The organism is Hyphomonas sp. (assembly GCF_041398465.1).
Classification (GTDB): Bacteria; Pseudomonadota; Alphaproteobacteria; order Caulobacterales; family Hyphomonadaceae; genus Hyphomonas.
On sequence record NZ_JAWKUS010000001.1, the window covers coordinates 843847 to 952775 of the forward strand.

At 62.4% G+C, this 108929-nt stretch carries 121 protein-coding genes (1 of these 121 running past the window's edge); 82 read left to right on the forward strand and 39 right to left on the reverse strand.

Annotated features, from left to right (window positions below; all coding sequences use genetic code 11):
* Positions 1-48 precede the first annotated feature (48 nt).
* The 8 genes from ffh to R3C98_RS04130 all read left to right on the forward strand — a co-directional run bounded on the left by ffh (position 49) and on the right by R3C98_RS04130 (position 6660).
* The gene (gene ffh, locus R3C98_RS04095) at positions 49-1506 is read left to right on the forward strand and encodes a signal recognition particle protein (protein WP_371312844.1); all 1458 of its coding nucleotides are present in this window, start codon (positions 49-51) and stop codon (positions 1504-1506) included.
* The gene (locus tag R3C98_RS04100) at positions 1503-1991 is read left to right on the forward strand and encodes a hypothetical protein (protein ID WP_371312845.1); all 489 of its coding nucleotides are present in this window, start codon (positions 1503-1505) and stop codon (positions 1989-1991) included. The genes ffh and R3C98_RS04100 overlap by 4 nt, the downstream gene beginning before the upstream one ends.
* On the forward strand, positions 1988-2299 hold the full coding sequence (locus R3C98_RS04105) for a chorismate mutase (RefSeq protein WP_371312846.1): 312 nt from the start codon (positions 1988-1990) through the stop codon (positions 2297-2299). Before R3C98_RS04100 ends, R3C98_RS04105 begins: the two co-directional genes overlap by 4 nt.
* Positions 2300-2336: 37 nt before the next feature.
* Complete coding sequence (gene rpsP, locus R3C98_RS04110) at positions 2337-2771, forward strand: 30S ribosomal protein S16 (protein ID WP_371312847.1); 435 nt, start codon at positions 2337-2339, stop codon at positions 2769-2771.
* Between the two features lie 159 nt (positions 2772-2930).
* Positions 2931-3650 carry a beta/gamma crystallin-related protein gene (locus R3C98_RS04115; RefSeq protein ID WP_371312848.1) on the forward strand — a complete coding sequence of 240 codons (720 nt, stop codon included), beginning with the start codon at positions 2931-2933 and terminating at the stop codon, positions 3648-3650.
* 72 nt (positions 3651-3722) lie between these two features.
* Entirely contained in the window at positions 3723-4283 is a 561-nt protein-coding gene (locus R3C98_RS04120) for a hypothetical protein (protein WP_371312849.1), read from the forward strand.
* A gap of 75 nt (positions 4284-4358) precedes the next feature.
* Positions 4359-4910, forward strand: coding sequence for a ribosome maturation factor RimM (rimM, locus tag R3C98_RS04125; RefSeq protein WP_371312850.1), 552 nt, complete (start codon positions 4359-4361; stop codon positions 4908-4910).
* A 70-nt stretch (positions 4911-4980) separates the two neighbouring features.
* Positions 4981-6660: a beta/gamma crystallin-related protein gene (locus R3C98_RS04130; RefSeq protein WP_371312851.1), complete on the forward strand. Its 1680-nt coding sequence runs from the start codon at positions 4981-4983 to the stop codon at positions 6658-6660.
* Positions 6661-6694: 34 nt separating this feature from the next.
* Here the strand turns inward: R3C98_RS04130 and R3C98_RS04135 are convergent, their stop codons facing one another.
* Complete coding sequence (locus R3C98_RS04135; RefSeq protein WP_371312852.1) at positions 6695-7450, reverse strand: glycosyltransferase family 2 protein; 756 nt, start codon at positions 7448-7450, stop codon at positions 6695-6697.
* Between the two features lie 58 nt (positions 7451-7508).
* Between R3C98_RS04135 and R3C98_RS04140 the strand changes: the two genes are divergently transcribed.
* A complete protein-coding gene (locus R3C98_RS04140; protein WP_371312853.1) occupies positions 7509-7838 on the forward strand; it encodes a DUF6614 family protein in 330 nt (109 codons plus the stop codon).
* Here the strand turns inward: R3C98_RS04140 and R3C98_RS04145 are convergent.
* From R3C98_RS04145 to R3C98_RS04155, 3 genes are all read right to left on the reverse strand, one after another.
* On the reverse strand, positions 7835-8350 hold the full coding sequence (locus R3C98_RS04145) for a hypothetical protein (RefSeq protein ID WP_371312854.1): 516 nt from the start codon (positions 8348-8350) through the stop codon (positions 7835-7837). The genes R3C98_RS04140 and R3C98_RS04145 overlap by 4 nt on opposite strands.
* Positions 8351-8419: 69 nt before the next feature.
* The gene (locus tag R3C98_RS04150; protein WP_371312855.1) at positions 8420-8824 is read right to left on the reverse strand and encodes a hypothetical protein; all 405 of its coding nucleotides are present in this window, start codon (positions 8822-8824) and stop codon (positions 8420-8422) included.
* Positions 8825-8900: 76 nt separating this feature from the next.
* On the reverse strand, positions 8901-9470 hold the full coding sequence (locus tag R3C98_RS04155) for a TMEM165/GDT1 family protein (protein WP_371313332.1): 570 nt from the start codon (positions 9468-9470) through the stop codon (positions 8901-8903).
* A gap of 282 nt (positions 9471-9752) precedes the next feature.
* On the opposite strand from R3C98_RS04155, the gene trmD reads away from it, so the two are divergent.
* The gene (gene trmD, locus R3C98_RS04160) at positions 9753-10478 is read left to right on the forward strand and encodes a tRNA (guanosine(37)-N1)-methyltransferase TrmD (protein ID WP_371312856.1); all 726 of its coding nucleotides are present in this window, start codon (positions 9753-9755) and stop codon (positions 10476-10478) included.
* Positions 10465-11028, forward strand: coding sequence for a 50S ribosomal protein L19 (gene rplS / locus R3C98_RS04165; protein WP_371312857.1), 564 nt, complete (start codon positions 10465-10467; stop codon positions 11026-11028). Before trmD ends, rplS begins: the two co-directional genes overlap by 14 nt.
* 78 nt (positions 11029-11106) lie before the next feature.
* Here rplS and R3C98_RS04170 read toward each other — a convergent pair whose 3' ends face one another.
* Positions 11107-12018 carry a LysR family transcriptional regulator gene (locus R3C98_RS04170; protein ID WP_371312858.1) on the reverse strand — a complete coding sequence of 304 codons (912 nt, stop codon included), beginning with the start codon at positions 12016-12018 and terminating at the stop codon, positions 11107-11109.
* 90 nt (positions 12019-12108) lie between these two features.
* Here R3C98_RS04170 and R3C98_RS04175 point away from each other — a divergent pair, with 90 nt between their 5' ends.
* The 3 genes from R3C98_RS04175 (at position 12109) to leuC (ending at position 16650) form a co-directional block, all read left to right on the forward strand.
* Positions 12109-13113 carry an NAD-dependent epimerase/dehydratase family protein gene (locus R3C98_RS04175; protein WP_371312859.1) on the forward strand — a complete coding sequence of 335 codons (1005 nt, stop codon included), beginning with the start codon at positions 12109-12111 and terminating at the stop codon, positions 13111-13113.
* Positions 13114-13156: 43 nt separating this feature from the next.
* Positions 13157-15148 carry a response regulator gene (locus tag R3C98_RS04180; RefSeq protein WP_371312860.1) on the forward strand — a complete coding sequence of 664 codons (1992 nt, stop codon included), beginning with the start codon at positions 13157-13159 and terminating at the stop codon, positions 15146-15148.
* 104 nt (positions 15149-15252) lie between these two features.
* Complete coding sequence (gene leuC, locus R3C98_RS04185) at positions 15253-16650, forward strand: 3-isopropylmalate dehydratase large subunit (RefSeq protein WP_371312861.1); 1398 nt, start codon at positions 15253-15255, stop codon at positions 16648-16650.
* Here leuC and R3C98_RS04190 read toward each other — a convergent pair.
* A complete protein-coding gene (locus R3C98_RS04190) occupies positions 16647-16970 on the reverse strand; it encodes a DUF2834 domain-containing protein (RefSeq protein WP_371312862.1) in 324 nt (107 codons plus the stop codon). The two genes, leuC and R3C98_RS04190, sit on opposite strands and share 4 nt — an antisense overlap.
* 156 nt (positions 16971-17126) lie before the next feature.
* Between R3C98_RS04190 and cysK the strand changes: the two genes are divergently transcribed.
* From cysK to R3C98_RS04245, 11 genes are all read left to right on the forward strand, one after another.
* Positions 17127-18113 (forward strand): cysteine synthase A, encoded by a 987-nt coding sequence (cysK, locus tag R3C98_RS04195; protein ID WP_371312863.1) that lies wholly within the window; start codon positions 17127-17129, stop codon positions 18111-18113.
* Between the two features lie 12 nt (positions 18114-18125).
* On the forward strand, positions 18126-19178 hold the full coding sequence (locus R3C98_RS04200; protein ID WP_371312864.1) for a helix-turn-helix domain-containing protein: 1053 nt from the start codon (positions 18126-18128) through the stop codon (positions 19176-19178).
* A gap of 107 nt (positions 19179-19285) precedes the next feature.
* The gene (locus R3C98_RS04205) at positions 19286-20116 is read left to right on the forward strand and encodes a sterol desaturase family protein (protein ID WP_371312865.1); all 831 of its coding nucleotides are present in this window, start codon (positions 19286-19288) and stop codon (positions 20114-20116) included.
* Positions 20117-20187: 71 nt separating this feature from the next.
* Entirely contained in the window at positions 20188-20667 is a 480-nt protein-coding gene (locus R3C98_RS04210; RefSeq protein ID WP_371312866.1) for a hypothetical protein, read from the forward strand.
* The gene (locus tag R3C98_RS04215; protein ID WP_371312867.1) at positions 20664-21518 is read left to right on the forward strand and encodes a VOC family protein; all 855 of its coding nucleotides are present in this window, start codon (positions 20664-20666) and stop codon (positions 21516-21518) included. The genes R3C98_RS04210 and R3C98_RS04215 overlap by 4 nt, the downstream gene beginning before the upstream one ends.
* Before the next feature lie 10 nt (positions 21519-21528).
* Complete coding sequence (gene leuD / locus R3C98_RS04220) at positions 21529-22158, forward strand: 3-isopropylmalate dehydratase small subunit (protein WP_371312868.1); 630 nt, start codon at positions 21529-21531, stop codon at positions 22156-22158.
* Positions 22159-22189: 31 nt separating this feature from the next.
* Positions 22190-22375, forward strand: a complete 186-nt coding sequence (locus R3C98_RS04225; RefSeq protein ID WP_371312869.1) for a hypothetical protein — start codon at positions 22190-22192, stop codon at positions 22373-22375.
* Positions 22372-22668 carry a putative quinol monooxygenase gene (locus tag R3C98_RS04230; RefSeq protein ID WP_371312870.1) on the forward strand — a complete coding sequence of 99 codons (297 nt, stop codon included), beginning with the start codon at positions 22372-22374 and terminating at the stop codon, positions 22666-22668. The genes R3C98_RS04225 and R3C98_RS04230 overlap by 4 nt, the downstream gene beginning before the upstream one ends.
* Before the next feature lie 102 nt (positions 22669-22770).
* Positions 22771-23823, forward strand: a complete 1053-nt coding sequence (leuB, locus tag R3C98_RS04235; protein WP_371312871.1) for a 3-isopropylmalate dehydrogenase — start codon at positions 22771-22773, stop codon at positions 23821-23823.
* A gap of 77 nt (positions 23824-23900) precedes the next feature.
* On the forward strand, positions 23901-25097 hold the full coding sequence (locus tag R3C98_RS04240) for an amidohydrolase family protein (RefSeq protein ID WP_371312872.1): 1197 nt from the start codon (positions 23901-23903) through the stop codon (positions 25095-25097).
* A gap of 41 nt (positions 25098-25138) precedes the next feature.
* Positions 25139-25735 (forward strand): hypothetical protein, encoded by a 597-nt coding sequence (locus tag R3C98_RS04245; protein WP_371312873.1) that lies wholly within the window; start codon positions 25139-25141, stop codon positions 25733-25735.
* On the opposite strand, the gene R3C98_RS04250 is transcribed toward R3C98_RS04245, so the two are convergent.
* On the reverse strand, positions 25706-26077 hold the full coding sequence (locus R3C98_RS04250; RefSeq protein WP_321487959.1) for a nuclear transport factor 2 family protein: 372 nt from the start codon (positions 26075-26077) through the stop codon (positions 25706-25708). The genes R3C98_RS04245 and R3C98_RS04250 overlap by 30 nt on opposite strands.
* Positions 26078-26211: 134 nt before the next feature.
* On the opposite strand from R3C98_RS04250, the gene R3C98_RS04255 reads away from it, so the two are divergent.
* Together R3C98_RS04255 and R3C98_RS04260 are read left to right on the forward strand one after the other, a co-directional pair.
* A complete protein-coding gene (locus R3C98_RS04255; protein WP_371312874.1) occupies positions 26212-27255 on the forward strand; it encodes an aspartate-semialdehyde dehydrogenase in 1044 nt (347 codons plus the stop codon).
* A gap of 32 nt (positions 27256-27287) precedes the next feature.
* Positions 27288-27482, forward strand: coding sequence for a hypothetical protein (locus tag R3C98_RS04260; protein ID WP_371312875.1), 195 nt, complete (start codon positions 27288-27290; stop codon positions 27480-27482).
* Here R3C98_RS04260 and R3C98_RS04265 read toward each other — a convergent pair.
* Entirely contained in the window at positions 27479-28858 is a 1380-nt protein-coding gene (locus R3C98_RS04265) for a mechanosensitive ion channel family protein (protein ID WP_371312876.1), read from the reverse strand. The two genes, R3C98_RS04260 and R3C98_RS04265, sit on opposite strands and share 4 nt — an antisense overlap.
* A 128-nt stretch (positions 28859-28986) precedes the next feature.
* Here R3C98_RS04265 and rarD point away from each other — a divergent pair, with 128 nt between their 5' ends.
* Positions 28987-29895 (forward strand): EamA family transporter RarD, encoded by a 909-nt coding sequence (gene rarD / locus R3C98_RS04270; protein ID WP_371312877.1) that lies wholly within the window; start codon positions 28987-28989, stop codon positions 29893-29895.
* A gap of 133 nt (positions 29896-30028) precedes the next feature.
* Here rarD and R3C98_RS04275 read toward each other — a convergent pair whose 3' ends face one another.
* Genes R3C98_RS04275 through R3C98_RS04285 form a run of 3 tightly spaced genes read right to left on the reverse strand, consistent with a single transcriptional unit; the run spans position 30029 to position 32289 of the window.
* Entirely contained in the window at positions 30029-30646 is a 618-nt protein-coding gene (locus R3C98_RS04275) for a LysE family translocator (RefSeq protein WP_371312878.1), read from the reverse strand.
* Position 30647: 1 nt separating this feature from the next.
* Positions 30648-31751 carry a serine hydrolase domain-containing protein gene (locus R3C98_RS04280; protein ID WP_371312879.1) on the reverse strand — a complete coding sequence of 368 codons (1104 nt, stop codon included), beginning with the start codon at positions 31749-31751 and terminating at the stop codon, positions 30648-30650.
* 16 nt (positions 31752-31767) lie between these two features.
* Complete coding sequence (locus R3C98_RS04285) at positions 31768-32289, reverse strand: hypothetical protein (protein ID WP_371312880.1); 522 nt, start codon at positions 32287-32289, stop codon at positions 31768-31770.
* A 130-nt stretch (positions 32290-32419) separates the two neighbouring features.
* Here R3C98_RS04285 and R3C98_RS04290 point away from each other — a divergent pair, with 130 nt between their 5' ends.
* The 8 genes from R3C98_RS04290 to ftsY all read left to right on the forward strand — a co-directional run bounded on the left by R3C98_RS04290 (position 32420) and on the right by ftsY (position 39153).
* Positions 32420-33307, forward strand: coding sequence for a CoA ester lyase (locus R3C98_RS04290; RefSeq protein WP_371312881.1), 888 nt, complete (start codon positions 32420-32422; stop codon positions 33305-33307).
* A 20-nt stretch (positions 33308-33327) separates the two neighbouring features.
* The gene (locus R3C98_RS04295) at positions 33328-33675 is read left to right on the forward strand and encodes an arsenate reductase family protein (RefSeq protein ID WP_371312882.1); all 348 of its coding nucleotides are present in this window, start codon (positions 33328-33330) and stop codon (positions 33673-33675) included.
* Positions 33676-33774: 99 nt separating this feature from the next.
* The gene (locus R3C98_RS04300; protein WP_371312883.1) at positions 33775-34032 is read left to right on the forward strand and encodes a hypothetical protein; all 258 of its coding nucleotides are present in this window, start codon (positions 33775-33777) and stop codon (positions 34030-34032) included.
* 31 nt (positions 34033-34063) lie between these two features.
* Positions 34064-35122 carry a MaoC family dehydratase gene (locus tag R3C98_RS04305; protein WP_371312884.1) on the forward strand — a complete coding sequence of 353 codons (1059 nt, stop codon included), beginning with the start codon at positions 34064-34066 and terminating at the stop codon, positions 35120-35122.
* 37 nt (positions 35123-35159) lie between these two features.
* On the forward strand, positions 35160-35576 hold the full coding sequence (locus R3C98_RS04310; protein ID WP_371312885.1) for a hypothetical protein: 417 nt from the start codon (positions 35160-35162) through the stop codon (positions 35574-35576).
* Between the two features lie 51 nt (positions 35577-35627).
* Positions 35628-36437 (forward strand): diaminopimelate epimerase, encoded by an 810-nt coding sequence (gene dapF, locus R3C98_RS04315; protein WP_371312886.1) that lies wholly within the window; start codon positions 35628-35630, stop codon positions 36435-36437.
* A 56-nt stretch (positions 36438-36493) separates the two neighbouring features.
* Positions 36494-37771, forward strand: coding sequence for a tRNA (N(6)-L-threonylcarbamoyladenosine(37)-C(2))-methylthiotransferase MtaB (gene mtaB / locus R3C98_RS04320; protein WP_371312887.1), 1278 nt, complete (start codon positions 36494-36496; stop codon positions 37769-37771).
* Complete coding sequence (gene ftsY / locus R3C98_RS04325; RefSeq protein WP_371312888.1) at positions 37768-39153, forward strand: signal recognition particle-docking protein FtsY; 1386 nt, start codon at positions 37768-37770, stop codon at positions 39151-39153. The genes mtaB and ftsY overlap by 4 nt, the downstream gene beginning before the upstream one ends.
* A 5-nt stretch (positions 39154-39158) precedes the next feature.
* On the opposite strand, the gene R3C98_RS04330 is transcribed toward ftsY, so the two are convergent.
* On the reverse strand, positions 39159-39374 hold the full coding sequence (locus tag R3C98_RS04330) for a helix-turn-helix transcriptional regulator (RefSeq protein WP_290935727.1): 216 nt from the start codon (positions 39372-39374) through the stop codon (positions 39159-39161).
* A gap of 6 nt (positions 39375-39380) precedes the next feature.
* The gene (locus tag R3C98_RS04335; protein ID WP_371312889.1) at positions 39381-39788 is read right to left on the reverse strand and encodes a hypothetical protein; all 408 of its coding nucleotides are present in this window, start codon (positions 39786-39788) and stop codon (positions 39381-39383) included.
* A 197-nt stretch (positions 39789-39985) separates the two neighbouring features.
* Between R3C98_RS04335 and R3C98_RS04340 the strand changes: the two genes are divergently transcribed.
* Entirely contained in the window at positions 39986-40852 is an 867-nt protein-coding gene (locus R3C98_RS04340) for an EamA family transporter (RefSeq protein ID WP_371312890.1), read from the forward strand.
* Positions 40853-40927: 75 nt separating this feature from the next.
* Complete coding sequence (locus R3C98_RS04345; protein WP_371312891.1) at positions 40928-41584, forward strand: inner membrane-spanning protein YciB; 657 nt, start codon at positions 40928-40930, stop codon at positions 41582-41584.
* Between the two features lie 5 nt (positions 41585-41589).
* Here R3C98_RS04345 and R3C98_RS04350 read toward each other — a convergent pair whose 3' ends face one another.
* On the reverse strand, positions 41590-42141 hold the full coding sequence (locus R3C98_RS04350; RefSeq protein WP_371312892.1) for an NUDIX domain-containing protein: 552 nt from the start codon (positions 42139-42141) through the stop codon (positions 41590-41592).
* 124 nt (positions 42142-42265) lie between these two features.
* Between R3C98_RS04350 and R3C98_RS04355 the strand changes: the two genes are divergently transcribed.
* Complete coding sequence (locus R3C98_RS04355; protein WP_371312893.1) at positions 42266-42973, forward strand: MarR family winged helix-turn-helix transcriptional regulator; 708 nt, start codon at positions 42266-42268, stop codon at positions 42971-42973.
* A 15-nt stretch (positions 42974-42988) separates the two neighbouring features.
* On the opposite strand, the gene R3C98_RS04360 is transcribed toward R3C98_RS04355, so the two are convergent.
* From R3C98_RS04360 to ccmA, 5 genes are read right to left on the reverse strand one after another with little or no spacing between them, the layout of a single operon-like run.
* Positions 42989-43510: a redoxin family protein gene (locus R3C98_RS04360; RefSeq protein ID WP_371312894.1), complete on the reverse strand. Its 522-nt coding sequence runs from the start codon at positions 43508-43510 to the stop codon at positions 42989-42991.
* Positions 43507-43671, reverse strand: a complete 165-nt coding sequence (gene ccmD / locus R3C98_RS04365; RefSeq protein WP_371312895.1) for a heme exporter protein CcmD — start codon at positions 43669-43671, stop codon at positions 43507-43509. Before ccmD ends, R3C98_RS04360 begins: the two co-directional genes overlap by 4 nt.
* A 7-nt stretch (positions 43672-43678) precedes the next feature.
* Positions 43679-44410, reverse strand: a complete 732-nt coding sequence (gene ccmC, locus R3C98_RS04370; RefSeq protein WP_371312896.1) for a heme ABC transporter permease CcmC — start codon at positions 44408-44410, stop codon at positions 43679-43681.
* 20 nt (positions 44411-44430) lie between these two features.
* Positions 44431-45096: a heme exporter protein CcmB gene (ccmB, locus tag R3C98_RS04375; protein ID WP_371312897.1), complete on the reverse strand. Its 666-nt coding sequence runs from the start codon at positions 45094-45096 to the stop codon at positions 44431-44433.
* Complete coding sequence (ccmA, locus tag R3C98_RS04380; RefSeq protein ID WP_371312898.1) at positions 45093-45677, reverse strand: heme ABC exporter ATP-binding protein CcmA; 585 nt, start codon at positions 45675-45677, stop codon at positions 45093-45095. Before ccmA ends, ccmB begins: the two co-directional genes overlap by 4 nt.
* Positions 45678-45916: 239 nt before the next feature.
* Between ccmA and acnA the strand changes: the two genes are divergently transcribed.
* Both acnA and R3C98_RS04390 read left to right on the forward strand, forming a co-directional pair.
* Complete coding sequence (gene acnA, locus R3C98_RS04385; RefSeq protein ID WP_371312899.1) at positions 45917-48604, forward strand: aconitate hydratase AcnA; 2688 nt, start codon at positions 45917-45919, stop codon at positions 48602-48604.
* A 99-nt stretch (positions 48605-48703) separates the two neighbouring features.
* Positions 48704-49387 (forward strand): DUF1223 domain-containing protein, encoded by a 684-nt coding sequence (locus R3C98_RS04390; protein ID WP_371312900.1) that lies wholly within the window; start codon positions 48704-48706, stop codon positions 49385-49387.
* 15 nt (positions 49388-49402) lie between these two features.
* On the opposite strand, the gene R3C98_RS04395 is transcribed toward R3C98_RS04390, so the two are convergent.
* The 7 genes from R3C98_RS04395 to purE form a co-directional block, all read right to left on the reverse strand.
* A complete protein-coding gene (locus tag R3C98_RS04395; RefSeq protein WP_371312901.1) occupies positions 49403-50443 on the reverse strand; it encodes a DUF4340 domain-containing protein in 1041 nt (346 codons plus the stop codon).
* Positions 50440-52338 carry a Gldg family protein gene (locus tag R3C98_RS04400; RefSeq protein ID WP_371312902.1) on the reverse strand — a complete coding sequence of 633 codons (1899 nt, stop codon included), beginning with the start codon at positions 52336-52338 and terminating at the stop codon, positions 50440-50442. Before R3C98_RS04400 ends, R3C98_RS04395 begins: the two co-directional genes overlap by 4 nt.
* 1 nt (position 52339) lies before the next feature.
* Positions 52340-53098: an ABC transporter permease gene (locus R3C98_RS04405; protein WP_371312903.1), complete on the reverse strand. Its 759-nt coding sequence runs from the start codon at positions 53096-53098 to the stop codon at positions 52340-52342.
* The gene (locus R3C98_RS04410; RefSeq protein WP_371312904.1) at positions 53095-53826 is read right to left on the reverse strand and encodes an ABC transporter ATP-binding protein; all 732 of its coding nucleotides are present in this window, start codon (positions 53824-53826) and stop codon (positions 53095-53097) included. The genes R3C98_RS04405 and R3C98_RS04410 overlap by 4 nt, the downstream gene beginning before the upstream one ends.
* A gap of 97 nt (positions 53827-53923) precedes the next feature.
* Positions 53924-54679: a creatininase family protein gene (locus tag R3C98_RS04415; RefSeq protein ID WP_371312905.1), complete on the reverse strand. Its 756-nt coding sequence runs from the start codon at positions 54677-54679 to the stop codon at positions 53924-53926.
* 15 nt (positions 54680-54694) lie between these two features.
* Complete coding sequence (locus R3C98_RS04420) at positions 54695-55774, reverse strand: 5-(carboxyamino)imidazole ribonucleotide synthase (protein ID WP_371312906.1); 1080 nt, start codon at positions 55772-55774, stop codon at positions 54695-54697.
* Positions 55771-56265, reverse strand: a complete 495-nt coding sequence (gene purE / locus R3C98_RS04425) for a 5-(carboxyamino)imidazole ribonucleotide mutase (protein ID WP_371312907.1) — start codon at positions 56263-56265, stop codon at positions 55771-55773. Before purE ends, R3C98_RS04420 begins: the two co-directional genes overlap by 4 nt.
* A 113-nt stretch (positions 56266-56378) precedes the next feature.
* Between purE and R3C98_RS04430 the strand changes: the two genes are divergently transcribed.
* The 4 genes from R3C98_RS04430 (at position 56379) to R3C98_RS04445 (ending at position 58478) form a co-directional block, all read left to right on the forward strand.
* Complete coding sequence (locus R3C98_RS04430; protein ID WP_371312908.1) at positions 56379-57065, forward strand: GGDEF domain-containing protein; 687 nt, start codon at positions 56379-56381, stop codon at positions 57063-57065.
* Between the two features lie 115 nt (positions 57066-57180).
* The gene (locus tag R3C98_RS04435; protein ID WP_321487999.1) at positions 57181-57348 is read left to right on the forward strand and encodes a YdcH family protein; all 168 of its coding nucleotides are present in this window, start codon (positions 57181-57183) and stop codon (positions 57346-57348) included.
* Positions 57349-57408: 60 nt separating this feature from the next.
* The gene (locus R3C98_RS04440) at positions 57409-57714 is read left to right on the forward strand and encodes a hypothetical protein (protein WP_371312909.1); all 306 of its coding nucleotides are present in this window, start codon (positions 57409-57411) and stop codon (positions 57712-57714) included.
* A 5-nt stretch (positions 57715-57719) separates the two neighbouring features.
* Positions 57720-58478, forward strand: coding sequence for an SDR family NAD(P)-dependent oxidoreductase (locus R3C98_RS04445; RefSeq protein WP_371312910.1), 759 nt, complete (start codon positions 57720-57722; stop codon positions 58476-58478).
* A 23-nt stretch (positions 58479-58501) separates the two neighbouring features.
* Here the strand turns inward: R3C98_RS04445 and R3C98_RS04450 are convergent, their stop codons facing one another.
* Positions 58502-60196, reverse strand: coding sequence for an alkaline phosphatase (locus R3C98_RS04450; RefSeq protein WP_371312911.1), 1695 nt, complete (start codon positions 60194-60196; stop codon positions 58502-58504).
* Positions 60197-60286: 90 nt separating this feature from the next.
* Here R3C98_RS04450 and R3C98_RS04455 point away from each other — a divergent pair, with 90 nt between their 5' ends.
* On the forward strand, positions 60287-61306 hold the full coding sequence (locus tag R3C98_RS04455) for an RluA family pseudouridine synthase (protein ID WP_371312912.1): 1020 nt from the start codon (positions 60287-60289) through the stop codon (positions 61304-61306).
* Here R3C98_RS04455 and R3C98_RS04460 read toward each other — a convergent pair.
* On the reverse strand, positions 61303-62220 hold the full coding sequence (locus tag R3C98_RS04460; protein WP_371312913.1) for a DUF3108 domain-containing protein: 918 nt from the start codon (positions 62218-62220) through the stop codon (positions 61303-61305). The two genes, R3C98_RS04455 and R3C98_RS04460, sit on opposite strands and share 4 nt — an antisense overlap.
* Before the next feature lie 257 nt (positions 62221-62477).
* Between R3C98_RS04460 and rpmB the strand changes: the two genes are divergently transcribed.
* The 6 genes from rpmB to cobT all read left to right on the forward strand — a co-directional run bounded on the left by rpmB (position 62478) and on the right by cobT (position 68860).
* On the forward strand, positions 62478-62762 hold the full coding sequence (gene rpmB, locus R3C98_RS04465; protein ID WP_034760974.1) for a 50S ribosomal protein L28: 285 nt from the start codon (positions 62478-62480) through the stop codon (positions 62760-62762).
* 123 nt (positions 62763-62885) lie between these two features.
* Entirely contained in the window at positions 62886-64562 is a 1677-nt protein-coding gene (locus R3C98_RS04470; RefSeq protein ID WP_371312914.1) for an amidohydrolase, read from the forward strand.
* A gap of 24 nt (positions 64563-64586) precedes the next feature.
* The gene (locus R3C98_RS04475; RefSeq protein ID WP_371312915.1) at positions 64587-65051 is read left to right on the forward strand and encodes a DUF4440 domain-containing protein; all 465 of its coding nucleotides are present in this window, start codon (positions 64587-64589) and stop codon (positions 65049-65051) included.
* A 110-nt stretch (positions 65052-65161) separates the two neighbouring features.
* Positions 65162-66145, forward strand: coding sequence for a cobaltochelatase subunit CobS (gene cobS, locus R3C98_RS04480; protein WP_371312916.1), 984 nt, complete (start codon positions 65162-65164; stop codon positions 66143-66145).
* 1 nt (position 66146) lies between these two features.
* Entirely contained in the window at positions 66147-66827 is a 681-nt protein-coding gene (locus tag R3C98_RS04485) for a dienelactone hydrolase family protein (RefSeq protein WP_371312917.1), read from the forward strand.
* A 32-nt stretch (positions 66828-66859) separates the two neighbouring features.
* Positions 66860-68860 (forward strand): cobaltochelatase subunit CobT, encoded by a 2001-nt coding sequence (gene cobT / locus R3C98_RS04490; RefSeq protein ID WP_371312918.1) that lies wholly within the window; start codon positions 66860-66862, stop codon positions 68858-68860.
* Here cobT and R3C98_RS04495 read toward each other — a convergent pair.
* Positions 68850-69764, reverse strand: coding sequence for a hydroxymethylglutaryl-CoA lyase (locus tag R3C98_RS04495; protein WP_371312919.1), 915 nt, complete (start codon positions 69762-69764; stop codon positions 68850-68852). The genes cobT and R3C98_RS04495 overlap by 11 nt on opposite strands.
* 7 nt (positions 69765-69771) lie before the next feature.
* Positions 69772-70587 (reverse strand): enoyl-CoA hydratase, encoded by an 816-nt coding sequence (locus R3C98_RS04500; protein WP_371312920.1) that lies wholly within the window; start codon positions 70585-70587, stop codon positions 69772-69774.
* A 98-nt stretch (positions 70588-70685) separates the two neighbouring features.
* Between R3C98_RS04500 and hisI the strand changes: the two genes are divergently transcribed.
* Genes hisI through R3C98_RS04515 form a run of 3 tightly spaced genes read left to right on the forward strand, consistent with a single transcriptional unit; the run spans position 70686 to position 72890 of the window.
* Positions 70686-71087 carry a phosphoribosyl-AMP cyclohydrolase gene (gene hisI / locus R3C98_RS04505; protein WP_371312921.1) on the forward strand — a complete coding sequence of 134 codons (402 nt, stop codon included), beginning with the start codon at positions 70686-70688 and terminating at the stop codon, positions 71085-71087.
* Positions 71088-71128: 41 nt separating this feature from the next.
* Positions 71129-72031 (forward strand): N-acyl homoserine lactonase family protein, encoded by a 903-nt coding sequence (locus R3C98_RS04510; protein WP_371312922.1) that lies wholly within the window; start codon positions 71129-71131, stop codon positions 72029-72031.
* A 4-nt stretch (positions 72032-72035) separates the two neighbouring features.
* Complete coding sequence (locus R3C98_RS04515; RefSeq protein ID WP_371312923.1) at positions 72036-72890, forward strand: family 16 glycosylhydrolase; 855 nt, start codon at positions 72036-72038, stop codon at positions 72888-72890.
* 58 nt (positions 72891-72948) lie between these two features.
* On the opposite strand, the gene R3C98_RS04520 is transcribed toward R3C98_RS04515, so the two are convergent.
* The 3 genes from R3C98_RS04520 to R3C98_RS04530 form a co-directional block, all read right to left on the reverse strand.
* Positions 72949-74649 (reverse strand): acyl-CoA dehydrogenase family protein, encoded by a 1701-nt coding sequence (locus tag R3C98_RS04520; RefSeq protein WP_371312924.1) that lies wholly within the window; start codon positions 74647-74649, stop codon positions 72949-72951.
* An 88-nt stretch (positions 74650-74737) separates the two neighbouring features.
* Entirely contained in the window at positions 74738-75547 is an 810-nt protein-coding gene (locus R3C98_RS04525) for an SDR family NAD(P)-dependent oxidoreductase (protein WP_371312925.1), read from the reverse strand.
* Positions 75548-75634: 87 nt separating this feature from the next.
* Positions 75635-76582, reverse strand: a complete 948-nt coding sequence (locus R3C98_RS04530; protein WP_371312926.1) for a glutathione S-transferase N-terminal domain-containing protein — start codon at positions 76580-76582, stop codon at positions 75635-75637.
* Positions 76583-76734: 152 nt separating this feature from the next.
* On the opposite strand from R3C98_RS04530, the gene R3C98_RS04535 reads away from it, so the two are divergent.
* From R3C98_RS04535 to R3C98_RS04545, 3 genes are read left to right on the forward strand one after another with little or no spacing between them, the layout of a single operon-like run.
* Entirely contained in the window at positions 76735-77619 is an 885-nt protein-coding gene (locus R3C98_RS04535) for a methylated-DNA--[protein]-cysteine S-methyltransferase (RefSeq protein WP_371312927.1), read from the forward strand.
* Between the two features lie 36 nt (positions 77620-77655).
* Complete coding sequence (locus R3C98_RS04540) at positions 77656-78111, forward strand: hypothetical protein (protein ID WP_371312928.1); 456 nt, start codon at positions 77656-77658, stop codon at positions 78109-78111.
* Complete coding sequence (locus R3C98_RS04545) at positions 78111-78584, forward strand: VOC family protein (RefSeq protein ID WP_371312929.1); 474 nt, start codon at positions 78111-78113, stop codon at positions 78582-78584. The genes R3C98_RS04540 and R3C98_RS04545 overlap by 1 nt, the downstream gene beginning before the upstream one ends.
* Before the next feature lie 144 nt (positions 78585-78728).
* Here the strand turns inward: R3C98_RS04545 and R3C98_RS04550 are convergent, their stop codons facing one another.
* Positions 78729-80207, reverse strand: coding sequence for an alanine/glycine:cation symporter family protein (locus tag R3C98_RS04550; RefSeq protein WP_371312930.1), 1479 nt, complete (start codon positions 80205-80207; stop codon positions 78729-78731).
* A 146-nt stretch (positions 80208-80353) separates the two neighbouring features.
* On the opposite strand from R3C98_RS04550, the gene miaB reads away from it, so the two are divergent.
* The 19 genes from miaB to R3C98_RS04645 all read left to right on the forward strand — a co-directional run bounded on the left by miaB (position 80354) and on the right by R3C98_RS04645 (position 99628).
* Positions 80354-81751 (forward strand): tRNA (N6-isopentenyl adenosine(37)-C2)-methylthiotransferase MiaB, encoded by a 1398-nt coding sequence (miaB, locus tag R3C98_RS04555; RefSeq protein ID WP_371312931.1) that lies wholly within the window; start codon positions 80354-80356, stop codon positions 81749-81751.
* Between the two features lie 38 nt (positions 81752-81789).
* Entirely contained in the window at positions 81790-82737 is a 948-nt protein-coding gene (locus R3C98_RS04560) for a PhoH family protein (RefSeq protein ID WP_371312932.1), read from the forward strand.
* 8 nt (positions 82738-82745) lie between these two features.
* Complete coding sequence (gene ybeY, locus R3C98_RS04565) at positions 82746-83195, forward strand: rRNA maturation RNase YbeY (protein WP_371312933.1); 450 nt, start codon at positions 82746-82748, stop codon at positions 83193-83195.
* A 102-nt stretch (positions 83196-83297) separates the two neighbouring features.
* The gene (locus R3C98_RS04570) at positions 83298-84083 is read left to right on the forward strand and encodes a transporter associated domain-containing protein (RefSeq protein ID WP_371312934.1); all 786 of its coding nucleotides are present in this window, start codon (positions 83298-83300) and stop codon (positions 84081-84083) included.
* Positions 84084-84089: 6 nt separating this feature from the next.
* Positions 84090-85733: an apolipoprotein N-acyltransferase gene (gene lnt, locus R3C98_RS04575; protein WP_371312935.1), complete on the forward strand. Its 1644-nt coding sequence runs from the start codon at positions 84090-84092 to the stop codon at positions 85731-85733.
* A gap of 42 nt (positions 85734-85775) precedes the next feature.
* Positions 85776-86210 carry a helix-turn-helix domain-containing protein gene (locus tag R3C98_RS04580; protein ID WP_371312936.1) on the forward strand — a complete coding sequence of 145 codons (435 nt, stop codon included), beginning with the start codon at positions 85776-85778 and terminating at the stop codon, positions 86208-86210.
* 32 nt (positions 86211-86242) lie between these two features.
* Complete coding sequence (gene trmB, locus R3C98_RS04585) at positions 86243-86944, forward strand: tRNA (guanosine(46)-N7)-methyltransferase TrmB (protein ID WP_371312937.1); 702 nt, start codon at positions 86243-86245, stop codon at positions 86942-86944.
* A 184-nt stretch (positions 86945-87128) separates the two neighbouring features.
* The gene (locus R3C98_RS04590; protein ID WP_034761014.1) at positions 87129-87338 is read left to right on the forward strand and encodes a cold-shock protein; all 210 of its coding nucleotides are present in this window, start codon (positions 87129-87131) and stop codon (positions 87336-87338) included.
* Between the two features lie 172 nt (positions 87339-87510).
* Complete coding sequence (locus R3C98_RS04595; RefSeq protein WP_371312938.1) at positions 87511-88608, forward strand: hypothetical protein; 1098 nt, start codon at positions 87511-87513, stop codon at positions 88606-88608.
* A gap of 36 nt (positions 88609-88644) precedes the next feature.
* A complete protein-coding gene (rimP, locus tag R3C98_RS04600) occupies positions 88645-89343 on the forward strand; it encodes a ribosome maturation factor RimP (protein WP_371313333.1) in 699 nt (232 codons plus the stop codon).
* The gene (gene nusA / locus R3C98_RS04605) at positions 89340-91112 is read left to right on the forward strand and encodes a transcription termination factor NusA (protein ID WP_371312939.1); all 1773 of its coding nucleotides are present in this window, start codon (positions 89340-89342) and stop codon (positions 91110-91112) included. Before rimP ends, nusA begins: the two co-directional genes overlap by 4 nt.
* On the forward strand, positions 91087-91764 hold the full coding sequence (locus tag R3C98_RS04610; protein WP_371312940.1) for an RNA-binding protein: 678 nt from the start codon (positions 91087-91089) through the stop codon (positions 91762-91764). The genes nusA and R3C98_RS04610 overlap by 26 nt, the downstream gene beginning before the upstream one ends.
* A 60-nt stretch (positions 91765-91824) precedes the next feature.
* Positions 91825-94392 (forward strand): translation initiation factor IF-2, encoded by a 2568-nt coding sequence (gene infB / locus R3C98_RS04615; protein ID WP_371312941.1) that lies wholly within the window; start codon positions 91825-91827, stop codon positions 94390-94392.
* 11 nt (positions 94393-94403) lie between these two features.
* Positions 94404-94931, forward strand: a complete 528-nt coding sequence (locus R3C98_RS04620) for a YcxB family protein (protein ID WP_371312942.1) — start codon at positions 94404-94406, stop codon at positions 94929-94931.
* Positions 94931-95335, forward strand: coding sequence for a 30S ribosome-binding factor RbfA (gene rbfA, locus R3C98_RS04625; RefSeq protein WP_371312943.1), 405 nt, complete (start codon positions 94931-94933; stop codon positions 95333-95335). The genes R3C98_RS04620 and rbfA overlap by 1 nt, the downstream gene beginning before the upstream one ends.
* A gap of 138 nt (positions 95336-95473) precedes the next feature.
* Entirely contained in the window at positions 95474-97099 is a 1626-nt protein-coding gene (locus tag R3C98_RS04630) for a putative bifunctional diguanylate cyclase/phosphodiesterase (protein WP_371312944.1), read from the forward strand.
* A gap of 190 nt (positions 97100-97289) precedes the next feature.
* Positions 97290-98018 carry a hypothetical protein gene (locus R3C98_RS04635; protein ID WP_371312945.1) on the forward strand — a complete coding sequence of 243 codons (729 nt, stop codon included), beginning with the start codon at positions 97290-97292 and terminating at the stop codon, positions 98016-98018.
* Positions 98019-98136: 118 nt separating this feature from the next.
* Complete coding sequence (truB, locus tag R3C98_RS04640) at positions 98137-99072, forward strand: tRNA pseudouridine(55) synthase TruB (protein WP_371312946.1); 936 nt, start codon at positions 98137-98139, stop codon at positions 99070-99072.
* Positions 99073-99124: 52 nt separating this feature from the next.
* Entirely contained in the window at positions 99125-99628 is a 504-nt protein-coding gene (locus tag R3C98_RS04645) for a hypothetical protein (RefSeq protein ID WP_371312947.1), read from the forward strand.
* Positions 99629-99759: 131 nt separating this feature from the next.
* Here the strand turns inward: R3C98_RS04645 and R3C98_RS04650 are convergent, their stop codons facing one another.
* Complete coding sequence (locus R3C98_RS04650; RefSeq protein WP_371312948.1) at positions 99760-100056, reverse strand: hypothetical protein; 297 nt, start codon at positions 100054-100056, stop codon at positions 99760-99762.
* 603 nt (positions 100057-100659) lie between these two features.
* On the opposite strand from R3C98_RS04650, the gene R3C98_RS04655 reads away from it, so the two are divergent.
* The 3 genes from R3C98_RS04655 to pnp all read left to right on the forward strand — a co-directional run bounded on the left by R3C98_RS04655 (position 100660) and on the right by pnp (position 104276).
* Positions 100660-101322: a restriction endonuclease gene (locus R3C98_RS04655; protein ID WP_371312949.1), complete on the forward strand. Its 663-nt coding sequence runs from the start codon at positions 100660-100662 to the stop codon at positions 101320-101322.
* Between the two features lie 475 nt (positions 101323-101797).
* Positions 101798-102067, forward strand: coding sequence for a 30S ribosomal protein S15 (rpsO, locus tag R3C98_RS04660; RefSeq protein WP_371312950.1), 270 nt, complete (start codon positions 101798-101800; stop codon positions 102065-102067).
* Positions 102068-102140: 73 nt separating this feature from the next.
* A complete protein-coding gene (pnp, locus tag R3C98_RS04665) occupies positions 102141-104276 on the forward strand; it encodes a polyribonucleotide nucleotidyltransferase (protein ID WP_371312951.1) in 2136 nt (711 codons plus the stop codon).
* A 56-nt stretch (positions 104277-104332) separates the two neighbouring features.
* Here pnp and R3C98_RS04670 read toward each other — a convergent pair whose 3' ends face one another.
* Positions 104333-105718 carry an aspartate aminotransferase family protein gene (locus R3C98_RS04670; protein WP_371312952.1) on the reverse strand — a complete coding sequence of 462 codons (1386 nt, stop codon included), beginning with the start codon at positions 105716-105718 and terminating at the stop codon, positions 104333-104335.
* 132 nt (positions 105719-105850) lie between these two features.
* Here R3C98_RS04670 and udk point away from each other — a divergent pair, with 132 nt between their 5' ends.
* Both udk and R3C98_RS04680 read left to right on the forward strand, forming a co-directional pair.
* The gene (udk, locus tag R3C98_RS04675) at positions 105851-106537 is read left to right on the forward strand and encodes a uridine kinase (protein ID WP_371312953.1); all 687 of its coding nucleotides are present in this window, start codon (positions 105851-105853) and stop codon (positions 106535-106537) included.
* Between the two features lie 52 nt (positions 106538-106589).
* Entirely contained in the window at positions 106590-107453 is an 864-nt protein-coding gene (locus R3C98_RS04680) for a CAP domain-containing protein (RefSeq protein ID WP_371312954.1), read from the forward strand.
* Here the strand turns inward: R3C98_RS04680 and R3C98_RS04685 are convergent.
* The 3 genes from R3C98_RS04685 to R3C98_RS04695 form a co-directional block, all read right to left on the reverse strand.
* On the reverse strand, positions 107424-108104 hold the full coding sequence (locus R3C98_RS04685) for a nitroreductase family protein (RefSeq protein ID WP_371312955.1): 681 nt from the start codon (positions 108102-108104) through the stop codon (positions 107424-107426). The genes R3C98_RS04680 and R3C98_RS04685 overlap by 30 nt on opposite strands.
* Positions 108105-108144: 40 nt before the next feature.
* Positions 108145-108402, reverse strand: coding sequence for a YjhX family toxin (locus R3C98_RS04690; protein ID WP_321488052.1), 258 nt, complete (start codon positions 108400-108402; stop codon positions 108145-108147).
* A 234-nt stretch (positions 108403-108636) separates the two neighbouring features.
* On the reverse strand, positions 108637-108929 hold the 3' end of the coding sequence (locus R3C98_RS04695; RefSeq protein ID WP_371312956.1) for an enoyl-ACP reductase. It continues 526 nt past the right edge of the window; the window shows 293 of its 819 coding nt (coding positions 527-819); the start codon falls outside the window, past its right edge; the stop codon is at positions 108637-108639.

Below are 108929 nucleotides of genomic sequence, written 5' to 3' on the forward strand. Positions count from 1 at the left end.
AGCGCCCATGTCAGGACGGTTCTGACAGACGGCATAAGGAGTAACGCGATGTTTGACGCCCTCAGCGAACGGCTCGGCGGCATATTCGACAACCTGACGGGGCGCGGTGCGCTCTCCGAAAAGGATGTGTCCGAAGCGCTGCGCGAAATCCGGGTTGCGCTGCTGGAAGCGGACGTCGCGCTGCCCGTGGTCAAGGACTTCATCGCCAAGGTGAAGACCCGCGCCGTGGGCGAGGAAGTCATCCGCTCCGTGAAGCCCGGCCAGCAGGTCATCAAGATCGTCTATGACGGCCTGGTCGACATGCTGGGCGGCGAAGATGCCGACACCAGCCTGCGCGTCGACAGCCCCCCGGCCGTCGTCATGATGGCGGGCCTGCAGGGTTCGGGTAAGACGACCACGACGGGCAAGCTGGCCAAGCGCCTGTCGGAGAAGGGCCGCAAGAAAGTCCTCCTCGCCTCGCTCGACGTACGCCGCCCGGCGGCCATGGAACAGTTGGCCATCCTGGCAGACCAATGCGGCGAGAATGTCAGCTCCCTGCCGATCGTTCAGGGCCAGCTGCCGGCGGATATCGCCCGGCGCGCGATGAACGCCGCCAAGATCGGCGGCTATGACGTCCTCTTCCTCGACACCGCCGGCCGGACCAGCATCGACGAACAGATGATGACCGAGGCGGCTGAGATCGCCGAGATCGCGCAGCCGCAGGAAACGCTGCTCGTCGCTGACGCGCTGACCGGTCAGGATGCTGTTGAAACCGCGCGGCGCTTCCATGAGCGCCTGCCGCTGACCGGTCTGGTCCTGACCCGGATGGATGGTGACGGCCGCGGCGGTGCAGCGCTCTCGATGCGCGCGGTCACCGGCCTGCCGATCAAATTCCTCGGTGTTGGCGAAAAACTCGATGGGCTCGATGCCTTCGATGCAAAGCGCGTGGCCGGCCGTATCCTCGGGCAGGGGGACATTGTCTCGCTGGTCGAAAAGGCCGCCGAGCAGATGGACGCCGAAAAGGCCGAGCGGATGGCGGAGAAGATGCGCAAGGGCATCTTCGATCTCAATGACCTCGCCGACCAGCTTCGCCAGATGCAGCAGATGGGCGGCCTTGGTGGCCTGATGGGCATGCTGCCCGGCGCGCGCAAGGCCAAGCAGGCCATGGAAGCGGCAAACCTCGACGACAATGTCCTGAAACGTCAGGAGGCGATCATTTCCTCCATGACCAAGGCAGAGCGCGCGAAACCTGCGCTGCTGAACGCCTCGCGCCGCAAGCGGATTGCCGCCGGGTCCGGCACCACGGTGCAGGATGTGAACAAGCTGCTGAAGATGCATCAGCAGATGGCCGGCATGATGAAGAAGATGCGCACCAAGGGCGGCATGAAGAACATGCTGGGCATGGCGCAGCAGGCCGGCATTTCACCGGCGGACCTTGCCAAGATGGGCGGCCAGCAAATGCCGGGTCTTGGTGGTGGTGGCCTGCCGCCGGGCATGGGCGACCTGTTGGGGGGCAAGAAGAAATGAGGGCTGAACTTTCCTCAGATCTTGCAACACTGGCAACAGTGGCCACTGGAGTTGCGGCAGTTTTAGCATTTATGCTGTCGGCGTTTTCCGTTGTTTCTCAGGCCAAGCAATCCAAGCAGTTTGCATTGGCGAATGCCAAGCAGCAGTGGCTGAATCAATTTCGTGACTCAGTTTCGCAATTGGTTCCCCTAGCCCATCAAGCGAGCGTCAAGCGAGATGCGTCTGACTCGAGTCTGAGAGAACTTTTTGCGCACCTATTAAAACTCGAGCTTCTACTTGTTGGAATCGAAGGAAGCGATGAGTTCGACGAACGTTGTCATGATCTGGCTAAGACTGTTGGTCTCTACCATTCGGCCACTTCAGGTCATGACGAAATTCTGCGTGATATAGGCGAATGCGAGGACAGGATAACTGAAGTCTCCATCGCAATAATCAAGCGGGAACAAGCGGCAGTTGATCGACTTGTGCAAGGCAACCAAAAATGACCGATATCGACACGACGCTGGCCAAGTTCCAGCTCAGCCAGTTCCGCGACAGCATCGACAATCTCGATGCGATCCTCGTCCACACGCTGGCCGAACGCTTCAAGCTGACCCAGCAGGTGGGCAAGCTGAAGGCCCAGCACAATCTTCCGCCCGCGGACAAGACCCGCGAGGCAGAGCAGATCGAGCGGCTCCGCGCCATGGCGCAGCAGTCCGGTCTAGATCCGGCCTTTGCCGAGAAATTCCTCAATTTCATCGTGGCGGAAGTGATCCGCCATCATGAGCATATCCGCGGCCTAGAGGCCGACTAGAATATTCCAGAGACGCCAGTACACAGGAGATCACCCCATGGCCCTCAAAATCCGGCTCGCACGCGGCGGGTCCAAGAAACGTCCTTTCTATTCCGTCGTTGTCGCCGACGCACGCGCCCCGCGTGACGGCCGCTTCATCGAGAAGATCGGCACCTATGATCCGCGCCAGCCGAAAGATTCGGAAAACCGCGTGAAGATCGACGCTGAAAAAGCGGCTGAGTGGGTCCGCAAGGGCGCCCAGCCGACCGACCGTGTTGCCCGTTTCCTGTCGCAGCTCGAAGTCGACGGCAAGCCGGTCGTGACCTGGGCCCATGGCAACAACCCGAACAAGGGTGAGCCGGGCAAGAAAGCCCAGGAGCGCGCCAAGGAACGTGAAGAAAAAGCCGCTGCCGCCGCCGCCGCTGCTGCAGAGCCTGCCGAAGAAGAGGCGCCCGCCGAGGAAGCACCGGCTGAAGAAGCCGCTACCGAATAGGCTGCCTGCCATCTGGCAAGCCATGGAAGGGCCGGTACCCATCAAGGGTGCCGGCCTTTTCCGTATCTGGGCCAGAAAGCTGAATGCAGGATAACGGGGAGCCCTGACGGGGTTCAGATCGCTTTGTCTAAAAGCGGACTGTCCTCAAAGGAGCCTGTTATGAAGATAAAGACGCTCGTTTCCGCGCTCGCCTTTGCGGCGGGTCTTGCGGCCCTGGCCTTGCCCGCAAGTGCAGATCACCGCGATGGCCGCGACACCTGGCGCAGCGGGGACTATCAGGGCCGCCAGGGCGGGGCCGTCCTCTATTCCAATGCCGGATTCCGCGGGGAAGCCGTCCGGATTGATGGAGCCGTCCCACGTCTTGGCCGTATCGGCTTTAACGACCGGGCCTCCTCCATCGTGATCAATCGCGGCGTGTGGGAAGTCTGCGTGGATGCGAACTTCCGTGGCCGGTGTGAAATCATCGATGCCAATACGAAATATCTGAATGCCTATCGCCTGAACGACAATATCTCCTCGATCCGCCCTGCCGGTTATGACCGGGATCGGCGAGATGACCGCTGGGGAGATCATCGGGATGGTCGCCGGGGCGATTGGGGCGGCGGGCGAGGCGTTGTCCTGTTCCCGGATTCAAACCAGCGCGGCCATGCCATGGAGATCAGCCGGGATGTCGCCGATCTCAGCCATTACCGGTTCAACGACAGGGCCAGCTCATTCTATGTCAGCGGCGGTACCTGGCAGGTCTGCGAACACGCGAACTATCGCGGCCGCTGCGCGATCCTGACGGCGGGGGCCGGTGATCTCGGCCCGATCCGGATGAACGACAATATTTCTTCCATCCGGCGCTATCAGGGCGGTCAGTACGATCGCTGGCGCTAAGACCCGCATGTGTTGATTGCAAACCTGAGAAGGGGGTATACGGAACCGGTCCGGAGTTGGAGGAGACATGCAATGAAGGCTCTTCCGGTGCTTTTTATCCTTGCGGCTGCGATACCTTTTCAGGCCGGCGGGGATGCCACCAACCCCTCCGGAATTGCGCGGGAGCATGTTGCGAATTTCCAGCCGGAAATCGGACGCTGGGCCGTTGTCAATTCCGTGATGAAGGGCCCCGGTGCATTCGAGGAGCTGCATTTCATCATTGAAACGGCACCGATACTCGACGGACTCGGCGTCAAAACCGATTGGTATGATGCCGGCACCGGGAACTTTTTTGGCGAGGTCATCCGGACCTATAATCCTGCGGCCGGAGTGGTGGACCAGCTCTATTTTGCCGGGAAGCGGTCGTCCTGGTCGACGACTGCGCAGGCCGTCACTTTCTCGGAGACAGGCTACAGCACGTCCTTTTCCGGCGAAGACCAGTTCGGTGCATTCGATGCGCGGAGCCAGACAACATATCTGCCCGATGAAGGCGGATATGACTGGACAATTGAGCGTCGCTACGATGGCGGTGATTGGTTTGTCATCGACCAGGGGGAGGCCCGTCCGCTTCCTGCTGCTGACCGACCTATCTGAAAACGGCTCACCCTCGGAATTTGGCGAACTGCCTGTGAATCTTGCCCTGCGCCGTAGCCCGGCTACACAGGCGCAATGAGCAAGACGGCAGACAACAGGCTGATCGTGGTGGGCGTCCTGAAGGGCGCCCATGGTGTCCGCGGCGATGTGCGGGTGAGAAGCTTCACCGCAGACCCTGAAGCTGTGTTCGATTTCGGCCCGCTGCTGGACGAAGCGGGCAAAGTGGTCCTGACGCCAAAATCCGCCCGTCCGGGAAAGGACCATTTCATCGTCCGCCCGAAAGAGCAGAAGCAGAAGGAAGATTGGGATGCGATGCGCGGCACGCTGCTGTACGTCCCCCGCGCCAGCCTTCCGGAAGCGGATGAGGACGAATTCTACATCGAGGATCTCGTCGGCCTTGATGTCTATGGTGGCGGAAGCGAACGGGCCGGGCGTGTCCGCGCCGTGCAGGATTTCGGGGCAGGGGATTTGCTGGAGATAGACCTCACCGGCGGCGGCAGCATCTTCGTGCCGTTTACGCTGGCGGATGTGCCGGTTGTGGACATCGCCGCGCGCCGGGTCGTGGTGGCGACGCTGGACGAATGGATGGCTGCGCCGGACGAGGAAGAAACCCCGCCTGAAGCCTGACACAGTTTGTTGCGGGTTGTTCAGACAGGGTTTGCCATACTTTCCTCCAGACTGAGTGAAAGAATGGCCGATGATGACAAGGTTCCTCCGCCTCCTGGCCGTGCTGGCCGCCCCGGTTGCAATCGCCGGCAGCGCCATGGCCCAGACAGAAACCTATGCGTATGACGCAGAGCCGGATGACGACCCCCCGGCGCTGATCCTCTATAGCGGCGTAAATTATTCCGGCGAGGTCCGCGAGATCTACGACCCGATCCATGCCCTGCCGAACCTGCATTTCAATGACAGGGCCCGGTCGATTGCCGTGCTCGCGGGTCAGTGGGAAGTCTGCCAGCACAGCGATTTCACCGGCCGCTGCGTGTTCCTGCGCTATGACGTGCCGGACCTTGCCTGGTATGGAATGGATGGGGAGATCTCATCTGTGCGCCCTGTATATGAGTATACAGACGCCGAGCATGGCCTGATGTTCTTGCGCGATGAGAATGGCTACATCCGCTACGTAGATGACGAGCAGTATGGCTACGACACCTATAGCTATGGCTATGGCGCTTCGACCTCGATCCAGGTCTACCATTACGGTTATTCACCGGATTACCGGCACTATGGCTATTACGACCCGCGCCTTGGCTATGACCCGTACGGCTTTGGCTGGTATGGCTACTCGCAGCCTTACTATTCCTCGACCCATTACCGGCGGGAGCGTCCGCCGCTGCGCGGGCACTATGGCGCGCGGGACGCGGCGGTCACGCTCTATACGGATTCCTATGACCGCGGGGCCTCGCTGGGCCTGAATCGCGGCATCCGTGACCTCAGCCGTTACCGTTTTAACGACAATGTCTCGTCCATCCAGATCCGGTCCGGACAATGGGAAGTCTGTGAACACGCCAATTTCCAGGGACGCTGCCAGATCGTCGATGCCTCGGTCGACAAGCTGAACGGCCTTCGCCTGAACGACAATATCTCCTCGATCCGCCCTGTCGGCTCCACGGGCCATGACCGTTGGGATCGTCATGAACGGGATGGAAGAGATGGCCGCAGAGCCGACCGGACGAGAGGTGACTGGACGGGTGGTGACCGCACACGCCGGGATGCACCTCAGGCTGGGCTCAACACTGGCGACACATACGCAGCGCGCCGGGAACCGCCGAAGCCAGGCCGCTTACCGCCAGCTCTCCGGAATGCGCAACCTGATGCAGTCCCTGCACAAACGGCCGCCCCATCTCCGCGGGGAATTACACCGCAGCCCGTCCGCCGGACTGGAGATCGTGTTGTGGAACGCCGGGTCGATCCAGCCCTTTCGGGCGGCCCTGAGACGCGCGCGGAAGACCGGATCCAACGCCGGAAGCGCGATTTCCGCGAGCCGGACCTGGCCCGTGCAGAGCGCACCCGTATGCCGGAGCGGCGCAGCACGCCCCTCGCCGCGACGCCTCGCGCGCCAGAGGTTCGTTCAACACCCGTCCGCCCGGCTCCGACGCGCGCCGCACCGACACGTGAGACACGCCCGCCGAGCATGCGCCGGATTGAACGGCCTGCAGCTCGCGCGCCTGAAGCGCGGACGCCTGTTGCGCGTGCTCCGGAAGTGCGTGCGCCTGCAGCGCGCCAGCCCGTCAGAACGCCGCAAGCAGCTCCGCCGCCAAGGGTGTCGAGACCGGTCCAGGCAGCACCTCCGCCAGCCAGCCCGCCGCCGCGGGCGACGCCAAAGCGCGACACCCGACCGCCAGCCTTGCGCAAGATGGGCCGGGATGAGGACTGAACCGATAAAGCCAAAGACCTGATGTGGGCCGGTTTCAGTTCTTGTCCGCGCGCGGGTCGTTCCACTCGGCGGCGATGCCAGAGCCGCCGCGGCGGACCAGCCAGAACATGCCGATCAGGTCGAAGATCCCTGCGCCGAGCCGTCCGAGGAAACCGTACTTCGACTCGCCAGCGAGCCGCCGCCGGTCATTCACCAGTTCTTCGCGGACATCCCAGCCTGCCCGTTTGATCAGCGCCGGCAGGAAACGGTGCATGGAGGCAAAATAGGGAAGGTCGCGGAAGGCCGCCGTGCGGACCAGTTTCCAGCCACAGCCCGTATCTGTCGCATCATCCTGCAGGACGAACCTGCGTACGCCGTTCGCGACCCGTGACTGGATCCATTTGAAGCCGGAATCGTTCCGGCTGTTCCGTTTGCCCGCGATGATGCCCAGGCGGCCCGGCGCGCCGGGTTCGATGATCGCTTTCCACAAACGGGCGGTGTCGCCGGGATCGTTTTGCCCATCTCCATCCAGAAGCTGGACCCATTCTCCGCGTGCGGCTTTGAGGCCTGTGAACAGGGCGGCGGATTTTCCGCGCCGCTGAATGTGGCTGAATACAAAAACTGTATCCGGGTGCCGCTCTTTCGCCTCGGCGAGTTCCGTGCCCGTCGCGTCAGACGACTGGTCGTTCACGCAAATGACCTCGAACGCAATTCCGGCCAGCTGCTCATGCACCTCGTCTATTACTGGGTGCACGTTTCCGGCTTCATTGAAGAAGGGAATAATGACAGAGAGAGCGGGGGTCGCGGCCATATCCTTTCCCGTATAGAAGACTGCGGCTTCCGGCAAACTTATTTGCGAGTGATTTGCAATGGATATCTATCACATCTGGTTCGACCTGAAGCCCGGTACGGACGAGCGGGCCTTTGCCTCGGCGCTGCCTGCCTTCCTGAACCGGATGAAATCAGACGGCCGGATCGAGGCCTGGCGCATGATGCGCTGCAAGCTGGGTCTGCGCCCCGATACGATCCGGGAATTCCATATCATGATCGAAACGCGAGACCTCGCACAGCTGGACGAAGCCTTCCGTGCGGCGGCTGCTCGGGAAGGGGAGGTCGACGAGCTTCACTTCTCCGCCAATGCCATGGTGACGAACGTCAAGTTCGGCCTGTTCCGCGACTGGCCGGATTGGAAACCCTAGACCGCTCCGTCTTCGGCCGTTGCGCCGTCTCCCATTCCGGCAATCGCCTCGATGGCTTCCCACTCCGCAACGATCTCGTCGACATAGGCGACGAAGCTTTTCGCGTAGAAAGGTTTGGACTCCTGCCACCAGTCCCGGATGGCGGCGGAGTCGAGGCTGTCGCGCAGGCGCGCTTCGGTGCCGCCCCACAATTCTTCCTCGAACACGCCAAAGCGTCTGTGCGTATGCAGAACTTCATAATGGCGGAAACTGGCGGACAGGAAGTTTGTCGCCCGGAGGCGCTCCGGCCGGCTCCAGCTTTCCGGCGCGCCTTCCCTTGTGATCAGTTCGGCAAGGTCCGGGCTTTCGATGATGCGGCCAAGGTTGGTGGACATCATCTGCGCCGAGGTCTGCGCGGCGGCCATGCGCGTCAGTTCCGCATTCTGTTTGAGCTGGATACCGATAAAGACCAGCGTCAGTACCACGGCGGCGGACGCGAAGATGTTGGCGATGGTGGCGACAGTTTCGAGCATAGGACGATCCTCCCCAGGACTTGGGACCATCAAGCGCCAGCCCCCGGGAAAAATCAATTCTATGAGGGGTCAGGCCGCCTGAGCGTCCGAAGTGTCTTCAGAATAGATATCGTGGCGAAGACTGGCGCGGACCGCATTCAGCATCATCAGTCCGAGACCGAAATAGGCCGCCATCCAGGCGAGGCCGAATGCGCCATCGTGAATGCCGGTCATCGTGGACAGCACTAGCAGGGCCATCAAGAGGATGGCGCTGACAAAGCTGCGTCCTGACCATACACGCCAGGCCAGGAACAGAATGAGGAAGGTTTCAATTCCCGTTGCGGCCAGCTGGAGGCCGGACCGAGCCAGGGAAGATGTGCCCAGCAAACCATCCAGCAGGATCAGTCCGCAAAAAAGGATTCCGGCAATGGCTCCGCCTCTGGTGAGGCGCATCACATCCTCGATGGATGCGATCTCCGGAAACAATTTTTCCATACCTGTTCCCCGCGTCTAGGCCCCACTTGCGCTTCTACTTTTGATTTCAAAAGAGATTATGTCAATCGGGGATGTGTCACACCCAGCCTGCTGTCTGCACCGCTAGCCAGACACCGATGATCAGGAACAGCGCTGCAGCAATGTAACGGACGATGTTCAACGGCACGCGCTCGATCAGTTCATGCCCCAGGAACACCGCCGGGACATTGGCGAGCATCATGCCCAGCGTCGTGCCGGCGGTGACCCAGACGATCTGGTCGAAGCGGGCACCGAGCGCGATGGTGGCCAGCTGCGTCTTGTCGCCCATCTCGACGAGGAAGAAGGCGATCAGCGTGGCGAAGAAGGCGCCAAAGCGGGTTGGCTTGTCGTCGAGGTCGTCCAGCTGGTCGGGGATCAGGGTCCAGAAGCCCATGATCACGAACGAGGCGGCGATGATGTAGCGGAACCATTCGCCGTCCAGCAGGTTCGCAACGCTCGCGCCCACAAGGGCCGCCAGGAAATGGTTTGCTAATGTCGCGACGAGGATTCCGAGGATGATCGGCAGGGGTGTCCGGAAACGGGTCGCCAGAAGAATGGCGAGCAGCTGGGTCTTGTCGCCGATTTCGGCCAACGCGACGACGGCAGTGGATGTAAACAGGGCTTCCATGAGGGTCAGGTCTCCATGCCGGGCCTTGTTCGAGTCCAACGACACCGCTCCCCGTGGCCCGGCAGGGCAGGAGGCGGCGTCATTGGTCTCGCCCGGACGGTGATCACCGCCCCTTCCGCACCACGGCCTCTCAGCCGAGTATGTTGACACGGAAGCCCGCCTTTCGGCGGCTGGCTACTCCCCAGATGACGGGGCGGGATTAGACGGGATCAAAGGTGGGGGCAAGAGGGGACGCAGCGATGAAACGGTGACGCGTGGCCATGCCTGCGCTAAAGGCAGCCCATGTTCGAGACGAGTTTCATCACATTGTTTCCCGAGGCCTTTCCCGGCCCGCTGGGCGTGTCCATCCTGGAGCGCGCGCGCAAGGAGGGTATCTGGGATTGGGACATCATCCAGCTGCGCGACTTCGGTATCGGCAAGCACCGCAATGTCGATGAGACCCCTGCAGGTGGCGGTGCTGGCATGGTGCTGCGCCCGGATGTGGCGGCGGCAGCCATCGACAGCCTGCCCCGCCAGGAGCGCCCGCTTATATACCTCTCCCCGCGCGGAAAGCCGTTCGACCAGGAAATGGCGCGAACTTTCGCTGAAGGACCAGGCCTCATCCTGTTTTGCGGCCGGTTCGAAGGTCTCGACGAGCGGGTGATCGAAGGCCGGGACATGATCGAGGTGTCGATGGGCGATTTTGTGCTCGCCGGCGGCGAGGTTGCAGCCATGGCGCTGACCGAAGCGGTGGTGCGCCTGCTGCCCGGCGTTGCGGGCAATGAAGACTCCCTGAGCGAGGAATCCTTCGAGACCGGGCTGCTGGAACATCCACAATATACATTGCCACGTGAGTGGGAGGGGCGGGGGACTCCGGACGTCTTGCTGTCGGGCGATCACAAACGCATCGCAGAATGGCGTTTGAACAGCGCAAAGGCGTTGACAAAACAACGCCGCCCCGATTTATACGCCGCTTACTCCGAAACCCACGATATCCAAGCGCCGGAGACAGGCGATGAACATTATTGAACAGCTGGACGCAGAAGAAGTTTCCCGCGTCCTCAGCGGCAAAGAAATCCCGGTTTTCTCGCCCGGTGACACGCTGGCCGTGAACGTCCGCATCAAGGAAGGCGACCGTGAGCGCGTGCAACGCTTTGAAGGCGTGTGCATTGCTCGTTCGGGCGCTGGCGTGAACGAGAGCTTCACGGTCCGCAAAATCTCTTTCGGTGAAGGCGTGGAGCGCGTGTTCCCGCTGGTTTCGCCGATGATCGAGTCGATCGAAGTGAAGCGTAAGGGCCGCGTTCGCCGCGCCAAGCTCTACTACCTGCGCGGTCTGCGCGGTAAGGGTGCCCGTATCGCTGAGCGGACCACCGGCCACGGCATCGAGCAGGTCGAGATCGCCGTCTCGAAAACCGAGCGCCGCCGCCAGAAAGACGCCGAAAAGGCTGCCCGCAAGGAAGCCGCTGCCAAAGAGCGCGAAGCTGCTGCCAAGGCGAAAGCTGAAGCAGACGCCGCTGCTGCCGCAGCCGCTGAGGCCGAAGCCGCTGCAGAAGCTGCAGAGGGCGGCGCAGAGGAATAGACTTCCTTCGCCCCAGATCTGCCACTGGCACATGACAAGCGCCCCTGCCGAAAGGCGGGGGCGTTTTCGTTTCAGGGATCAATGCAGCCCGGCACTGGCTTTCGCATAAGCGGTCATGTCCGTGACGAGCCGGTCGAAGACGAGGCGCATACGGCGATTGCCGCGCAAATCTTCATGCATGGTGATCCAGGTTTCGAGGCTGAAACTCATCTCTTTCGGGAAGAGGCGGATGAGGTCCGGGTTTCCCCGTGCGAGGTTTGTCTGGCAGATGCCGATGCCGAAGCCTGCGCGGATCGCGGCGAGCTGGGCGACGTCATTGTCCGTCCGGAAAGCGAATATCTCCCGCTTCAGCGGCATGCCGATGCTCTGCAGCGACTGAATCCCGGCGGTCTGTTGGTCGAAGCCGACAATGGCGTGGTCCTGCAGGGCGTCGATCGTCTCGGGACGCCCGCGCCGGGCGAGATAATCCTTGTGGGCATACATGGCGAGCTGGATGTCTCCGGCTTTCTGCGCGATGAGCGCGCCTTGCGCCGGCCGGACCATGCGCACGGCGACGTCAGCATCGCGGCGGAGCAGGTCTGATGTTTCGTTCGTCGCGACGAGTTCGAAATCGATGCCCGGATGATCTGCGCCGATGCCGGTCAGAATTGGCGGCAGAACTTCCACACCGATGATCTGGCTCGCGCTGATCCGCACCACGCCTGCAATTTCCCCATCCGCACCGGAGGCAGCCCGCATCATGGCTGCGGCGGAGGCTTCCATGGCCAGCGCATGGGGCACGAGCGATCCGGCAAGATCTGTCGGGGAGAGGCCGTGTGGAGACCGGATGAACAAGGCGCCGCTATCCAGCGCTTCTTCCAGCAGGGTGATGTGACGGGCAATTGTGGGCTGGGTCAGGCCGCTCGCCCGGGCTGCGGCTGACAGGCTGCCGGTGCGCCAGACACCGAGGAAAGACCGGCAATGGTCCCATGAGAGGGCGACTTGTTCCACTATTTTTCTATAACCGATCCAGAAATTATCGCAATTTTCTTTAGCTCTAACCATGGGCATTTCTAGGGACAGATACAAAGGAGATGTCCCATGAACCGCTCACGAACAGCCCTTATCCTCGGCGCCACAGGCGGGGCCGGATATGAAATCGCCGAAGCCCTCCACCGCCGAGGTTGGCAGATCCGGGCGCTCAGCCGCCGTCCGGATTATGGCAGGACGCTGCTGCCCTATGCCGACTGGCTGAAGGGCGATGCCATGATTGCAGGTGATGTGACCGATGCCGCGATCAATGCCGACCTCATCGTTCATGCGGTGAACCCGCCGGGCTACCGGAACTGGCGCGGCCTCGCCCTGCCGATGCTCGACAACACGATCGCCGCTGCAAAGGCCACCGGTGCGCGGATCATGTTTCCGGGCACGGTCTATAATTACGGGCCGGATGCGTTCCCGCTGCTGAAAGAAACCGATCCGCAGAACCCACGCACACGGAAAGGCAAGATCCGGGTGGAGATGGAAGACCGGTTGCAACAGTCGGCGGGGCAGGGGGTACGTGTGCTGATCGTGCGGGCGGGCGATTTCTTCGGACCGCACAGCACAGGGAATTCCTGGCTTTCCGCCGGAATTGTGAAGCCGGGCAAACCGGTGAAGTCCGTTACGCTGCCGGGCCGGAATGGCGTGGGGCATGCCTGGGCCTACCTGCCGGACTATGGGGAGGCTGTGGCCCGGCTGGTCGGAAAGGATGCTGAACTCTCCTCGTTCGAGTCGTTCCATTTTGCCGGCCACTGGTTCGGGGACGGACAGGAGTTCGCAAACGAGATTCGCCGCGCAGCTGGCGCTCCGGATGCGCCGGTTCGTGGCTTTCCGTGGGTGTTGGTGCAGGCGTTTTCGCCATTCGTACGCCTGTTCCGGGAGCTTGCGGAGATGAAGTATCTCTGGGACGTGCCGGTGCAACTCGACAATCGCAAGCTGGTCCAGTGCCTCGGTGAGGAACCGCATACACCGATCCGCGCGGCGCTGTTGGTGACACTGGAGGCAATGGGCTGCCTGCCCGATGCGGCCCTGGGCGAAGGAAAATTCAACTTAAGGGATTGTTGAGGCCTGCGTGATCTACTCCTCCATGTGGGGAGTGTCTGAACCAATGAACGGCAACGGCAAAATCGAATTGCTGAAGGAGGTGCTGAACCTCCTGCCCAATCCTGTGTACATCAAGAATTCAGACCATGTCTGGATAGAGATGAACGAGGCGTTTTGCCAGTTTGTCGGTTATTCGCGCGAAGACCTGATTGGCCGGACAGACCGCCATTATTTTCCGCAAGCGCAGGCTGATGTCTTCTGGGAAAGAGACAATCGCATTCTGCAGTCACGTGCTAAATATCTGGCCACGGAGCAGCACACGAATGCGGCCGGAGAGGTGCGCTGGATGGAGGTATCGACCTCCTGCATAGAGGATGCCGATGGAAATGCCTTCATCGCCGGAATCCTGACGGATGTGACGGAACGCAAAGCGCGAGAAAAAGCACTGGAAGAGGCCCGTCATACGGTGCTGAACGCATCCCGGTCAAAAACTGAATTCCTGGCCAATATGAGCCATGAGATCCGCACACCCATGAATGGCGTTCTGGGCATGTCGCAGGTATTGCGCCGCACGACGCTGGACGCGGAGCAGGCCGAGATCGTTGAGATGATCGAACGCTCCGGCGAGGCGTTGTTGACGGTCATCAACGACATTCTCGACTTTTCGAAGATTGAGGCCGGCAAGCTCGCGATCGAAGCCGAACCTTTCTCATTGTCCGGTGTGCTGGATGATGTTGCCGCCCTGCTTGGTTCCGGTGCGAACGAGAAGGGGATCGAGCTGATCACGGACATCTCGCGGGATGTGCCCGACGAGGTGGTCGGCGATGCAGGCCGCATCCGCCAGATTCTCGTGAACCTAGTCGGCAATGCGATCAAGTTCACAACCGAGGGCCATGTTCTGGTGCGCATCGCCGGGTCCGGAGAGAACGGGTACGCCCATCTTTCGATTACCGTCGATGATACCGGCATCGGCATACCGGAAGACAAGCTGGAAACCGTGTTCCACCAATTCGAACAGGCCGATGCGTCCACCACACGCCGTTACGGCGGCACCGGCCTCGGACTCTCCATCTGCCGTAGCCTCGTCGAGGTGATGGCGGGTTATATTGACGTCACGTCGACTTTCGGTGCGGGGTCCACCTTCCGGGTTGAACTGACGCTGCCGATTGCCGATGACGAGCCGCGCCTTTTCCTTGAGCCCATGGAGCGGCCTGACCTCCGTGGTATCCGTGCGCTGGTGATCGATGACATTTCGCTGAACTGCCGGATTTCGGCCAGCCAGCTCGCCCTCTATGGCATCCGTTCGGACCACGAGACCGATCCGCGCCAGGGCCTGCGCCGCCTTGCGGATGCTCATAATCGCCGTGCGCCTTATGATCTTCTGGTACTGGACTACCAGATGCCGGAGATTGACGGCCTGCGGATTGCCCGGATGATCCGGTCGAAGCCCGCCTTCAACCCGCTGAAGATCGTGGTCGTCTCCTCTGTCGACTCGCCGGACGTCAAAGAGGACTTCCTGAAAGCAGGGGTCAGCGATTTTCTGATCAAGCCCCTGCGCAGCGGGGAACTCGGAGAAGCCGTCAGCGCGATTATCAGCAAGGCCCCGCCGCCTCCGGTGAAGGCGCCAAGCGCCCAGAAATCCGCCGATGCCGCGCCCGTCCGGGCAGGCCGCATCCTGATTGCGGAAGACAATGAAGTGAACCAGCAGGTGATGGCCGGATTGCTCAACGGGTCCGGATATGAACTACACTTTGCGGCGAACGGCCAAATCGCCGTCGATCTCTTCCGACAGAACGCCTACGCCCTCGTGCTTATGGATATTTCCATGCCGGTCATGGACGGTCTGGCCGCCACAAGGGTGATCCGCGATTTCGAGGCATCCGGCGGCCGGGCGCCCACGCCAGTGATTGCCGTAACGGCGCATGCCATGGCTGAGGAACGGCAGGATTTCCTCTCCCGTGGGGTGGATGAAGTGCTGACCAAGCCGGTCGACAAGGCCGAATTGCTGGCGGCCATTCATGAATGGACCGGGCATCCGGCCCGCAGGGTCGCCTGAACTGCCATCTGACACATTGACGCGATGCCGAGTGTGTTGCACGAGACCCGCTGGCTTGCGCGTTTCAGCGCAATATTTTTCTACAGACAGGGAATTTTCGGCCCATGGCAGGCAAGACACTCTACGACAAGATCTGGGATGCGCATCTGGTGCACACCGATGAGGCGTCGGGGGAAAGCCTGCTTTATATCGACCTGCACCTGATCCACGAAGTGACGACGCCCCAGGCGTTTGCCGGATTGAAGGCGGCGGGTCGCGGCGTGCGCCGGCCAGACCTGACGCTGGCGACGCCGGACCATAACACGCCGACGGAAAACCAGGCGGCTGGCCTCGCTGGCGTGAAAGACCCGGAAGCGCGCAACCAGCTGGAAACGCTGATGCGGAATGTGGAAGAGTACAAGATCGACATCTTCCCGATGGGCGACATCCGGAACGGGATTGTACACGTCATCGGGCCGGAGCAGGGCCGCACCCAGCCGGGCATGACCATTGTCTGCGGTGACAGCCACACCTCCACCCATGGCGCCTTCGGGGCGCTGGCGCACGGGATCGGCACGTCTGAAGTGGAACACGTCCTGGCGACGCAAACGCTTCGTGCCCGGAAGATGCAGAACATGGCGATCGAGGTGACCGGCAAGCTGAAGCCGGGTGTGACCGCCAAGGACCTCGCCCTGCACATTATTGCGAAGATCGGCACGGCTGGCGGCACGGGCTGCGTGATGGAATATCGCGGCGAAGCGATCCGCGACCTCACAATGGAAGGCCGCATGACGCTGTGTAACCTTTCCATCGAGGGCGGTGCGCGCGCGGGCCTTGTCGCACCAGACGAGAAGACCTTCGCCTATATCAAGGGCCGCCCGTCTGCACCGAAAGCCGGGGCATGGGACGTGGCCGAGAGCTACTGGAAGACGCTCTACACGGATGATGATGCCGCGTTCGATCATGTCGTCGAGATCAATGCTGAAGACATCGAGCCCACCGTGACCTGGGGCACCAGCCCGGAGCAGGGCATTCCGGTCTCTGGCATCATTCCGAAGCCGGAGGATTTCACCGATCCTGTGAAAGCCGCTGCCTGCGAGCGTGCCCTGAACTATATGGGCCTTGAAGGCGGCGTTCCGATCGCAGGCACGCCGGTGCAGCGTGTCTTCATCGGCTCGTGCACGAACTCCCGCATCGAAGACCTGCGTGCAGCCGCCGAAGTCGCCAAAGGCAATCAAGTGGCTGAAGGCGTTCGGGCCATGGTCGTGCCGGGTTCCGGCCTCGTCCGTGCGCAGGCGGAAGAAGAAGGGCTTGACCAGATCCTCATCGAAGCCGGTTTTGAATGGCGTGAGCCGGGCTGCTCCATGTGCCTCGGCATGAACCCCGACATCCTGTCACCGGGCGAACGTTGTGCCTCTACGTCGAACCGCAACTTCGAAGGCCGTCAGGGCCGCGGTGGCCGCACCCATCTGATGAGTCCGGCCCTCGCAGCGAAAGCCGCAATCACCGGCGTGATCGGCTAGTCCGCACCGAGTGTCCGTTCGCGCATCGCTAGGAAGACCGGCAGACCGAATGAGACGCCGACACTGAACGTGCACGCAATCGGCAGCCAGAGATGGCGAAGGCCGATGCGCTTGCCTTCGATCAGGATGAAGACGGTCAGCACGACAGCCGAGACGATCACGTCCCATCCGAAAAAGCCGCCAATGCGCGTCGCGAACAGGTCGCCGATAAAGCGCGGCACATCCAGCCCGTGTTCCATGAACCAGGGCAGGAATTGCGACAGCGGCAACGCGGCGCCTGCGACTGCAAGCAGGGCGTAGGCGAGGACAGCGGGTTTCATGATCTCTCCGAGGTGGCAGTCTGCCGATACTGGCCCACTTATAAAGGGAATGCGCCGCGCGTTTTTGTCCACCACCTTGAATACTTAAACCGAGCTTTCAGTTGCTTCTGTGTGGCGGGGGGCGGATAGTCCTGTAAAACCATTGAGGAGGACGTGATGGCTGGAACTGTGAAACTCTCAGGCGGCGTAACGCTGGATGGCCCGCGTGGGCGGACTTACGCGTCCATTCTGGAAACCGTCGGCTCGACGCCGCTGGTCGCAGCGCCGAAATTTGCGGCGGAAACCGGCATCAAAGCAAACCTCCTTTTCAAATGCGAGTTCTTCAATCCGCTGGCCAGCGTGAAAGACCGGATCGGGCTCAACATGATCCTCGAGCTGGAAGCAGCCGGAAAAATCACGCCCGGAAAATCCGTGCTGGTGGAGCCGACGTCCGGTAATACAGGCATCGGCCTTGCCTTCGTGGCGGCAAACCGCGGTTACCGCCTGATTCTGACCATGCCGGAATCCATGTCGATCGAGCGGCGCCGCATGCTGGCTTTCCTCGGCGCGGAACTGGAGCTCACGCCGAAGGAAATAGGCGTGAACGGCGCCATCGCCAAGGCTGAAGAACTTGTTGCGTCCATTCCGGGTGCGGTGATGCCCAGCCAGTTCGACAATCCGACCAACCCGGCGATTCATGAGAAGACGACCGCCGAGGAAATCTGGGCGGATACGGATGGCGCGGTCGATGCGGTGATTTCCGGCATCGGCACAGGCGGGACGATGACAGGCTGCGCCCGCGCCCTGAAGGCAAAGAAGCCGGTTCTGAAAATGATTGCGGTCGAGCCGGAAGACAGTCCTGTCCTATCGGGCGGCGTGCCAGGCCCGCACATGATCCAGGGCATTGGCGCCGGCTTCATTCCGGAAAATGCCGACACCACGATGATCGATGAAGTGGTGCAGGTCTCCAATGCTGAAGCGATGGAGAACTCGCGCAAGCTCGCCAGGCTGGAAGGCATTCCGGGCGGCATCTCTTCCGGCGCGGCGGCGACTGCAGCCATCAAGATTGGCAGCCGGGACGACATGGCCGGCAAGACGCTGGTCGTGATCCTGCCGAGCTTTGCGGAGCGGTACGTCTCGACGGCCCTGTTCGAAGGGCTCTGATCCGGCGCGCGCATGCTGCTGCTTGATGTCCTGTTGCGGTATCCGGCAGCGGCGGTCCTGCTTGTCAGTGCCGTCCTGCTGCTGCGCGATGCGGGTAAGCTGATCCAGGGATGGTTCGGTGCGGGTCTCAGCATCAGCGTGGCGGCGATGCTGATCGGCACGCCGCCGGAGATCCTTGAACCGCCTTGGCCGGTCTTGGTCGTAGTGCGTTTCATCGACATGCCGAACACGCTCTTCCTGTGGCTGTTCGGCCGGTCCCTTTTCGATGACGGCTTTCGCATGCGTGCGGCGGACTGGGCGGTCGCGGCGCTCTACCTCGTTCTGATACTGGTGCTTCGGCTGGCCAATCTCGGCTTCATCGATGGGCGGCCGGAATGGGTCGCCTACCTTACAAATTTCGTTTCATTCCTGATGGCCGTCCACCTCGGCTGGATAGCGCTCGCCGGATGGCGGAACGACCTTGTCGAATCCCGGCGGAGTACGCGGCCCTTGTTTGCCATCCTGCTTGCAACCGTTGTTGTGCTGATCGTGCTGTCCGAGGCGCTCTTCAGCCGGACGCATGAGCACCTGGTCACAACTTTCCGTGCCGGGCTGACACTGATCATGGCGACTTGGGGCCTCTTATGGCTGGTCAGCCTCCGATCCGAAGCGCTTCTGTTCCAGCCTGTGCCAAAGCCTGCCCCGCCGCCGGCCGTTTCAGCAAAAGAATCGGTCCTGCTGGCGCGTCTCATGGCGCTGATGGACGAGGAGCAGGTATTCACGGAGCAAGGCCTCACCATCGGGGCATTGGCCGACCGGGCCGGCGTGCCCGAACACCAGTTGCGCGCGTTGATCAATCGCGGCCTCGGCCACCGGAACTTCGCTGCTTTCCTGAACGGATATCGCATTGCGCTGGCGAAGCAGAAATTGTCAGACCCAGCGCTGGCCCGCATCCCCGTGCTGACCATCGCAATGGACGCCGGTTTTGCCTCGCTGGCGCCCTTCAACCGGGCCTTCCGGGTGATGGAGGGCGTGACGCCGACGGAATATCGCGACATGGCGCTCGCCAAAGCCGGTCGGAACTGAAAAAACCGGCGCGATTTCGAATTTGATCAGGCTCTTCCGGTCTTGCGGAGACGTGAGGCGGGCCTGTTCGCCATCCTGCGGTCACTTCAGATCATGAGGAGACCGATATGGATTGGAGCACTTTCACTTTGGATCATCTCTTGCACCGCGCCGCAGACGGCATCGAGTTCGAGATATTCCGCTACCTGCTAGGCACGATGTCGACCTTCGTCATCATCTGGCTCAGCCTGTCACACCTGTTGCGCTACCGGAAGATCCGTCGCCCGACACCACGCGCCCGGCAGATCCGCAGCGAACTGTTTCACTCGGCGATGACCGTGCTGGTTTTTGTCGGCATGGATATCGTCATCTTCGACGCCGCCGAGCTCGGCATTTTCCAGAAGTATGACGACATCGAAAAATTTGGCTGGGCGTGGTTCTTCGTGTCGATTCCGGTGATGATCATCGCACACGATGCGTATTTCTACTGGGCGCACCGGTTCATGCATCTGCCGCGTTTGTACAAGATATTCCACATGCGCCATCACCGGTCGCACAATCCGACGCCGTTCACAGCCTATTCCTTCGCGCCGTTGGAGGCCGTGGTGGAGTATGCCTTCGTGCCAGTCGGCCTGATGCTGATCCCGATACACACGACGGCATTCTATATCGTGATGATGATCATGATCTTCAAAAACGCGACGGCCCATTGCGGTTATGAATTGATGCCGAAATCCTGGGCTCGGCTGCCGGTGCTGGGTTGGATGACGTCTGTCACCCATCACGACATGCACCATGAGCGAGCCGGCGGGAATTACGGCTTCTACTTCACATGGTGGGACCGCTGGATGGGCACCGAGCACAAGAATTATATAGAACGCCTCGAGACGGCCGGCGACTGGGCCCGCAAGGTCGAGCGGACGCCAGCCGCAGACACGACTCTTGTCCCAGCGGAATAACGAGCCTCCCCTTGTCTCCGGCAGGGTTTTGTAGAACCCATCTCTAGGACCCTGTCGGAGAATGTTTTCGTTTGGCCGCTCTGCACACCATTGCCCTTTTTGTCCTCGGTCTCGTCATGCTGGCGATGGCCGTTGGACTTGATGTGATGATCCGGCTGGACGTGTCGGGCTGGGTCCAGCTGCTTGTGGCCGGGTTTGGTGTTTATCTCGTCGCCATGTCCTGGTTCTCGCTCCGGTTCGACCGTCGCCGGGCGCATGTGCTCGAAACCGGCACGCCGCTGCCTGTGCAGTTCGAGATCAACAGGACGTCCGACGGGGAATCGGCGGCGTTCCTCGCCGAAGTCAAAATTGGCGAAGAGGTCTGGATCACGCCGCTGCGTATCTCCCGCCGGGTGCGGAAACTGCGCAAGCAGGGCGAACTGGAAGGCCAGGCCTGGCTCGACGGGGAAGGGCGGATTGTGGCGCTCGCGCATGAAGGCGAACAGTTCCGCGTCATGCCGTTTCCGCGCCGCAAGCGCTTTGGAAGAAAAGACAGGAAGAAAAAGACATGAGCCAGCTCGTCACCGGTCTCGACCATATTGTCCTCGTCGTGCCCGAGATCGACTCCGGCGCGGCTGTCTATGAAAGCCTGCTTGGCCGTTCGCCTGTCTGGCGCGCAGACGTGGAAGGCGGCGCCGCAACCGCGATTTTCAAAGTGGCGAACACCAGTCTCGAACTGATGGCGCCCACCGGGGAGGGGCCAGTGGCTGACCGGCTGCGGGAAATCATCGAGGCGGAAGGCCCCGGCCTGAAGACACTCGCTTTTGGGACCGCAGATATCGAAACGGCGCATCACAAGCTGACCCGCCGAGGGATGCTGCCGACCGATGTGGCACCGGGTGAAAGCACGAACAGATTGGATGGTGCTGTGCGAAGCTGGAAACGATTCCGCTGCGCGGACGATCAGACGGCGGGCGTGAAGACATTCCTGATCCAGCCCGAGGCGCCGCTGCCGCAGCAGGACGCGCCCGAGGGCTCTGTCGTTTCGCTGGACCATATCGTCATCGATACGCCGAACCCTGACCGGGCGCTCGGCCTCTATGGTGCACGCCTTGGTCTCGACCTCGCACTGGACCGCAATGCGCCGCAATGGAAGACGCGATTCCTGTTCTTCCGCACCGGCGGGCTGACCTTCGAAGTGATCAACCGGCTGGGAGAGGCGCACGATCCGGCTGCGCCGGACAGGATCTGGGGCCTGACCTGGGAAGTCGCGGATCTTCCCGCTGCCCATACGCGGCTTACTGAGGCGGGATTCAACGTCTCCGACTTGCGCAAGGGCCGCAAACCCGGCTCGAGCGTGTTTACGATACGGGATGGCACAATGGGCGTTCCGACACTTTTCATTGCGCATGAGCCGAAGTAAGAACGCCGCCATGACACCGTTTACCGAAATCACCGGAACCGCCGCGCCGCTGCTCGAAAAGGGCAAGCCCATGTCCAATGTCGACACGGACATGATCATCCCGAAACAGTTCCTGAAGACGACCGAGCGTACCGGCCTGTCAACAGGCCTGTTCTATGAGTTGAAAACGCTGGCCGATGGCTCGCCGAACCCAGATTTCGTGCTCAACAAGCCGGAATTTGCGAAAGCGGACATCCTGATCGCCGGTGAGAATTTTGGCTGCGGTTCCTCACGGGAACACGCCCCCTGGGCGCTGGCGGACCAGGGCATTTCGGTCGTCATTGCGCCGAGCTTCGCCGACATTTTTCACAATAACTGCTACAAGAACGGCATCCTGCCCGTGCGTCTGCCGGTGGATGTGTGCGAGAAGCTCGCCCGGCAGGCTGGCGGTGCGAACCATGTGTTCTCAGTGAACCTCGAAACCCAGACGGTCACCGCGCCCGATGGCGAGACCTACACCTTCGACGTCGATCCGGGCCGCAAATCCAATTTGCTTCAGGGCCTCGATGAGATTGGCGCTTCTCTGCAGGCTGAAAGCGACATCAACAGCTACGAGGCGACCCGCAAGGTCTCCACGCCGTGGCTTGAACCGGCGGGCTGACACCCCGCCCGGCATTCGAGAAGGGACCCCGATGCCGGACAGACTGAAACCGATGCTCCTGATGCTGGGCGTGGCCGCGCTTGGCGCCTGCCACAACGATCCATTCTCCATAAAGCCGGAAGTGAACGTGACCCTGCCGGAAAAGCCGCCGGCAGATGCAGCGCGGGATGAAGACGACAGCACCTCCGGCACCGACGAAAGTGAGCAAGTGCCATGATCATTATCGAAGGGACTGTCAGGGTTCCGGCCGAGCGGCTCGACGCGGCCCGGCCGGCCATGGAAACCATGATCCGCGCAAGCCGCGCGGAAGCCGGCTGTCTGGATTATGCCTACAGCATCGACGTGCTGGACCCGGGCCTTGTCCGAGTCACCGAGCGCTGGGAGAGCCGGGAGGCGCTGAAAGCGCATTTCGAAACGCCGCACATGGCTGCATGGCGCGCGCAATTCGCCGGGCTAGGCGTCACGGACCGCTCCCTCCGCCTCTACGAGGCCGATCCGGAGCCGATCTGAGGCCCTTCGACCAGGCCGCCTGCGTCAAAAACCATGGGTGACATATGGCCGTGGGAGCGGTACATGCCGCCCATCCTTATTGCGTAGCAGACAGGCCAGAAAATGCACCAGACACTCCTTCTTCTCCCGGGCGACGGGATTGGCCCGGAAGTCACCGCTGAAGCCCGCCGCGTGGCGGAAGTGGTCGCGCCGGATCTGAAAGTGGAAGAAGGCCTGGTGGGCGGCGCCTCGATCGATGCCCATGGCGATCCGCTGACGGAAGAAACACTGGAGCGTGCGCGGCAGGCAAATGCCGTCCTGCTGGGAGCGGTTGGAGGTCCGAAATGGGTCGGCGCAGCGCGGGACAAGCGCCCGGAAGCGGGTCTTCTGGCCCTGCGCAAGGGGCTCGACGTGTTTGCGAATTTGCGCCCGGCTTTCTGTTTTCCGGCGCTGGTGGAAGCTTCCAGTCTGAAGCAGGACGTGGTCGCAGGCCTTGACCTGATGATCGTCCGCGAGCTGACGGGCGGGGTCTATTTCGGCCAGCCGCGCGGCATAGATGAAACCAGCGGTATCCGCCGGGGTTTTGATACCGCCGTCTATACCCATCCCGAAATCGAGCGTGTGGCGCATGTCGCTTTCGAGATCGCGCGCGGCCGGCAGGGCAAAGTCTGCTCGGTCGAGAAATCGAACGTCATGGAATCCGGCTTGTTCTGGCGTCAGGAAGTGACGCTCGCCCATGCTGAAATGGGCGCGGGCGTGGACCTGTCGCACATGTATGCCGATGCCTGTGCGATGGAACTGGTGCGCGCACCAAAACAGTTCGACGTCATCCTCGCAGACAACCTCTTCGGCGACATTCTTTCGGACGAAGCGGCCATGCTGACCGGATCCATCGGCATGCTACCCTCCGCGTCGCTCGGCGCCCCGGGCACGCCCGGCCTTTACGAGCCGGTGCATGGCTCCGCGCCGGACATTGCCGGGCAGGGGATTGCGAACCCGTGCGCCGCGATCCTGTCGCTGGAAATGGCGCTGCGCTGGTCGCTCGGCCGGGACAAGGCCGCCGACATGTTGTTCGCAGCTGTCGGTAAGGCGCTTGACCAGGGCGCCCGCACCAAAGACCTCGGCGGCAGCCTGACAACGCGCGAAATGGCGGACGCGATCATCGCCGCGCTCTGACGGCCGGTCCAAGGAAAAGATTGCCCGACTTCCTCTCGCATGAGAGCATTCCCCTAAAAACATAAGGGAGGAATGCCATGTCATACGCCGATGGACGTCTGATCCACGATGCCGACAGCCATCTGATGGAGCCTGTCGATTGTCTCGATCCGTATTTTGAAAAGAAGCTGCTGGACCGCTTTCTGGCGCTGCCGCGCGTGAAAGCGCTGCGAACCGGGGCCAAGGCAAAGTGGATCGGAGAGCGCCTGGACCTGCAACAGGATGCGGATTTCCGGGCCGAGGCGGACGACAATATCCTGCTGCGGAAGAACTATGACGCGCACGGCGCCTGGGTGCGGCAGGACCGCCCGCATACGATGGACAAGCTCGGCTTTGCCAGCCAACTCGTCTTCACCACGCATTGCCTCGGCAATTTTGGCCTCGATCAGGGAGACGACATGGAGCTCTGCTACGCCGCTGCCGATGCGCATAACCGGATGATGACGGACTTCTGCAGCATCGACCGCCGACTACTGGCCGTCGCCTATGTTCCACTCGAAGATTTTGACCGGTCGCTCGCCACTGCAAAGCTTGCCATCAAAATTGGCGCCAAGGCGCTGATGGTGCCGAGCCGCTGCCCGCAGCATCATTCGCCGAGTCATATCGCGCTGGACCCGCTCTGGGCACTGGCGCAGGAGGCTGGCATTCCGGTGGTGCTCCATGTCGGCGGGGAGACGAAGCTGAACCCAATGTACAAGGAGAACGGCCTGCCGCCGGTACCGGATTTCCATGGCGGCGACGACAATTTCACGTCCGTCTCCTACATGCCGATCCCGGAGGCCGCGATGCAGACACTGGCGACGCTGATCTTCGACGGCGTGTTCGACCGGTTCCCGGATCTCAAATGGGGTGCCATCGAGCTTGGCGCGAACTGGGTGCCCGGCTGGATGCGGGCCATGGATTCGGCAGCCCACGCCTTCATGCGTAACGAAGAACGCCTGCAGAAGCTGTCCGCAAAACCCTCCGAGATTGTCCGCCGTCAGTTTCGCGCAGCGCCTTACCCGCACGAAGATGCCGGCTGGATCGTCCGGGAAGCAGGCGAGGAAATCGCCATGTTCTCGTCCGACTTTCCGCATGTCGAAGGCGGCCGCAATCCGCTGAAGCGGTTCGACCAGACGCTCGAAGGCCTGCCGGAAAGCGCCATCAAGGCGTTCTATTCCGGTAACTTCATCGACATGATGGGAGAGGGGCTCGCGCCTGACCTCCGCGTGCCGGAACTGCAGCAATCGGCCTGATCCTTCAGGGATCAGATCAGCGCTTTCAGGGGGGGCGGCATATGGAAAATGAAGACCCGTCAGAGACGCGGGAGACGATACTCGCCCAACGCCGGGCGCGCGTGGAATACTTTGCCTTCATTGCCCAGATCGTCAGTGCCATCGCCATCGTCATCTCGCTGGTCTTTGTCGGCATCCAGTTGCATGACGGGAATACGGTCACGCTGCGCAACGAATCCAATGCAACCATGGCACAATGGTCGGCCTTTCGTGCTTCTATCTATTCAGATCGCGATACTGCGGAGGTGTTCCGGGCCGGAATGTCGGGGGCCCCGCCGCTGGATGAAACGGACCAGCTGCGCTTTGGCTACATAATGCGTGAGCATGCCTGGGCGACGTTCCAGATCTGGGACCGGGCCAAACGCGGTCTGGTAGCGGAAGCGAACTTCGTGGTCGGGGCGGCGCCGGATTATCTGAAAGTGATCTGCACGCCGGGCGGTTCGGTCATCTGGGCCGAAATCCGAAGCGAAATGCCTGCATCATTCATTGCAGACATGGACCGGATCGAAGAGGCTTATGCGCCTGCGCACCATGTCAGCTGCGTTCCGGAAGAACAGGGCGGCCTTGGCCTAACTGTAATCGGCGATCCGGCAGAGTAAATTGCCGCGGAATTCGAAGAAGCTTGCGCCGCGTACCTTCACGGTTTCGCCGGCTTTGACCCCATTTGGCAGGTCGACTGCGGCCTTGCCCTCGAATTCGATTTCGGCGGCGGCCTTGCCCGCACCGGATACGACATTGATCAGCCGTTGGCGGCGGTAGGTGAAGGCGTTTCCGGATAATTCGGCCACCTGGCGCATCATGTCCTTGCCGTCGAGGCGCATGGAACCACCCGCATTCGAGATGTTTTCGAACACGACGTCGTCGGTCACGCAGTCAAGCATGCCGTCAATGTCGCGGGCGTTATAGCTTTGAATATAGCGGGCAATTACGTCGTCGAGCATGGGGCGGGGGCCTCCATATGTGTCTCCGGGAACCCCTTCGTGTTGCCCGACGGGGCCCCGAATGGCAACAGGCTTTGCGCATCGGCCGGAAATGCGTCATAAGCCCGCCTCGAATTACGAGGAGCGAAAGAGCCATGGGCACACGGATTGCGATTGTCGGCGCGACGGGAAATGTCGGACGCGAATTGCTGGCCATTCTGGACGAGCGCATGTTCCCGGCGGACGAAGTCTACGCCGTGGCGTCGCGCCGGTCGCTCGGCAAGGAAGTGTCCTTCGGTGACCGCACCCTGAAATGCCAGGACATCGAAAGCTTCGACTTTTCCAAGGTCGATCTCGTCCTTATGTCGGCGGGCGGCAACACGGCAAAGCAATGGTGCCCGAAGATTGCGAAGGCCGGCGCCATCACCATCGATAACTCCTCCGCTTGGCGGATGGACCCGGACGTGCCGCTGGTCGTGCCGGAGTGCAATGGCGAAGCGGTGATGGACTACAAGAAGAAGATGATCATCGCGAACCCGAACTGCTCGACAGCGCAGCTCGTGGTGGCGCTGAAGCCGCTTCACGATGCCGTCGGCGTCAAGCGCGTTGTCTGCTCGACCTACCAGTCCGTCTCCGGCGCCGGCAAGGATGCGATGGACGAATTGTGGAACCAAACCCGCGGCGTCTATGTGAATGACGAGCCGACCCCGGAAATCTTCCAGAAGGAAATCGCCTTCAACGTGATCCCGCAGATCGACGTCTTCATGGATGACGGTTTCACCAAGGAAGAATGGAAGATGCGCGTCGAGACGAAGAAGATCGTCGACGAGAGCATCGAGCTTGTCGCCACCTGCGTGCGCGTGCCGGTCTTTGTCGGCCATTCCGAAGCGGTCAGCGTGGAGCTTGCCGCGCCGATGAGCGCGAAGGAAGCGCAGGACCTGCTGCGCGAGAGCCCTGGCATCATGCTGGTCGATGATCCGGAAGAAGACCTCTACATCACGCCGAAGGAATGTGTCGGCGACTGGGCGACCTTCATCAGCCGCGTGCGCAAGGATCCGACCGTCGAGAACGGCCTGATGTTCTGGTGTGTCTCCGACAACCTGCGCAAAGGCGCGGCGCTGAACGCCGTGCAGATCGCCGAGGAACTCCTGAACCGCGGTGTCATCAAGCCGGAAAAACAACCGGCCGTGACGGACTAATGGGTAAAAAGAGACATCGCAAACGATCGGGCGTGCCAGACACGCGCGCAGAATTCGAAGCGATGTCTCTGGATGACCTCAATGAATGTGCCAAGCGCACTGATTACTGGCTATCTCAAGAATCGCGAAAAATCGTCCGCAAGGGTCTCGAGAAAAGGTTGCACCTGATCCTGTCCATTCGGGAGTATCGGTTCGATGTACCGGTCGACTTTCGTACTGAGGACTAGTCCGTATCCGAACCGAACTTCGCTTTGCGGGTCTCGACGGTGACGTTGAGGCCCGTTGCGCTTTTGAGGTGCAGGTCACGTTGCGGGAAGGGGATTTCGAGTTCGTACTTCTCGAGCGCCGTGTGCAGGGCCCAGTTATAATCCGCGACAACGCGGGCGGGCCGGCTAACGGCGGCATCGGTCAGCCAGGCGACCAGTTCGAATTCGAGCGCGGAATCGCCAAATTTCGTCAGCCAGACCTGCGGGGTGCGGCCGGGAACCCCTTTCAGCGTCCATTCGACTTCCTCGGCAGCTTCAAGGCCAGCCTTGCGGACAAGCTCCTTGTCGGAGCCGTAAGCGACTCCGAAAGGAACATGGACGCGCCTGCGGGCTTCGCGCAGCGTCCAGTTGATGACTTGCGCCTTTATGAACTCCTCGTTCGGCACGAGGATGTCGACATTGTCGTTCGTGGTAACGAGGGTTGAGCGGATATTGATTTCGCGCACGAGGCCCGTGACGCCGGACTGAAGCTCGATGAAGTCACCCACCTTCACGGATTTCTCGATCAGGATGATCAGGCCCGACACGAAGTTCGAGAAGATTGCCTGCAAGCCGAAGCCGATACCGATACCCAGCGTACCAGAGAGGATGGTCAGCGCGGTCAGGTTCACGCCCACGACCTGAAGCGCGATCAGGATGGCGATGATGATGAAGGCGATCTTCAGCACCTGTCCGAGCAGGCCCGCCATGGAGGGCGTCAGCTTCTTGGAACTGCGCAACTGCGCCTGCGCCGCATCGCCTGCGATCCGGCCGAGCCAGAGCGCGAAGGCCGCGACGGCCAGGCTTGTCATCAGGCGCAGGATCGAGAACTTCACGCCGCCAAACTCGATGATGGTGGAGTCGAGGGACTCCGTCACCGGCTGCAGCAGGCGGAGGATGTAGAGCGCGGCGATCAGCCATGCGAGCAGCGCCAGCGTGTTTGCCACCATCCCATCACGGATGTTTGACGTAATCAGGCGGACAATGATCCAGGCATTGAGGAGGCTGCCTGCCACGCGCAGGATTTCATTGCGCAAGCCGAACTGGTCGAAGGCCGGGATGGCGATCCATAGGAGGAGCGCTGTAATGACCGGCCAGACGATCCGGGCTGAGGAAACCGAGGCGTGGAAGAGTACGTCTGCGCGCTCCCGGCTAGCCGCCAGTTTCTTCAGCCTTGTGACCGGTACTCGAGCCAGGAAGAAGCCCGCGATCCCCGCCACGACAATCGCAAGGAATTGCCAGAGCGACTCGTAAGAGACGAACTCCCCGGCGAGCTTGACGATATCGTCCTGAACCGACTGAAGCACATCCTGGAACTTCAGCGTATTCAGAAGGGAGGGCGATGTTTCTTCATCCATCGGTCGGGCCGTTCTCCGTTGATCGCGCGGGTGTTTCTTCCTGAAATCTAGACGATGCGGGCTTCAAGGCAACCGATGCCGGATTTCGTGACTATCCAAGCGGCAGGCGGGTTGATACAGCGCGGCGCATGTCTTCGAGCCAGCGTTTTGGATTTCTTGTCGGTCTGACGGCCTATTTCATCTGGGGCAGCCTGCCGCTGTACATCCGGGCGATGCGGCATGTCCTGCCGCAGGAATTGCTGGCGCACCGGGTGATCTGGTCGGTGCCGACCGCGATGGTGCTGATCGCGCTGGCTGGGAACTGGCACGACATCCGGGCGGCCTTTCAATGGCGCACGGCGAAATGGCTGATCCTGTCCGGCCTGATTATCGGGCTGAACTGGGGGGTCTATATCTGGGCGGTGAATGCCGACCGGACGATCGAGGCCTCGCTCGGCTATTTCATCAATCCGCTGGTCAGCGTCCTGTTCGGCATGGTGTTCTTCGCCGAGAAACTGCGTCCGGCGCAGTGGGTCTCGGTTGCGATTGCGGCTGTGGGCGTCGGCGTCGTCACGGTGGCCTATGGGCATGTGCCCTGGATTGCGTTGTTTCTTTGCATGAGTTTCGCCTCATACGGCGTGATCCGGAAAAAGATGGCCGTCGACAGCCGGGCCGGGTTCCTGATGGAGGTCGTCGTCCTCGTTCCGTTGGCTATCGGTTGGCTCACCTGGTTTACGCAGCAGCCGGACGGCCGGCTGATGGGGCAGGGTGGATGGGACATCCCGCTGCTGATCGCGGCGGGCCCGATCACGGCTTTCCCGCTCATTCTCTTCGCGCTGGCGGCCAAGCGTCTCAAACTGTCGACCGTCGGGATGATGCAGTATATCGGGCCCAGCATTCAGTTCCTGATCGCGGTCTTCATATTCCGGGAGCCGTTCGGCATGACGCTCGCCATCGCGTTTGGCTTCATCTGGCTGGCGCTGGCGGTGTTCACCGTGGATTCCATGGTGGGCGAGGCGAAGGCGCGGCGACTGGCCCGCGCGGCGCGGCCTGCCTGATATCGAGCCAAAAAAATCCCCGGAGCCAGGGGATCGGCACCGGGGCGTATCAGTTTCTGACAGATAGAGATGGGATTCCTATCTGGTTCCGTATCCTGCAATAAATACGCCAGATGGCGAGATATGGCGACAATCAGGGGCGCGAGGTCGACATCGCGATCCAGAGCGCCACGACGGCGAGGGCCAGGCCAAAGCACAGCCGCGCAGCAAAAGAGGTGCGCCATTTTTCCAGTAATCCACCCAGATGGTCCGCCACCAGAACGATGGTCACGTGGACGATCAGCGAGAGGAGAATGTGCAAGCTGCCCAGCAGGAGGATCTGCAGCCAGAGGTGCCCGAGTCCGGGATCAGCGAACTGGCCGACGACCAGGAGGTAGAAGACAAGCGCCTTGGGGTTCAGCAGGTTCGCGATCAGGCCGCGCCGGAACCCGGCCAGTTTGTTGGCCATGGCCGGCGGGGCTGAGCCATCGTCGCGAAAAGCTTCCCAGGCAAGGTAAAGCATAAAGGCGACACCGCCCCAGCGCAGCGCTTCATAAAGCGTGATCGATCCGGCGAGCAGGGCGGACAGGCCCGTCGCAGCCGCCAACAGCTGGATGGCGAGCCCGAGCGTAATCCCCGCCACCGCCTTCATGCCGTGTTGCCGGCCTGCGCGCGCCGACAGGGTGGCAAGCCAGCCCATGTTCGGACCGGGCGTCAGCTCCACCGCCAGCATGGCGACGATGAAAGCAGGCCAGTCGAGCGAGGCAAACATGTCAGAGGGCGGCGTAGACGGCTTCGACGAGGCGCACGGCGCGGGGGTCTCCGACCAGCACGTTCGATTGCCGGTTCATGACATAGGCGCACGTCAGCTCCGCGTCCGGATCGGAGACCGCCATCGATCCGCCCCAGCCGGAATGGCCAAGCGTTGCCGGATTTGGCCCGAACAGGCCGTGCGTATTCAGCATGATACCGGCGCCGAAACTGGTCTCCAGCGGGAGGACAAGATCGGGCCCGTGCGTGCGCGGACGGATCAGGTCTTCGAAGATGCCTGCGCGCAGCTTGCCGCCGCCGCTGCGGGCATAGTGATGGTAAATCACACCGACGCTTTCGGCGGTGCCATGGCCGTTGGCTGATGGAATTTCGATTTCGCGCCAGATGGCGCCGCCGCGGTTAGGTGCGGACCATTTGTAGACGAAGGCGGCCTTGCGATATTCGTTCAGCTCGCCAAGGTCAGCCAGGGCGTTCGGACGTTTGATGTCGGCGCAGCGGCCATGTTCGCTGGCGGGCAGGCCGATGCGGAAATCCACGTCCGGGAACAATGCGCGCAGCGTCGTGCCCAGCGTCTCGCCGCTGATACGGCGCCCGATCTCGCCTGCGATATAGCCCCAGGTGAGGGGATGGTAGCCATGCGCGGTGCCCGGCGGCCACATCGGCGCGAGCTCTGCAATGGCGGCGGCGCAGGCGGGCGGGTCTAGCCAGAGCTCGGGGTCGATTTCTTCCGGGAAACCGGGAAGGCCGGCCTGATGGCTGAGGGCCTGTCCGATTGTCACGGTGTCTTTTCCATTGGCGGCAAATTCCGGCCAGACGGCTGCGACCGGGGTTTCGTATCCGTCCGGCAGTGTATCGACGAGGGAAGCAAGCACAAAGGCGGCGATGCCTTTTGTGGTCGAATAGACCGGCACCAGCGTGTCGGCGCTCCACGGAACCGATTTCTGCCTGTCGGCCCAGCCGCCGAGCAGCGAGGCGACCAGTTCGCCCCGGTGATAGACGGCGAAGCCAGCGCCCAGTTCGTCCATGTCTGCGAAGTTCGTCTCGAAGACAGTGCGCACGTTTTCGAGGCCAGCGGCGGTGAAGCCGGAAATCGGGAAGTCAGTCATGCTTCGGCCATACGGCCTAATCCGCGCTGTTGTCGAGGCTGTTTACTGCCTGTTTCTCCGCCCGGGCATCGTCCATTTCCTGCAGGAAGTCTTCCAGCTCGATCTGCCATTTGAACACTTGGCGCTGGCCGAATCCCGCTTCGCCCCGGAAATTCTGCTGCAGGCGGAGGCAGACGACCTGTCCAAACCATTTCTCTTCGGCGAACGCGGCGGCGTCCCGGTAACCGGCATTGTGCGTGTTGGCGATTTCCAGTGCCTCGATGCGGGAGAATTCCGCCATCTCGTGGCAGGACACAAAGCGGAGGGCGCGGCAGGCATTCTGCGGTCCTTCGCAATCGCTTAGGCTCACATCAAAGGCCTGGCCCAGCATTTCCCCGGTCAGCACCGGGTGGCCGTCCTCATGGGAAATTTCCATGGCCTCGGCGCCATATTTTGCGAGTTCGTCCCGTAGCTGGTTCACCGTCACCAATTGGGCATTCGCCGGGAAGACGAAGGCTGCAGCCATCAGAAAGAGAGGGAGCTTAACGCGCCACGTCATGGAAGCCTGCCGGGGTTTCTGGACAGAAGAGATGAGCTAAACGGTTTTGCGGCGCTGAAGCAATTGCCGCAGTTGCGCCGTTTGCTGTGCAGGGCGATAGTCCGCGCGCTTGAAAAGGGATTGAACGACCATGGCTTCATCGACGCACCGCCCGCGCCGCTCCTGTCTCTACATGCCGGGCGCCAATGAACGCGCCCTCGAAAAGGCGCGCGGCCTTGCCGCTGATACGCTGCTGCTGGACCTGGAAGACGCTGTGGCGCCGGACGCAAAACTGACCGCGCGTGAAGCCATCCTGAGCGCTGTGAAACAGGGCGGCTATGGCTATCGCGAGATCGTCATCCGCATGAACGGGCTCAGCACCGAATGGGGCGCCGATGACCTGAAAATGGCCGTTTCCAGCGGCGCGAAGGCCGTTTTGGCGCCGAAGGTCGAATCTGCTGCCGATATCCACGCCCTCGACAAGGCGCTCACCGAGGCGGGTGCCCCGGCAAATTTCGGCCTCTGGGTCATGATCGAAATGCCAAAGGCCATTCTCCATATTGAGGAAATCGCTGCCACCGCCGCCGAGACGCGCCTGACCACGTTCGTGATGGGCACGAATGATCTCGCCAAGGAATACCGGGCCCGGATGACGCGCGACCGGATTGCTTTCCAGACGGCTCTGCAGCTCACCATCGCAGCGGCCCGCGCCTATGGCGTCACCGCCATCGACGGCGTTTTCAACGATATCAAGGACGAGGACGGCCTGATCTTCGAATGCGAACAGGGCCGCGACCTCGGCTTTGACGGCAAGACGCTGATTCACCCCTCGCAGCTCGACACCGCCAACCGCGTCTTCGCACCGAGCCACAATGATGTGGAACAGGCCAAAGCCGTCATCGAGGCCTTCGCCGACCCGGCTAATGCCGGCAAAGGCGTGCTGAAAGTGAACGGCAAGATGACCGAGCTGCTTCACCTCGACGAAGCCCGCCGTACCGTGGCGATGGATGAAGCGATCCGCGCCTTCGAAGCGGCCTGAGCCGAAGAGGGGAGAGTCAGATGAGCTATACGATCCTGCACAACCCGAACTGTTCGACCTCCCGCAAGGGGCTGGACCTGCTGAAAGAGGCGGGCATCGAGCCACAGGTGCGCAAATACATGAACGTCTCCGAACAGCTCTCGGTCGATGAGCTGAAAGACATCGCGAAGAAAATGGGTGGTGTCAGCCCGCGCACCTTCATGCGCGCAAAGGATGCCCCCGCCGCGGGGATCGATGCGGACTCGAGCGATGAGGCGATTTTTGAAGCGATGGCCGGGAATCCGAAGCTGATCCAGCGCCCCATCGGCATCAAGGGCAAGAAGGCCGTGCTGGGCCGTCCGCCTGAAGACCTGCTGAAACTCGTATGATCGATTGCGAATTTGGGCCCAAACGGCCCGATTCGATCAAATTTCAACGATTCTGATCGCTGGATATAAGCCATTCCGCGCGAGAGTGGCGTCATGTTGATGACGCTTCTCCTCCTCGCGGCGGCCGTGTGCCTCGCCTTTGCCGGTTTCTGCTTTTTCGGCCTGCCTTACATGATCGCAGGTCCGCGGGTGCTGGACCAGCTGCGCACGCGCCTGACAGACAAGGCCCTGCTTGGCGGCCTGGTGACTGCGGCGATTTCGCTTGTTTGGGTGCTTCAGGCGTCTCCGGCCTTGATTTCACATGGGGCCAGCGTGCAGGTAGTCGCCGATCAGATGACGGGCGGCTGGCAGATCTAAGCTGGCGGCGGCCCCCGGAAGCGAGGCTGCCATGACCGCACAGACAAAATCCAATCCCGGCAATTATTTCGAGGACTTCTCGATCGGCATGGAACTCGTCCATGCGACGCCCCAGACCGTCACCGAAGGCGATATCGCGCTATACCGCGCGCTGACCGGCAACCGCTACGCCCAGTATTCCTCGTCCGAGTTCGCGAAGGCCGCCGGCCTGCCGGGTCTCGCCATCGACCCGATCCATGCCTTCCACGTGGTCTTCGGCAAATCGGTGCCGGACATTTCGCTGAATGCCGTCGCCAACCTTGGTTATGCCGACGGACGCATTCGCCGCCCGATCATGCCCGGTGACACGCTGAACACCGTGTCCGAAGTCATCGGCATGAAGGAGAATTCCAACAAGCGCACCGGCGTCGTCTGGGTCCGCACCCGCGGCTTCAACCAGAACGGCGTCGAGGTCATGTCCTTCGTGCGCTGGGTGATGGTCAACAAATGGGAAGAGGACGCCGCCGTGCCGCCCGCCCATGTGCCTGACCTGCCGGCCGCCGTGCCGGGCAGTGAGCTGGAAGGCTTCGCCCCGATGGAGGACTGGGATTTCTCTCTCGCGGGCTCGCCCTTTGGTTATGAAGACTATGAGATCGGCGAGAAGATCAATCACGTCGACGGCATGACTGTGGAAGAGGCCGAGCACCAGATTGCGACGCGCCTCTACCAGAACACGGCGAAGGTCCACTTCGACGCCCACGGCCAGAAATCCAGCCGCTTCGGCAAGCGCCTCATCTATGGTGGCGTGGTGATCTCGATTGCCCGCTCGCTGGCCTTCAACGGCCTTGCCAATGCGGGCCAGGTGCTGGCGATCAATGCCGGTACGCATGCGAGCCCGCTTTTCGCTGGCGACACGATCTATGCGTGGAGCGAAGTGCTGGACAAGACAGAGCTGTCGGACAAGGCAGGAGCCCTGCGTCTTCGTCTCGTGGCCGTAAAGGACCAGGACCCGGCTGCGTTCGCTTACAAGACGGCAGATGGCAAATATGCCGATGGCGTACTGCTCGATTTCGACTACTGGGCCGCAATCCCTAAACGGGCAGGGCGCTGATCTTCCGGAACGGCGCCCCTGCGCCTATATGCACGCCATGAGCGGGTATGGCCCTTTTGACGGATTTACGCTGGTGGCCATCGCGCTTGCGGTGATCCTGTCGGCTTTGGTGAGCCTGATCGGCACATCGGGCCGCAAGCGGAACATCGCCCTCGGAGAGGCGCAAGTCGGCGATCTTGCCGAGATGACGGGCATCCGTGATCCGAAACGCCTGCAGGAAGTGTTCGGCCCGCCGGACATGGGCCGCGTCTGGCGTAGTGTGACGCTTCTGGATGTGCGCCGGGCCCGCACGCCCGAAGGCTGGCTGATGTCATCGGATCTTGTCGACTATGCCTGCATTGTTGCGGCTGTCATGGCGCTTCTGGTGTCCTTCCGGCTGATGCCGGCTTTTCTGCTGATCGCGCTGGGCATTCAGATTGCGGGATGGATCGTCTCGACGCGGCTGCCGCGATAGGGCAATAGAGCCCGCTACGCACAATCCTGATAACCGGAGCCGGTCGCGCACATGAAAATCTGGAAGATGAACGGGGCGGGCAATGCTTTTGCCATTTTCGACGCCAGGTCTGTGCCGTTCTCTCCGACGGAAGACCAGGTGCGCCAGCTGGCTGAGGAAATGAATGCCGACCAGGTGATCGCACTGGAACGCGATGCGGCGCGCGACGTGTTCATGCGTATCTGGAATCGGGATGGCGGCGAAGTCTCCGCCTGCGGCAATGCCAGCCGGTGCGTGGGCCGCCTCCTGCTGGATGAAACCGGCAAAGACAAGATCACGATCCAGACCGAAGCCGACATGCTGCGAGCCTTCCGTGCCGAGGACGGCCTGATCACCGTGGACATGGGTTCGCCCCTGATGGGCTGGGAAGACATTCCGCTGGCGGAAAAAATGGATGTTCGCGGTGTCGACGTGAAAATCGGCCCGATGGACAACCCGATCCTCTCGCGTCCGGCGGTCGTCTCCATGGGCAATCCGCATGCGGTGTTCTTCGTCTCGGATGTGGACGCCTATGACATTCCGGCTTTGGGTCCGCTGGTGGAGTGGCACCCGCTCTTCCCGGAAGGGACGAATGTCGGCTTTGCGCAGGTCATCGACCGTCACACAATCCGCCTGCGCGTCTGGGAGCGCGGGGCAGGGCTGACCAGGGCCTGTGGCACCGGCGCCTGCGCGGCGCTCGTCTGCGCAGCGCGCGCAAAGCTCACCGAGCGGACGGCGAAGCTGATCCTCGATGGCGGCGAATTGCTGATCGAATGGCGCGAAAGCGACGACCGCGTCTACATGACCGGCCCGGTAGAACTGGAATTCGAAACCGAAATCTGACGCAGAGTGCTTGATTCGTGCCCGTTCCGGCGCGATGTGCGCTGCACGAGATCGCCATGACGGACCCGAAAGCCCCCTCCAGACCGACGCTGATCACGCTCGGATGCCGCCTCAACTCTTATGAGTCCGAGGTGATGCGTGGCCATGCGGCCGAGGCGGGGCTTTCCAATGCGGTGATCGTCAATACCTGCGCGGTGACGGGGGAGGCGGTGCGGTCTGCCCGCCAGGCCATCCGCCGCGCGGCAAAGGACCATCCGGGCGCGCCCATTCTCGTTACGGGCTGCGCCGCGCAGATCGATCCCGACATGTTCGCGAAGATGCCGGAAGTTACCCGCGTCATCGGCAATCATGAGAAAATGAAAGCCGAAACGTGGAAGCCGGTGGACCTGCTCGGCGGGCATGAGAAAGTCCGCGTCAACGACATCATGTCGGTGAAGGAGACGGCCGCCCACCTGATCGACGGGATGGACGGGCGCGCGCGGGCCTATGTGCAGGTCCAGAATGGCTGTGACCATCGCTGCACCTTCTGCATCATCCCTTACGGACGCGGCAATTCCCGCTCCGTCCCGGCGGGCGTAGTGGTGGACCAGGTGCGCCGCCTCGTGGAGACGGGGCACTACGAGGTCGTGCTGACCGGCGTGGATCTCACCAGCTGGGGCGCGGACCTTCCGGGCACGCCGCAGCTCGGCAATCTGGTGCAGCGCATCCTGAAACTGGTGCCGGAGCTGCAACAGCTGCGCATTTCTTCCATCGACGCCATCGAGATCGACGACGCCCTGTTCGAGGCGATGGGTGAGCGGCGTCTCGCGCCGTTCATGCATCTCTCGCTGCAGCATGGTGACAATCTCATCCTGAAGCGGATGAAACGCCGGCACTCGCGCGACGATGCGATTGCGCTGGCCGAGCGGCTGCGAACCTTGCGTCCGGATATTGCACTCGGTGCGGACATCATTGCAGGGTTTCCAACGGAGACGGAGGCGCATTTCGAGAACTCGGTGCGTCTTGTCGAAGACTGCGGTCTCGCCTTCCTGCACGTCTTTCCCTACAGCCCCCGGCCAGGCACGCCGGCGGCGCGGATGCCGCAGCTGGACAAGGTGATCATCAAGGAGCGCGCGGCGCGCCTGCGCGAAACGGGCGAAAACGCCCTCAAAACCCACTTTTCACGCCATATTGGGGAAAAGCGTGAGGCTTTGGTCGAGCGTGGAACCACGGCCCGCCTGCCGGACTTTACCCCCGTAAAACTGTCGCGTGACCCCGGCCAAGCTGGACGGCCCGTGCGGGCCCATATAACCGGGCATGACGGCAGGCAGCTGATCGGAGAAATAGAAGAATGATCCTCTGGTTCGGGAAGAAAAAGAAAAAAGACGAAATGGCCGCCGCAGGCGCTGCCATGGAAGCGCCCGAACTGTCGGCAGAAGAACTGGCCGCGAAAGAGGCCGCCGAAGCCGAAGCGGCCAAGGCGGCTGCCGAGAAGGAAGAAATCGAGCGTATCGTCGCCGAGGCCAACAAGGCCTGGGAAGAACGCCAGGCCCGCGAGGCCGAGGAGGCCGCTGCCGAGGCAATGCGCCTGGAAGAAGAGGCGCGCCGGGCGGAAGAGGCCGCAGCTGCTGCAGATGCAGAAGAAGCGGCCCGTCTCGCCGAAGAAGTCGAAAAAGCCCGAAAGGCGCAGGAAGAGCGCGCCGCCCAGCAGGCAAAGGCCGAAGCCGAACTGAAACTGCTGGCCGACCGCCGTGAAGCCGACCGCCTGCGCGCTGAAGCCGAAGCCGCCGCCCGCGCTGCGATGGAAGCTGAGGCCAACAATCCGGGCTTCGTTGCAAAGCTGGGGCAGGGCCTGTCGCGCTCGTCTTCCCGCCTGACCGAAGGCCTCGCCGCGCTCGGTCGCCGCAAGCTGGACGACGACACGATCGAGGAACTTGAAGACCTTCTGATCACGTCTGACCTCGGCTCGAAAGTTGCGGCCCGGGTGACGAAAAACCTCTCAAAAGAGCGGTTTGACCGCGAAATCAGCCCGGAAGAGATCAAACTGGCGCTCGCCAGCGAAATTTCAGACGTGCTGAAACCGCGCGAGAAGATCGTCGACTTTTCGGAAGGCTCCAGCCCCCGCATTGTTCTGTTCGTGGGCGTCAACGGCTCCGGCAAGACGACGACGATCGGCAAGATCGCGTCCAAACTGAAAGAGCAGGGGGCCAAAGCCCTGTTGGTCGCGGGCGATACGTTCCGCGCCGCGGCCATCGAACAGCTGACGGTTTGGGGCGACCGGGCGGGAATCCCGGTCATGTCGAAGCCGACCGGCGCTGATGCGGCTGGCCTTGTCTATGAAGCCATCGAAAAGGCTCAGGCAGAAGATATGGATCTCGTCCTGATCGACACGGCCGGACGCCTGCAGAACAAGACCGAATTGATGTCAGAGCTTGAGAAGGTCGTCCGCGTCATCAAGAAACTGGACCCGACGGCGCCGCACGATGTGATCCTCGTCCTCGATGCCACGGTCGGCCAGAATGCCCTCAGTCAGGTCGAAGCGTTCCGGAATACCGCTGGCGTGACCGGTCTTGTCATGACGAAGCTCGACGGGACAGCCAAGGGCGGTGTGCTGGTCGCGATTGCCGAAGCCTATGACCTGCCGATCCATTTCATCGGCATCGGTGAAAAGGCAGAAGACCTCCGCCCATTCAGTGCGGAGGCCTTCTCGAAAGCCCTTGTGGGCGTCAGCGCCTAGGCGAATTACTCAGCCGCCTCGGCGGTTTCGGCCTCATCATCAAAGATTTCCTCGATGCTTCGCCCGAACAGGCGGGCAATGGCGAAAGCCAGTGGCAGGGACGGGTCATACTTTCCGGTTTCGATGGCATTTACGGACTGGCGGGAGACGTCGAGCCGGTCGGCAAGTTCGGCCTGGCTCCATCCCTTTTCCGAACGCAGGATACGGAGAATGTTCTTCATGATCGGTCAGACCGTGCGGCCGATGCGGTTGAACAGGCACGACATACCATAAGCAAAGAAGAACAGCGTGCCGAACCAGAAAATGTCGACGGCGCCGATCACGTCGAAGATCTGGAGGAAGCCGACCAGGAAGGTCACGCCTGCGGTGATCAGGCCGCCATCCCGCATCGATTTGAGCTGTTTCATGCGGGTGTATTCATCCGTCTCTTCGCTCTGCCGCCAGATGGCGTAGAGCACGCCGACCAGGGGCACGGTGGCGGCGATGGCGCCAACAACATTGAGCCAGGCCGGGGCGGTATCCTCGTCGATGAGGAATTTCGCCCCAAGAATGACCGCCACATAGACCGCCATCAGGGGCCAGAACAGGAATTTGTAGCGCCGGTTTGCTGTACGAAAGCCGCGTGATTGGGCCATAGCGGGATATCTCCTTGTCAAGTTACCATGACAATATGACAAGCACACTTTACTCTGTCAAGCAGGCTTTACATGATTTCTATTCAGGCCCCTGATCGCGCTTCGGCGCTTAAACGGGCTTGTCCGCAGATGGACAGTTTAAAGCGGCCGGAAACTGGGGCATGAGGCAAGCCTTCCTGCCGCCTCCCGGGAATTCCATGCCTGCCTCAGATCTGCTCCCCATAATCCTCTGCCTCTCGTCCGCCATCACATTGGCGACGACCAATGTCCTGGTGAAGGGGGGCGGAGACATTCTCACCGGGCGAATGATTGTTCAGGTGACTGCAGCGCTCATCATGCTGCCTTTCGCGCTGTTTTTCCCGCTGCCGCCATTGAGCACGCTGCCGCTTCTGGCCATCTCGATGGTGTCGCACTGGTTTTATCAGGGCTGCCTGATCCGTGCGATGCACCGGGGCGACCTGTCGCTAGTCTATCCGGTGATGCGCGGGCTCGGTCCGCTGGCGACGGCGGTTTTTGCGACTTTCTTTCTGGGGGAACACCTCGCGCCGATGCAGCAGATTGGTCTTTTCTGCGCGTCCTTTGCCATTCTCTTCTTCGCCCTGCCGACGGCGGCCACACGGGAAGGGCGCAGCCTCGACCGGCGCGCCTTGTTCTGGGCGGTGCTGACGGCGGTGGGGATCGGACTTTATGCGGTGAGCGACACACGTGCTGCCCGGGCGATGCCGCACCCGATGACATTCGTCATCGCCTTGTTCGTGTTCGACTGGATCGGCGTGACGCTGGTTTTCCTCTGGCAGCGACGGGGCCGGTATTTACAGACGATCCGCCCACAGCTTCGGTCCGGCATGATCGGGGGTGTCGTCGGCTGCGTCTCCTACGGCATGGCAATCTTTGCCTATACGATGACCGACGCGGCAATTGTGACGGCCCTCAGGGAAACATCCGTCGTCTTCGCGGCGGTGATGGCGGCGGTGTTCCTGAAGGAGAGTTTCGGGGCCCGGCGTATCGTGGCGGCAGCTGTTCTGGCCACCGGTCTTGTGCTGATGCAGGGCGGCGCAGCGTGAGACTCGCTGTCTGCGGCGTTTCGTGCGACAGCGGCTTTAACAAAACCGCAAGCACGGATGGTGCGTAGAGAGTTCATGACCGAGTTCGACCAGAAGACTGCAACCCATCCGGACGACCCCCCGCAGGAGGCGAGCGTCAAGGACGCCGCCGCACGCGCCGGGGGAATCTGGACAGAGCTTGGTCCCACGCTGTCTTTCATCGTCATCTACAATGTCATGCTGCGCTTTCCGGAAGAGGGTCTCTTCTCGAAGGAAAACGCGCTCTATTGGGCAACCGGCGTGCTTATTATCGCAACGGCGGCAGTGATCATCATGAAGGTGGTCCGTAGGCAGAGAATACCGCCCTTCCTGCTCGTTTCTTCAAGCCTGATCGGTGTTTTCGGCGTTCTGGGTATCGCGTTTCACTCAAAGCTCCTGCTTTTCCTGAAGCCCACAATCATCAATCTGATGTTTGCCGGTGCGATTTTTGGAGGTCTCGCCGTGGGCCGCAACATCTGGAAAATGCTGTTCGACGAACTCTTTCACCTGCCGGATCATGCCTGGCGCGTGCTCGCGATCCGCTGGGGCCTATACTTTATTGCAATGGCAATATGGAACATCATCGTATGGCAGGCCTTCGGGGAGGTCGCCTGGGCCAACTGGAAGATCGGCAATATCGTGATCGGCTTCGTTTTTGCGATGGCAAACGCGCCCTTCATGATGAAGCATATGCATCACCCTGAAGAGCGCTGACTCGCCTAATGGGTGAGCTTTTCAGTTCCCGGAGGGTTGGCGAAAGGCGGAAAGGCGGGCAGGTGCCGTGTTTCGGCATAATGGGTCAGCGCCCAGATCGCGGTCGGGAAAGCGAGCTCTGACCAGGGGATATCCTTCCAGTCGAACAATCCGACCTCTTCACTTTCCGGACCAGCGGCAATGTCCGACATCAGCTCGGCCCGGAACATGACCTGGACCTGCGCGATGCGGGGGACGGAGTAGACGGCGAGCAATTGCTCGATCCGGATGTCCGCACAGGCTTCTTCCTGCGCCTCCCTCCGTGCACCTTCCTCGACCGTTTCGCCTTCTTCCATGAATCCGGCCGGGAGCGTCCAGTAACCTTTTCGGGGCTCGATTGCGCGCCGGCAGAGCAAAATCCTGCCATTTTTGGTCACGACAGACCCCGCAACGATTTTCGGGTTCACATAGTCGATAAACCGGCAATGGGCGCAAACCCGGCGCAATTTATCGTCTCCTTCGGGTGTTTCCATGTGAAAAAGGGGCGAAATGAAAGGATTCGATAATTGATCCGTCATCTGTTGTTATCCTATCGGGTTCTAAAAGAGGGGTATTGATCCGCACACGGGCCTCTGCTTTAGGGGGCTTGTGGGTGGGTCGGCCGCCGAACTAGTTAAGTCATCCCTCGAAAGGTAAACCAATATGTCATTCAATCTCAACGCTTCGCCCAGCCACCTGCTGCATCGTGCTCAGCAGGCTGCTGCAAACCACAGCGCCAAGGCGCTCCGCTCCGCCGGCATCACGCTGCGCCAGTTCTCGCTGCTCGCAGCCCTGGACGGCAATGAAGGCGCCAGCCAGTCCGATCTCGTCAATGCCACCGGCATCGACCGTTCGACCTTGGCTGACATGGTCGCCCGTATGGAAACCAGCGGCCTGATCAAACGCGCTGCTTCCAAGACCGACGCACGTGCAAAGTCCGTGTCCCTGACGGCAAAAGGCAAAAAAGCCCTCGATAAGGCCCTTCCGGCTGTTCAGGCTGCTGACGCTGCCCTCTTCTCCAGCCTCGCGAAAGTGAAGCAGGACGCCCTGATGTCCGGCCTCGTCGGTCTGACCGAAGAAGAAGCCAAGCCGGCTCCGGCACCGAAAGCCGCTCCGAAGGCTGCTGCACCGAAGAAAGCTCCGGCGAAAAAGGCCCCGGCCAAGAAGGCTCCGGTGAAGAAAGCCCCGGCGGCCAAAAAAGCTCCGGCCAAGAAGGCTGCTGCACCGAAGAAAGCTGCCGCCAAGACGGTTGCCAAGAAGGCCGCTCCTAAAAAGGCCGCACCGAAGAAAGCCGCTGCCGTTGCAAAAGCGCCGGCCGTGAAAAAAGCACCGGCAAAGAAGCCGGCCGCTCGTAAAGCCAAGAAGAAGTAATCTGGCTTAAAGGGTTCAGGGGCGGGGCGCGCTCAGCGCCTCGCCCACCCGTTTCACCGAGTCAGCGTCCAGCGGCCCGGCAATATGCTCCAGAATCTCGCCATCGGCTGAGATCACAAAGGTTTCCGGCACACCTGTCAGGCCGAAGTCCAACCCGCCCTGACCATCCGGATCCATCACGATATCGGCGTACGGATTGCCAAGTTCTTCCAGGAATTTTCGTCCGTTGGCCGGCGTATCCTTGTACAGCACCCCGTAAACCTGCCCCGGATGGGCCTCAGCCAGCGCCGTCAGGCGCGGATGCTCCGCCTCGCAGGGTGCGCACCAGCTGGCGAACAGGTTCACGGCGATCGTTTCGCCGGTGGGCGTGGGCGCAAAACTCAGCGTGCCGCCTTCCAGCCGCTCAAAGCTCCGGATCGGCGCTGTACGGGAGACGCGTTCGAAATCGCCTTTCTCCGGATGGCTGAGTTCCCAGCCCGCGAGACCCGCAAAAAGCACAAGCGCCGTGACCGGAATGGCGGCGAGCCAGCGTTTCATGCTGCGTCATCTCCGCGCAGGCGCGCATAGGTTCGCTGCATTTTTGCCCGCGCTGCTTTCGCCCGTAGGGTGACGATCAGGATAGTCAGGCCAAGGCTGATCGCACCAATACCATAGCAGGCCCAGATGAAGACGGCATTCTTGTCGAAATCCGGCAGCATGATCCGTTCAGCCCTCCGACATCAGTTTCGCATTGGCCTGCGCCGTGCGCCGGTCCCAGATCTCCGCCCGCATCAGCGTCTGGGTCAGGCCGGCGAAGAGCAGTGTGTGGCCAAGGCTGCTGGCCAGTAGCGGCCAGAGATATATGGCGGCCATTTTCGGCCCGTCTGCGGTGAGAACGCTCGAATCCTGATGCAGCGAGGTGAAGAGGTCCACGGAGAATTTGATCAGCGGCACATTGATCGCGCCCACCATGGCGAGGATCGCGCCGGCGCGGGCGGCTTTCTGGCGGGTGTCCATGGAGGCGCGCAGCGCCATGTAGCCGAGGAACAGGAAAAACATGAAGAGGACTGACATCATCCGGGCGTCGTCCCACTGCCACCAGGTGCCCCAGGTCGGCTTGCCCCAGATCGAGCCGGTCGCAAGGCAGACCGCCGTCCAGACGGCGCCGAGCGGCGCGATGGATTTCGCGGCGATGTCGGCCACTTCATGGCGCCAGATGAACCAGACGAAGCTCATCACGGCCATTGCCATGTAACTCGCCATGGCCAGCCAGGCGGCAGGCACATGGATGAACATGACGCGCATGATGTCCCCGCCCTGATATTCATCAGCCGGAACCATCCAGAGGCCCCGCCACAAGCCCCAGCCGATCAACAGGACGGCCAATGCATAACAAAGCGGTGCCAGCCATTGGGACAGGCGCAAGAAGCGGAGCGGGTTTGCGAACCAGGAAAACATGGATTTTCGATACCGCTCCCTCAGTCTGCCGCCAAGCGCAAGGCTGCAGCCATCGCGAATGGCGCAACGGCCAGCGCGAACAGGGTGGAGGCTGCCAGGAACAGGGGCGCGCTTTCGCTGCCGGGGCCATGGGTCATGGAGAGCGCTCCGAAAATTGCCGTCGGCACATACAATGGCAGGGCGATGAGGCTGATCAACAGGCCGCCACGCCGCACCGTGGCCGACAAGGCCGCGCCGACCCCGCCCCAGAAATAGAAGGCCAGTCCGCCGAGGCCATAGAGTGCGGCGTTGCGCAGGAGATCGGTCGATGCCTCCGCCTGGAACATCAGCGCCAGCAGCGGAGAGAGCAGGGCAAGCGGCAGGCCCGCGGCCAGCCAGTGCGCGAATGTCTTCGCCCCGGCGATCGCAGAGGCCGGCGCCCCGGTCTGCAGCCACAGGTCCAACGCCCCGTCTTCGGTGTCTGCCTGGAAGATCCGCTCCAGCGTGACGAGGCTGGACAGGGCGAGTGCCACCCAGAGAATGCCGGGGCCAACGGCGCGCAACGTCTGCGGATCCGTCCCGATGCCAAGCGGCACGAGCACGGCAGCGCCCGCGAAAAAGCCGAGCGGCAACAGCGCGCCGGCGCCGCCTGCCCAGGCCTCGCCCAGCGCCTGCCGGAAGGCGGAGAGGATCGGTGCGGGCCTCACAGCACGACCTCATTCGCCGGGACGAAACCGGATTCGCCGTGAATGGCCGCGACAATGGCCCCGCCGCCTTTCAGATGATCCTCAATCAGTTCCAGCACCAGTTCCCGGCCTTCGGCGTCGAGCGCTGTATAAGGCTCGTCCAGCATCCAGATCGGCCGCTTCTCCAGCAGGAGCCGACCGAGCGCGGTACGCCGGCGCTGCCCGGCAGAGAGATAGCGCGCGGGCACATCGGCCGGGCGCTTCAGGCCCATCCGGGCGAGCACTGAGTCCAGATCCGAACCCGAGCCCCAGGCCTTTGCCCAGAGTCCAAGATGTGTACGCGGGGTTTCGTGCGGCTTGAGGCCCTCGCGATGGGCGAACCAGTGATGCAGGCCGTTACGGGTCACCTCGCCCGCTTCCGGCCGTGTCAGCCCGGCGAGAATCCGCAGAAGGGTTGTCTTGCCTGCGCCGTTCGACCCGCGCAGGACAAGGCTTTCACCCGGCGCGACTGACAGGCTGACGCCTGTAAACAGCACCCGTTCGCCTCGAATCATGCCGAGACCGGTGGCAGAGAGCAGGGGCCCTGAAACAGTACCAGTCACGCCGCGCAGCACCCGTTTCCACGCCGGGAATGGCGTAAATGAAGGGAAAATGGCGCGTGTGGGCCCATCGGGATCTCCTACCTGCCTGTTAGAACGCACGTTTTATCGGTTCAGGCGCTGCAGGATAGTCCTTTTGTCCCGATTGCCTCAGCGCCTCCGGCCTTATATGAGACGGGCACGCGCCGCCCATTCCGCCCGGCGGCCCCGGATTCACATCTCAGACGCGAGGTTTCCCTCCCATGCCGTCCCTCGACAGCTTCAATTCCAAACGCACGCTCACCGCCGGTGGCAAGACCTACACCTACTACTCCATCGAGGCCGCCGCCGAGAACGGACTTGGCGATGTTTCCCGCCTTCCGGCCTCGCTGAAAGTGCTGCTGGAAAACATGCTGCGTTTCGAAGACGGCAAGACCGTTACCAAGGACGACATCCTCGCGTTCAAGAAATGGCTCGACAACAAGGGCAAGGACGATCACGAGATCGCCTACCGCCCGGCCCGCGTGCTGATGCAGGACTTCACCGGCGTTCCGGCCGTGGTCGACCTCGCCGCCATGCGCGACGCCGCCCAGAAGCTCGGCGCCTCGGCCGAAGCCATCAACCCGCAGGTCCCGGTTGACCTCGTCATCGACCACTCGGTCATGGTCGACAGCTTCGCCGGCCCGGACAGCTTCAAGAAGAACGTCGAGATCGAATACCAGCGCAACCAGGAGCGCTACGAGTTCCTCCGCTGGGGCTCGACCGCGTTCAAGAACTTCCGCGTCGTTCCGCCCGGCACCGGTATCTGTCACCAGGTGAACCTCGAATATCTCGGCCAGACCGTCTGGACGAAGGAAGAGGGCGGCGAAACCGTCGCCTATCCGGACACCTGCGTTGGCACCGACTCGCACACGACCATGATCAACGGCCTGTCCGTCCTCGGCTGGGGCGTCGGCGGGATCGAGGCTGAAGCCGCCATGCTCGGCCAGCCGGTCTCCATGCTGATCCCGGAAGTCATCGGCTTCCGCCTTGATGGCAAGATGGCCGAAGGCGCAACCGCGACCGACCTCGTCCTGACGGTTGTCCAGATGCTCCGCCAGAAGGGCGTTGTCGGCAAGTTCGTCGAATTCTACGGCCCGGGCCTCTCGAACCTGACCCTCGAAGACCAGGCGACCATCTCCAACATGGCCCCGGAATATGGCGCGACCTGCGGCTTCTTCCCGGTCGACGAAGACACGGTGAAGTATCTCAGCAATACCGGCCGTGACGCCGACCGCGTGGAACTGGTCGAAGCCTATGCCAAAGCGCAGGGCTATTGGCGTCCGGACCAGGCCGAGCCGGTCTTCACCGACACGCTGGAACTCGACCTCGGCGCCGTCGTGCCGTCGATTTCCGGTCCGAAACGCCCGCAGGACCGCGTGCTCCTTTCAGAAGGCGATTCCGCATTTGCCGACGCCATGGCGAAGGAATTCGGCAAGGCATCGGACGCGGCTGAACCTGTGTCTGTCGAAGGCGAAGACTATACGGTCACGCATGGCGATGTGTTCATCGCCGCCATCACGTCCTGCACCAACACATCCAACCCGTCCGTGCTCATCGCCGCTGGCCTGGTGGCCAAGAAGGCCAATGAGCTGGGCCTCACCCGCAAGCCATGGGTGAAGACGTCGCTCGCGCCCGGATCGCAGGTCGTCACCGACTATCTCGACAAGGCTGGCCTGACGGACGATCTGAACGCCCTCGGCTTCAACCTCGTCGGCTATGGCTGCACCACCTGTATCGGTAACTCCGGCCCGCTGGACCCGCATCTCGCCAAGGCGATTGCCGATGGCGACCTCGTGTCCTGCTCGGTCCTCTCGGGCAACCGGAACTTCGAAGGCCGCATCGGCCCGGACATCAAGGCGAACTATCTCGCCTCGCCGCCGCTGGTCGTCGCCTACGCAATCGCCGGTACGCTGCGCAAGAACCTGACCAAGGATCCGATCGGCACCGACAAGAACGGCAATGACGTCTACCTGAAAGACATCTGGCCGACCTCGCACGAGATCGCCGAGATCATGGCCAAGGCCGTGACCCCGGAAATGTTCGCCGAACGTTATTCCGACGTCTTCAAAGGTGATGAGCACTGGCAGGGCATCGAAGTGTCCGGTGGCCAGACCTATAGCTGGCCGCCCGGCTCGACCTATGTTCAGAACCCGCCTTACTTCGAAGGCATGAGTCTCGACGTGGACGACCCGACAGACGTGAAAGACGCTCGCGTTCTGGCCGTGTTCGGCGACTCGATCACCACCGACCACATTTCCCCGGCAGGTTCGATCAAGGCCTCCAGCCCGGCAGGTGTTTACCTGCAGGAGCATCAGGTCTCCCCGCTCGACTTCAACTCCTACGGCTCGCGCCGCGGTAATCACGAAGTCATGATGCGCGGCACCTTCGCCAACATCCGCATCAAGAACCAGATGGTTCCGGGTGTCGAAGGCGGCGTCACGATCCACTATCCGGATGGTGGCCAGATGGCGATCTATGACGCGGCCATGAAGTACGAAGCGGAAGGCACCCCGCTGGTCATCTTCGCTGGCGACCTCTACGGCAACGGTTCCTCGCGGGACTGGGCCGCCAAAGGCACCGTCCTGCTCGGCGTCCGCGCCGTGATCGCCGGCAGCTTTGAGCGGATTCACCGCTCCAACCTGATCGGCATGGGCGTCCTGCCGCTCGAGTTTGCGGAAGGCGAAAGCGCGGCAGCCCTCGGCCTGACCGGCAAGGAACAGGTGACCATCGAAGGCATCAACGACATCAAGCCGCGCCAGTCGCTTGAAGTGAAGATCACCCGTGAAGACGGCACGACCTTCACCGCCAATACGGTGGTCCGCATCGATACCGAGAACGAGCTGGACTACTACCGCAATGGCGGCATCCTGCACTATGTGCTGCGCAACCTGGCGCGCGGCGCTGCCTGAGGCAGCTGACCGGAACTTGGCAGTCAAAACCCCCGCAGCAGGCGCTGCGGGGGTTTTTTGCAGCCCTCACACCGGTGTGATTGTGTTGTGGGGGCGAGGATGATCTATACAGAGACCGTGATGAAACGCTCGCTCGCAGTCCTTCTTGCCGTTTTTTCCGCCGCAGCCCCGGCCGCCATGGCGGAGTCGCCAACACTGATCGAACTGTTCGCCTCGCAAAATTGCCGGGCCTGCCCGAAGGCACATGTGACGCTGAAAGAGGTCGATGAGGCCCGTGACGATGTCCTGATCCTGACCTGGTCGGTCGATTACTGGGATTATCTCGGCGGCAAGGACCCGATGGCCATGGGCGAGTCGAAAGAGCGCCAGCGCGCCTATGTCGACCGGTTCAAATTGCGCGGCCCCTACACGCCGCAGACGGTTTACAATGGTGTCGAGCAATGCCCCGGCAACAAGCCCGGCAAGGTCGATGCGGCGATTTCGAAGGCCCGCAAGGAAGCGCCGGAAGGTGTTCGCCTCGTGCGCAAGGGAGACGGGGTCGAGCTGACCGGCAAGGCCAAGGGCCTGACGGACATCTGGTATGTCGATTATCTGGACGGCGAAGACAACACGACCGACATGGTCCATCCGGTGACGCAGGTGACCGCGTTGGGCCCCTGGCTTGGCGGCAGAACGGTGATCACGCTGCCCGCCTGCCATTCGCATTGCGCCGTGATCATTCAGGAAGCTGGCTTCGGCCCGGTGCTCGCCACAATGCCGCTGGACCCGGCGCCGGGGCACTAGGCCCAGAAACCCGGATCAGGGCGTCTCGGGAACCGCGATGACCGGCGGTCTGACGATGGAACTCACCGCCGGTGTGAAATCGTTCCAGTCATATTCCGACAATTCAAACGCCCAGCCGGTCGCCTTGTCATTGATCGTGCTGCCGCGATGGGCGCCTTCACCGGCTTCGATGGCCCGCATCGTGACGAAAAAGCCGTCTGGCTCGCGATAGGCTTCGACGTCCACTTCCAGTCCGTCATGCGTTTCGGTGATGTGGCGGCCGACCGGTTTGGTCGTGAGATCCGCTGCAGGCTTCACACCGATGGGCTGGAACCGGCTGAGAGCGAGTGCGGGCGTTGAAGCGGCAATCCGGCTGATCAGGCGGAAGTCCTGATAGGGCGGGCCGGGGCGGAAGCTGCGCTCGCTCGTGCCGACGGCGCGTTGCAGGTAGAGGCTCTCTCCATACCGGTCGAACAGTCGGACAGCGGAGACGGCATCGGGGCTGATGTCGAGAATGTCGAGGTCCAGCCAGGCATCGGCATTGTAGAGTGGCGGCAGGTCACCGCTCACCTGATAGGCCTGTGTTTCATCCGGCCGGCGGGCATAGAGATGCTCGCCCTTGCGGCCCGTGATGATGCCCGCAGTGATCTCGCCATTGCTGTTGGCAAGCTCAATCAGGGCGCCGGTGCCGCCCTCGCGCGGATCGCCCAGGCCGACACGGTTCAGCTTGCCGGGGTCGCGGGTGCGGGCTTCGCCCCAGGTCATCTCGCCCAGGCCCGTGGCAAGTTCGGCCAGACGGTCGGCCCGGACGGGATAGCCATGCGTGCCTTCCAGCGTCCAGCCATCGATACTGTTCAGCAGGCGGTAGGATTCGTCGGCCAGCGTCACGCGGATTTCTGCGGCTTCGGCGCGGGTTGCGGCAAAGTCCGGCAGAACGGGCTGTCCGGTCCGTCCAGTCTGGGCGGGTTCGCCCCGGAAATCGAGGTTCACAAGCACGGCGAGCAGCGTCAGCACACCTGCCATGGCAGCAAGGACCTGCAGGCGCTTGCGGCGCTGGCGCTGGCGGAGTTCGGTCATGACTCCCTCCGCGCGCGCACTTGCTGGCGGCGCCAGACGAGCAGGCCCGCCAGCGCGATCAGGATCGGTCCGCCCCAGATGTTGATGGCTTTCAGCGTTGCTTCCATCCGGTCGATATCGTGGCGGTAATCGCGCTCGATCGTGCGCAGCTCTCCGCGCAGGGAGACGATCCGCTCGCGGAGCTGGGCGAGTTCAACACGCTCGTCGTCGGTCAGGTCAGCCGAATCGTCGCCTTCGAAGAAGCCGTCGGTGGAGCCGATGGCCTGCAGCTCTTCCAGCCGTCCTTGCGCATCGTTGAGGCTGGCTTCCAGTTCGGCTTGCTGGCGGAAATACTTGGCCTCCGCGGTGGCCCGCATCTTGTCGATGCGTGTCATCGGCCTCAGGCTCGGCGCGCGGGACCGGAGCCGCGAAAGTTCTCCGCCGCCCGCTAGCGCATCCAGCGCGTTCAGCACCAGCGCGCCATTGTCCGCTACCACGATGTTGCGACTCGGCACGATGTAGAAATCGTCGGCGATGAAATCGACATCGGCGATGAAGACAACTTCAGCATCGGTCTCGCTGGCGGAAATGTGCGGCGGCGCGTTGGCGGCGTCCGCCCGGGCGAGTTCCGCCATGACGGGGTCTGACGGTTCGTCCAGCGCCGGAGCACCCGCCGGAAAAGCGGTTGTGAGATGACCGGACAGGCGCGCGGCCAGTACCAGCGGCCCCGGCTGCGTCTGGTAGGATTTCAGCGTGTCCGACGGCGTCATGTCGCGCACCGCCTTTTCGGCATCGATGTAGGAAGGACTGGGGCCCGTCTCGATCAGCGGCGAGAAGGTGACCCCCGCTGGCAGTTCCGACACGACAAGCGCGCCCGGCGCGCCGAAGTTCACGACCCGTGTCAGGTCTGCCGTGATCAGATCGTCCTGGTTCATGTCGCCCGCAGGCGCGCCAATGAATAGCGGATGCGCCTGCTCCTCGATCCGTCCGTCGCCGGCATCGACCGGCACGGGCAGCGCGCCTGCCGCATCCGCCACCGCGTCATGCGAAAGGGTAACGCCCCAGGCGTCTCCCAGCTTGCCGAGATCGGAACTCACCCCGGCATCAGAAATGTCGAACAGGCCCTGGCCGACGGCCGTCTTGGCGGCAGGGTCGACAAGGAAGACGGCCCGGCCCTTGCGCAGGATAAACTGGTCGATCAGCCATTCCTGCCAGTCGGAAAGGGGCGGCGGGTGCGCGACCAGCAGCACGTCGAGATCGGCGGGCAATGACCGGAACTGGTCGGAAATCGGCACGATGTCGAAGGACCGGTCGATATCCGACAGCAGCGTATAGCCCCCTTGTCCGCCCGGCGCCGACATGCCCGGCAGCGTGGTCAGGATGCCGACGCGTGGCGGGTCAGGATCGTCCAGCCGGGCCACCATGCGGGTGAGATCGTACTCCAGCGACACTTCCCGTTCCGGCGCCAGGAAAGGGATCACCCGCTGGTCGTCGATCGTGTTGCGGCCAATGATGCCGAAATAGAGCGGGTCATCGCCATTCGTGTCGATAGCGGTGATCCCGGCGGCCAGCGCCTCGTCCTCGGCGGGAGAGAAGGGGGTCGGGTCGATCTCCCGCACCCGGACAGAACCGCCGGACTGGGATTCGTAGGCTTTCAGCAATTCCCGCACGCGGGCAGCATAGGCGCGCACGGCGGGATAGTCCTGCGCGACGCTGCGGGAGTAGACGAGCGTCACGTCTACCGGCTCGGCGATGTCCGACAGTTTCTCCCGCGTCGCTTTCGACAACGAGTAGAGATGGTTCTCGGTAAAATCGATCTGCGCGCCGATCAGCACTTTTTGCGCCAGCAAATTCCCTGCCACGAAAATGACTGTGACGAGCGCTGTCGCGATCAGGAGGTAGTGTTTCGACTTCATCTCAGCCGAGCCTCTGGCGGGAGGCCCAGAGGCCGTTGAGAATGGCCCAGAAGGCGGTGAAGCCGAGGAAGAACATGACCGAGCGCAGTTCCAGCACGCCGCGCTGCGCGCCTTCGAACTGTGTCAGGAAGGAGAATTGCGCGACAAGGTCGGCAAAGCCGGTCCCGAACAGTGCTTTCACGGTGGAAAGGACCAGCGGCCAGCCCGCAGCAGTGAAGGCGAATGCGATCAGGACACTGATGACGAAGGCCGTCACCTGGCTGCCCGTCAGCGCCGATACGGCAGAGCCGATGGAGAGGTAGGCGCCCGCCATCAGGAAACTCACCAGATAGGTCAGCGCGATGGCCGTATTGTCCGGCCCGCCAAGGTAATTCACCGTGATCCACATCGGGAAAGTCAGCAGCAGGCCAACGCCTGCCACGGTCCAGGCCGAACATAGCTTGCCGAGTACCAGCCCAGGCATGCCGAGCGGCAGGGAGAGGAGCAGTTCGTCCGTCCCCGCACCCTGTTCATCCGCCCAGAGTCGCATGGCGAGCGCTGGCAGGAAGATCATGTAGAGCCACGGATGCCAGACAAAGAAGGTCGCAAGATCGGCAGAGCCCGTATCGAAAAAGCCGCCTGCTTCCCAGGTGAACACGCCGAGCGCCAGCAGGAAGACGGCAAGGAAGACATAAGCCAGGGGCGTCGCGAAATAGGCGCCAAGCTCCCGCCGGTAGGTCGCGCCGAAGCCGCCCATCTGCTGGCGAAGAAACTCCATCATCGGGCGTTCGCCTCGGCCTGGTCGGTCAGGCGCATGAAGGCGCCTTCCAGCGATCCGTCATCGGATTTCTTCGCAAGGTCGTCCGGTGTGCCGTCTGCGACGATCACACCCCGGTCGACGACAATCGCGCGTGTGCACATGGCTGGCACTTCGGTCAGCGTGTGGGTGGAAATCAGGATCGCCTTGGTCGGCGCCATGCGCGCGATCAGGGCGCGTACGGCACGTTTCTGGTTCGGGTCGAGGCCATCGGTCGGCTCGTCCAGGAGCAGGACCGGCGGGTCGTGCAGGATGGCCCCGGCAAGGCCCACGCGGCGGCGATAGCCCTTGGAGAGGGAACCGATCCGTTGGCCCGCGACGGTTGTGATCCGCGCATCGGCAATGGCGCGCTCCACCGCGTCCTTGCGTTTCGCACGGTCGATCTTCCGGGCGGCGGCCATGAAATTCAGGAATTCGGGCGGCGTCATGTCATCATAGAGCGGCGCGCCTTCTGGCAGGTAGCCGAGCGCGGCCTGAGCCTGCCTGCGATTGGACACGATGGACTTGCCGTCGATCAGCGCATCGCCTGCATCCGGCTCCAACACGCCTGCGATCATGCGCATGGTCGTGGATTTGCCTGCACCATTGGGCCCCAGGAAGCCGAGCACCGTGCCTTTCTCGAGCGTGAAGGATACGCCCTGCACGGCGCGCTTGGCGCCAAAGCTTTTTTCCAGACTGCGAATGTCGAGCATTCTCTGGTTCAGACGCCTCTTATCATGAGAGATTCTGATACCGTCCTTGGCCGCATCTGGCCAGAGTCCGGAAAATTACGCTGTCAGCAAGGTTCGGTTACGCCGCGAAGCGTTTCACCTCTTCCAGAACCGCTTTGGCGGCGGCGTCCACGATTTTCGCGCCGTCTTCCGCGTTGGACTGTGTCGGGTCAGAGCCGATGCGGCCATCCGGGAAGTCGCGGCGATATTGCACCGCATCGCCGATCTTGCCGTTTGGCGCGATCTTCGGGCTCATCTCGACTTCTGGCCGGGCGCGGTCCGGATAGCCGAAATAGGTGACCGACACTTCGGACGCTGTTGCGTGGCTGCCATGACCGACGGGGTAGAGCTGGTTGCAGAGCTGCATGACCGGCGAGAAATCCCACCAGTTGCGCAGTTTCAGCGTCAGGCCCGGGCGGTTGTCGGCGCCGCGCGGGTCGAAGCTGCGCCGGGCATGGATCTCGGAAAAAGCCGCCTCGATCGTGGCGATGTTCCCGCCATGGCCGTTCAGCCAGTAGATCCGCTCGAAGCCGTGGCGCATCAGGCTTTCGGTCCAGTCTGCCATGGCTGCAATCATCGTCGTGGGGCGCAGTGTGATCGTGCCGGGGAAACCGAGGTGATGCTGCGCGCAGCCGACCGAAAAGGTCGGGCCGACGAGCACGTCATCCGGTGCCTGCGCTTCGGCATGGCGCGCGATGATTTCGGGGCAAAGCGCATCGGTGCCGATAAAGCCGTTCGGCCCGTGCTGTTCCATCGATCCGATGGGGATCAGGATGGTGCGCGATTTCTGCAGCCAGGCTTCGATATCCTGCCAGGTGGAGACGGGAAGCAGCATGGGATCTGTCCTCTTCTAGGTCTTCCGGGGGGCGAGCCGCCGCGTGATATGGCCCATCTTGCGGCCGGGGCGAGCTTCATGCTTGCCATAAAGGGTCAGCACGTCGCCGGGGGCAAGGCTCGCCGGGTCAACATTCCCGGCCTCGCCGATCAGGTTTTCCATCTCGGCATCGAACAGGCGCCGCGTATCGCCCAGCGGCCAGCCGCAGATGGCGCGGATATGCTGTTCGAACTGTCCGGTCTGGCAGGCTTCCGGCGTCCAGTGGCCGGAATTGTGGACGCGCGGGGCAAATTCGTTCGCCAGCAGGCCGCCATCGGGCAGCACGAACAATTCCAGCGCCAGCACGCCGACATGGCCCAGTGCATCGACCAGCGCGATCGCCTTCTCCCGCGCGGCCTGTTCTACAGCAATCGGCAGGCCGGACGGCACGGTCGAGGTCGCGAGGATGCCGTCCTTGTGCACATTGCACGGCGGTGCCCAGGTCGCGGTCTCGCCCCGGCTGGACCGGGCCACGATGACCGAGATTTCGCGCTCGAACGGGACGGGCGCTTCCAGCACGCAGGGTGCGCCGCCGACATCGGCCCAGGCGGCTGCGATATCGTCGGCCGAGCGGACCCAGGCCTGGCCCTTGCCGTCATAGCCGTCGCTCCGGGTCTTCAGAAGTCCGGTTCCGCCAAGTTCCGGCAGGGCTTTGGCAATGTCATGATCCGAATTGATCATGCGATAGTCCGCCGTAGCGATGCCTATGTCGTTGAGAAATGCCTTTTCTTCGGCCCGGTCCTGAGAGGTCGCGAGCGACTTGGCGCCGGGATAGAGGTGGTGGCCCGTGGCTTCGATGACGTCGGCGGCGACGACGGGAATGTTCTCGAATTCCAGCGTGATGACGGCGCAGGCCGCGGCGAAGTCGGTCAGCAAGGCCTTGTTATCATAGGCGCCTTTCCAGTGGCGCCGGGCCACGCGGGCCGCCGGTGGATCATCTTCCGGGCAATAAATATCGACATCGAAGCCGAGGCGTTGCGCGGCATTCGCCAGCATGCGGCCGAGCTGGCCGCCGCCAAGGATCCCGATCACACTGCCTGGCGCGACGGGCGTCATTCTTCCGGCGTCTCCCCCACACCATCGGTCTGGGCCTGCCGGTAGGCGTCGAGCTTCGCGGCGACGGCATCGTCTTCCAGCGCCACGATGGAGGCGGCCATGATGCCAGCATTCACGGCGCCCGCTTCACCGATGGCGAGGGTGCCGACCGGTACGCCGCGCGGCATCTGGACAATGGAGAGCAGGCTGTCGAGGCCGGACAATGTCTTCGACTGAACCGGCACGCCCAGCACGGGCAGGGGGGTCATCGAAGCGGTCATGCCGGGCAGGTGGGCTGCGCCGCCGGCGCCCGCGATGATCACTTTCAGGCCGCGGCTCTTTGCGCCCTTGGCATAGCTGACCAGCCTGTCCGGCGTGCGGTGGGCCGAGACAATCCGGGCTTCGTAGGCGACGCCGAGTTCGCCCAGCAGGCGAGCGGCTTCCTTCATCACCGGCCAGTCCGACTGACTGCCCATGATGATGCCGACCTTGGGGGATTCGCTTGTTGCCATGGCATCCTCGCTGGCGGAAAGCGCGCACCATATGCAGGCGGCTTGCCCCGTCAACTGCCGCCTGCTGGGAGAACTCGCTCCACAAGCTGCCGGACAGCACGTATCCTCATGAAATGGCGGATGACGGCTTCCATTTGCAGGCAGATCGGCGGCGGGCGCTGATCGACATCCTCGGTGTCGATCTGGAGCGCGCGGACCGGCACACCCGCGCCGCCATCGAGGCGCTCTGCGATGAGGTCATCTCCCTGCGCGAAGACCTCGCGGCTGCCCGCAAAGCCCTGTCGGAGGCCGAATTGCTGGCCGACAATGATGCCCTTTGCCCGATGTTCAACCGCCGCGCGTTCGAGCGCGAAGTGCGCCGCGAGATCGCTCTGGCCAGCCGGTTCGGCACGCCGCTCAGCCTGATTTTCACCGATCTCGACCATTTCAAGCCCGTCAACGACATCTTCGGCCATGCCACGGGCGATGCGGTTCTGTTGAAAGTATCGGAAATCCTGCTCGGCCTGACGCGCGATACCGACATCGTCGGCCGCCTTGGCGGGGACGAGTTCGGTATCGTGCTGTCACAGGCGACGCTGGCCGATTCTGAGCGCAAGGCAGCCCAGCTGACCGAACGGATCGATGCCCTGACGGTGCGCGGCGCAGATGATGCGCCGGACCGGAGTTTGCGCATCGGTGCCTCGTGCGGGGTGGTCGCCTGGCAGCGTGGCGAGGACGCTCAGCACCTTATTGCACGGGCCGATCAGGCCATGTTTGCGCAAAAAGCGAACAGGAAAGGCGGGCGTTCTGCCCGCGGTTGAAGCGGAGTCTGAATCTGAAGGAGGATTCATTTGAGATCAGGGTGACGACGGGTCAGGCTTATGCTTAAGTGTTGCTGTTAAGACACAGCCACTTAACAAGCAGAAGGAGACGAATATGTCGCTACAGGGCCGGAAAAGTGAGCTCGCCAACAAGCACCGCCAGCTGGACCAGAGAATTGAAGAAGAAGAAAAGCGCCCGGCTGCCGACACCCTTCGCCTCAAAGACCTCAAGCGACAGAAACTCAAGATTAAAGAAGAACTGCGATGGCTTGAAGCCAGCTAACGGCAGAATGGACAGAGCGTCCTTTCGCCGGTGTTAGCAGCAGGCGAAAGGACCGGTTCCATGCGGGACATTTTCGATCAGGACAAATCACTCAGCCTCGGCGTGATCCGTCAGGCCGCAGGTATATTCAACCTGTTGCTGGCCGCCCTGGTTTTGCTCGCCATATTGCGCGGCCTCGGCCTCTTGTTTACCGGCCACTTCGTCGGCGCCTTTCTGGAAACCCTCGGCGCTTTTGCCGTGCTCGGCTTCCTCTTCCTGGTCGTGCGGCTGCTGACAGAGCTTTTGGCCGCACTGCACCGCCTCAATGACCGCCTCACCGTCCTTGGCGATGATTTGCGTTCGGTCCGCAGCGCGGACGAGGGCTGATCGCCGTGGGATCACCCGTTACCGCCATTCTTGGCCTTGGCCGTGAGGTCGGCGACGCCGTTGCGCGCCGCTTCCACGAAATCGGGCATAATGTGCTGGCCGCCGATTCCAGCGGCGATCGTCTGCTGACGGCCAAGAATGCGATGCCGGAGAAAGTGCTGCTTCACCTCGGTGATTTGCACACCAAGCTCGGCCTGCGTAATGCCGTGGCGGCGGCGGTGGAAGGTTTCGGCCGGATCGACAATCTCATCGTCATCCCCAGCATTGAAGACCCCGATTCCATCCACGATTTTTCTCAGGAAAAATTCGACAAGGCGCTGGCCAAGACGGTGCGGGGCGCGGCGCAATGCCTGAAAGTCTTCTCCGAACGGATCGAGGAGCAGGCAGACCTGCCGACCTCCGGTGCCGAGCGTATCCGTCAGCGCGGAACGATCACTTTCGTCCTGTCCTATTCGGCGCTCGCCACGATGCCGGGCCGTTTTACCGAATCTGTGACGCAGGCCGGCGTGTTGGGCGTGGTCCGCGCAGGCTCGCTGGATCTGGCCGAAGCCGGCATCCGCGTGAATGCGATCGTCGCGATCCGTCCGCGTGAGGAAAAAATGGAAACCTGGACAGTAAAGCGTACGCCGCTTGGCCGGGCGGCCCTCGCCGACGAGATTGCAGATGCTGCCGCTTTCCTGGCATCTCCGGAAGCAGCCATCATTACCGGCGAGGTTTTGCGCCTCGATGGCGGGCGCTCAGGCCTCGCCGGCATTCTGGATTGATCAGTCCCTGATCAGCCGAGCAATCAGGCTGGCATCAGGCCCGACATGCCGTCGTCTTCAGCAACGGTTTTCCATGCCGATACCGATTCCAGCGTCCATTCCGCCGACAGGATGGTGGAGACCTTCTTGTATTCCGCATGCGCCGTGTCTGGCGTCAGGGTCATGACGATATAGCCATGACCGAACGGGTCGTACCAGTCGACTGACGCGTTGGCATCCGCCACCAGCTCGCCGAGGTTCGGCACGTCCTTGATGACCGAGCCCATGCCGGGCGAGGTGATCGAGGTGCAACCGAATTCCACGCCGCGTTGCTCGCCCTTGGCATCGATCAGCGTGTTGGCCCATGCCGTATGTGTGTCGCCAGTGACGGTCACGAGACGGGCATTGGTTTTTTCGGCCGAGGCGTAGAGGCGCTCGCGGGCCGCCGGGAAACCGTCCCAGGCATCGAGATTGAACGGCAGGCCGAGGGCCGAGAAGCCAACCATGCCTTCGACATAGGGGCTGTCCTGCGCGGCGATCTGCTCCGGCGTCAGAACCTCGCCCATGTTGGGAAGGACGACCTTGGCCATGATCACCTGGTTGGCCAGCACCTGCCAGGTCTTTCCGGCGGAAACGGATTTGCCAAGCTCGCCTTCCAGCCAGGCTTCCTGCTCTGCGCCCAGCATGGTGCGGGCAGGGTCGTTGATCTCGGCCACTTTCGCCTGGACGCGGGCCATCATTTCTTCCTGAGACGGATTACCGGACAGGACCGAGTACCATTCCAGTTCCGGCGAGCGGCCCGTCAGGCGGGATTCCAGCGCGTGGACAGTTGCCACATCGCCGAATTCGAAGCTGCGCCAGACGGCGGAAGTGATCTTGCCGGGCTCCGGCTCGCGCACCGGGATCCATTCGAAATAGGCCTGGATGGCGGCCATCTTGCGGTCAGACCAGCTGCCTTCATTGTTTTCCGGATTGTGATTCTCGGCGCCGGTCCGGTAGGAATCGTTGGCGCTCTCATGGTCGTCCCAGGTGCAGATCCACGGTGCGGCGGCATGAGCAGCCTGCAGGTTCGGGTCGGATTTGTACTGGGCGTGGCGCAGGCGGTAGTCCGTCAGGGTGATACATTCCGTGACCGGATCGTGCGGGCGGCCGATACTCTTGGCGACTTCACTGCCATACCCGTCGATTCCGTATTCATAGATGTAGTCGCCGAGGTGCAGGATGACATCGACGTTCGGCTCTTCCGACAGGGCCTTGTAGGCATTGAAATAGCCGAACTGCCAGTTGGAGCAGGAGATGACGATCATCTTCACCGGCGTATCGCCCGAGGCGGCTGTCGTGCGCGTGCGCCCGGTTGGGGAGGTGACGTCGCCGCCTTCAGTCATGGCCGTGAATTTGTAGGTGTAGGTGGTGGCGGGCGTCAGACCTTTGGCATCGGCCTTCACGCAGAAATCATGGGCCGCGTCGGCGCTCAGCATGCCGGAAGTGACGAGCGCGCCGTCCGGCCCGAACACTTCGTATTTGACCGGGATCGCACCGTCGCCGGTTTTCGGCGTCACACGCGTCCAGAGAATGACGCGGTCGGTCAGCGGGTCACCGGAGGCGACACCGTGGAGGAACTCCACTTCACCGGCATAGCCCGATGGGGCCGTCGTCGCGGCGGGTGTGGCGCAGGCGGCCAGGCTGAGTGTTCCAGTGGCGGCAGCACCAAGCAGGCCGCGGCGTGTGACGTTCGTCATGGGATTTCCTCCAACAGGGCAGGGCCGGTCTAGCGCCGGTTCGAGACAATAGCATGACGCGCGCCTCCGCTTTCGTCTATAAGCCGCGCGATGAGCCAAATGACCTTTACCGCCGCCCCGGAAGATGCCGGAAAGCGCCTCGATGTGTTTCTCGCCGCCGCGGCAGAGGACCTCTCGCGGTCGCGCCTGAAAACCCTGATCCTCGACGGGGCCGTGACAGTGGACGGCACGGCCGAAACCAATCCGAAGAGGCCGGTGATCGCTGGCGCGAAATACGCCGTCGCCGTGCCGGAGCCTGTCGCGGCAGAGCCGGAGCCGCAGGACATCCCGCTCGACATCCTGTTCGAGGATGAGCACCTCATCGTGATCAACAAGCCGTCCGGCATGGCCGTGCATCCGGCGCCTGGCAGCCAGGATGGCACGCTGGTCAATGCGCTGCTGTTCCATTGCCGGGGCCAGCTCTCTGGCATTGGCGGGGTGGAGCGGCCGGGCATCGTGCACCGGATCGACAAGCTGACGACCGGCGTGCTCGTCGCTGCCAAGACGGAGCCGGCGCATCTCGGCCTGTCGGCGCTGTTCAGCGCGCATGACATCGAGCGCGCCTACCTTGCCGTGACGCGCGGGGCACCGCGGCCCTCGCAGGGTACGGTGGATGAGCATATCGCCCGCTCCAGTGGCGACCGGAAGAAGATGGCCGTGGTGAAAAACCCGGAAGCCGGGTTCGGGCGCCACGCCGTTACGCATTACAAGACGCTGGAGACGTTCGGCATCCGGGAGAAAGGCACGAACTTTCCCTCCGCGGCACTCGTCGAATGCCGGCTGGAGACGGGGCGGACGCACCAGATTCGCGTTCACATGGCGCATATCGGTACGCCGCTGGTCGGCGATCCGGTCTATGGCCGCCACAAGGGCGTCTCGGCGCTGGGCTCGGGGCCGGGCCGGGATGCCGGGTTCGACGCGGCTCGGGCATTCCCACGTCAGGCCCTGCATGCCGCCGTGCTGGGTTTCATCCATCCGATAACGAAAGAGGCGCTCCGGTTCGAAGCGCCTCTGCCTGAGGATATGAGCGACCTGATCGAGGCGCTGCGGCGCCTTCCCAAAAAGGTCTAGTTCTCGGCGACTGTCTGCCCTGTGGCGGCTTCTTCCGTGACCAGCGGTTCAAAACGCAGTGTCTTGGCCGTCAGGGTCACGTCGCCAATCTTCTTGGAGTCGGCAGCAATCTTGATCGGCACTGTCGCGCCATTGTCGAGCGGGGCCAGCCACATGCGCAGCGGGCCGTCGATGCCGGTGAGGTTGTCGTTGTCCGCCTCGCCTTTCTTGTAGCCGGCAATCTTGTCCATGGTGACATGGCACTCGATCGCCTCGCCGGTCCACACAGGCGTGTCGACCTTCTTGGTGCCGGCATTCTTCAGGTGAAGATAAGTCAGCTGCCGGCCGTCGAAGATGCGGATCGGCCCGCCGCACGGGTCTTCGCCCGGGGCGCGCGGCTCCAGCGCGAACGTGATCAGCGCCGTGATCGGGTCGTTTGTCTTCAGCACCTGTTCTGTCGTGGCCGCCGGATCACCGAGATTTCCGAACACCGGATTGGCGTTCATGATGAAATCGGTGTCGGTGATTTCCATCTCCACCTTGCGGTTCTTTTTCCCGTCCTTGTTCTGCGAAACATAGGTGCGGGTCTTCAGTTCACCGTCGCGGGTTTCGCCTTCGGCATGGATGTTCATGTCGTAATTGACGAACCAGTCCGCGATGCCGGTGACCTTCACGCGGGAATCGATCGTGTAGGTGTCGGGCTTCAGGTCCGTCGTGAACGTGGCGCGCCCGGTAGCCGGAATGAAGAAGATGTAGGCCTTGGCCCGCAGCTCGTATTCCATACGCGTCGGCGTGCCGGCCTTCACATTGGTGAGGATGGCGCCGGACGCATTCTTCGGTGCGGGCGATTTGTCGGCCGTGGCCAGACCCGCCGCGGCGAGCCCTGTCAGGGCCAGCGCGGCTGCGGACGCAAGGAAAGTCGAACGTTTCATCATCTGATCGATACCGTTTCCAGACCGGCCGGGAGGGCTGGTCGTTTCAGTTAAGCCATATATAGGCCTTCGGGGCCAACGCTGCCTGAACAACCATGCCGTTTTCCCGCCTCAATCGGGCGGATTTGCGGTCAAACCTTGTGACAAGCAGTTACAGGCCCTGTGAACTGAGGATTCGCGGCACAGCGGAGTTGACAGGAAGGCCTCAGGCGTTTTAACAGCGCGCCTTCGAGATAAGACCCATTTATTGGAGCGAGACCATGTCCCGCGAGTGTGAACTTACCGGCACCAAGCCGATGGTCGGCCACCGTGTCAGCCACTCCCAGATCAAGACGAAGCGGATCTTCCGTCCGAACCTTGTGCGCGTCACGCTTCACTCCGAAGCGCTGAACCAGAATTTCCCGATGCGTATCACGGCGTCTGCCCTGCGCACCGTTGATAAGCTGGGCGGCCTCGACGGCTTCCTAGCCAAGGCCAAGGACGACACGCTGTCGGCCAAAGCCCTCAAGATCAAGCGCGATATCGCTAAAAAGGCAGTTGCCTGATATCTGCCCACTGCTGCAGCAGAAATTGCAGAAACGGAACAGCGCGCCAGTTTTGGCGCGCTTTTCTTTTGCCCCCCGGAAGATCGCGTGGCAGGACAAGGCCGCGGATCAACGGAGGTCTAAATGTTGCGCATTGCCAGTCTCGCCCTCGCCCTGACACTTGCTGCCTGTAGTGCAGGCCAATCGCCAGAGCCGGCTGAGCCAGCGCAAAAGCTGACCGTTTTCACGGGCGGCACCATCTATACCGGCATTGCTGACCTTCCGACGGTCGACGCTGTCGTCGTCGGCGAGGATGGCCGAATTGTCGGCACCGCGCCCCCCCTGTCGGAAGACTGGGACGAGGCCGAGATCGAACTTGTCGATCTGAAGGGCGCCTACATGTATCCGGGCTTCACGGATGCGCACGCCCACCTGATGGGCATTGGCCAGCGGGAACTGACCCTGAATCTGGAAGGCACCTCGTCGGTTGCCGAACTTGTTTCGAAGATCGAAGCCGAAGTGCAGGGCAAAGCGCCCGGCGTCCTGATCTTTGGCCGGGGCTGGATCGAAACCGGCTGGCCGGAAGGCCGCATGCCGATGGCGGCCGATCTTGACCCGATCACGCCCGACAATCCGGTGATCCTGATCCGCGCCGACGGCCACGCCATGGTGGTGAACACCGCCACGATGGAAGCGGTCGGCATTACCGACGAGACCGAAAACCCGGATGGCGGCGCGATCGAGCGCGACGCCGACGGCCATGCCACCGGCATACTGATCGACAATGCCATGGCGCTGGTCGCGCCGCTGCGGACCAAGCCGGACGCTGCTGCAAAGGCCCTCGCGCTGGAAACCGGCGCAAAAGTCTATGTCTCGCGCGGCTGGACGGGTGTACACAATATGAGTGTCGGCCCGGACGAAGCCCCGATCATGCTGGAGCTGGCGGGGGAAGGGAAACTTCCGCTCCGCCTGTGGAACGCCTTCGACGCAACGGAGGAGGGCATGGCGCTCGCCGCGGCGCAGGATTATGAGGCGCCGACGATCACCAACCACGCCATCAAGCTTTACATGGACGGCGCCCTCGGCTCGCGCGGGGCGCAGCTGATCAAGCCTTATTCCGATCGTCCTGACACGTCCGGCCTGTCGCTCATCACCAATGAAGACCTTGCTGACTTCATGAAGCGTTCCGACGAGAGCGGCATTCAGGTGGCGATCCATGCCATCGGCGACCTCGCCAATCAGCGCATCCTCGATATCTATGAGGCTGGCGGTTACCCGCCGGAGAAGCGCTGGCGGATCGAGCACACCCAGATCCTCGCTCCGACCGACATTGCCCGCGTTGGCGCGCTCGGATTGATCGCTTCGATGCAGCCGAGCCATGCCATCGGCGACCTGCATTTCGCCCCGTCCCGCCTCGGCATCGACCGCCTGGCCGGTGCCTATGCATGGAAAGCGCTGATCGATGACGGCGCCGTGGTTGCCGGCGGTTCGGATGCGCCGGTGGAAGTCGGCTCGCCGCTGATCGAGTTCTACGCCGCTGTTGCCCGGAAAGACCTGAAAGGCTTCGAAGGTGAAGGCTGGCATCCGGAACAGAAGCTGACCCGCGAGCAGGCGCTCGCGCTGTTCACCACGTCGGCGGCCTATGCCGCGTTCCAGGAAGACGATCTCGGCACGATCGAAGCCGGCAAGCTCGCAGACTTCACCGTGTTCGACATCGACCTGATGACCGTGCCGGAAGCGGAAATCCTCGACGCGAAAACGGTTATGACTGTCGTCGGCTGCAAGATCGTGTATGAAGCAGGCACGGCTGAGGGCCAGTAGGGGTACAAGTCAAAGGAGAGGCGAATGCCTCCATTGATGCAGCGTCTCATCGCCCTGCCGGCGATGGGCCTTGCCGCCTGTGCCACGGTTTCCTCACCTGCCGCCACTGAACAGGAATTGCTCGACACCGACCGGGCCTTTGCCGCGCGAGCGATGGAAATCGGCGCCGGACCGGCATTTGTCGAGTTTGCCGCCGAGGATGTCACCATCTTCCCCGCTGGCGCCGCCCCGTCCTCGGGCAAGGCGGCCGTGGAAGCATGGACCTCCCATTGGCCGGAAGACATGATCGTCGAATGGATGCCGGAAGCGGCGCATGCCGGGGCGGGCGGCGATTTTGGCTACACCTGGGGCTATGCCACCTATACCCAGCGCGGGCAGGAGGGAGCCTCCTACGGCAAATACATCACGATCTGGCAACGCCAGCAGGATGGGACCTGGATGTGGATCGCCGATATGGGGGCAGGCGCGCCTGCGCCGGAAGACCGCTAGCCACCCCTTCACAGGTGCGGGATTTACCTTACGTCGCACTAGCCCGGACACGTAGCCGTGCTAGAAGCCTAAATGTATGATTAGACCTCCCGAAGCCTGAGATATTTGCAATGACCGTAATGAGTGACACCACCGCCCTGGACGGCATGGAGCCGACCGAGAAGATCAATGTCCGCAAGGTGTTCGGCCTTGATACGGACATGGTGGTGCATGGCTTCAAGACCCGCACCGAATACGTGCCGGAGATCGACGAGGCTTACCGGTTCGATCCGCAGACGACGATGGCGATCCTGGCCGGCTTCGAACACAACCGCCGGGTCATGGTGCAGGGCTATCACGGCACCGGGAAATCCACGCACATCGAGCAGGTGGCTGCGCGCCTCAACTGGCCGCTGATCCGGGTCAACCTCGACAGCCATGTCAGCCGGATCGACATGGTCGGCAAGGACGCCATCGTCCTGAAGGACGGCCAGCAGATCACCGAATTCCGCGAAGGCATCCTGCCATGGGCGCTCCAGCGCCCGGTGGCCATCACCTTCGACGAATACGATGCCGGCCGCCCGGACGTGATGTTCGTGATCCAGCGCGTTCTGGAAAGCTCCGGCAAGCTGACCCTGCTGGACCAGAACCGCGTCATCGCACCGAACCCGTATTTCCGCCTGTTCTCGACCACCAACACGGTCGGCCTCGGCGACACGACGGGCCTCTATCACGGCACGCAGCAGCTGAACCAGGGCCAGATGGACCGCTGGAACATCGTGACGACGCTGAACTATCTCGAGCATGACGCCGAAGTGGAGATCGTGAAATCCAAGGCGACCGGCGTCGACGATGACACGCTCGCCAAGATGGTGACGCTGGCGGACCTGACCCGGAACGCCTTCATGTCCGGCGACCTCTCCACAGTGATGAGCCCGCGGACCGTGATCACCTGGGCCGAAAACTTCGCCATCTTCGGCAATCTCGGCCATGCCTTCCGCATGACCTTCCTCAACAAGTGTGACGAGCTGGAGCGCCCGCTGGTCGCCGAGATGTACCAGCGTTGCTTCGCCGAGGAACTTCCCGAAAGCGCCTTGATGGTGAAGGTGGCCTGAGATGAGCGGCAAGGTCATCGAGCTGACGAGCGGTGATGGCTTCCGGTTCAATGCGCTGCATGTCCCGGCCAAAGGCGCGCGCAAGGGCGGCCTGGTGCTGGTGCAGGAAATCTTCGGCGTGAACTCCTACATGATCGATGCGTGCGAGCGTTTCGCCGCCGAAGGGTATGAAGTGCTGGCCCCGTCCATGTTCGACCGCCAGAAGAAGGGCTTTGCCACCGACAGCCATTCCGATGAGGCGATCGCGGAAGGCGGCGGCTATGCCCGCGCCAATGGCCTCGAAAACGCCATGGCGGATATCGCGTCCTGCATCGCCGAGCTGGAAGGCCCGGTCTTCATCACCGGCTTCTGCTATGGCGGGTCGATGGCCTATATTGCGGCCTGCCAGCTCGACGGCCTGTCCGCTGCCAGCGGCTATTACGGAAGCCTTGTTCCGGCCTTCAAGGGCCAGTCGCCGAACTGTCCGGCCATCGTCCATTTCGGCCGCAACGATCCGCATATCCCGATGGATGGCGTGGAAGCCTTCGCCGCTGCGCGCGCCGACGTGCCGACCTATATCTATGAAGCCGGCCACGGCTTCGCCCGCCAGCGGTCAGACGATTACAATGCCGAAGCCGATGCGCTGGCCTTCCAGCGTACGCTCGACCTGTTCAACCAGGCCGCCGCCGACGCCGGCTTCTAGCCCGCGCGGAAGGCGCCGAAGACAAGACTTATATGGCCAAGGACACGACCCCCCAGGAACTCTTCAAGCAAGCGCTCGCCGTGACGACCAAGGCGATGAGCGCGGACCGGGATGTGGAAGTCGGATTTGGCAATGATGCGGGCGCCGATGCCGAGCGAATCGTGCTGCGCCCGCCGCCAATCACGCTGCCTGCTGACGTGGCAGCCCGCATTCGCGGTGAAGCCGACGCCGTCGCCCTGCGCAAGGCGCACCATGATGCAGGCGCGCACAGCAAGCACCGCCCGCAGGGGGATCTGCCCCGGCGCGTCTATGATGCGGCTGAAACGGCGCGGATCGAAAGCCTTGGCGCAAACGCCATGCGTGGCACGGCGGACAATCTGGATGCCGTTCTCGCCCATCGTTGCCAGTCCGGCGAATTCGCCATGGGCGCTGACGAGCCGGAGGCCGTGCTGGCTCCGGCCATCGAATTCCTGCTGCGCGAACGCCTGACCGGTCGGGCCCTGCCGGAAGCCGCAAACCGGGTGGCGGATGTCTGGCGTGCGCAGGTTGCCGAGAAGACCGGCGATGCCCTCGACAAGCTGATTTCCCAACTGCACGACCAGCCGGAATTCGCCCGCACCGTGCGCGACATGATCCGCGACCTGACGGCAACCGACGCGCCCAGCGACGATGCCGAATCCAGCGAAGACCAGCAGGACAGCGAAATGCAGTCCGAGGAACAGCCCGACCAGGGCGAGCAGGAAATGGAATCCGAGGAGCCGATGGGCGCCTCCACCGAGCAGATGGAAGCCGGTGACACGGAGGAAATGGAAGGCGAGGAGTCCAATGTCTCTGTCGATCAGGACATGGACATGGAATCCGACGATACGCCGGACGACGAGGAAGACGGCACCCAGCCGCTGCGCCCGAATTTCCGCGATGGCGACGACAAGGACCGTTTCACCTATTCGGTCTTCACGCGCGAGCATGATGAAGTCGCGCAGGCACCCGATCTCTGCGATCCCGAAGAACTGACCCGCCTGCGCGCCTATCTGGATCACCAGCTGCAGGGCCTGCAGGGCGCGGTCTCGAAACTGGCCAACAAGCTGCAGCGCCTGCTGATGGCGCAGCAGAACCGTAGCTGGAGCTTTGACCTCGAAGAGGGCGTGCTGGACACGGCGCGTCTCACCCGTGTGATCACCGATCCGACCGCGCCGCTCTCCTTCAAGCAGGAAGACGATTCGGAATTCCGCGACACGATCGTGACCCTGTTGCTCGACAATTCGGGCTCCATGCGCGGGCGCCCCATCATGGTGGCGGCGTTGTGTGCGGACATTCTGGCCCGCACGTTGGAGCGCTGCAATGTGAAGACCGAAGTGCTGGGCTTCACCACCAAGGCATGGAAAGGCGGCCTCAGCCGCGAGGACTGGGTCAAGGCCGGCAAGCCGGCCGGGCCGGGGCGCCTGAACGATGTTCGCCACATCATCTACAAACAGGCGGACGCCCCGTGGCGCCGGGCGCGCAAGAATCTCGGCCTGATGATGCGCGAAGGCCTGCTGAAAGAGAATATCGACGGCGAGGCGCTGCTCTGGGCGCATGACCGTCTGCTGGCCCGGCCCGAACAGCGCAAGATCCTGATGGTGATCTCGGACGGCGCGCCGGTCGACGATTCCACCCTCAATGTGAACGTCGGCAACTATCTTGAGCGCCACCTCCGCCAGGTGATCGAAGAGATCGAAACGCGCAGCCCGGTGGAGCTGATCGCTATCGGCATCGGCCATGACGTGACGCGCTACTACAAGCGCGCCGTCACCATCGTGGATGCCGAACAGCTCGGCGGCGCGATGACGGACCAGCTGGCCAGCCTGTTCGACGAGAACCAGCCGAACCCGAAGGCCATGGCTATTCCTCCGCTGACGGAACGCACCGTCCGCCCCGGCGCCGTCTCAGGCGCCGCCAGCGGCGCGCCCTCCTATGGAAAAGGCAAGAAAGTCGACCTCGGCCGCGCCGTGAAGACCACCAGCTTCCAGGAAGTGCGCGGCGCTAAGAAGTAACGGGGCTCTTCGTAGGAAACCCGCCTGCCTTGCTGAGGGATGAGCTGACGGGGTGCTTCAGCACCGTTTCCAGCCAGTTCGAGGTTTCGATCAGCTTGGCCAGATCCAGCCCCGTTTCGAAGCCGCCGCGTTCCAGCATGTAGACGACGTCCTCCGTCGCCACATTGCCCGTCGCGGCCGGCGCGAAGGGGCAGCCGCCGATGCCACCGCAGCTCGCATCGATCACGTCGACGCCCGCATCCACCGCCGCCGCGACATTGGCGAGGCCTTGTCCGCGCGTATCGTGGAAATGCATGCGCAGGTAAACGTCCGGCGCCTCGATCCGTACCCGGTCGATGGCGCGGCGCACGGCCCACGGGTCCGCAACGCCGATCGTATCGCCGAGCGCCAGTTCCGCGACGCCCGCGCGCTGGCACTGGGCCGAAAGGTTGGCGACCAGACCCAGATCCACCTCGCCATCATAGGGGTCCCCGAAGGCGACCGAGATCGTGGCGGAGAGGGGGATGCCCGCCTCATGGATCAGCGGCGCGCACTGGGCCAGCATGTCGGCGCTGTCCTGCGGGCTCATGCCCTGATTCTTGCGGCCGAAGGTTTCGCTGGCCACCAGCACGAAATTGATCTCGTCGGCCTGCGCATCGATAGCCCGGCGCACGCCTTTTTCATTGAGGGCGAGCGCAATGTGCCGCGTCGGCTTCGACCGGTCGAGCCCGGCGAACACGGCGGGGCTGTCCGCCATTTTCGGCACGGCCTTGGGTGAGACGAAGCTGCCGGATTCCATCCGTTTCACGCCGGCCTCTTCAAGGCGGGAAATGAATTCCAGCTTCTGCTCGACGGTCAGGTTCGCGGGATCGTTCTGCAGCCCGTCGCGCGGGCCGACTTCCACAATGTCGATGCGGCGGGTCATGATACTCCTATCGTCCTTTGAAGGCTGCGGCGCGGCGTTCCACAAAGCTCGCCACGCCTTCCTTGAAGTCGAATGTGGTGAAGCTTTCCTCCATTGCAGCATCTGCCTCTGCAAGCGAGTCGCCGAAACTCTGGAAATAGGTCTTGCGCACCTGCTGTTTCATCACTGCGACCGAGCGGGGCGAGACCATGGTGGCAAGGTGGTGCGCGGTCTGCTGCACATTGCCCATCAGCTCATCCACCGGCAGGGCCGCATTGACGAGGCCGAGGTCTGCCGCTTCGGCCCCGGTGAACTTGCGCGCGGTGAACAACAGGTCCAGCGCCTTGGCCTCCCCGACGAGGCGCGGCAACAGCCAGGCGATGCCATGTTCGGCGATCAGGCCGCGCTGGGCAAAGGCGGTCGTGAACTTCGCCTCGGCAGCCGCATAGCGCAGGTCCGCGAACAGGGCGAAGATCAGGCCGATCCCGGCGCAGGCGCCATTGATCGCCGCGATGATCGGCTTCGGGCAGGCATACATGTAGCCGAACCGGCCAGGATAGAGATCGCGCAAATCCGACGGCGTCTCCTCGATTTCCGCCAGCCGATCACGCGCGCCGCCCTGGATGCCCTGGAGAACGTCCATGTCCGCCCCGGCGCAGAATCCACGTCCGGCGCCGGTCACCACGATCACACGCACGGCGTCTTCGCTGCCGGCGGTGACGATGGCGTGCTTCAGCTCATTGTGCATGACATCGGTCCACGCGTTCAGCCGGTCGGGCCGGTTGAGTGTTACGGTCAGGACGCCGTCTTTGGTGTCCGTCAGGATCTGCTGGTAGTCCGCCATGGTCATGCCTCCGTCATGGATTGGTCCGTTATGGACTCGTTTGGTACCAGACTAGACTCTGGCTGGCGCGAAGGGGAGGGGTGACGTATGGAGCGGGCATGACCGATTTTCCACCCCCCCTTTCCGGCAGTGCGCAGGATGAGACGCCCGACCTGCGCCCGAAATTCAATGCAGACGGCCTGATCGCCGCCATCACGCAGGATGCAGGCACCGGCGATGTGCTGATGCTGGCCTGGATGAACGCCGACGCGCTCGCCGCCACACTCGAGACGCGCCGGGCCACCTACTGGTCCCGCTCGCGCGGCGAATTGTGGGTGAAAGGCGAAACCTCCGGCCATACGCAAGAGGTCGTCGAGGTCCGCATCGACTGCGACCAGGACGCGGTCCTGCTGAAGGTGAAGCAGACCGGCGGGGCCTGTCACACGGGCCGGGCGAGTTGTTTCTACCGGATTGTCTCCTCTGAAGGGACTGCGCTTTCGCGTGATCCGGACATGGGTTAGGCTCGCCCCAATCAAGATCATCGAACTGAAGGGGGTTCTCGATGCGCCTGATCCATGGGCTGCTCGCCACAACTGCGTTTATGCTTGCGCCGGCCTGCGCACCCGCCTCCACGCCAGCCGATATGCCCGCCGAACCGGAAACGGAAGTGGTTGCCGAGGCCGCCGCAGAGGCGCCGGCCCCGCTGACCGTGAATGTGCTGGACTGTGGCACGCTGGAAGTTACCGACCTCGACGCCTTCTCCAGCGCTGGCGACTATGCCGGCCAGACCGATACGCTGACCGACTCCTGCTTCCTCATCAATCATCCCGACGGCCGCCTGCTGTGGGATCTTGGCCTGCCGGGCATGATGGCCGGCGCCGGGGTTCAGACGGTCGGAGGCATTTTCAATGTCTCGCTGGACAAGACGATCACCGCTCAGTTGGCGGATCTTGGCCTGACGCCGGATGACATCGACTATGTCTCCCTGTCCCATGACCATTTCGATCATATCGGCCAGGTCGACCAGGTGCAGGGCGCAACCTGGATCGTGCAGGAAGACGAATACAACGACATGTTCCCTCCGGAAGGGACAGAGCGGGAGATTGATCCGCAGATCGCCGCCATGTGGGCTGCTTTCAGTCCGATGGAGGCGAAGACCATTTCCGGCGACTATGATGTCTTTGGCGACGGCACGGTGAAAATCCTCGAAATGCCGGGCCACACGCCGGGCCATTCGGTGCTGCTGCTGGACATGCCGGAAAGCGGTCCGGTCCTGCTGGCGGGCGACATGTATCACCGCAAGGAAAGCCGCGAAATGCGCCGGGTTCCCCGTTTTAACTGGAGCGAACCGGTGACGCTTGAATCGATGGACAAGTTCGAGACGCTGGCTGAAGAACTGGGCGCCAAAGTCATCCTGCAGCACGAACCAGATGATGTCGATCCGCTCGGCGGCATCATCCGGTAGGGGTATGAAACGCCTCTTATCGTCCCTTCTCCTGGTCTTTTTTGTCGGCGCCTGCGAGACCCAGACCTTTTCGGCGCTGGACGAGCGGTCGCCGGAATGGCGGCTTGTCTTTCAGGACAATTTCAGCGGCATAGGCCGTCCGAACCCGGACAAATGGATTTCCAAGGAGTATAATCGGCGCCCGAACGACAACGGGCCAGACGGCTGGTGGGATACCAGCAATGTCTACCTGAACGGGCTGGGCCAGCTGGTCATCAAGACCAGCGTGATCGAGAACCGCAATCCGGACGAGGATTCGGATCCCTACGACTATGCCAGCGCCATGGTGTCGACTGAAGGGAAATTCGAGCAGGCTTTCGGGCGCTATGAAGTCCGCGCCAAACTGCCGAAGGCGCCGGGATGGTGGTCGGCCTTCTGGCTGTTCTCCAACAGGGTTCACCATGTCGATGGCTCAGGCCGGGACGGCACGGAAGTCGACATCATGGAAACCTTCGGCTGGACCGACAAGGTGAGCCATGCGCTGCACTGGGACGGCTATAAAGAGGAACACCAGTGGAGCGTGTTCGCGACGATGCGTCCGGGTGTGCGGCACGGCTGGCACACATTCACGCTGGAATGGTTCCCCGACAAATACATCTTCTATGTCGACGGGCAGGAAACCTGGCGCACATCCGCGGGCGGGGTCAGCCAGAAGCCGCTTTGGGTCAAGCTTTCCGGAGAGGTCTCGACCCGGGAAAGTGTGGCAAACCAGTGGTGGGCCAACCCTCCGGACCCCAAGAAATACCCGGACCGGTTCGTGATCGACTGGGTGCGTGTCTACGAACACATTCCGGGTGATGGCGGGCCAACAGCAGAATAGGCCGCAGGCAGACGGATCTGCCTGCCCGCCGGCTTGTATCAGCCGTTAAGGTTGAGCCTTAATTGCCGCCTTCGACCAGGCGCCGCGCAATGACCATGGCCTGCACCTCGCCGGCACCCTCGAAGATGTTGAGGATACGGGCATCCTGCAGGATGCGGCTGATCGTGTATTCGAGCGCGAAGCCGTTGCCGCCATGGATCTGCACGGCATTGTCTGCCGCAGCCCACGCAACGCGCGCGCCGAGCAGTTTGGCCATGCCGGCTTCCAGGTCGCAGCGCTTGCCTTCGTCCTTCTTGCGGGCGGAGTAATAGGTCAGCTGGCGCACGCCGACGAGTTCGGCTGCCATCATCACCAGCTTGTCAGAGACGCGCGGGAACTCGAAGATCGGCTTGCCGAACTGGTTGCGGTCGAGCGCGTATTGAAGGCCGGTCTCGAACGCGTTCTGCGCCACGCCGATGGCGCGGGCGGCGGTCTGGATGCGGGCGCTTTCGAATGTTGCCATCAGGTGCTTGAAGCCCTGGCCTTCCACGCCGCCGAGCAGGTTCTCGGACTTCACCTTGAAGCCGTCGAAGCCGATCTCGTATTCCTTCATGCCGCGATAGCCGAGCACTTCGATCTCGCCGCCGGTCATGCCTTCGGCCGGGAAGGGATTGGCGTCATCGCCGCGCGGCTTCTCGGCCAGGAACATGGACAGGCCGGAGAAATTGTTCGTCGCCGGATCGGTCCGGGCGAGCAGCGTCATCATGTCTGCACGAACCGGGTGGGTGATCCAGGTCTTGTTGCCGGTGATCGTGTAGTTCGCGCCGTCCTCATCCTTCACGGCGCGGGTGCGCAGGGAGCCGAGGTCGGAGCCCGTATTGGGCTCGGTGAAGACAGCCGTCGGCAGGATTTCGCCGCTCGCGATCATCGGCAGCCACTTTTCCTTCTGCTCCGGCGTGCCGCCGATCAGGATCAGTTCGGCCGCGATCTCGGAACGGGTGCCGAGCGAGCCGGTGCCGATATAGCCGCGGGAGAGTTCTTCGGAGACGACGCACATCGCCGTCTTGCCCATGCCGAGGCCGCCGAAATCTTCCGGAATGGTCAGGCCGAACACGCCGAGCTCTGCCATTTCATTGACGACGTCCATCGGGATATAGTCGTTGCGCAGGTGCCATCCATGGGAGAAGGGCTTGATGCGCTCGGCGGCGTATTTCGCGAACTGCTCACGCACCATGCTCATGGTTTCGTCGAGTCCGGTCTCTTCGACCGTGTTGCGCGACAGGGCGTCCGGCAGCAGGGCCGCGGCCGCTGCCATGGAGGCCGGCGTCTTGCCTTCGATGATCAGCTTCCGGATGGCGGGATCGGCAAACAGCGTGTCGGAGGCTTCGAGGCTGCCAAGCTCGTGCGGGCGGATGGTCTCGCCCTGGTTCATTGGAATGCCGCCGACGATCTGGGCGCAGTATTCGCTGAACAGGATCTGGGAGAGCAGCGCTTCGACGTCGGTGAACTTGCCGTCGGCTTCAAGGCGGGAGGCCCATTCGGACACCTGGCGCAGCGTTTCCACATAGGTGACCAGCCAGGACAGGCCGTGGGCGAGGTGCTGGTGACGCTCAAACGCCTTGCGGTCCGGGCGGCCGTCTTCACCGGCCAGCTGGCCGCGTGCGCCGGATGTGGCGGCGGCGGCATAGGTGTCGAGCGCGCCGAGGGCGTCGCGCATCGTGGCCGTCAGGCCTTCCATGATGACAGATTGCTTGTCCTGAACCATTTCGCCGGTGCTCATATCCTTGCCCCTTTTCAGTTTTTTGCCCTTATAGGGGCCTCGGTGTGACCTGTCAGTCCATATTTGTGCGGTGCAACATCGCAGGCACCTAATCCATCTTGCGGAACCGCTTTCCCTGCGAGCGGACCATGGCCCGGCCGAGCGGTTCGGGCAGGATCCGCGACAGGGTGGCCATCCCCTTGTTGACGAGTCCCGGCACGATGACCGGTTGCCCCCTGTTTACGGCCTCGATGCCCTGCCGGACGACCGGTTCTGCAGCCATCCACATCCATTTCGGCATCTTGTTGGTCTGCTCGCGTGTGCCATTGGCATCGTGGAACTCGCTCCAGGTGAAGCCGGGGCAGAGCGCGGTGCAGTGGATGTCGTCATGGCCGAGGCTCTCGCACTCGGCATTGAGGCTTTCGGAGAACTTGATCAGGCCCGCCTTCACGCTGGCATAGAGCGTGTGCCCTGCGCTTCCGGCGGCGTAACCGGCCAGCGAGGCGACATTGATGATGCGGCCATAGCCGCGCTCCGTCATGCCGGGCAGCACCCGGTGCGCCAGTTCCAGCGGCGCGACATACAGCACCTGAAGGAAATCGGCCTGATCCTTCCAGCTGGTGCAGAAAAACGTGCCCGGCAGGCCGTAACCGGCATTGTTCACCAGCCCATCGACATGGCGGCCTTTTTCTTCCAGCGCGGCGAGGATCTTTGCAGGCGCGGATTTCTTGGCGAGGTCTTCGGCGATCACGATCGCCGTCACCTTGTACTTTTCCTCGATTTCAGCGGCGAGCGCTTCAAGCCGGTCGGCGCGCCGGGCCGTCAGCGCGACATCCCAGCCAAGCGCCGCATACTGGCGGGCGAATTCTGCGCCGATTCCGGCGGATGCGCCTGTGATCAGGCAAAGGCGTCGGTCCATGCGTGTGGTCCTCCTTTGCCTTCAAATGTAACGCATTCCGCCGCGGGGAACAGGGCCAGTCGGTTAAGGCCGTTTGGCGGGCCGTTGTCAGATGCGGCGGACGAGGAACCCGGCCCGCGGGAAGTGGACGTGCACGGTGCCGGCTTCGTCAGAAACACGCTGCAGGATCACGCGCTGGGAATCGGCGTGCACGATTTCGCCTTCCACCCAGACCTGTCCGTAATCGTCCGGCGCAACGGCGACCATGTCGCCGGGGGCGATGTCCTGCGGCTCATACTTGGTGGTCGCCATGACGAGGCGCGGCGCGGCATGCAGGCCGATCTCCAGCGCCTCTTTCGAAGAGATGGTTTCCGGTTCCTGGCCTTCATATTCCTGCAGGCGCTCGAACCAGGCCTTGGTCAGGTCTGCCGTCTCGAAGCACTTGTCCAGGAAGTCCGGCAGGTTCTGCTGCATGAACCAGACATTCATGTAGGCATGCACATCGACGAGGCCGGGCTTCATGCCGACCATGAACATGCCGGACCCGGCGCCCTTGCCGCCCTGCAGGCGTTCTTCCAGCAGCATCAGCCGCGCGCGCCACTGGTCGCGCATCATCGGGGCGACGGCTTTCATGGCATTCACGTCGAAGGGGCGGCCCGAGAGTTTTTCGCGGTCCTTCTTGAAGTGTTCGTCGACCTTGTCGCCCATCTCGCCGAAGATCACGGCGACGGAAGACTGGAACCAGCGCCCGTCGGTCCAGCCGGCAACCATCTGGGCAAGGCCCTCATGGCCCGGCAGCTTCAGGCCCGGCATCGGATAACGCGCTTCCAGCTCGCGCAGGATAATTGCCGTGTCGCAATAGATGTCGGCACCGATCTGCATGACGGGCGTGCGGCGATAGCCGCCTGTCAGGGGCATCAGGTCCGGCCGCGGCATGATCACGGGGATTTCCACGCGTGACCAGGCGAGGTTCTTCAGGCGCAGCGCGAGACGGATTTTCTCGGCATAGGGCGAAGTCGGGTATTCGTGCAGAATAATGCTGCGTGCGTCCGCCATGTCCGTTTCACTCCGGTCTCTTGTTTTTTGTGTTGTGTAGTCATGCCGGGCTTTGAGCGGGCAGGGAAGGGGCCAATTCCGACCGGCAGGCATTGTGACCCTGCGCAAGAATCGGGTGGCCGGTGTCCTGACACTCAGGCAAATTGATGCCCATGACGGATCGGATCACCCCCCTCGATGAGCGCGCCGCGGCCTATGACCGGATGGCAGGCGCCCTTGAATATCTCGGCGACACCTGGCGCGACTGGCCGGATCTTGCCTCGATCGCGGGCGCCATGGGCCTCAGCCCCAGCCACTTCCAGCGGGAATTTACCCGCTGGGCCGGCATCTCTCCGCGCCAGTTCCAGTCAGCCATTGCGCATGCCGAGGCCGGTGAGTTGCTGCGCGAAGGTGCAAGCGTACTGGACGCAACTTTCGAAACGGGCCTCTCCGGTCCTGGTCGCCTGCATGACCTGTTCATCGCGCATGAGGGCCTGACCCCCGGCGAAGCAAAGTCAGGCGGACGCGGGGCAGACCTCGTGCTCGGCCGCGCGCCGACCCCGTTCGGCGAAGGCGCATGGTTGATCTCGCCCCGCGGCCTCGTCGCGCTCGGCTTCATCGACGAGGCCGCGCCGGAAAAGGCCGGGTTCATCCATCCGGGCTATGGCGAGGAGGCCGTTTTTGCCGATCTTGCCGGGCGCTATCCCGACGCTGATATCCGGCGCGATGATGCCGCTGCCCGCCGCATGGCCGCGCAGGTTTTCGAAAAAGGCGAACCCTTGCCGGTCGCGCTCTACGGGACGCCGTTCCGGCGGCAGGTCTGGCGCGCACTGCTGGACATTCCGGCCGGGGCGACCTGCACCTATGGCGAGCTGGCGGCGGCGAGCGGGCACCCGAAAGCGGCCCGCGCCGTCGGGGCAGCGGTCGGGGCAAACCCGGTCAGCTGGTTCATTCCCTGTCATCGCGCCCTTGCGGCAGATGGGCGTCTTCATAATTATCATTGGGGTGTGGCCCGCAAACGCGCCATGCTCACTTATGAACGCGCTCATGCCGCCTGATGGCAGGCCGGGGCGCAAAGCCCGGACGGCCCGCCCATGCTGCTCTACTTCTTTGTCGTTGCCGCTCTTCTGGCCTGGGGCGTAAGCCTTGCCTGGCGCTGGAAGGAGGCGAAGGCCTTCGCACCGCAGGTGCTGGCCGCCAAGAAGCGCGACAAGGAAATTCCCGAAGACGTCACCGATGTCGAATTCACGGACCTCTACCTGCGCAGCGAAGGCCCGCGCGGAGAGACCTATTTCTTCGTCTGCGCCGCGATCATGTTCCTGTTGCTCGGACCTTTCGTGGCGGCGTTCAACTCTGTCTGGAACATGATCTGGCTGATGAGCGGCAAGTCGCCCGTCTTCGAGACCGGCACGCTGATCCACACTTTCATGGTGTTCCTGACCTTCATGGCGACGACCATCGGCCTCCTGGCGATCGCCATGCGCCGCTATTACGCGCTGATGCCGCCCAATCTCAAACAAGTCATTCGCGATCTGAACGGAGGTGCCTGATGAGCATCGAATTCCTGCACACAATGGTGCGTGTCACCGACATCGACGCCACGCTCAAATTCTTTTGTGACGGCCTCGGCCTGACCGAAGTCGGCCGCTATGACAGCGAGCCCGGCCGGTTCACGCTCGTTTTCCTCGCCTCCCCGGCGGACATCGAACGCTGTGGCGGCATCCCGGAAGGCAAGAGCCCGACCGAGCTGCAGATTCCGATGGTGGAACTGACGCATAACTGGGACCCGGAAGATTATGGCGGCGGGCGTAATTTCGGCCACCTCGCCTATTCGGTCTCCGACATCTACGAGGCGGTCGAGAGGCTGCAGGACCTTGGCGTGCCCATCAACCGTCCGCCGCGCGACGGGCGCATGGCCTTCGTCCGCTCCCCGGATGGGATCTCGGTGGAGCTGCTCCAGCAGGGCAAGCCGCTGGCACCGAAAGAGCCTTGGGCCAGTGCGGAGAACATCGGCGCCTGGTAAGCCTGCCTGCGGAAACCGCCGCCGTATAAATGGTCCCTACATGGTCCATACACGGTGTTCTTCACGGTGCTTCCGATGGCCTGAAATGAAAACGCCCCGCCTGGCTGGAACCGGGCGGGGCGTTCTCTTTTGGGGTAGGGCGCCTTATTCTTTCGGCGCCTGCTCGCGCTGGTCGATGATCGGGTAACGCGGCTTCGGCGTGCCGTTCCGGACGGCGTCGAAGTGCGCCTTGGTCATCGCGAACACGACGGGGCTCAGGAAGACCAGGCCGACAAGGTTCGGCGCGGCCATCATGCCGGTCAGCGTGTCGGCAACCAGCCAGAACAGGTTCACGATGTTCGCCACTGAGCCTTCCAGCATCAGGGCTGCAGCACCGAGGAAGGTGACCACGATCCAGCTGATGCGGAACGGCAGGATGGACTTCTCGCCGAACAGGTATTCGCAGCAGCGTTCGCCATAGTAGCTCCAACCGAGAATGGTGGTGAAGCCAAACACGGTCAGGCCGATGGCGACGATGTGCTCGCCGATACCGGTCAGGCCGGCGTCAAACGCGGCAACTGTCAGCGGTGCACCGGTATCGCAGCCGGCAGGTTGTCCCGTCGCGAGAATATCGGCGGCATTGGCAGCGGTCGGAATACATTCCGGACCAAGCACGCCGGAGGTCAGGATCACGAGCGCAGTGATGGAGCAGACGATCAGCGTGTCGATGATTGTGCCCAGCATGGCGACGAGGCCCTGGTCGACCGGGTCCTGGATCTTGGCAGCGGCGTGCGCAATCGGGGCAGAGCCCTGACCTGCCTCGTTCGAGAAGATGCCGCGCGCGACGCCCTTCTGCATGGCCAGCATGAGCAGGCCGATGGAGATGCCGGTTCCCGCGCTGTCGATGCCGAAAGCGCCTTTGAAGATCATCACAAAGGCGCCCGGCACAGCATCAAGGTGCAGGCCAACGACGAGAAGGCCGCCCGCGAGGTATGAGATCGCCATCACGGGGACCAGCTTGCTCGCCACGCTGGCAATCCGCTGGATACCGCCGAGGATCACGGCTGCCGCGCCCGCGGAGAGAATGATAGCGGAGGCGAGCGGCGGGATGCCGTAGGTTGCCCGCAAAGCGTCAGCGATCGAGTTGGACTGGATCGAAGCGCCTGTGCCCCAGCTGGCCATGATGCCCAGCGAGGCGAACAGGCCGCCCAGCCAGATCCACTTCTTACCCATGCCGTTCTTGATGTAGTACATCGGCCCGCCGACGTGACGGCCTTCATGGTCGATCTCGCGGAAACGGACGGCCAGCACGCCTTCGGAATATTTCGTGGCGGTGCCGACAATCGCGGTGACCCACATCCAGAACACGGCGCCCGGCCCGCCAATGGCGATGGCGGCGGCCACGCCGGCGATGTTGCCTGTGCCGATGGTGGAAGAAAGCGCGGTCATCAGGGCGCCGAAGGGTGTGACGTCACCTTCCTCGTTCCGGTCCGGCTTCTTGAACAGCTGGCCGAAAGCGAAGGGAACCTTGAGGATCGACAACAGTCTGAGGCCGATCGTCAGATAAAGCCCCGTGCCCAGCAGGAGCACCAGCATGGGCGGCCCCCAGACGAAATCGTTTAGCGCCCGAATAATAGTTTCCATAAGCCTCCCCGGCTCCTTTACTCTGCTTGAGGCCGACACTAACCCCGTTTGCCACTGTGTGAAGCCAGCATTGCAGGCATGTGATGCTGCAAGGCCTCCGCAATCGGCTGTGGATGGCCCGCCTGTTTTCAGGCATAAGCCCGCGAATGACCGAACCCCGCGAACCCAAGCAGGCCAAAGGCGTCTTCATCAAGACCTATGGCTGCCAGATGAATGTATACGACTCCGAGCGCATGCGAGATGTGCTGCGACCGCTCGGTTATGCGCCGGTAGAGAGTGCGGATGAGGCCGATCTCGTCGTGCTCAATACCTGCCATATCCGCGAAAAGGCGACCGAGAAGGTCTATTCGGAGCTCGGCCAGCTGAAACTGACCAAGCAGGCGCGTGGCGGGAACCTGACCATTGCGGTGGCCGGCTGTGTTGCCCAGGCCGAAGGTGCCGAGATCATGCGCCGCCAGCCCGCCGTCGACCTCGTTCTGGGTCCGCAGGCCTATCACAAGCTGCCGGAAATGATCGCCCGGGCGAGCCGTGCGGTGGGTGACCGGCTGGAAACCGAATTCGAAACGCTGGAGAAATTCGACGCCCTGCCGAAGACACGCGAAGCGGATGGTCCGACGGCGTTCCTGTCGGTGCAGGAAGGTTGTGACAAGTTCTGCACCTTCTGTGTCGTGCCTTACACACGCGGCGCTGAACTCTCGCGTCCTGTAGACGATATTACGATGGAGGCCCGCAGCCTTGCCGCGCAGGGCGTGCGCGAGATCACGCTGCTCGGCCAGAATGTGAACGCCTTCCACGGTGCCGCGCCGGCCCTGACCAATGAGTCCGACTGGACGCTGGGCCAGCTGGTTCGCCACATCGCGAAGATCGGCGGGATCGAGCGGATCCGCTACACGACCAGTCATCCGCGCGACATGGACGACGACCTGATCGCCGCCCATGGCGACGTGCCGGAAATGATGCCTTTCCTGCACCTGCCGGTGCAGTCCGGCTCCGACAATATCCTGAAAGCCATGAACCGCGGTCACACGGCGGACGAATATCGCGAGATCATCCGCAAGGTGCGCGAGGCCCGGCCGGATATCGCGATTGCCTCTGATTTCATTGTAGGTTTTCCGGGCGAGAGCGATGCCGATTTCGAGGCGACGATGCAGCTGGTCCGCGATATCGACTACGCGATTGCCTATTCCTTCAAATATTCGGCCCGTCCGGGCACGCCGGCGGCGGACATGTTCGGCCAGGTGCCGGAAGAGGTGAAGGACGCGCGCCTGCAGCAGTTGCAGCAGCTCCTGCGCGAACAGCAGATCGGCTTCAACCGTTCCAAGATCGGCGAGACCGTACCGGTGCTGATCACGGGCAAGGGCCGCAATCCGGGCCAGGCGCACGGCCGCTCACCATGGCTTCAGGCGGTTCATTTCGAACTTCCGCATGACCAGGCCATGACTATACCGGACCTGGTGGGCACGATTGTGGACCTCCACGTGATCGACGCCAGCCTGAACTCGCTGACCGGCGAGCTGGTCAATGTGCGCGAGGCTGCCCTGTGAGCGGGAAGCGCCGTCCGAGCCTCTCACCGGAAGCGCCGGTGAGCCGCTTTTACGAAGTCAGCAACGCCGAACGCCTGCGCGACCTGTGCGGGCCGCACCATCGTTACCTGCACCGCCTGGAAGACAAGCTGAAGGATTACGGCCTGCGCGCGGAAAGCCAGGGCGGCGGCATCCTTCTGGCTGGCACCGCCGAGGGCGTCTCCATCGCCGAGGCGGCACTCGCAGAGCTGGAACGCCGTATGCGGTCCGGCGCGGACATCACCGATATGGACCTCGACGCTGCGGTCGAAGCCGCCTCCACGCCTGCGCAGAGTTTCGGCGGCGGACTGAAGGGCCTGAAAAAGCCGATCACGCCCCAGACAAAAGGGCAGGCGCGTTACATCAATCTGCTCGCCAATCCGGACAATGGCCTCGTATTCGGCATCGGCCCGGCAGGCACGGGCAAGACCTTCCTGGCCGTTGCGGCGGGTGTCGCAGAGCTGATGTCCGGCCTTCGCCAGCGCCTGATCGTGACACGGCCAGCTGTAGAGGCCGGCGAGAAGCTGGGCTTCCTGCCCGGCACGCTGGAGGAGAAGGTCGATCCCTACATGCTGCCCATCTGGGATTCGCTCCGCGAGCTGATGGGGCAGGAACAGATGGAACGCCGCATGGCGCGCGGCGAGATTGAAGTCGCGCCGATTGCCTTCATGCGCGGACGGACGCTGAAGAATGCGTTCGTCATCGTGGACGAGGCGCAGAACACGACTGTCCCGCAGATGAAAATGGTGCTGACCCGTCTTGGCCGTGACAGCCGCATGGTGGTCACCGGCGATCCGGGACAGGTGGACCTGCCCGGCATCCAGACGTCCGGCCTGCGCCATGCGCTGCAGATCCTGTCGGATGTCGAGGGGATCAATGTGCATGCGCTGACGGCGGCGGACGTTGTCCGCCACGGCCTCGTCAGCCGCATCATCGACGCCTATGCCGCCGCCGGCGAGGGCAACTGAGCCGCCCGATGATCACCACAGACCTGATCGTTGAAGAGACCGGCTGGGACGCCGTGCCGGATCTCGCCGCCCTGTGCGAGCGTGCCTTTGCGGCGGCTGCCGCTGTTGAGCCGTCCGAAGGCACCGTTTCGCTGTTGCTGGCGGATGACGACACGCTGCATCAGCTGAACCGCGACTTCCGGGGCAAGGACAAGCCGACGGATGTCCTGTCCTTTCCGGCGCACGAAATGGACCGGCCACTGCTGGGTGATATCGCCGTGGCACTCGGCGTGTCTTCGCGCGATGCCGAGGCGCAGGGCATCAGCCTTGCTGATCATCTGACGCATTTGCTGGTGCACGGATACCTGCATCTTCTGGGGCATGACCATGAGGCGGAGGCGGAAGCCGCCCTGATGGAAGGATTGGAAATAAAGGCGCTTGCATCGCTTGGCATTCCAAACCCATATGGAACGGACTGAATTACAGAGACGATGAGCGATCCAGATCCTTCTGAACCCGCGCCGCAAAGGCGCAGGCGTAGTTTTTTCGGAATAGGCCGCAAGCAGGAAAGTGCGCCTGAAGTGCTGGCTGAATCCAATGGCGGTCCGGATGCGTCTGCCCCGGTGACCCCGCAGGCGATGCGCCTGCGTGTCCAGGAATTCCAGGAATTGCGCGTCGAAGACGTGATGGTCGCCCGTGCCGAGGTGAAGGCCGTTGAAGTCAGCACGGAATTCCCGGACCTCCTGAAAGTCTTTGCCGAATGTACCCATTCGCGCCTGCCGGTATTCCGGGAAACGCTGGATGATCCGATCGGCTTTGTGCACATCAAGGATGTGGTCAGCGAGCTGGCCAAGGGGGGTGAGCCGCCGAAACGGCCGCTGGAACGGCTGCACCGGGAAGTTCTTTATGTGCCGCCCTCCATGAAACTGTCCGATTTGCTTGTGAAGATGCAGTCGACCCGCATCCATCTGGCTTTGGTTGTGGATGAATATGGCGGAACGGACGGACTTGTGAGTCTGGAAGACCTGGTTGAGGAAATCGTCGGTGACATCGAAGACGAACACGACGATGAAGAGCCCATGTTCGTCCGGCGCAGCGCTCGCGTCTGGGAAGTCGATGCGCGCACCGAAATACAGGATTTCGCCGAGGAGACGGGGATTGACCTCGAACTCAGTGATGAGGATTCGGAATTCGACACGCTGGGCGGCATCGCCTATGCGCTCGCTGGCCGTGTGCCGGTGCGCGGGGAGATCCTGCGCCATCCGTCCGGTGTCGAGATCGAGATTCTCGATGCCGATGCCCGCCGCATCCGGCGCCTGCGTCTCCGGACGCCCGAACCTGTGCCCGCGCCCAAGCCGCAGGAGTAGGCCAAAATGAATACTGCTGTGCGCAGCCACGGGTTCACTGCGCTTGGACCCCTTCACGAAGCCTTTGCCCGGCTGACCGGCTGGGCCGCCGCCGGGGCGGCCGTCCTTCTGGGCGCATTCTCGGCGGTCGCCTTCGCACCGTTCCATTTCAGCGCCGTTCTGGCGCTTTCGTTCACTGGCCTGATCTGGATGATCGATGGCGCCCGCAGCCATCGCCGCTGGGGCAGGGCGGTCTTCATGCGTACCTGGGCCTTCGGGGTCGGTTTCACGCTGATCTCCATGCACTGGACGGCGGAGCCATTCCTGGTCGAGCCGGAACGGTTTGCGATCTTCCTCTGGATGCCGCTGATTCTGCTGCCTGCGGGGATGGCATTGATCTGGGGGGCTTTCGGGGCGATGGCGGGGGCGTTTTGGTCGGCCTCGCCGTCCCGCGTGTTCGTGTTCGCCTTCTTCTTCGCCATTGCCGAATTCGTGCGCGGACACTTGTTTGGCGGTTTCCCGTGGAACCTGCCGGGGACGACCTGGGTGCCGGGCGGCGCGCTGTCTCAGGCGGCGTCTCTGGGAGGGGTTTACTGGCTAACGCTGCTCACGGTTTTCGTCATGGCGGCGCCTGCTGCGATGGTGGACACCCGCGATGCCCGCGGGCTGGCCCTGCGCATTGCGCCGTCCTTCGGGGCCGTGATCCTTCTGGCGCTCGGCTGGGCCTGGGGGGCGCAGCGCATCGCAGCGCCGTCTCCGCTGTCGGACCAGTATGTCGTGCTGATGGATTCCGGCGTGCCGCAGGACGAGAAGTGGGAGGTTGGCCGCGACGCCGTTCTCACGGAATACCTTCGCATGATGACCAATGGCGAAGGCCAGCCGGGCGATATCATCATCTGGCCGGAAGGCGCCGTGCCGGCCAGCCTGCTGAACGAAATCGACGCGCTGGATGCGATCGGGGCCTATCTCGGCCCGCGCACCCTGATCGCCGGGACGGCCCGCTACCAGCTGGAAGAACAGAACGAGCGCGTCTACTTCAATTCGATGGTCGTGCTGGACGAGAATGTCGGGCGGTCTGGCGCTGTGGCGCTGTACGACAAGTTCCGCCTGGTCCCGTTCGGGGAGCTCGCAGCGGCAGAAATCATCCCCTTCGGGCAGGCCATCTCGGACTACCTGCCAGGCGCGATGCAGCAACTGGCCCGCAACGGTTTCCATCCCGGCACTGGCCCGGCGGTGATCTTTGCCGACAATGTGCCGCCCTTCGTGGCGCTCATCTGCTATGAAGGCCTCTATCCGGAGATTACGCGCGCCGCCAACCTTGCCGCCCGGGCGGACTGGATCGTGCTGGTGTCGAACGATGCCTGGTTCGGCGGCGGCATGGGCCCGGCCCAGCATTATGCCCAGAACCGTTACCGCGCGATTGAGAGCGGCCTGCCAATGGCGCGTGTCGCCAGCCGTGGTGCCTCCGCCATCATCGACGGCTATGGCCGCGAAGTGCTGCGCGCTTCCCCGGTGCAGGATGCCCCCTCCGGCTGGAACACGACCTATGGGCGCGGCAAGCTGCCGGCGCCGGCAGAGGTGACCCTGTTCCAGAGCCGGGCGGGCGTTGTGCTGTTCTGGCTTACCCTTGCGGCCTTTGTGGGTCTGGCATTTGCAACTTGGCGCCGCTAGGAGTGCGCGCCGGATCACAAATATGCAGCGGGTAGGGGACAGATGTCTGAAAGCAAGCTTCCGAGTGGGATAGACCGCGTGGTCGGCCAGCGTATCCGCTGGCGCCGCCGGGAGCTTAAGCTCTCTCAGGAACAACTCGCAGAATTGCTCAGCCTGACTTTCCAGCAGGTGCAGAAATACGAGAAGGGCGTGAACCGTGTCTCCGCCGGGCGCCTGTTCGAGATCGCCTCCGTCATGGGCGTGTCGGTGAACTATTTCTATGACGGCGCCGAGAGCCAGCTGGATGACGACCGCCAGCAGCGCTTCGCGGAAGGCGGCAGTGCCAGCGACGGCCCGCGCGCGCCGGTGCTGGATGCCGAGACGCTGGACCTGATCGCCGCGTTCCAGAAGATCGAGGACGATTCCCTGCGCAAGTCGCTGCTGAACACGGTGCGCGCGGCGGCCTCGGCTTTCGAGTCGAAGCAGAACGAGGATTGATCACGCCGCGCCGCTCAGGCATCAGGCGCGCCATGAACGATCCATCCGCCAAAGACGGCGCCGACCAATCCGGGCGCCCCATCCGAACTTTCGGCCGTATCGGCGGGCGGGCACTGTCTGCGCGACAGCAGGCGCTGGTCGATGATCTGCTGCCGCAGCTGCAGGTTCCGGAAGGCTTGTCTGATCCGCAGGCGTTGTTTCCCGGACTGAAGGAAACCTGGCTGGAAATCGGTTTCGGCGGCGGGGAACACCTTGCCGAACAGGCGCGCCGGAATCCGGCTGTTGGCATCATTGGGTGCGAGCCCTTCATCGAAGGCATGGCCAAGGCGCTGACCCAGGTCGATGCGGATGGTCTCTCTAATGTCCGTTTGCGGATGGATGATGCCCGGCCGCTGATCGACGGGCTTTCGCCAAGCAGCCTCGCGCGGGTGTTCATCATGTTCCCGGATCCCTGGCCGAAGAAGCGCCAGCAGAAGCGCCGCCTGATCCAGCCGGACTTTCTGGAAAGCCTGCACCGCGCTTGCCGGAAAGGCGCGCGTGTGCGCTTTGCAACAGACGTGGCGAGCTATGCCGACGAGGCGCTCTGGCGCTTCCTGCAGCATGGCAGCTATCGCTGGCTGGCAGAACGGGCTGACGACTGGCGCTGCCCGCCGGCCGACCATGTCACGACCCGTTATGAAACAAAGCGGCTCGGGGATTGTGACCCGGTCTGGTACGATTTCGAAATCATCTGACCCCTGCGGATTTTGTTGACGCAACGTCGGGAAGCGTGTACAAAATGTCGCATCGAATTCGGTCGGTCTGAAATATCAAGACCCCGTCAGACCGACGGCCATGACTTTCTTCCCACCCGTTTCGATAGGCAGACCTTCCCATTCCGGGATCGGCTGCTTTCATTGACACAAAGGACTACAAGTAATGGCAACTGGCAAAGTGAAATGGTTCAACGACCAGAAGGGCTTTGGCTTCATCAAACCTGATGAAGGCGGCACGGACGTGTTCGTTCACATCTCAGCAGTTGAACGCTCGGGCCTCCGCACGCTGGCGGAAGACCAGGCAGTTTCCTACGAGCTCTACAAGGACGAGCGCCGCGGCAAGACCTCGGCGGTGGACCTGAAGGTTCTCTAAGGTTTCCTGTAATCAGGAACAGGAACGGCAGCCCTCAGGGGCTGCCGTTTTTTGTTTGTGGGATTGTCTGCGACAGGCTTGACGCGGTTCAGCCCTTCGGGAAGGTCTTCATCCTGTGGGGGAATGGAGGACAATCAAAATGAGACATCGGATCGGGCCCAGCCTGGCACTCGTGACCGCCATTTTCATGCTGACGCTTCCGGCATCAGCGAACATGCCCGGGGGTTCTGTTTCCACCTTCAATCAAGCGCTTCAGACGGGCGATGCCGAGATCATTGTCGACGCCGCCAAGCAGTTCGGAGCAACGGCGATCGCTCATCCGGAAGACGAACAGGCTCCCATCGCAGCCTTCGAAGCTGGCAACCAGCTTTGCCTGTGGGGTGCCTGTGCCGACGCGGTGCCGATGGCGGATTTCCTTCAGGAACGTGAAGGGGAGTTGCCGGTCAGCCGCGAGCAGGTGGACATCCTCTCTGCGTTTTCGAAATGGTCCGCCAGCGAGAAGGACAAGGCTGCTGATGCGGCGTTTGGCGAAATGCTCAAGGCGCGCGTAGCCAGCCGCCCCAGTGCGTTATCTCTTGTCGCATATGAGACCTACACGGCGGCCGCTGTTGATGCCCGTCAGTGGAGAAAAGTCCGCACTCGAGCGAGGTTGGCCGCACAACATGTGGAAACCGCCCGCGATGCCGTTCCAAAACGCTGGGCCAATCTGGCATTGATGGCAGTTAAAGAGGATTATAATCAGGCGCGCTCCGTAAGCGTTCTGGCGGAAGTCGCCGAAATCGAAAAATGGCTGTACCAGAAGCTCTATGTTGAAGGTGCCGGAGACCTTGAAGGAGTATACTACACAGCTTCGGCCTGGCGCATGGCCATGCATGTGTCCTTTCGTGGCTCAAGCAAACGAGTCTACGCACGTGCCGAAGAAATCGACAAAGATGTACGCAAGTTTCAGAAAGACATCGAGGACTCGGGCCAGAACGGAACACCGCCTTTGTGCTCAGGACACGAAGCCGTCCTTCCGAGTCCGACATATCCGGAAAATGCCGCTCACAAAGGATATGTCGGCGCGGTTCTGATAGGAATCGACTTCGTAAACGGTGAACTCGTCAATTATCGTATTCTTGCTGCTGTTCCGGATGGTGAGTTCGAGCAGGTCTCGCTCGAAGGCATGGAGACTCTCAAATGGGAATGGGATGAGGAGCAGGAATATCCCGGCTGCAGAAAAACAAGCTCGCGCCCATACGTCTATCCCCTTGTATACGCTATTCAGTGATAACCGCCCCTCGACACCGGCCAGCGCCAGGTCTATATAGCCTACCAAGTCGAAACATATCGGCGGCGGTTCCGGGAACGGGGCCGCCGCTTTTCTTTATCCGCCCGCCCACTCAGAAAGGTCTCTCAGGCCCGCATGATCGCCCTGACTGAACAGGAACGCCGCATTCTCAGCCTCGCCACGCCCGTGGCCGAGTCGCTGGGCATGGAGCTCGTGCGCCTGCGCATCCAGGGCGGGCGCCGGCCGCACCTTCAGATCATGGCCGAAAAAGAAGGCGGCGCGCCGACCGATGTCGAGGATTGCGCGCGCCTGTCACGGGCCCTTGGCCCGGTTCTGGAAGCGGCAGACCCGATCAAGGAAGCCTACACGCTGGAGGTCTCCACCCCCGGCATCGACCGGCCGCTGACCCGGGAAGGGGATTTCGGCCGCTGGGTCGGGCACCTGGCAAAGGTGGAACTGGCCCGTCCGATCGACGGCCGCCGCCGTTTTACCGGCGTGATCACCGGCGAAGACGCGGACGGGGCCCATATCGAGCTGGACGATGACGTCGAGCTTGTGGCCCACGTCCATGAAATGAGCCGCGCCAGCCTCGTCCTGACGGATGAGCTGATCGAGGCCGCCCGGCAGGCAGGCAATCTGCCGCCGCAACCTGATGAAGACGACCTCGGCGATCTTGAGATCGACGAGACCGAAGACGAAACAGATACCAACGAAGAGACGGGAGACGTCCAATGAGCGCTATCGGCGTTTCAGCCAACAGGCTCGAAATCCTGCAGATCGCCAAAGCGGTGGCCGAAGAGAAGTCGATCGACCAGTCGATCGTCATCGAGGCCATGCAGGAAGCCATCGAGAAGGCTGCCAAGGCGAAATACGGCCAGGAGCATGACATCCGCGCCACCATCGATCCGGTGACCGGCGAGCAGACACTGCTGCGTGTCCTGACGGTTGTTCCGGACGAGGAATTCGAAGACGAAGCCAAACAGCTGCGTCTTGCCGAAGCCAAGAAAATCGACGCGTCGCTCGAAATCGGCGGTGAGCTGACCGAAGAGCTGCCGCCCTTCGATTTCGGCCGCGTTGCTGCACAGACCGCCAAGCAGGTCATCATGCAGAAAGTGCGCGATGCCGAGCGTGAGCGTCAGTACAATGAATACAAGGACCGTGTCGGCGAAGTCATTTCCGGCGTCGTCAAGCGCGTCGAATACGGCCACGTCATTGTGGACCTCGGCCGCGCCGAAGGCATCATCCGCCGCAATGACGGCATCCCGCGCGAGAACTTCCAGCCGAACGATCGCGTGCGTGCCTATCTCTACAAGGTTTCCCGCGAGACCAAGGGCCCGCAGATCTTCCTGTCGCGCGCTGCACCTGACTTCATGGTCCGCCTGTTCGCTCAGGAAGTGCCGGAAGTTTATGAGGGCGTGATCGAGATCAAGGCCTGTGCCCGTGATCCGGGATCGCGCGCCAAGATCGGCGTTATTTCCAATGACAGCTCGATCGATCCGGTCGGCGCCTGTGTCGGTATGCGCGGTGCGCGCGTGCAGGCCGTTGTCGGCGAACTGTCGGGCGAGAAGATCGACATCATCCCGTGGAGTTATGACGACGCGACCTTCATCGTGAACGCGCTGCAGCCGGCCGAAGTGTCGAAAGTGGTGCTGGACGAAGAAGAGCGCCGCGTGGAAGTCGTCGTCGCCGACGACCAGTTCCCGCTTGCCATTGGCCGCCGCGGCCAGAACGTGCGTCTCGCTTCCCAGCTGACCGGCTGGCAGATCGACCTGATCACGGAAAGCGCCGACTCCGAGCGTTACCAGCGCGAATTCCAGGAGCGGACCGAACTCTTCATGAAGGCGCTCGACGCCGACGAGACGCTGGCCCAGCTGCTGGCATCGGAAGGCTTCGAGACGGTCGAAGAGATCGCCTATGTCGCCCCGGAAGACTTCATCTCGATCGAGGGCTTCGACGAGGATGTGGCTGCCGAGCTGCAGGAACGTGCCCGCGAATTCCTTGAGCGCCTGGCCGCTGAAAACGATGCCAAGCGCAAGGAGCTGGGTGTCGAGGATGCCGTGATGGAACTCGAAGGCATGAACCCGTCCTTCGCGGTTCGCCTGGGTGAGGAAGGCGTTCAGACGCTGGACGATGTGGCCGGCCTGGTGCCGGACGACATCACCGGCTGGCGCGAGCCGGGCCCGGACGGCAAGCCGGTCTGGGTCGAGGGCATCCTGAAGAAGGGCGAAATGCGCAAGGACGACGCGCAGATGTTCATCATGAAGGCCCGCGTTGCCGCTGGCTGGATCGAGGCTGACGCCATCGACCAGATGATTGCTGCCCAGAAAGAAGCCGAAGCCCCGCAGGAGCTGACCGAGGAAGAGCGCGCACTGCTCGCCCTCAATACGCTCGACGGCGGTGCCGACGAGGAAATCGACCTTGGCGATCTCGGCGATCTTGGCGACATCGATCTTGAAGCACTTGCAGCGGAGGGCGGCGATGATGAAGCCGCACCCGAAGAGTGATGTCGCAGTAGCCGGCACTGAAGGAAATGCTGCGGACGGGAGCGAGGCTTCCGTCCGGCAGTGTGCCGTCACGCGTGAGCGTCTCGGCAAGGAAGCGCTTGTGCGCTTCGTGCTTTCGCCCGATGGCGTCGTGACGCCGGATGTGGCGGAAAAGCTTCCCGGACGCGGGGTCTGGATCAAGGCAGACCGCGCCACCCTGGCGGAAGCGATAAAGAAGAATGCGTTTGCCCGCGCATTCAAGACGACCGTCCAGGTCCCCGATGGCCTTCCGGATACGGTGGAAGCCCTGCTGGTGCAGCGCTTCGTCGGCCTTCTCGGCATGGCGAAGAAGGGCGGGGACGTCGTCCTTGGCTTCGATCAGGTTACTGCAGCCCTCCACAAGCGCCCACCCGGCCTGATGCTGGAGGCATCTGACGGTGCAGAAGATGGCCGTTCGAAGCTGTATTTCCTCGCAAAAGGACTATATAGCGGGGTGCAAGTTGCGGGTGCCCTGACATCGGCTGAATTGGGCATGGCATTCGGACGTGAGCGTGTGATACACGGTCTCGTCCGCAAGGGGCCTTTCGCCAAAGCTCTGAAGGCCGCCTATGCGCGCCTTGCCGGGTTTCGGGAGAGGCCGGAGCTGGACTGGTTTGCGGATCAGGATCGGTAGCGGACAAACCGCCTTCGCGCCATATGGGTGCGTTGGCCAGAATTGTGATATGTAGGACGAATGAGCGATACGAAAGACACTGGTGGCAATACGGGCGGGCGCAAGCCGCTCACTGTTTCCCGCAAGACCTCGGGGACGGTGAAGCAGAGCTTCAGCCATGGCCGGTCCAAACAGGTCGTCGTGGAGACGAAGAAGCGCCGGACCGTGGGTCCGGGCGGCTCTGAGGGAGGCGGCAGCGCACCTGCGTCCGGCTCCGGCAAGGGAGAGCCGTCGCTTGAGCAGAAGCTGAAGGCGATCGCGGCCCAGCGCGGGATTACCGTCGCAGAGCTGATCGCGCAGCAAAAGGCGCTGGCCGAACGCAAGGCCCAGCAGAACGCCCGCGAGAAAGAAATCGAGAAGGACAAGGCCGCACAGGAGCGCCTCCGGTCCGAACAGGAGCGCAAGCTCCAGGAACAGAAAGAACGCGAAGAGGCCGAAGCCCGCCGCAAGGCTGAGGAAGAAGCCCGCAAGGCCGCTGAAGCGGCCGAGAAGGAACGCACCGAGCGCGCGTCCAAGTCTTCCCGTGCGAAGTCCGACTTCCAGCCCGCCCAGGGCGCCCCGGATCCGGCAGCCGAGGAAAGCAGCGGCCGCGGCAAGCGCGGCAAGTCCGGCCGTGACGACCGCAACAACGACCGGTCTCGCAACGAAGCCCCGTCGCGCGGCGGACGCGGGGGCGATTCCCGCCGCCGTGGCAAGCTGACCATCACGTCCGCTCTTGGCGACGATGCAGACCGCCAGCGTTCGCTCGCGTCCGTCCGCCGGGCCCGTGAACGTGAGCGTGAACGCCGCGGTGGTGGCGGCGGTGACCGCGAGAAGGTCTCCGTCGAGGTCACGCTGCCCGAAACCATCACGCTGCAGGACCTGGCCGGCCGGATGAACGAGCGCGTCGCAGACGTCGTGAAATTCATGATCCAGCAGGGCGAGATGCTGCGCGGGAATGACATTATCGATGCCGACACGGCCGAACTGATCGCCGAGGAATTTGGCCATACGGTGAAGCGTGTTGCCGAGTCCGACGTCGAAATCGGTCTGGAAGGGGCAGAAGACGATCCGAAGGATCTGAAGCCGCGCCCGCCGATCGTGACCATCATGGGCCATGTCGACCACGGCAAGACGTCACTGCTCGACGCGCTTCGCAAGACCGACGTGGTCTCCGGCGAAGCCGGCGGCATTACCCAGCACATCGGTGCTTATCAGGTGAAGCTGAAATCGGGTGAGCGGATTACCTTCCTCGACACGCCCGGCCACGCGGCCTTCACGGCGATGCGCGCCCGCGGCGCCACGGCGACCGATATCGCGATCATCGTGGTGGCTGCCGACGACTCGGTGATGCCGCAGACGATCGAATCCATCAATCACGCCAAGGCGGCCGGTGTTCCGATCATCATTGCTGTGAACAAGAGCGATCTTGAGACCGCCGACCCGAACAAGGTGCTGACGGACCTGCTGCAACATGATGTGCAGGTCGAAAGCATGGGCGGCGAAACCCAGTCTGTTGCCGTGTCTGCCAAGACCGGAATGGGTCTGGATGAGCTGACGGATGCCATCTCGCTGCAGGCCGAACTGCTCGAACTGAAAGCCAACCCGAACCGGGATGCTGACGGCATCGTGGTGGAAAGCCAGCTCGACAAGGGCCGCGGCCCGGTTGCCACGGTTCTGGTGAAGCGCGGTACGTTGCAGCGCGGCGACATCGTGGTTGCCGGTACCCAGTGGGGCAAGGTGCGTGCGCTGGTCGACGAACGCGGCCAGCAGCTGAAAGATGCAGGCCCGTCCCAGCCGGTCGAGGTCCTTGGCCTCGATGGCGCGCCGGATCCGGGTGAGGCATTCGTTGTCGTCGACACCGAAGCCCGCGCCCGTGAAATCACGGATTACCGTATCCGGACGAAGCGCCAGGTTGCAGGCAAGGCGGGTGCGGCGGCACGTGCCTCGCTCGACCAGCTGATGAATCGCCTGAAGGAAGGCGCTGTCGAAACCTCCGAACTTCCGGTCGTTGTGAAGGGCGACGTGCAGGGGTCTGTCGAGGCCATCAGCCAGTCGCTGGACAAGCTGTCGACCGAGGAAGTCCGGGCCCGTGTGATCCATGGCGCTGTGGGCGGTATTTCGGAAAGCGACGTGCTGCTGGCTAAATCATCCGAAGCGCCGATCTTCGCGTTCAACGTCCGCGCCAACAAGCAGGCCCGCGAACTCGCCGAGAAGGAAGGCGTGGAAATCCGCTACTATTCGGTGATCTACGACCTGATCGACGATGTGAAGGCGACGCTGTCGGGCATGCTTGCCCCGGAGAAGCGCGAGACCTTTATCGGCTATGCCGAGATCCTCGAAGTCTTCAACATCACGAAAGTCGGCAAGGTGGCCGGTTGCCGGATCAGCGAAGGCAAGGTTCTCCGCGGCTGCGGCGTGCGCCTGCTGCGCGACGATGTCGTGATCCACGAAGGCAAACTGAAGACGCTGAAACGCTTCAAGGACGAAGTGAACGAAGTGTCCTCCGGCATGGAATGCGGCATGGCGTTCGAGCGCTATGACGATATCCGCGTCGGCGACAAGATCGAATGCTTCCAGGTTGAGGAAATCGCAAGAACACTCGACTAGTCTGGTCTTCCATGACTGAGCCGCTCACCGTCACTGGTCTTCTGACCAACAAGGATGTCAGGAAACTGACGCAACTGGCGCGTGGCGGTTCGGTTGGGCCGACAGCGGTCTACTATGCCGGCGTGACAGCACCGATCATATCCGCCAGCATGTCGGTTCTGATGCGCAATGCCATGATTATGGCCGGTGCCAGTCCGTATTGGCAGTGGTTGATCGCGGCGTTGGTAGCGGCGTTTGCCGGGATCGCCTGGTACCTGATCTTCATCCGGTGGTCCTATCGTCACACTCATGGGCGCGGAACGGAAACCCAGCTGGAAACCCGTATCGCGCTGGAAGAGGACGCACTCGTCATTCGGCGCGGCGGTATCGAAACCCGGGCTGACTGGGGAAATGTCACGGACGTGTCAGCTTCTGGCGGGCATGTTACGGTGCGCCTGCAAGGGGCGGCACCCTTGATTGTACCCAATGCCTGGTTTGGCAAGAATAAGACCGCGCGCCAGGCCTTCCTGGACCGGCTCAAAGAGAAGGCTTCCTCCTGATGGCCCGTAAGTCAGCTCCGCCCGGCATGCCGTCACAGCGCCAATTGCGCGCCGGCGAACTCGTGCGCCATGCCCTGACGGACATTCTCTCGCGGGAAGCCTTCCGCGATCCGGACCTGGAACAGGTCATGATCACAGTAGGGGAGGTGCGTTGCTCTCCCGACCTCAAACACGCCAACGTGTTTATATCGCCTCTGGGCGATGACTCCGATGAGGGCCGGACGAAGCTGGCCAACGCTCTCAACCGGGCCGCCGGATTTCTCCGTGGCCGTCTCGGCCGGGAAGTCGAGCTGCGCTACACGCCGGAACTGCACTTCATCGCGGACAAATCCTATGACGACGCCACCGCGATTGACCGTCTCCTGATGGACCCGAAAGTCCGCCGGGATGTGGAAGGCGAATAGCAGCCGTTCCCGCTGAAACCCGTACAATCAGATGGAATTATCTGTCCCGATTAAGTCATCGGAAACGATGATCGAATACGTACATTATTGTCTTGGGTATATCGTAGCTTTTACAGGTCGCCATCCTGGCGGAGATATATGCAAGATTCCTCCAAAGAAGAACGCAAGGAAAAGCCGTTCTGGCGGTCCGGTCCCGTACTTGATGCGGGTTGGATTGTCGTCTTTTTCGGCACCATCCTTCTGACCGCAATCCATCTGGAAGCGTTCGATCACATTGTCAGACTATCGAAAGCTCACGAGAGTTGGGAACTGGACGAAATCCTCACAACCATGATGGTTCTGCCGGTCGGCCTGATGGTCTATGCCAAGCGCCGGCTTGATGAAACGCGGTCGGAACTGAAACGGCGTCAGACCGCCGAAGAGGAGGCCAGCCAGATGGCGCTCCACGATCCGCTGACGGGTCTGGCGAACCGCCGGAAAGCACAGATCGAGATCTCCTGTGCACTGGAACACGCGAAGGAGAAATCCGTGACGCTGGTTTCAGTGGATCTCAACCGCTTCAAGCCGGTCAATGACCTCCACGGGCATGCGATCGGTGATGAACTGCTTCTGGCTGTCGGCGCCCGGCTGACCAATGCGGCGGGTCCGGGCGCATCGGTTTATCGCTTCGGCGGGGACGAATTCTGTATTCTCATCCCGGGCAATTTCTCCGAAGACGAACTGCTGGCCCGTATCGAAGCCATTTCAGTTGCCTTCGAACGCCGGTTCGATCTGACGGACCTGTCGGTCTCGGTCGGTGCCTGTATTGGCGCGACAACGACAGATGATCCGTGCATCGACATGGACGAGCTTCTCGCACAGGCCGATGCTGCCATGTATCGATGCAAAAAGACTGGCCGGAACGGTTTCAGCTTCTTCGAGGCAGGCATGGAAGTTGCCGCATTGCGCCGAGCCAAGGTCGAGGACGAACTGCGCGAAGCATTGGTTGAGGACCGGATCCAGGCCCACTTTCAGCCGCTTGTCCGGCTCGAGGACAAGGCCATCATCGGCTATGAAGCGCTGGCCCGCTGGTGCATGGGAGACGGGACGTGCCGGGAACCGGACGAGTTCATCTCCATTGCCGAAGAAGCCGGGCTCATCTCCGACATCTTCTATGCCGTTCTGCGGAAGGCTGCCCGGGCCGCCCGGAGTTGGCCAGCTGACCTGAAATTCTCTGTCAATCTGTCCCCCGTTCAGTTCAATGATCCGTGGTTGGTGGAAAAGATTCTGAAGATCCTGGTCGAGGAAGGCATTCCGCCCGGCCGACTGGAAATTGAAGTTACAGAGAACGCTCTGGTCGGAGACTTCCAGATTGCCCGCGATGTCCTGTGGGCACTGAAGCGGCAGGGTGTCCACATTTCGCTGGATGATTTTGGCACGGGCTATTCCTCCTTGCGACACCTTAGTGAACTGCCCTTCGAGATCCTGAAGATTGACCGCTCTTTCATCGCAAATCTGTCGAATGATGCTACGGCGCAGACAATCGTCCGTACAGTGACCGCGATGGCCCACAATCTTGGCCTGACCGTCACGGCGGAGGGCATCGATTCCGTCGACAATGCCATGACGGTTGCCGACTTTGGCTGCGATATCGGTCAAGGCTTCCTGTTCGGCCGGCCCGAGGCGCCTGCCTTGACCGATGATATCTGGAAGGAAGAGGGCCGCGCTGACAAAGAGGCAGCGGAGCCTGTTGCATCGGTTGATCCGTCCCTTAAGCGCGCCTGAATCAGACGAGCCGCTTCCCGGGCTGGCGCATTGCAATGCTGATCCCCGCAGCAGGACAGTTGCAGCAGCCAGCCCGTTTCTGGACCCGATGTAAGTTGACTTACTCTGGCCACATTGCCAGCATTTCATGACAAGCTGAAAAGGGGCCGATGAACTGGCCCGCAACCGGGGCCCGGACAAGGGGCAAGCGATGGATCGTCAGACGCTCGACATGGAAGGCGCCCGCCAGGGCGAGATTTCCGCAGCCTCGCTGCAACTGGGCGACGACACGATTGCCATCCAGCGCATCGCCACGATGTCGGTCGAGGGGAAGGACTTCTTTCCCTGGGATACGCCGAAGAACCGGGTGACGCAGAAGGGCTATGCCACCGCCTTTGTGTCGATGATGTTCTTTGCCCTCATGGGTATTGGCTGGTGGGCCGTCCTGCCGGGGCGCCCGTCCAGCATGGTGATGCTGGCGATTGGCGTTATGATGCTGATCGGCGCGATGGTCTGCGGCCTTCGGTCTGGCATGATCGCGGCGAAGCTGCGGGTGAAGCAGAAATATTTCCGCCTTGTGATCGGCACGTCGGATACGCGGCAGATCCCGCTGGTGGACGATAATCGTGACGTGCTGTGCAAGATCCGCGATGTGGTACGCCACAAGATGGACACCGACGACCGGACGATCACCGGCGATTTCGACCTCAATCTCGACATTGTGAACCTCAAATCCCTGAACGGCCCAGAGCCTGAGCCGCCGCGCGGCCGGGCCGCGACAGCGCCGGAGCGCACCGCAGACCCGGAGCCCAAACCGCTGCCGGAGCTGGGCACCCCCGACAATGATCCGCCGCTGCCAAAGCTCGCCCGCCGGCATGATGACGATCATCAGGACGCCCTGTTCGACAAGGTGGCCGAGGCGATGAAGCCCGCTTCCTGATGCCGGCAGCCATTCGCCCGGTTGACGGCGCCATCCAGCCCGCTTAAGGCCCTCGCTTTCCATTCTGCCAGACCGCATCGCGGCGTCCGATCCGCCGGCCGGTGCCAGGGAGTACACATTGGCGAGACAGCGCAAGCGCAAGGGCGATCCGGTCACCGGATGGCTGAACCTGTTCAAACCGGTCGACATGACCTCCACCCAGGCCGTGGCGATCCTGAAGCGCCGCTTCAATGCCGCAAAGGTCGGCCATGGCGGCACGCTTGATCCGCTGGCAGACGGTATCCTGCCGATTGCCTTCGGTGAGGCGACCAAGACTGTCCAGTGGGCGATGGACGCCGAGAAGGAATACGTCTTCACCATCCGCTGGGGCATTTCCACCGCCAGCCAGGACGCGGAAGGGGAGGCGACGGCCACCTCCGATGCGCGGCCGACGCGGGAGGCGGTCGAGACCGTCCTCAAGAATTACATCGGCACGATCGAACAGGTGCCGCCGAAATATTCGGCCATCAAGGTGGACGGCCAGCGCGCCTATGACCTTGCCCGCGAGGGCGAGGATTTCGAACTGAAGGCCCGCGAAGTGGACGTGTTCGAGGCCGCCGTCATCGGCATGCCGGATGCGGACCACACCGTCATCCACGTCACCTCCGGCAAGGGCTTCTACGTCCGGGCCATGGCGCGCGACCTCGCCTTCGACCTTGGCTGCGAGGGCCATATCAGCCAGCTGCGCCGCACGCGCGTCGGCAATTTCGGCGCCGCGCAGGCCGTGCCCATCTCCAAGATCGAGGAGACCGCGGACAAGGCCGAGCTCATGGCCCTGCTGCAGCCGGTACAGGCCGTGCTGGACGACTTCCCGCAACTGGCCATCACGCGCGCCGAGGCCGCCAATGTGCGTCAGGGCCGCGAGATCCAGCTGATGCCCCACCTTGTGGAACAGTGGCGGGCCGAGCGCGAGGAGGATGACCGCACCGCGCTGGTGATCTGCGACGGCCATGCCGTGGCGATGGGCGAGGTGCGCGCCGGGCGGTTTGAGCCTGCGCGCGTGTTCGTGGCGTAATTTTACCGGCTGCCTGCACCGGATTTTAAGCCTGTTCCCCCATGCTGCGCCCATGGATTTCGTGGAACTCTTCGCGCGCTTTTATGCCCTTGGCTTCGGCCTCGTCGTGGGCGGCGGGGCGCTGGGCCTTGTGATCTGGCTCGATAGCTGGCGCTGGCGCCAGCTGGCGGCGGCCTATGAATCCCTCGCTGAGCCCGAAGGCCCGCGCAAGCGTTTCAGCACGGTCATCCTGCATGGCCGGGGCGTTGCCTATAATTCTTATCACGCCATGGTCACGCTGCATGTGGACCGGGGTGGCATCTGGCTGCTGTTCCAGCCCTTCCTGCTGAACATTCCCTTCTTCAAGCCGCTCTACATTCCGTTTGCCGACCTTCAGGCCACGCCGCAGACCTGGATGCTGATCCACAAGACGGTGGAACTCGAAACCGAAAAAGTGCCGGGCCTGAAGATCGCGGTCTGGCAGCGCACGGCTGACTGGATCGAGGAAGAGAGCGGTGGCCGCCTCGGCCTCTTTTCCCGGCAGGCGAGCCAAATGGCCGCCAGCTGGCCGAACTGATCCCAGCACTTTAAGCCGGCCCAGCACCTTAAGCCGGACTGGCGGCTGCCATCCGGTAGGGTAATCTCCTGATTCAAGACATTCTCCGCCCGGTCCTGCCTGCGAGGGGCTCTGCGGAGAATGGATCCTGCCTAGGGCGGACCATGCACATGCAAAGCCGGATCATACCGGACGATGTCATGACGATGCATGATCAATCCGGACCATGCCGGATCATGGCGGACCATGATGGACTGGACACGCAAAGCGGCGGGCACGTCGCTGCAATAGGCAGGACGCTGCCAACGCGGCACGCGTGGGGCTTCATACCGGTAGAGAGTATCCGGCGGCGGTACATCGCCGAGGCAGAGGAACCTGATATTGCCGAAATGATCGACATTGATCAGCGCATTCCGCCCCGTGCGCCGGTGCCAATCGGCAGCGCGCATGAGGTTCCACCACAGCCATGGCCAGAATACCGGCCAGACATGGGCATGGAGAAGGCGGAGCTGAGGGTTCATACGCGAAGGATGAGGCCGGAGCGCATCCGGGAGGATAGATTGCCGTCTCAGCCTGACATCCCGGAAAAGGCGGCAGCGCATATCCGGGGCCTCGTATCTGGTGCGCGCGTGACAGGAACAGAGTCCCGGATATTTGCTGCGCGAATTCCGGGATGACAGGGGGCGGGTAGGGGACAGGCACCGAACTCTCCCCACGCGTCATCCCCGGCGGCGCAGCCGTCTGGGGATCCTTCACCGAACCTCCCGGCGCACCCGTCAGGTCAGGGCGCTCTCGCCGCATGTTTCAGAGATGGGCACCCAGATGGCCTGTCGGCCATCGGGTGTGACGCGTGCGGGGAATATGAGGCAGACCCGTAGGGTGGGTTGAGGCAAAGCCGATACCCACCAGCCATTGCCTGCCGCGAGTCCGAACTGTGGGTATCGCTCCGCTCAACCCACCCTACGCTTGCTTCGACAAACGCGCTCCGGGTTGGCTGATGTGTTACTCTGAAAGTAGAAAAAATGATTCGCTCAAGGTGACCGAAGTAAGCGATGGACAAAAAGGATTTTCGTAAATTCGAAGAGTTGGTGGCTGATATTCAGTCACAGCTTTCGCCCGACTCAGAGGTGATACACGACTATCGAATTCGTGGTGCCGATAGCGGCGTTATGCGCCAAATTGATGTATTCGTCAGAGGGCGGATCGGGCAGTATGACATGCGAATTGGCATTGATTGCAAAGACTATAAGAAAAGTGTCGATGTCAAAAAAGTCGAAGAATTTGCGGGTCTAATCAAAGACACGAGGTGTCACCGAGGGGTTTTAGTTTCGGCCAACGGTTTCAGTGCTGCAGCAATTTCGATTGCAAAAAACGCCGGGATATCCTTGTACCGACCAGTAGATACCAGAGACCATAAGTGGCGCGTCGAACTAGCAGCCCCCGCAGTTTTCGAATTTCTCGAAATGGCGGTTAGTTTTCAATTCAAATGCTCTTGGCCGGGGCCGATGCGCCTTGATCCGAATTTCTTTGCTAATACCCAGATCTTTGACCAATCCGGTAACCCCTTGGGTACTGCAGTTGAGCACGTAATTGGGCAATGGAAAGGGGGGGGCACGGTGATTTCCGCGAGGGCGAGTCGCTTGATCAACCGATCTTCGATGAACAAGAAGTCTATTGTGACAATGGCTACGGAACCAAAATGCCGATTGAACTAACGGTTAGTCGGTTCATTGCCCACCAGCTCTTCTCGGGAAACCTCGAAATTCGAAAAATATCCGGATTCAGAGACGAAATTGAAGGTGGAATCATCACGAATGCGTTTTCGGTCGGAATGATGACGCCGAATGAAATTATCGAAAATTGGATTCCGATCGAGAGCGCCGAGGGGCTAACACCACCGCCTATGTTGGTCCTTTCTGGGCGATGTTGGTTCGATATAGATGATGCAAAGCGAAAGACTTATCTGTTCTAGATTTGATGCGGCATCAGCTTACGTTGGGATACATATCTACCCTTCCATTTCCCCCCAAAATGAGCGATAAGCCGCCGCTTGAGGTGGGCCTTTCGGACCTTGACCCTGCTGGACGACATCCCGGCTGTGGCCAATGACCCCGGAAACCACCGAAAAACCCCGCCAAATCAGGCGTTTATGTGAACCCCGCCGCAAGGCGACAGTACGAAAGATATTCGATGTCGATTACCGCTGAGAAAAAAGCAGAGCTCATCACGAAATTCGCCACTAAACCGGGCGATACGGGCTCTCCGGAAGTGCAGGTCGCGATCCTGACCGAACGGATCAACAATCTGACCGACCACTTCAAGACCAACAAGAAAGACAACCACTCCCGCCGCGGCCTGCTGGCCATGGTGGCAACGCGCAGAAAGCTGCTTGATTACGTCAAGGGCAAGGATGAGGCGCGCTACAGCAAACTCATCGCAGAACTGGGCATCCGCCGCTAGGGCGACCCAAAACAAGCCCGCCGGGCAATAGGGCCGCGGCGGGCTTTTCGTATGTGAAGAAAGACAAGACGAAATGTTTAACAAGCAATCCGTGTCGCTGGAATGGGCCGGCCGCACGCTGACGATTGAAACCGGGCAGGTAGCCCGCCAGGCCGATGGCGCCGTGATGGTGACGTATGGCGACACGGTCCTCCTCGCGACCGCCGTTTTTGCAAAGGAAGCCAAGCCCGGACAGGACTTCTTCCCGCTGACGGTCAACTATCAGGAAAAATACTACGCTTCGGGCCGCATCCCGGGTGGCTACTTCAAGCGTGAAGGCCGTCCGACCGAGAAAGAGACGCTGACCTCGCGCCTCATCGACCGCCCGATCCGCCCGCTGTTCGTTTCCGGCTTCAAGCATGAAGTCCAGGTCGTGCTGACGGCTGTGTCCTACGATCTCGAAAACGATCCGGACATCCTCGGCATGATCGGCGCCTCCGCGGCGCTCGTCCTCTCCGGCGCCCCGTTCATGGGCCCGGTCGGCGCAGCACGCGTCGGCTACAAGGATGGCGAATACCTCATCAACCCGAGCCAGGTTGAACTAGAAGAGTCCGAGCTGGACCTCGTCGTCGCCGGTACGGCCGACGCCGTGATGATGGTGGAATCGCAGGCCAAGGAACTCTCCGAGGACGTGATGCTCGGCGCCGTTGTCGCCGGCCATGACGCCATGCAGCCGGTGATCGACGCGATCATCGAGCTCGCTGAGAAAGCCGCCAAGGCTCCGTTCGACTTCGAGCCGGTGGACAACTCCGCCGCCGTCGCATCGATCCAGGGCATTGTCGGCGGGGACCTCTCCGCTGCCTACAAGATCACCGAGAAGCTGGCCCGTCAGGCCGCTGTCGGCGAAGCCCGCGACAAGGCGAAAGCCGCCCTCGTCGGCACCGAGGAAGCGCCGGGCGAAATGTCCGCCGAGACCTTCAAGGCCGCCTTCAAGGAAACCGAGGCCGCTGTGGTCCGCGGTGACATCCTGAAGACCGGTGAGCGCATCGACGGCCGTAAGCTGGACCAGGTTCGCCCGATTGTGGCCGAAGCCGGCTTCCTGCCGCGTACGCACGGTTCCTCGCTCTTCACCCGCGGTGAAACCCAGGCGATCTGTGTGGCAACGCTCGGTACGTCCGATGACGAACAATACATCGACAGCCTGGACGGCACCCGGAAGGAAAACTTCCTGCTGCACTACAACTTCCCGCCTTACTCCGTCGGTGAGACCGGCCGGATGGGCGGTGCAGGCCGCCGCGAAATCGGCCACGGCAAGCTCGCATGGCGCGCGCTGAAAGCCGTGCTGCCGGATCACGCTGAATTCCCGTACACGATCCGTCTCGTCTCCGAGATCACCGAGTCCAACGGCTCGTCCTCGATGGCGACGGTCTGCGGCTGCTCGCTGGCCATGATGGACGCCGGCGTGCCGGTGAAGCGTCCGGTCTCCGGTATCGCCATGGGCCTGATCCTGGAAGGCGAAGACTTCGCTGTCCTCTCCGACATCCTGGGTGACGAAGACCACCTCGGCGACATGGACTTCAAGGTCGCCGGTACCGAAGTCGGCGTGACCTCGCTCCAGATGGACATCAAGGTTGCCGGCATCACCAAGGACATCATGGAGAAAGCCCTCGCCCAGGCGAATGGCGGCCGCCTGCACATCCTCGGCAAGATGGCGGAAGCCCTCGGCGAAAGCCGCGGCCAGCTCTCCGACAACGCCCCGCAGATGGAAATCATCAAGGTGCCGACCGACAAGATCCGCGACGTGATCGGTTCGGGCGGCAAGGTGATCCGCGGTATCGTGGATGAGTCCGGTGCCAAGGTGAACATCGACGACGATGGCACCGTGCAGGTCTCCGCCCTCGACCGCGCCTCCATCGACAAGGCCCTGCAGATGATCAAGGAGATCGTTGCAGAGCCGGAAGTCGGTGAGATCTATCAGGGTACGGTCGTTGGCCTGAAAGACTTCGGCGCTTTCGTGAACTTCTTCGGACCGAAGGACGGCCTCGTCCACGTGTCGCAGATGGCAAACGAGCGCGTTGGCCATCCGAAAGACGTGGTCAAGGAAGGCGACAAGGTCTGGGTCAAGCTGCTCGGCTTCGACGATCGCGGCAAAGTCCGCCTGTCGATGAAAGTCGTCGACCAGGAGACCGGCAAGGAAATCACCGAAGACAAGGGCGGCGAAGAGGAATAATCCTCACCCCCAACGGACTTCAGAAGGCCGCCCCGCAACGGGCGGCCTTTTTCGTTTCAGCCGTCCAGTGCCTGCTTCACCGCCGCTATTGTCCGCTTCACATCTTCCTCATTGGTCCGCCAGCTGACGACGCTGATGCGCATGGCGCGTTGGCCGTTCCAGGTGGTGGGGGAGAAGAAGGCTTCACCGCTGGCATTGATGCGGGCGACAATCTCATTGGTGAAGGCGTCATTCTCTTCCTTGCTCGCGCCCGCCCGCTCGAAGCGGACCAGCCCCTGGTTCAGCACGGGATCGTTCAGAGCCTTTGCACCCGGCAAGGCGCCTATGCCGGAGACGAGCGCGCGGCAATGATCGCAGCACCGGTCGATCATCTCCGCCACGCCCTGCCGCCCCAGTTCCTGCAGCGCGGCATAGACGGGGATGGCCCGGGCGCGGCGGGAGAGTTCCAGATTCCAGTCGTTCGGGTCGCGCGCCTCCCGGCTGGGGGAAAGATAGGTGGCGCCGAGCGCCATGGCCGCGCGGTGGGCTTCAGCGTCGCGCACAAAAGCGATGCCGCAATCATAGGGCACATTCAGCCATTTGTGGCCGTCGGTCGCCCAGCTGTCGGCCAGCTCGATCCCCTCGGTCAGCGGGTGCAGCCGCTCGCTCACCCGCGCGAACAGGCCGAACGCCCCGTCGACATGCACCCAGGCGCCCGCTGCCTGTGCCACCGGGATCAATTTTGCGAAATCGTCGAACGTGCCGACATTCAGGTCTGCCGCATTCAGGCAGAGAATGATCGGGCCGTCATAATGGGAGAGCTTGCGCTCCAGGTCATCCAGCTGCATGTCGCCCATCGGACCGGTGTCCACATCCACGATGTTGGACTGGCCGATACCGAGATAGCGGATGGCGGAATCGATGGAGCCATGCCGATTCCGGCTGGTCAGCACACGGATCGCAGGTGCACCGAACAGGCCGTCTTCCTCGACATTCCATCCGGCGTCTGCCAGCACGCGGTGGCGCGCGGCGGCAAGCGCCGTGACGTGGGCCAGCTGGCAGCCGGTCGTGAAGGCGAAGGAGGCCTCGCGCGGCAGGTCGAAGAGGTCCTTCAGCCATTCGCCTGTGATCTCCTCGATCATGGCGGCGGCCGGGGCGACCGAAAACAGGCCGACATTCTGGTCCCATGCCGAGACGAGCCAGTCGGCGGCAGTGGCAGAGGGGAGGGAACCGGCCATCACCCAGGCAAAGAACCGCCCGCTGGCATTGGCATTGAGGCCCGGCGTGGCCTTGGCGGCAAGGTCGTCGATGATCGCGCCGGCATCGCGGCCTGTTTCCGGGAGTGGCGCCTCGAAGGCAGCACGCAGTTCAGCCGCACTCGCCTGCGCCCCGGCCGGACAATTGTCCAGATTGTCCAGCCATTGCTGAGCATGGAACCGGGCGCGGTCGAACGGGTCAGGCATGACAGGTCTCCTCGTCCTCCCAAGTCATACGCCTGTCGCCGGATAGGGCCACCCGGAAAATGTCGCTTCTCTCAATGGCATGCAGCGGATTGTCCGTTGAACGGGCGGGCGGTTTGCCGCAAAAGCCAATGCATGACCAAGCGCAAATCCTTTCTGATCGCGATGTCCGGCGGGTCCGGGTCCGGCAAATCCACACTCGCCGAGGCGTTGTTGGACCATCTTCCGGACGGCAAGGCCGTGATGTTCGGCGAAGATGCCTATTATCATCCGATGAGTTTCTACGGGGACCCGGCAAATGAGGAAGAGCGCCTCGCCCTGATCGCGACGATCAATTATGACGCTCCGGCCTCGAAAGAGGTGGACCATCTGGTGAAAGATTTGCGCGCGCTGAAATCGGGGCAGGGGATCGACCAGCCGATCTATGACTATGACCGGCACGACCGCAGCACCAAGACGCGCCGGATCGAGCCTGCGCCGGTGCTGATCCTGGAAGGCATACATGCGCTGTCCATGCCCAAGATCCGGCCCTTGATCGACTTGTCGGTCTATGTCGACACACCCGATGATCTGCGCCTTGCGCGCCGGATCCGGCGGGACGTGGTGGAGCGTGGACGGGATGTGGAAAGCGTGCTGCAGCAATATCTCGGCACCGTGCGGGCGGCGCATTACCGCTGGACCCATCCGGCGAAATTCGAGGCAGACCTTGTGATCGCCGACGAAGGCCTGCCTGCCTATGGCAATGTGCGGCCCACGGGTGAAGCGCTGGAGCGGATGCTGGCGCCGGTGCTGGCACGCCTGCAGACCGCCGGCGTGATCTAGCTTGTAACTATTCTGTTCATGTTCAGCGGGGTAAACTGCGCAGGCCATGAAGATGCGCGCGCTGTTTCTATTGCCCGGTTTCCTGTTTGCGGCCCTGCCGGCGGCGGCATGTGACATGGATGTCCGCCATCGCGGGCAGACCGTTGCAGACTATGTCGAGGCCGTGCAGCCCTGCCTGCGGACGTGGCCGGCGGGCTACATGGCGGATGCGCGGATGGAAGCGGACTTCTTCACCCGTGTGAATGAAGAACGCACATCGAGGGGACTGGCCGCACTTCGTTTCCGCCCCGAACTGCTGGACGCCGCGCGCTTCCAGAGCCTCGACATGGCGTTCAATAAATTCTTCGGTCACGAGAGCCCGGACGGGCGCCACCATGATGCGAGGGTCGCGGCCTTCGACCGTAGCGCTCTGGTGGAATACAGCGCCGAAAATGTCGCCATGGTGGAAGTTGTCGGTGGGCGGTGGAACCTGAAGCGTCGTGCTGTCGAACGCCTGCATGACAATCTGATGGACAGCCCCGGTCACCGCGCCAATATCCTCAATCCGGATATCACCGATGTCGCGATGGGCGTTGTACGGACAGAATCCGGTGTCTGGGTGACGCAGGTCTTCCTTGAATTGTCGGGGTCGCTTCCGGCGCCGTTGCCGGTGCGAATGCACCCCGGCCAGCGGCTGGACATGCGGCCCGCTCTGCGCGGCTGGAGTTTCCAGAATTTCGGCGCGAAACAGGCCGGGAACCGCTACACCGCACTTGGCACGGCGATCCCGAACAACCTGACCGGCGATTTCGAATTGACTGCGAACGGCCGCATGAACGGGGAACTGCCCGGCATGTTCTATACGATCCGCCTGCCAGGCCCCGCCGTGACGGTGGGGCGTCAGGGCTTAGAAAAATCCGGCGATTTCGGAGAGTGATTTCTTGACCAGGGCGTGTTTCGGCACCATTGCGCCGTCTGCGGGGTGTCCTGCCACGAGAATCAGGAAGGGTTTCTCCGTCTCCGGACGGCCGCAGATACGGTTGAGGAATTTCATCGGGTTCGGCGTGTGCACAAGCGTGGCGAGGCCAGCCTCATGGCAGGCGGCGATGAGAAGCCCCGTGGCGATGCCGACGCTTTCATGGATGTAGTAATTCTTGCGGTCGTCGCCCTCGCGCACGCCGCCGCGGCGCTGGGCGAAGATGCAGATCAGCCAGGGCGCGGTTTCCATATAGGGCTTGTCGGCATCGGTGCCGATGGGGGCGAGGGCGGTGAGCCATTCTTCCCCTGCGCGGCCTGAATAAAACTCGCGTTCTTCGACCTCGGCCGCCTCGCGGATCTCGCGCTTTTTCTCTGTGCTGCCAACGCAGGCGAAATACCAGGGCTGGTGGTTCGCGCCGGAGGGGGCAGAGCCGGCCGTGCGCACGCAAGCCTCGATGATCTCCCGCGGCACAGGCTTGTCAGAGAACTGACGGACAGAGCGGCGGCTCGCCATCCGGTCATGGAAGGCGAGGGCGCGGGCCAGCATTTCGTCTTCCGGCAGATCGGCATAGCCGGTCAGGGGCACATGGGTCTCGGCTGAGGTTTTCATGCCTCATCGATACCATGTGCCCCTTTTCGGGCAACATCACTTACCGGTTATCGAATTCAGCGCGGACGAGTTCCAGCCCGCGCCGCGTGATGCGGTACGGCCTGCCGCCCTGCGAAGCGATGGCGCGTTTGCGCTTCAGCTTGCGGAAGAGGCGAAGGCTCAGGCCCGGATAGCGCCAGCCATCGCGGTTGAAGCAATGCAGTTCTTCCGGCTTGTTGTGCTCGTTACGGATGATTTCGATATGCCCGCCCTGTGCGAGCAGGTGGAGGATGCGCTGTTCGGCGCGTGAGATATCCATTTGTAGGTGGTCCGAAGTCGGGCGCCGCTATTCGGAGATGTGACGGCGCGCAAAAACGTTCACTGGCATCAAGTGCCAGCGGCATCGTTCTCGCCGGCCTGCCTGACGCTGTCTCTCAGCGCCTCAAACGGCAGGCCCCTTACCGGGACTCAGACAAGTAATAGGACATAAACGCTCCGTTGAACCGCTTATCTGGGTAAGCGGCCCTCGCGGGTCAAGTTTTTTCCGTGCGGATTATTCCTCTTCGGGAAGTTCCGGCACGCCGACGGCGTGGAAGCCGGCGTCGACATGGATGACTTCGCCGGCGATGGAGTGGCCGAGATCTGACAAAAGGTAGAGCGCGCAGCCGGCGACGCCGGACATGCGGGTGTCTTCCTTGAGGAGCGACCAGTCACGGCCCGTGCCCATCAGGCTCTTGCCGCCGCGAATGCCGGCCAGCGACAGCGTGCGCATGGCGCCGGCGCTGATCGCGTTGACGCGGATCCCCTGCGTGCCGAGGTCACGCGCCGCATAGCGGGTGGAGGCTT

Excerpts from the sequence above, each read along its gene's own strand:
- R3C98_RS04175 (WP_371312859.1), top strand. The coding sequence starts at position 12,109 with ATGAACCGCTCACGAACAGCCCTTATCCTCGGCGCCACAGGCGGGGCC.
- R3C98_RS04440 (WP_371312909.1), top strand. The coding sequence starts at position 57,409 with ATGCGGGACATTTTCGATCAGGACAAATCACTCAGCCTCGGCGTGATC.
- rarD (WP_371312877.1), top strand. The coding sequence starts at position 28,987 with ATGTCTTCGAGCCAGCGTTTTGGATTTCTTGTCGGTCTGACGGCCTAT.
- R3C98_RS04415 (WP_371312905.1), bottom strand. The coding sequence starts at position 54,679 with ATGCTGCTTCCCGTCTCCACCTGGCAGGATATCGAAGCCTGGCTGCAG.
- rbfA (WP_371312943.1), top strand. The coding sequence starts at position 94,931 with ATGGCCCGTAAGTCAGCTCCGCCCGGCATGCCGTCACAGCGCCAATTG.
- R3C98_RS04200 (WP_371312864.1), top strand. The coding sequence starts at position 18,126 with ATGCTGCTGCTTGATGTCCTGTTGCGGTATCCGGCAGCGGCGGTCCTG.
- R3C98_RS04150 (WP_371312855.1), bottom strand. The coding sequence starts at position 8,824 with ATGGAAAAATTGTTTCCGGAGATCGCATCCATCGAGGATGTGATGCGC.
- cobS (WP_371312916.1), top strand. The coding sequence starts at position 65,162 with ATGACCGTAATGAGTGACACCACCGCCCTGGACGGCATGGAGCCGACC.
- leuD (WP_371312868.1), top strand. The coding sequence starts at position 21,529 with ATGACACCGTTTACCGAAATCACCGGAACCGCCGCGCCGCTGCTCGAA.
- R3C98_RS04580 (WP_371312936.1), top strand. The coding sequence starts at position 85,776 with ATGTCTGAAAGCAAGCTTCCGAGTGGGATAGACCGCGTGGTCGGCCAG.
- R3C98_RS04530 (WP_371312926.1), bottom strand. The coding sequence starts at position 76,582 with ATGGCGGACGCACGCAGCATTATTCTGCACGAATACCCGACTTCGCCC.
- R3C98_RS04485 (WP_371312917.1), top strand. The coding sequence starts at position 66,147 with ATGAGCGGCAAGGTCATCGAGCTGACGAGCGGTGATGGCTTCCGGTTC.
- R3C98_RS04215 (WP_371312867.1), top strand. The coding sequence starts at position 20,664 with ATGAGCCAGCTCGTCACCGGTCTCGACCATATTGTCCTCGTCGTGCCC.
- R3C98_RS04355 (WP_371312893.1), top strand. The coding sequence starts at position 42,266 with ATGTCATTCAATCTCAACGCTTCGCCCAGCCACCTGCTGCATCGTGCT.
- R3C98_RS04400 (WP_371312902.1), bottom strand. The coding sequence starts at position 52,338 with ATGAAGTCGAAACACTACCTCCTGATCGCGACAGCGCTCGTCACAGTC.
- R3C98_RS04300 (WP_371312883.1), top strand. The coding sequence starts at position 33,775 with ATGACGCTTCTCCTCCTCGCGGCGGCCGTGTGCCTCGCCTTTGCCGGT.
- R3C98_RS04180 (WP_371312860.1), top strand. The coding sequence starts at position 13,157 with ATGAACGGCAACGGCAAAATCGAATTGCTGAAGGAGGTGCTGAACCTC.
- R3C98_RS04120 (WP_371312849.1), top strand. The coding sequence starts at position 3,723 with ATGAAGGCTCTTCCGGTGCTTTTTATCCTTGCGGCTGCGATACCTTTT.
- R3C98_RS04350 (WP_371312892.1), bottom strand. The coding sequence starts at position 42,141 with ATGACGGATCAATTATCGAATCCTTTCATTTCGCCCCTTTTTCACATG.
- R3C98_RS04345 (WP_371312891.1), top strand. The coding sequence starts at position 40,928 with ATGACCGAGTTCGACCAGAAGACTGCAACCCATCCGGACGACCCCCCG.
- udk (WP_371312953.1), top strand. The coding sequence starts at position 105,851 with ATGACCAAGCGCAAATCCTTTCTGATCGCGATGTCCGGCGGGTCCGGG.
- R3C98_RS04405 (WP_371312903.1), bottom strand. The coding sequence starts at position 53,098 with ATGATGGAGTTTCTTCGCCAGCAGATGGGCGGCTTCGGCGCGACCTAC.
- dapF (WP_371312886.1), top strand. The coding sequence starts at position 35,628 with ATGAAAATCTGGAAGATGAACGGGGCGGGCAATGCTTTTGCCATTTTC.
- rimM (WP_371312850.1), top strand. The coding sequence starts at position 4,359 with ATGAGCAAGACGGCAGACAACAGGCTGATCGTGGTGGGCGTCCTGAAG.
- R3C98_RS04520 (WP_371312924.1), bottom strand. The coding sequence starts at position 74,649 with ATGAGCACCGGCGAAATGGTTCAGGACAAGCAATCTGTCATCATGGAA.
- R3C98_RS04420 (WP_371312906.1), bottom strand. The coding sequence starts at position 55,774 with ATGACGCCCGTCGCGCCAGGCAGTGTGATCGGGATCCTTGGCGGCGGC.
- R3C98_RS04330 (WP_290935727.1), bottom strand. The coding sequence starts at position 39,374 with ATGAAGAACATTCTCCGTATCCTGCGTTCGGAAAAGGGATGGAGCCAG.
- R3C98_RS04275 (WP_371312878.1), bottom strand. The coding sequence starts at position 30,646 with ATGTTTGCCTCGCTCGACTGGCCTGCTTTCATCGTCGCCATGCTGGCG.
- ccmD (WP_371312895.1), bottom strand. The coding sequence starts at position 43,671 with ATGCTGCCGGATTTCGACAAGAATGCCGTCTTCATCTGGGCCTGCTAT.
- R3C98_RS04470 (WP_371312914.1), top strand. The coding sequence starts at position 62,886 with ATGTTGCGCATTGCCAGTCTCGCCCTCGCCCTGACACTTGCTGCCTGT.
- R3C98_RS04525 (WP_371312925.1), bottom strand. The coding sequence starts at position 75,547 with ATGGACCGACGCCTTTGCCTGATCACAGGCGCATCCGCCGGAATCGGC.
- pnp (WP_371312951.1), top strand. The coding sequence starts at position 102,141 with ATGTTTAACAAGCAATCCGTGTCGCTGGAATGGGCCGGCCGCACGCTG.
- R3C98_RS04510 (WP_371312922.1), top strand. The coding sequence starts at position 71,129 with ATGCGCCTGATCCATGGGCTGCTCGCCACAACTGCGTTTATGCTTGCG.
- R3C98_RS04535 (WP_371312927.1), top strand. The coding sequence starts at position 76,735 with ATGACGGATCGGATCACCCCCCTCGATGAGCGCGCCGCGGCCTATGAC.
- R3C98_RS04140 (WP_371312853.1), top strand. The coding sequence starts at position 7,509 with ATGGATATCTATCACATCTGGTTCGACCTGAAGCCCGGTACGGACGAG.
- rplS (WP_371312857.1), top strand. The coding sequence starts at position 10,465 with ATGAACATTATTGAACAGCTGGACGCAGAAGAAGTTTCCCGCGTCCTC.
- R3C98_RS04550 (WP_371312930.1), bottom strand. The coding sequence starts at position 80,207 with ATGGAAACTATTATTCGGGCGCTAAACGATTTCGTCTGGGGGCCGCCC.
- leuB (WP_371312871.1), top strand. The coding sequence starts at position 22,771 with ATGCACCAGACACTCCTTCTTCTCCCGGGCGACGGGATTGGCCCGGAA.
- infB (WP_371312941.1), top strand. The coding sequence starts at position 91,825 with ATGAGCGATACGAAAGACACTGGTGGCAATACGGGCGGGCGCAAGCCG.
- R3C98_RS04455 (WP_371312912.1), top strand. The coding sequence starts at position 60,287 with ATGAGCCAAATGACCTTTACCGCCGCCCCGGAAGATGCCGGAAAGCGC.
- R3C98_RS04255 (WP_371312874.1), top strand. The coding sequence starts at position 26,212 with ATGGGCACACGGATTGCGATTGTCGGCGCGACGGGAAATGTCGGACGC.
- ccmC (WP_371312896.1), bottom strand. The coding sequence starts at position 44,410 with ATGTTTTCCTGGTTCGCAAACCCGCTCCGCTTCTTGCGCCTGTCCCAA.
- trmB (WP_371312937.1), top strand. The coding sequence starts at position 86,243 with ATGAACGATCCATCCGCCAAAGACGGCGCCGACCAATCCGGGCGCCCC.
- R3C98_RS04305 (WP_371312884.1), top strand. The coding sequence starts at position 34,064 with ATGACCGCACAGACAAAATCCAATCCCGGCAATTATTTCGAGGACTTC.
- R3C98_RS04460 (WP_371312913.1), bottom strand. The coding sequence starts at position 62,220 with ATGATGAAACGTTCGACTTTCCTTGCGTCCGCAGCCGCGCTGGCCCTG.
- R3C98_RS04335 (WP_371312889.1), bottom strand. The coding sequence starts at position 39,788 with ATGGCCCAATCACGCGGCTTTCGTACAGCAAACCGGCGCTACAAATTC.
- R3C98_RS04390 (WP_371312900.1), top strand. The coding sequence starts at position 48,704 with ATGATCTATACAGAGACCGTGATGAAACGCTCGCTCGCAGTCCTTCTT.
- R3C98_RS04450 (WP_371312911.1), bottom strand. The coding sequence starts at position 60,196 with ATGACGAACGTCACACGCCGCGGCCTGCTTGGTGCTGCCGCCACTGGA.
- R3C98_RS04310 (WP_371312885.1), top strand. The coding sequence starts at position 35,160 with ATGAGCGGGTATGGCCCTTTTGACGGATTTACGCTGGTGGCCATCGCG.
- rpsO (WP_371312950.1), top strand. The coding sequence starts at position 101,798 with ATGTCGATTACCGCTGAGAAAAAAGCAGAGCTCATCACGAAATTCGCC.
- R3C98_RS04360 (WP_371312894.1), bottom strand. The coding sequence starts at position 43,510 with ATGAAACGCTGGCTCGCCGCCATTCCGGTCACGGCGCTTGTGCTTTTT.
- cobT (WP_371312918.1), top strand. The coding sequence starts at position 66,860 with ATGGCCAAGGACACGACCCCCCAGGAACTCTTCAAGCAAGCGCTCGCC.
- R3C98_RS04155 (WP_371313332.1), bottom strand. The coding sequence starts at position 9,470 with ATGGAAGCCCTGTTTACATCCACTGCCGTCGTCGCGTTGGCCGAAATC.
- R3C98_RS04395 (WP_371312901.1), bottom strand. The coding sequence starts at position 50,443 with ATGACCGAACTCCGCCAGCGCCAGCGCCGCAAGCGCCTGCAGGTCCTT.
- hisI (WP_371312921.1), top strand. The coding sequence starts at position 70,686 with ATGACCGATTTTCCACCCCCCCTTTCCGGCAGTGCGCAGGATGAGACG.
- R3C98_RS04430 (WP_371312908.1), top strand. The coding sequence starts at position 56,379 with ATGGCGGATGACGGCTTCCATTTGCAGGCAGATCGGCGGCGGGCGCTG.
- R3C98_RS04410 (WP_371312904.1), bottom strand. The coding sequence starts at position 53,826 with ATGCTCGACATTCGCAGTCTGGAAAAAAGCTTTGGCGCCAAGCGCGCC.
- R3C98_RS04630 (WP_371312944.1), top strand. The coding sequence starts at position 95,474 with ATGCAAGATTCCTCCAAAGAAGAACGCAAGGAAAAGCCGTTCTGGCGG.
- R3C98_RS04225 (WP_371312869.1), top strand. The coding sequence starts at position 22,190 with ATGCCGGACAGACTGAAACCGATGCTCCTGATGCTGGGCGTGGCCGCG.
- R3C98_RS04475 (WP_371312915.1), top strand. The coding sequence starts at position 64,587 with ATGCCTCCATTGATGCAGCGTCTCATCGCCCTGCCGGCGATGGGCCTT.
- R3C98_RS04670 (WP_371312952.1), bottom strand. The coding sequence starts at position 105,718 with ATGCCTGACCCGTTCGACCGCGCCCGGTTCCATGCTCAGCAATGGCTG.
- R3C98_RS04340 (WP_371312890.1), top strand. The coding sequence starts at position 39,986 with ATGCCTGCCTCAGATCTGCTCCCCATAATCCTCTGCCTCTCGTCCGCC.
- R3C98_RS04205 (WP_371312865.1), top strand. The coding sequence starts at position 19,286 with ATGGATTGGAGCACTTTCACTTTGGATCATCTCTTGCACCGCGCCGCA.
- trmD (WP_371312856.1), top strand. The coding sequence starts at position 9,753 with ATGTTCGAGACGAGTTTCATCACATTGTTTCCCGAGGCCTTTCCCGGC.
- R3C98_RS04280 (WP_371312879.1), bottom strand. The coding sequence starts at position 31,751 with ATGACTGACTTCCCGATTTCCGGCTTCACCGCCGCTGGCCTCGAAAAC.
- R3C98_RS04545 (WP_371312929.1), top strand. The coding sequence starts at position 78,111 with ATGAGCATCGAATTCCTGCACACAATGGTGCGTGTCACCGACATCGAC.
- R3C98_RS04540 (WP_371312928.1), top strand. The coding sequence starts at position 77,656 with ATGCTGCTCTACTTCTTTGTCGTTGCCGCTCTTCTGGCCTGGGGCGTA.
- R3C98_RS04620 (WP_371312942.1), top strand. The coding sequence starts at position 94,404 with ATGACTGAGCCGCTCACCGTCACTGGTCTTCTGACCAACAAGGATGTC.
- R3C98_RS04290 (WP_371312881.1), top strand. The coding sequence starts at position 32,420 with ATGGCTTCATCGACGCACCGCCCGCGCCGCTCCTGTCTCTACATGCCG.
- ybeY (WP_371312933.1), top strand. The coding sequence starts at position 82,746 with ATGATCACCACAGACCTGATCGTTGAAGAGACCGGCTGGGACGCCGTG.
- acnA (WP_371312899.1), top strand. The coding sequence starts at position 45,917 with ATGCCGTCCCTCGACAGCTTCAATTCCAAACGCACGCTCACCGCCGGT.
- R3C98_RS04245 (WP_371312873.1), top strand. The coding sequence starts at position 25,139 with ATGGAAAATGAAGACCCGTCAGAGACGCGGGAGACGATACTCGCCCAA.
- rpmB (WP_034760974.1), top strand. The coding sequence starts at position 62,478 with ATGTCCCGCGAGTGTGAACTTACCGGCACCAAGCCGATGGTCGGCCAC.
- R3C98_RS04100 (WP_371312845.1), top strand. The coding sequence starts at position 1,503 with ATGAGGGCTGAACTTTCCTCAGATCTTGCAACACTGGCAACAGTGGCC.
- miaB (WP_371312931.1), top strand. The coding sequence starts at position 80,354 with ATGACCGAACCCCGCGAACCCAAGCAGGCCAAAGGCGTCTTCATCAAG.
- R3C98_RS04265 (WP_371312876.1), bottom strand. The coding sequence starts at position 28,858 with ATGGATGAAGAAACATCGCCCTCCCTTCTGAATACGCTGAAGTTCCAG.
- R3C98_RS04435 (WP_321487999.1), top strand. The coding sequence starts at position 57,181 with ATGTCGCTACAGGGCCGGAAAAGTGAGCTCGCCAACAAGCACCGCCAG.
- mtaB (WP_371312887.1), top strand. The coding sequence starts at position 36,494 with ATGACGGACCCGAAAGCCCCCTCCAGACCGACGCTGATCACGCTCGGA.
- R3C98_RS04635 (WP_371312945.1), top strand. The coding sequence starts at position 97,290 with ATGGATCGTCAGACGCTCGACATGGAAGGCGCCCGCCAGGGCGAGATT.
- R3C98_RS04690 (WP_321488052.1), bottom strand. The coding sequence starts at position 108,402 with ATGGATATCTCACGCGCCGAACAGCGCATCCTCCACCTGCTCGCACAG.
- ffh (WP_371312844.1), top strand. The coding sequence starts at position 49 with ATGTTTGACGCCCTCAGCGAACGGCTCGGCGGCATATTCGACAACCTG.
- R3C98_RS04190 (WP_371312862.1), bottom strand. The coding sequence starts at position 16,970 with ATGAAACCCGCTGTCCTCGCCTACGCCCTGCTTGCAGTCGCAGGCGCC.
- rpsP (WP_371312847.1), top strand. The coding sequence starts at position 2,337 with ATGGCCCTCAAAATCCGGCTCGCACGCGGCGGGTCCAAGAAACGTCCT.
- R3C98_RS04680 (WP_371312954.1), top strand. The coding sequence starts at position 106,590 with ATGCGCGCGCTGTTTCTATTGCCCGGTTTCCTGTTTGCGGCCCTGCCG.
- R3C98_RS04685 (WP_371312955.1), bottom strand. The coding sequence starts at position 108,104 with ATGAAAACCTCAGCCGAGACCCATGTGCCCCTGACCGGCTATGCCGAT.
- R3C98_RS04515 (WP_371312923.1), top strand. The coding sequence starts at position 72,036 with ATGAAACGCCTCTTATCGTCCCTTCTCCTGGTCTTTTTTGTCGGCGCC.
- R3C98_RS04645 (WP_371312947.1), top strand. The coding sequence starts at position 99,125 with ATGGATTTCGTGGAACTCTTCGCGCGCTTTTATGCCCTTGGCTTCGGC.
- R3C98_RS04655 (WP_371312949.1), top strand. The coding sequence starts at position 100,660 with ATGGACAAAAAGGATTTTCGTAAATTCGAAGAGTTGGTGGCTGATATT.
- R3C98_RS04130 (WP_371312851.1), top strand. The coding sequence starts at position 4,981 with ATGATGACAAGGTTCCTCCGCCTCCTGGCCGTGCTGGCCGCCCCGGTT.
- lnt (WP_371312935.1), top strand. The coding sequence starts at position 84,090 with ATGAATACTGCTGTGCGCAGCCACGGGTTCACTGCGCTTGGACCCCTT.
- R3C98_RS04500 (WP_371312920.1), bottom strand. The coding sequence starts at position 70,587 with ATGGCGGACTACCAGCAGATCCTGACGGACACCAAAGACGGCGTCCTG.
- R3C98_RS04650 (WP_371312948.1), bottom strand. The coding sequence starts at position 100,056 with ATGCGCGCTGCCGATTGGCACCGGCGCACGGGGCGGAATGCGCTGATC.
- R3C98_RS04240 (WP_371312872.1), top strand. The coding sequence starts at position 23,901 with ATGTCATACGCCGATGGACGTCTGATCCACGATGCCGACAGCCATCTG.
- R3C98_RS04295 (WP_371312882.1), top strand. The coding sequence starts at position 33,328 with ATGAGCTATACGATCCTGCACAACCCGAACTGTTCGACCTCCCGCAAG.
- R3C98_RS04105 (WP_371312846.1), top strand. The coding sequence starts at position 1,988 with ATGACCGATATCGACACGACGCTGGCCAAGTTCCAGCTCAGCCAGTTC.
- cysK (WP_371312863.1), top strand. The coding sequence starts at position 17,127 with ATGGCTGGAACTGTGAAACTCTCAGGCGGCGTAACGCTGGATGGCCCG.
- R3C98_RS04135 (WP_371312852.1), bottom strand. The coding sequence starts at position 7,450 with ATGGCCGCGACCCCCGCTCTCTCTGTCATTATTCCCTTCTTCAATGAA.
- R3C98_RS04610 (WP_371312940.1), top strand. The coding sequence starts at position 91,087 with ATGATGAAGCCGCACCCGAAGAGTGATGTCGCAGTAGCCGGCACTGAA.
- purE (WP_371312907.1), bottom strand. The coding sequence starts at position 56,265 with ATGGCAACAAGCGAATCCCCCAAGGTCGGCATCATCATGGGCAGTCAG.
- R3C98_RS04145 (WP_371312854.1), bottom strand. The coding sequence starts at position 8,350 with ATGCTCGAAACTGTCGCCACCATCGCCAACATCTTCGCGTCCGCCGCC.
- R3C98_RS04285 (WP_371312880.1), bottom strand. The coding sequence starts at position 32,289 with ATGACGTGGCGCGTTAAGCTCCCTCTCTTTCTGATGGCTGCAGCCTTC.
- ftsY (WP_371312888.1), top strand. The coding sequence starts at position 37,768 with ATGATCCTCTGGTTCGGGAAGAAAAAGAAAAAAGACGAAATGGCCGCC.
- R3C98_RS04590 (WP_034761014.1), top strand. The coding sequence starts at position 87,129 with ATGGCAACTGGCAAAGTGAAATGGTTCAACGACCAGAAGGGCTTTGGC.
- nusA (WP_371312939.1), top strand. The coding sequence starts at position 89,340 with ATGAGCGCTATCGGCGTTTCAGCCAACAGGCTCGAAATCCTGCAGATC.
- R3C98_RS04250 (WP_321487959.1), bottom strand. The coding sequence starts at position 26,077 with ATGCTCGACGACGTAATTGCCCGCTATATTCAAAGCTATAACGCCCGC.
- R3C98_RS04115 (WP_371312848.1), top strand. The coding sequence starts at position 2,931 with ATGAAGATAAAGACGCTCGTTTCCGCGCTCGCCTTTGCGGCGGGTCTT.
- R3C98_RS04495 (WP_371312919.1), bottom strand. The coding sequence starts at position 69,764 with ATGACCCGCCGCATCGACATTGTGGAAGTCGGCCCGCGCGACGGGCTG.
- R3C98_RS04230 (WP_371312870.1), top strand. The coding sequence starts at position 22,372 with ATGATCATTATCGAAGGGACTGTCAGGGTTCCGGCCGAGCGGCTCGAC.
- leuC (WP_371312861.1), top strand. The coding sequence starts at position 15,253 with ATGGCAGGCAAGACACTCTACGACAAGATCTGGGATGCGCATCTGGTG.